Source organism: Bartonella sp. AD24XZML (assembly GCF_042196485.1).
Lineage (GTDB): Bacteria > Pseudomonadota > Alphaproteobacteria > Rhizobiales > Rhizobiaceae > Bartonella.
Genome location: NZ_JBHIQH010000006.1, coordinates 115344 through 230686, shown reverse-complemented (window position 1 = coordinate 230686; position 115343 = coordinate 115344). Strand labels below are relative to the sequence as shown.

86 protein-coding genes, 2 tRNA genes and 4 pseudogenes (1 of these 92 only partly in view) are annotated in these 115343 nt (G+C 37.6%); 48 read left to right on the top strand and 44 right to left on the bottom strand.

Translation table 11 applies throughout. The features are described 5' to 3' along the window. Both ACFIMX_RS01010 and ACFIMX_RS01005 read right to left on the bottom strand, forming a co-directional pair. Window positions 1–700: the beginning of an efflux RND transporter permease subunit gene (locus ACFIMX_RS01010; protein WP_375693904.1), read on the bottom strand. The gene continues 2438 nt to the left of window position 1, outside the view; only the first 700 of its 3138 coding nucleotides appear in the window; the start codon lies at window positions 698–700; its stop codon lies off the left edge, out of view. Next, window positions 697–1836, bottom strand: a complete 1140-nt coding sequence (locus ACFIMX_RS01005; RefSeq protein WP_375639541.1) for an efflux RND transporter periplasmic adaptor subunit — start codon at window positions 1834–1836, stop codon at window positions 697–699. Before ACFIMX_RS01005 ends, ACFIMX_RS01010 begins: the two co-directional genes overlap by 4 nt. Window positions 1837–2204: 368 nt before the next feature. On the opposite strand from ACFIMX_RS01005, the gene ACFIMX_RS01000 reads away from it, so the two are divergent. The 4 genes from ACFIMX_RS01000 (at window position 2205) to ACFIMX_RS00985 (ending at window position 7233) form a co-directional block, all read left to right on the top strand. After that, window positions 2205–2281, top strand: a tRNA-Arg gene (locus ACFIMX_RS01000). Between the two features lie 674 nt (window positions 2282–2955). Further along, on the top strand, window positions 2956–4629 hold the full coding sequence (locus tag ACFIMX_RS00995) for a formate--tetrahydrofolate ligase (protein ID WP_375617551.1): 1674 nt from the start codon (window positions 2956–2958) through the stop codon (window positions 4627–4629). 187 nt (window positions 4630–4816) lie between these two features. Beyond that, a complete protein-coding gene (gene rpsU, locus ACFIMX_RS00990) occupies window positions 4817–5050 on the top strand; it encodes a 30S ribosomal protein S21 (RefSeq protein WP_375617550.1) in 234 nt (77 codons plus the stop codon). A gap of 1622 nt (window positions 5051–6672) precedes the next feature. Continuing rightward, window positions 6673–7233: an SH3 domain-containing protein gene (locus ACFIMX_RS00985; protein ID WP_375617549.1), complete on the top strand. Its 561-nt coding sequence runs from the start codon at window positions 6673–6675 to the stop codon at window positions 7231–7233. Window positions 7234–7279: 46 nt separating this feature from the next. Here the strand turns inward: ACFIMX_RS00985 and irrA are convergent, their stop codons facing one another. Further along, window positions 7280–7792, bottom strand: a complete 513-nt coding sequence (irrA, locus tag ACFIMX_RS00980; RefSeq protein ID WP_375639539.1) for an iron response transcriptional regulator IrrA — start codon at window positions 7790–7792, stop codon at window positions 7280–7282. Between the two features lie 231 nt (window positions 7793–8023). On the opposite strand from irrA, the gene fabA reads away from it, so the two are divergent. From fabA to ACFIMX_RS00955, 5 genes and pseudogenes are all read left to right on the top strand, one after another. Continuing rightward, entirely contained in the window at window positions 8024–8533 is a 510-nt protein-coding gene (gene fabA / locus ACFIMX_RS00975) for a 3-hydroxyacyl-[acyl-carrier-protein] dehydratase FabA (protein WP_273722474.1), read from the top strand. 57 nt (window positions 8534–8590) lie between these two features. Next, a complete protein-coding gene (gene fabB / locus ACFIMX_RS00970; RefSeq protein ID WP_375617547.1) occupies window positions 8591–9811 on the top strand; it encodes a beta-ketoacyl-ACP synthase I in 1221 nt (406 codons plus the stop codon). Window positions 9812–9859: 48 nt separating this feature from the next. Continuing rightward, a complete protein-coding gene (gene fabI / locus ACFIMX_RS00965) occupies window positions 9860–10678 on the top strand; it encodes an enoyl-ACP reductase FabI (RefSeq protein ID WP_375606194.1) in 819 nt (272 codons plus the stop codon). An 842-nt stretch (window positions 10679–11520) separates the two neighbouring features. Then, window positions 11521–11658: pseudogene (locus ACFIMX_RS00960) on the top strand (tail protein X); the annotation flags it as partial. Further along, window positions 11658–12658 (top strand): annotated as a pseudogene (locus ACFIMX_RS00955) (phage late control D family protein). The pseudogenes ACFIMX_RS00960 and ACFIMX_RS00955, both read left to right, overlap by 1 nt. Window positions 12659–12802: 144 nt before the next feature. Here the strand turns inward: ACFIMX_RS00955 and ACFIMX_RS00950 are convergent. Continuing rightward, window positions 12803–12973 (bottom strand): hypothetical protein, encoded by a 171-nt coding sequence (locus ACFIMX_RS00950; protein WP_375639536.1) that lies wholly within the window; start codon window positions 12971–12973, stop codon window positions 12803–12805. A gap of 960 nt (window positions 12974–13933) precedes the next feature. Here ACFIMX_RS00950 and ACFIMX_RS00945 point away from each other — a divergent pair. Next, complete coding sequence (locus ACFIMX_RS00945; protein ID WP_375617546.1) at window positions 13934–14149, top strand: DUF4102 domain-containing protein; 216 nt, start codon at window positions 13934–13936, stop codon at window positions 14147–14149. A 575-nt stretch (window positions 14150–14724) separates the two neighbouring features. Here the strand turns inward: ACFIMX_RS00945 and gpsA are convergent. The 11 genes from gpsA to acnA all read right to left on the bottom strand — a co-directional run bounded on the left by gpsA (window position 14725) and on the right by acnA (window position 29274). Then, complete coding sequence (gene gpsA, locus ACFIMX_RS00940) at window positions 14725–15732, bottom strand: NAD(P)H-dependent glycerol-3-phosphate dehydrogenase (RefSeq protein ID WP_375617545.1); 1008 nt, start codon at window positions 15730–15732, stop codon at window positions 14725–14727. 398 nt (window positions 15733–16130) lie between these two features. Next, window positions 16131–16979 (bottom strand): cytochrome o ubiquinol oxidase subunit IV, encoded by an 849-nt coding sequence (gene cyoD / locus ACFIMX_RS00935; RefSeq protein ID WP_375693903.1) that lies wholly within the window; start codon window positions 16977–16979, stop codon window positions 16131–16133. After that, window positions 16979–17647 (bottom strand): cytochrome (ubi)quinol oxidase subunit III, encoded by a 669-nt coding sequence (locus tag ACFIMX_RS00930; RefSeq protein WP_375639533.1) that lies wholly within the window; start codon window positions 17645–17647, stop codon window positions 16979–16981. The genes cyoD and ACFIMX_RS00930 overlap by 1 nt, the downstream gene beginning before the upstream one ends. Further along, window positions 17644–19662, bottom strand: a complete 2019-nt coding sequence (gene cyoB / locus ACFIMX_RS00925; RefSeq protein WP_375617542.1) for a cytochrome o ubiquinol oxidase subunit I — start codon at window positions 19660–19662, stop codon at window positions 17644–17646. The genes ACFIMX_RS00930 and cyoB overlap by 4 nt, the downstream gene beginning before the upstream one ends. Before the next feature lie 76 nt (window positions 19663–19738). Next, window positions 19739–20710 carry a ubiquinol oxidase subunit II gene (gene cyoA / locus ACFIMX_RS00920; RefSeq protein ID WP_375611432.1) on the bottom strand — a complete coding sequence of 324 codons (972 nt, stop codon included), beginning with the start codon at window positions 20708–20710 and terminating at the stop codon, window positions 19739–19741. A 130-nt stretch (window positions 20711–20840) separates the two neighbouring features. After that, the gene (gene aroQ, locus ACFIMX_RS00915; RefSeq protein ID WP_375617541.1) at window positions 20841–21293 is read right to left on the bottom strand and encodes a type II 3-dehydroquinate dehydratase; all 453 of its coding nucleotides are present in this window, start codon (window positions 21291–21293) and stop codon (window positions 20841–20843) included. 54 nt (window positions 21294–21347) lie between these two features. After that, window positions 21348–22481: a DNA replication/repair protein RecF gene (gene recF, locus ACFIMX_RS00910; protein WP_375617540.1), complete on the bottom strand. Its 1134-nt coding sequence runs from the start codon at window positions 22479–22481 to the stop codon at window positions 21348–21350. Window positions 22482–22501: 20 nt separating this feature from the next. Beyond that, window positions 22502–23623 (bottom strand): DNA polymerase III subunit beta, encoded by a 1122-nt coding sequence (gene dnaN, locus ACFIMX_RS00905; RefSeq protein WP_375617539.1) that lies wholly within the window; start codon window positions 23621–23623, stop codon window positions 22502–22504. 186 nt (window positions 23624–23809) lie between these two features. Further along, entirely contained in the window at window positions 23810–25381 is a 1572-nt protein-coding gene (gene dnaA, locus ACFIMX_RS00900) for a chromosomal replication initiator protein DnaA (protein WP_375617538.1), read from the bottom strand. A 701-nt stretch (window positions 25382–26082) separates the two neighbouring features. After that, window positions 26083–26349: a 30S ribosomal protein S20 gene (gene rpsT, locus ACFIMX_RS00895; RefSeq protein WP_375693902.1), complete on the bottom strand. Its 267-nt coding sequence runs from the start codon at window positions 26347–26349 to the stop codon at window positions 26083–26085. A 237-nt stretch (window positions 26350–26586) separates the two neighbouring features. Next, window positions 26587–29274, bottom strand: coding sequence for an aconitate hydratase AcnA (acnA, locus tag ACFIMX_RS00890; protein WP_375693901.1), 2688 nt, complete (start codon window positions 29272–29274; stop codon window positions 26587–26589). A gap of 294 nt (window positions 29275–29568) precedes the next feature. Here acnA and ccmA point away from each other — a divergent pair, with 294 nt between their 5' ends. The 5 genes and pseudogenes from ccmA (at window position 29569) to ACFIMX_RS00865 (ending at window position 32491) form a co-directional block, all read left to right on the top strand. Further along, window positions 29569–30180 carry a heme ABC exporter ATP-binding protein CcmA gene (gene ccmA / locus ACFIMX_RS00885; protein ID WP_375617535.1) on the top strand — a complete coding sequence of 204 codons (612 nt, stop codon included), beginning with the start codon at window positions 29569–29571 and terminating at the stop codon, window positions 30178–30180. A gap of 11 nt (window positions 30181–30191) precedes the next feature. Next, on the top strand, window positions 30192–30857 hold the full coding sequence (gene ccmB, locus ACFIMX_RS00880; RefSeq protein ID WP_375617534.1) for a heme exporter protein CcmB: 666 nt from the start codon (window positions 30192–30194) through the stop codon (window positions 30855–30857). 46 nt (window positions 30858–30903) lie between these two features. Beyond that, entirely contained in the window at window positions 30904–31683 is a 780-nt protein-coding gene (locus tag ACFIMX_RS00875; protein WP_375617533.1) for a heme ABC transporter permease, read from the top strand. Continuing rightward, window positions 31671–31923 (top strand): annotated as a pseudogene (locus tag ACFIMX_RS00870) (hypothetical protein). The gene ACFIMX_RS00875 and the pseudogene ACFIMX_RS00870 overlap by 13 nt, the downstream one beginning before the upstream one ends. Beyond that, a complete protein-coding gene (locus ACFIMX_RS00865) occupies window positions 31898–32491 on the top strand; it encodes a DsbE family thiol:disulfide interchange protein (protein ID WP_375693900.1) in 594 nt (197 codons plus the stop codon). Before ACFIMX_RS00870 ends, ACFIMX_RS00865 begins: the two are co-directional and overlap by 26 nt. A 911-nt stretch (window positions 32492–33402) precedes the next feature. Here the strand turns inward: ACFIMX_RS00865 and ACFIMX_RS00860 are convergent. From ACFIMX_RS00860 to ACFIMX_RS00850, 3 genes are read right to left on the bottom strand one after another with little or no spacing between them, the layout of a single operon-like run. Further along, window positions 33403–34404 carry an Hsp33 family molecular chaperone gene (locus ACFIMX_RS00860; RefSeq protein ID WP_375617532.1) on the bottom strand — a complete coding sequence of 334 codons (1002 nt, stop codon included), beginning with the start codon at window positions 34402–34404 and terminating at the stop codon, window positions 33403–33405. 36 nt (window positions 34405–34440) lie between these two features. Continuing rightward, window positions 34441–35376, bottom strand: a complete 936-nt coding sequence (argF, locus tag ACFIMX_RS00855; protein ID WP_375617531.1) for an ornithine carbamoyltransferase — start codon at window positions 35374–35376, stop codon at window positions 34441–34443. Next, window positions 35373–36587 (bottom strand): aspartate aminotransferase family protein, encoded by a 1215-nt coding sequence (locus ACFIMX_RS00850; protein ID WP_375693909.1) that lies wholly within the window; start codon window positions 36585–36587, stop codon window positions 35373–35375. The genes argF and ACFIMX_RS00850 overlap by 4 nt, the downstream gene beginning before the upstream one ends. Window positions 36588–37072: 485 nt before the next feature. On the opposite strand from ACFIMX_RS00850, the gene ACFIMX_RS00845 reads away from it, so the two are divergent. Together ACFIMX_RS00845 and ACFIMX_RS00840 are read left to right on the top strand one after the other, a co-directional pair. Next, window positions 37073–37609, top strand: a complete 537-nt coding sequence (locus tag ACFIMX_RS00845) for a GcrA family cell cycle regulator (protein WP_375617530.1) — start codon at window positions 37073–37075, stop codon at window positions 37607–37609. Between the two features lie 528 nt (window positions 37610–38137). Then, window positions 38138–38386: pseudogene (locus tag ACFIMX_RS00840) on the top strand (Arm DNA-binding domain-containing protein); the annotation flags it as partial. Between the two features lie 135 nt (window positions 38387–38521). Here the strand turns inward: ACFIMX_RS00840 and ACFIMX_RS00835 are convergent. Continuing rightward, complete coding sequence (locus ACFIMX_RS00835) at window positions 38522–39112, bottom strand: Smr/MutS family protein (protein ID WP_375639523.1); 591 nt, start codon at window positions 39110–39112, stop codon at window positions 38522–38524. 52 nt (window positions 39113–39164) lie between these two features. Beyond that, window positions 39165–39857 carry a Tim44/TimA family putative adaptor protein gene (locus tag ACFIMX_RS00830; protein ID WP_375617567.1) on the bottom strand — a complete coding sequence of 231 codons (693 nt, stop codon included), beginning with the start codon at window positions 39855–39857 and terminating at the stop codon, window positions 39165–39167. Window positions 39858–40031: 174 nt separating this feature from the next. On the opposite strand from ACFIMX_RS00830, the gene ACFIMX_RS00825 reads away from it, so the two are divergent. Further along, complete coding sequence (locus ACFIMX_RS00825; RefSeq protein WP_375617528.1) at window positions 40032–40526, top strand: FxsA family protein; 495 nt, start codon at window positions 40032–40034, stop codon at window positions 40524–40526. 142 nt (window positions 40527–40668) lie between these two features. After that, on the top strand, window positions 40669–41145 hold the full coding sequence (secB, locus tag ACFIMX_RS00820) for a protein-export chaperone SecB (protein WP_375617527.1): 477 nt from the start codon (window positions 40669–40671) through the stop codon (window positions 41143–41145). 66 nt (window positions 41146–41211) lie between these two features. On the opposite strand, the gene ACFIMX_RS00815 is transcribed toward secB, so the two are convergent. After that, window positions 41212–43512: an NADP-dependent malic enzyme gene (locus ACFIMX_RS00815; protein WP_375693899.1), complete on the bottom strand. Its 2301-nt coding sequence runs from the start codon at window positions 43510–43512 to the stop codon at window positions 41212–41214. A gap of 195 nt (window positions 43513–43707) precedes the next feature. Here ACFIMX_RS00815 and mutS point away from each other — a divergent pair, with 195 nt between their 5' ends. Then, window positions 43708–46452, top strand: a complete 2745-nt coding sequence (mutS, locus tag ACFIMX_RS00810) for a DNA mismatch repair protein MutS (protein ID WP_375693898.1) — start codon at window positions 43708–43710, stop codon at window positions 46450–46452. A 1022-nt stretch (window positions 46453–47474) separates the two neighbouring features. Here the strand turns inward: mutS and ilvD are convergent. From ilvD to ACFIMX_RS00790, 4 genes are all read right to left on the bottom strand, one after another. Beyond that, entirely contained in the window at window positions 47475–49313 is a 1839-nt protein-coding gene (gene ilvD / locus ACFIMX_RS00805) for a dihydroxy-acid dehydratase (protein WP_375617524.1), read from the bottom strand. 171 nt (window positions 49314–49484) lie between these two features. Then, window positions 49485–49664, bottom strand: coding sequence for a hypothetical protein (locus ACFIMX_RS00800; RefSeq protein ID WP_375617523.1), 180 nt, complete (start codon window positions 49662–49664; stop codon window positions 49485–49487). Between the two features lie 618 nt (window positions 49665–50282). Continuing rightward, the gene (locus ACFIMX_RS00795) at window positions 50283–50534 is read right to left on the bottom strand and encodes a DUF1150 domain-containing protein (protein WP_012754519.1); all 252 of its coding nucleotides are present in this window, start codon (window positions 50532–50534) and stop codon (window positions 50283–50285) included. 26 nt (window positions 50535–50560) lie between these two features. After that, complete coding sequence (locus tag ACFIMX_RS00790) at window positions 50561–50992, bottom strand: Hsp20 family protein (RefSeq protein WP_375617522.1); 432 nt, start codon at window positions 50990–50992, stop codon at window positions 50561–50563. A 120-nt stretch (window positions 50993–51112) separates the two neighbouring features. Here ACFIMX_RS00790 and nth point away from each other — a divergent pair, with 120 nt between their 5' ends. From nth to ACFIMX_RS00740, 10 genes are all read left to right on the top strand, one after another. Beyond that, the gene (gene nth / locus ACFIMX_RS00785; protein ID WP_375617521.1) at window positions 51113–51853 is read left to right on the top strand and encodes an endonuclease III; all 741 of its coding nucleotides are present in this window, start codon (window positions 51113–51115) and stop codon (window positions 51851–51853) included. A gap of 155 nt (window positions 51854–52008) precedes the next feature. Next, a complete protein-coding gene (gene rpmI, locus ACFIMX_RS00780; RefSeq protein ID WP_183193590.1) occupies window positions 52009–52212 on the top strand; it encodes a 50S ribosomal protein L35 in 204 nt (67 codons plus the stop codon). A gap of 33 nt (window positions 52213–52245) precedes the next feature. After that, on the top strand, window positions 52246–52647 hold the full coding sequence (gene rplT, locus ACFIMX_RS00775; protein WP_375617520.1) for a 50S ribosomal protein L20: 402 nt from the start codon (window positions 52246–52248) through the stop codon (window positions 52645–52647). 94 nt (window positions 52648–52741) lie between these two features. Next, window positions 52742–53824, top strand: a complete 1083-nt coding sequence (gene pheS / locus ACFIMX_RS00770) for a phenylalanine--tRNA ligase subunit alpha (protein ID WP_375617519.1) — start codon at window positions 52742–52744, stop codon at window positions 53822–53824. 32 nt (window positions 53825–53856) lie between these two features. Continuing rightward, on the top strand, window positions 53857–56271 hold the full coding sequence (pheT, locus tag ACFIMX_RS00765; protein WP_375693897.1) for a phenylalanine--tRNA ligase subunit beta: 2415 nt from the start codon (window positions 53857–53859) through the stop codon (window positions 56269–56271). Window positions 56272–56561: 290 nt separating this feature from the next. Beyond that, window positions 56562–57470, top strand: a complete 909-nt coding sequence (locus tag ACFIMX_RS00760; protein WP_375617517.1) for a metal ABC transporter substrate-binding protein — start codon at window positions 56562–56564, stop codon at window positions 57468–57470. Beyond that, the gene (locus ACFIMX_RS00755) at window positions 57467–58297 is read left to right on the top strand and encodes a manganese/iron ABC transporter ATP-binding protein (protein ID WP_375639514.1); all 831 of its coding nucleotides are present in this window, start codon (window positions 57467–57469) and stop codon (window positions 58295–58297) included. Before ACFIMX_RS00760 ends, ACFIMX_RS00755 begins: the two co-directional genes overlap by 4 nt. Then, the gene (locus ACFIMX_RS00750) at window positions 58294–59160 is read left to right on the top strand and encodes a metal ABC transporter permease (protein ID WP_375639513.1); all 867 of its coding nucleotides are present in this window, start codon (window positions 58294–58296) and stop codon (window positions 59158–59160) included. Before ACFIMX_RS00755 ends, ACFIMX_RS00750 begins: the two co-directional genes overlap by 4 nt. After that, window positions 59157–60062: a metal ABC transporter permease gene (locus ACFIMX_RS00745; RefSeq protein WP_273790250.1), complete on the top strand. Its 906-nt coding sequence runs from the start codon at window positions 59157–59159 to the stop codon at window positions 60060–60062. Before ACFIMX_RS00750 ends, ACFIMX_RS00745 begins: the two co-directional genes overlap by 4 nt. 402 nt (window positions 60063–60464) lie before the next feature. Further along, a complete protein-coding gene (locus ACFIMX_RS00740) occupies window positions 60465–60851 on the top strand; it encodes a YbaN family protein (RefSeq protein ID WP_375617514.1) in 387 nt (128 codons plus the stop codon). A gap of 1485 nt (window positions 60852–62336) precedes the next feature. Here the strand turns inward: ACFIMX_RS00740 and pncB are convergent. The 5 genes from pncB to aroA form a co-directional block, all read right to left on the bottom strand. Continuing rightward, the gene (pncB, locus tag ACFIMX_RS00735) at window positions 62337–63641 is read right to left on the bottom strand and encodes a nicotinate phosphoribosyltransferase (protein ID WP_375617513.1); all 1305 of its coding nucleotides are present in this window, start codon (window positions 63639–63641) and stop codon (window positions 62337–62339) included. Window positions 63642–63773: 132 nt separating this feature from the next. After that, window positions 63774–72344, bottom strand: coding sequence for a GH36-type glycosyl hydrolase domain-containing protein (locus tag ACFIMX_RS00730; RefSeq protein ID WP_375693896.1), 8571 nt, complete (start codon window positions 72342–72344; stop codon window positions 63774–63776). Window positions 72345–72570: 226 nt separating this feature from the next. Continuing rightward, window positions 72571–74271, bottom strand: coding sequence for a 30S ribosomal protein S1 (rpsA, locus tag ACFIMX_RS00725; RefSeq protein ID WP_026500132.1), 1701 nt, complete (start codon window positions 74269–74271; stop codon window positions 72571–72573). Window positions 74272–74404: 133 nt separating this feature from the next. Beyond that, window positions 74405–75052 (bottom strand): (d)CMP kinase, encoded by a 648-nt coding sequence (gene cmk / locus ACFIMX_RS00720; protein ID WP_375639509.1) that lies wholly within the window; start codon window positions 75050–75052, stop codon window positions 74405–74407. Next, on the bottom strand, window positions 75049–76377 hold the full coding sequence (aroA, locus tag ACFIMX_RS00715) for a 3-phosphoshikimate 1-carboxyvinyltransferase (protein WP_375639508.1): 1329 nt from the start codon (window positions 76375–76377) through the stop codon (window positions 75049–75051). The genes cmk and aroA overlap by 4 nt, the downstream gene beginning before the upstream one ends. 187 nt (window positions 76378–76564) lie before the next feature. Here aroA and ACFIMX_RS00710 point away from each other — a divergent pair, with 187 nt between their 5' ends. Both ACFIMX_RS00710 and ACFIMX_RS00705 read left to right on the top strand, forming a co-directional pair. Further along, entirely contained in the window at window positions 76565–76945 is a 381-nt protein-coding gene (locus ACFIMX_RS00710) for a TIGR02300 family protein (RefSeq protein ID WP_375611400.1), read from the top strand. 117 nt (window positions 76946–77062) lie between these two features. After that, window positions 77063–77138 (top strand) — tRNA-Ala (locus ACFIMX_RS00705). A 1600-nt stretch (window positions 77139–78738) separates the two neighbouring features. Here the strand turns inward: ACFIMX_RS00705 and ACFIMX_RS00700 are convergent. Continuing rightward, window positions 78739–79326, bottom strand: a complete 588-nt coding sequence (locus ACFIMX_RS00700; RefSeq protein ID WP_375611399.1) for a hypothetical protein — start codon at window positions 79324–79326, stop codon at window positions 78739–78741. 111 nt (window positions 79327–79437) lie between these two features. Beyond that, the gene (locus ACFIMX_RS00695) at window positions 79438–80619 is read right to left on the bottom strand and encodes a DNA recombination protein RmuC (RefSeq protein ID WP_375693895.1); all 1182 of its coding nucleotides are present in this window, start codon (window positions 80617–80619) and stop codon (window positions 79438–79440) included. A 90-nt stretch (window positions 80620–80709) separates the two neighbouring features. On the opposite strand from ACFIMX_RS00695, the gene def reads away from it, so the two are divergent. From def to truA, 3 genes are read left to right on the top strand one after another with little or no spacing between them, the layout of a single operon-like run. Further along, on the top strand, window positions 80710–81246 hold the full coding sequence (gene def, locus ACFIMX_RS00690; protein WP_375617507.1) for a peptide deformylase: 537 nt from the start codon (window positions 80710–80712) through the stop codon (window positions 81244–81246). Then, window positions 81246–82175 carry a methionyl-tRNA formyltransferase gene (fmt, locus tag ACFIMX_RS00685; RefSeq protein WP_375693894.1) on the top strand — a complete coding sequence of 310 codons (930 nt, stop codon included), beginning with the start codon at window positions 81246–81248 and terminating at the stop codon, window positions 82173–82175. The genes def and fmt overlap by 1 nt, the downstream gene beginning before the upstream one ends. Window position 82176: 1 nt before the next feature. Further along, complete coding sequence (gene truA / locus ACFIMX_RS00680) at window positions 82177–82920, top strand: tRNA pseudouridine(38-40) synthase TruA (protein WP_375617505.1); 744 nt, start codon at window positions 82177–82179, stop codon at window positions 82918–82920. A gap of 32 nt (window positions 82921–82952) precedes the next feature. Here truA and ACFIMX_RS00675 read toward each other — a convergent pair whose 3' ends face one another. Continuing rightward, window positions 82953–83816, bottom strand: a complete 864-nt coding sequence (locus tag ACFIMX_RS00675; RefSeq protein ID WP_375617504.1) for an LOG family protein — start codon at window positions 83814–83816, stop codon at window positions 82953–82955. A 106-nt stretch (window positions 83817–83922) separates the two neighbouring features. Between ACFIMX_RS00675 and dapD the strand changes: the two genes are divergently transcribed. Next, window positions 83923–84771: a 2,3,4,5-tetrahydropyridine-2,6-dicarboxylate N-succinyltransferase gene (gene dapD / locus ACFIMX_RS00670; protein WP_375693893.1), complete on the top strand. Its 849-nt coding sequence runs from the start codon at window positions 83923–83925 to the stop codon at window positions 84769–84771. Between the two features lie 574 nt (window positions 84772–85345). On the opposite strand, the gene lepA is transcribed toward dapD, so the two are convergent. From lepA to dnaK, 5 genes are all read right to left on the bottom strand, one after another. Next, a complete protein-coding gene (gene lepA, locus ACFIMX_RS00665; RefSeq protein ID WP_375693908.1) occupies window positions 85346–87151 on the bottom strand; it encodes a translation elongation factor 4 in 1806 nt (601 codons plus the stop codon). 1200 nt (window positions 87152–88351) lie between these two features. Further along, window positions 88352–89266, bottom strand: coding sequence for a DMT family transporter (locus tag ACFIMX_RS00660; protein ID WP_375617501.1), 915 nt, complete (start codon window positions 89264–89266; stop codon window positions 88352–88354). A gap of 32 nt (window positions 89267–89298) precedes the next feature. Continuing rightward, entirely contained in the window at window positions 89299–90204 is a 906-nt protein-coding gene (argB, locus tag ACFIMX_RS00655) for an acetylglutamate kinase (protein WP_375633738.1), read from the bottom strand. Between the two features lie 1730 nt (window positions 90205–91934). Beyond that, complete coding sequence (dnaJ, locus tag ACFIMX_RS00650) at window positions 91935–93077, bottom strand: molecular chaperone DnaJ (RefSeq protein ID WP_375611466.1); 1143 nt, start codon at window positions 93075–93077, stop codon at window positions 91935–91937. A 158-nt stretch (window positions 93078–93235) separates the two neighbouring features. Next, complete coding sequence (dnaK, locus tag ACFIMX_RS00645) at window positions 93236–95128, bottom strand: molecular chaperone DnaK (RefSeq protein WP_273790233.1); 1893 nt, start codon at window positions 95126–95128, stop codon at window positions 93236–93238. A gap of 961 nt (window positions 95129–96089) precedes the next feature. Between dnaK and ACFIMX_RS00640 the strand changes: the two genes are divergently transcribed. Next, a complete protein-coding gene (locus ACFIMX_RS00640; protein WP_375617499.1) occupies window positions 96090–96644 on the top strand; it encodes a copper chaperone PCu(A)C in 555 nt (184 codons plus the stop codon). A 110-nt stretch (window positions 96645–96754) separates the two neighbouring features. Here the strand turns inward: ACFIMX_RS00640 and lysM are convergent, their stop codons facing one another. Then, window positions 96755–97210, bottom strand: coding sequence for a peptidoglycan-binding protein LysM (gene lysM, locus ACFIMX_RS00635; RefSeq protein WP_375606145.1), 456 nt, complete (start codon window positions 97208–97210; stop codon window positions 96755–96757). Window positions 97211–97596: 386 nt separating this feature from the next. Here lysM and ACFIMX_RS00630 point away from each other — a divergent pair, with 386 nt between their 5' ends. The 6 genes from ACFIMX_RS00630 to thpR all read left to right on the top strand — a co-directional run bounded on the left by ACFIMX_RS00630 (window position 97597) and on the right by thpR (window position 102642). Beyond that, window positions 97597–98319, top strand: coding sequence for a response regulator transcription factor (locus ACFIMX_RS00630; protein WP_005774392.1), 723 nt, complete (start codon window positions 97597–97599; stop codon window positions 98317–98319). Between the two features lie 39 nt (window positions 98320–98358). After that, the gene (locus ACFIMX_RS00625; protein ID WP_375617497.1) at window positions 98359–100143 is read left to right on the top strand and encodes a stimulus-sensing domain-containing protein; all 1785 of its coding nucleotides are present in this window, start codon (window positions 98359–98361) and stop codon (window positions 100141–100143) included. Between the two features lie 23 nt (window positions 100144–100166). Beyond that, window positions 100167–100631 carry an HPr kinase/phosphatase C-terminal domain-containing protein gene (locus ACFIMX_RS00620; protein ID WP_375617496.1) on the top strand — a complete coding sequence of 155 codons (465 nt, stop codon included), beginning with the start codon at window positions 100167–100169 and terminating at the stop codon, window positions 100629–100631. A gap of 135 nt (window positions 100632–100766) precedes the next feature. Further along, a complete protein-coding gene (locus tag ACFIMX_RS00615; protein WP_375617495.1) occupies window positions 100767–101165 on the top strand; it encodes a PTS sugar transporter subunit IIA in 399 nt (132 codons plus the stop codon). A 17-nt stretch (window positions 101166–101182) separates the two neighbouring features. Continuing rightward, window positions 101183–101476: an HPr family phosphocarrier protein gene (locus ACFIMX_RS00610; protein WP_012754483.1), complete on the top strand. Its 294-nt coding sequence runs from the start codon at window positions 101183–101185 to the stop codon at window positions 101474–101476. Between the two features lie 626 nt (window positions 101477–102102). Beyond that, window positions 102103–102642: an RNA 2',3'-cyclic phosphodiesterase gene (thpR, locus tag ACFIMX_RS00605; RefSeq protein WP_375617494.1), complete on the top strand. Its 540-nt coding sequence runs from the start codon at window positions 102103–102105 to the stop codon at window positions 102640–102642. A 106-nt stretch (window positions 102643–102748) separates the two neighbouring features. Here thpR and grpE read toward each other — a convergent pair whose 3' ends face one another. Together grpE and hrcA are read right to left on the bottom strand one after the other, a co-directional pair. Then, window positions 102749–103411 (bottom strand): nucleotide exchange factor GrpE, encoded by a 663-nt coding sequence (grpE, locus tag ACFIMX_RS00600; RefSeq protein WP_375617493.1) that lies wholly within the window; start codon window positions 103409–103411, stop codon window positions 102749–102751. A 124-nt stretch (window positions 103412–103535) separates the two neighbouring features. Then, window positions 103536–104606, bottom strand: coding sequence for a heat-inducible transcriptional repressor HrcA (hrcA, locus tag ACFIMX_RS00595; protein WP_375617492.1), 1071 nt, complete (start codon window positions 104604–104606; stop codon window positions 103536–103538). A gap of 506 nt (window positions 104607–105112) precedes the next feature. Here hrcA and rdgB point away from each other — a divergent pair. Both rdgB and hemW read left to right on the top strand, forming a co-directional pair. Further along, on the top strand, window positions 105113–105760 hold the full coding sequence (gene rdgB, locus ACFIMX_RS00590) for an RdgB/HAM1 family non-canonical purine NTP pyrophosphatase (protein WP_375617491.1): 648 nt from the start codon (window positions 105113–105115) through the stop codon (window positions 105758–105760). Beyond that, window positions 105757–106956: a radical SAM family heme chaperone HemW gene (hemW, locus tag ACFIMX_RS00585; protein ID WP_375617490.1), complete on the top strand. Its 1200-nt coding sequence runs from the start codon at window positions 105757–105759 to the stop codon at window positions 106954–106956. The genes rdgB and hemW overlap by 4 nt, the downstream gene beginning before the upstream one ends. A 1619-nt stretch (window positions 106957–108575) precedes the next feature. Here the strand turns inward: hemW and dapE are convergent. The 3 genes from dapE to ACFIMX_RS00570 all read right to left on the bottom strand — a co-directional run bounded on the left by dapE (window position 108576) and on the right by ACFIMX_RS00570 (window position 111534). Beyond that, on the bottom strand, window positions 108576–109748 hold the full coding sequence (dapE, locus tag ACFIMX_RS00580) for a succinyl-diaminopimelate desuccinylase (protein ID WP_375693892.1): 1173 nt from the start codon (window positions 109746–109748) through the stop codon (window positions 108576–108578). A 223-nt stretch (window positions 109749–109971) separates the two neighbouring features. After that, window positions 109972–110718, bottom strand: coding sequence for a M48 family metallopeptidase (locus ACFIMX_RS00575; RefSeq protein WP_375639501.1), 747 nt, complete (start codon window positions 110716–110718; stop codon window positions 109972–109974). Window positions 110719–110754: 36 nt separating this feature from the next. Continuing rightward, entirely contained in the window at window positions 110755–111534 is a 780-nt protein-coding gene (locus ACFIMX_RS00570; RefSeq protein ID WP_375693891.1) for an alpha/beta hydrolase, read from the bottom strand. 196 nt (window positions 111535–111730) lie between these two features. Here ACFIMX_RS00570 and infC point away from each other — a divergent pair, with 196 nt between their 5' ends. The 3 genes from infC to ACFIMX_RS00555 all read left to right on the top strand — a co-directional run bounded on the left by infC (window position 111731) and on the right by ACFIMX_RS00555 (window position 114891). Then, entirely contained in the window at window positions 111731–112249 is a 519-nt protein-coding gene (infC, locus tag ACFIMX_RS00565; protein WP_375617486.1) for a translation initiation factor IF-3, read from the top strand. Between the two features lie 586 nt (window positions 112250–112835). Then, window positions 112836–114602 (top strand): ABC transporter ATP-binding protein, encoded by a 1767-nt coding sequence (locus ACFIMX_RS00560; protein WP_375693890.1) that lies wholly within the window; start codon window positions 112836–112838, stop codon window positions 114600–114602. A gap of 151 nt (window positions 114603–114753) precedes the next feature. After that, window positions 114754–114891: a hypothetical protein gene (locus ACFIMX_RS00555; protein WP_375639497.1), complete on the top strand. Its 138-nt coding sequence runs from the start codon at window positions 114754–114756 to the stop codon at window positions 114889–114891. Window positions 114892–115343: the final 452 nt, after the last annotated feature.

Below are 115343 nucleotides of genomic sequence, written 5' to 3'. Positions count from 1 at the left end.
ACCCTACTGGCACATCTGTTGTCATATCAGCAAGAACACGTGAAATATCTGCTACAGTTAATCCATAACTTGCAAGTTTTGCTTGATCTATATCAATCTGAAAAATCTTTGTGCGAGCACTATCGACCTGTACATCACCAACACCATCAACAGCAGAAATAGCATCAACAATCTGATCGTTTACAATCGTGGTTAAATCATCAACACTCATTGTTGGTGACGTTACAACCAAATACATCATGGCAGCAGCATTCGAATCTGCTTTAATAATCAAAGGCAAATCCGCATCTTTCGGTAAAGAATAGGTAACACGAGAGAGAGCATCACGAATATCAGATGCAGCAACATTCAAATCAACACCGACATTAAAGTTAATCTTCACACGGGAGCGTCCAAAAGAAGACGTTGAAGAAATCGCCTTAACACCTGAAACACGAGAAACAGCATCTTCTATAATTTTTGTAACTTCACGATCAATTGTTTCCGCCGATGCACCAGAAAACATCGTCACAATCGTTGTTACGGGAGTATCAACATCGGGTAATTCTCTTACATCAACATTTAACCATGCTGCAAATCCTGCAATGATGATCATAACATTCAAAACAAGAGTAAAAACCGGTCTGCGAATAAATAAGGTAATGAGACCACCTTGCTCCACCTTTGACGTAGGCTGTTTTGTGCTCAATTCTTGGCTCATTGTATATCCGTTCCATAACCTACTGATAATTGCTGTTGAAGAGACTTTGGATCATCAATAGTTACTTTACTTCCTGGATAAAGCATTTGCACCCCTTGAATGACAACTTGATCACCATTTTCTAGGGGAGCTTTCACGAAAACCTGATCCGCTTTATGCTGAATAATTGTTACGGGAATAGACTCTACTTTTCCTTCTCTCACACGCCAAACGAATGATCCTTTACTATTCCATTGAACTGCAAGAGGATTAACGACAGGAAAAGAACCACCATGAAACTGCAAGGAAACAGAAAAGGACATACCAGACATGAGCGTATCTTTTTCATTATTGATTTCAACCTGAACATGAAGTGTGCGACTTTCTGGATCAACGATATTATCAATCGCATAAATATGACCAACAAAAGATCTATCTGGCTGCGCGATTAACGTTGCCGTTACCTCATCTCCTTCATTGATGCGCGACACATATCGTTCAGGGGCCCATATATCGACCAAAATACGTTCTCTATTCTCAATACGGCCTATTACAGTATTAAGGGCCACGTTATTTCCCGCATCAACGGGCAAAATACCAACAACTCCAGGAATCGGTGCTCGAATTGTTCGCCGATCGAGATCTAATTCAGCATTACGCAAAACTAAATTTGCGTTATCCAACTCTAAGCGTGCCATAATTTCTTGAACTTCCGTTGCTGTATTGCTGGCGCGTAATTTAAGAATGCGCGAAAGCGTTAACGCATTGTTATCACGTTGCACTTTTGCTTTTGCAGCCGCTATTTCTTCTTTTTTAGAATCAAGCTTTGCAATCACATCATCGGCTTGTACTTTTGTACCCGCTGATACAAAAAGCTTATCAATAACACCTGAGGATAAAGGGGTAAGCTCGACTTCTGCAAGAGCTTTTCCACTCCCAAGAACGTTAAGTTGTTCATAAAGATCTTGAACTTTTACAAGATCAACGACAACATTTACCGGTGGCCTTCCCATTTTTTCATTTGAAGCTTTATCCGATACTCTTGTTTTATCCACCATAGAAATGGGTTGGTCCGCACTCTTTTTTCCAGCCCAATAGGTAACCGTTAAAACAACGATTAAAAACACCAATGGAAAGCTCTTTTTTAATAACGCCATACATCCGCCCTTGCTGTGCCATCTTCATCTGAAATAGTTTTCAACAGTAATATCGGCGTTTTACACAAAAACCCAACAGCGGGTGTATATATCTTACCCCCACCGCAAAAAAACACATCTCATCTCTGCTTGACTATCTTTCATAGATTAAAACGTCAAGTTAACTATCGTTCATATTGCTTTGTATGGTCATGACAAAAAAATGTTCATATCAAAACCAACTGAAGCCATAATATATTATATCTTTTTTTAAAATATCTCATAAAAAAGAGAAATTTTTTTTATTACTATCCAAGTTTCACTTGCATTTCTTTAATGAAACGATTAGGAACCCCTTGTCTTAGACAATGTAAAAAATTGAAATGTATGCACCCGTAGCTCAGCTGGATAGAGCACCAGACTACGAATCTGGGGGTCAGGAGTTCGAATCTCTTCGGGTGCGCCATCATCAACAATATCTTCTTATAAAGTCAGACTTTTTAAATTCTTTATTTTGTATTTTGTTATTTCATTTTGTTGTGAGTCGTTTCTTTAGCCATTTTGCTAAAATAAGATGTTATGAGTCCTTCAATTCAGCTCTAAGGTGCTTTTATTAGCTTATAATCGTAGCGATTGCATGAGTAGCGTGTGTTGTTGTTTTCTTTTTTCAATCTATGCGCTTGTTTTTGGTCTCTTCCGGATTATACTCTCTACTCAGTTAGGTAATTTTTTACGTGCTTATTTCTAATTATTCCATAACTGGATGCTTCTGGATATTTTATTCCTAGCAGTCCCATCTTAAGAGGGACTTCAGATGTGCCGCCATAAATTCCGGTTTACCACCATGTGAAACTTTTTCAGTGTGTTGTTGGAAAGAATAAATAAACTACTTCTCAAACGTACTACTATGAAACACTTATGGTATCCATTAATATCATCAGCATTTGTTGCAAACCAAAGATTCTTTTTCCTAAAAAACAATAAAACTCTTCTTGTGCTTCTTTAGCATTATCTCTTGCATGGCATATCATCGATTTCTATGATATCTTAATATTTTTCTGTTCTCTATGAATTTTTCTAATTAATCCATGGGGTACAGATCCCAAACGTTAATAAAAGCTAAGTTTAAAGAATTTTTCCATGCCTAAAACTGATATTGAAATTGCTCGCACTGCTAAAAAGCAACATATTATTGAAATTGCACAAAAAATTGGTATCTCACATGAAAATCTCATTCCCTATGGTCATGATAAAGCTAAAATTTCTTCTGAATACATAAAATCGCTTAATAAAAATCCAGATGGTAAACTTATCCTTCTCACAGCTATCAATCCCACACCTGCCGGAGAAGGCAAAACAACAACAACAGTTGGACTAAGTGATGCTCTTAATCTTATTGGTAAAAAAACAATAGCTACCTTGAGAGAACCATCTTTAGGTCCCTGTTTTGGTGTAAAAGGTGGTGCTGCTGGTGGTGGTTATGCGCAAGTCATTCCAATGGATGACCTTAATTTACATTTTACCGGTGATTTTCATGCTATTACAGCTGCTCATAATCTTCTTGCCGCAATGATAGATAATCATCTTTATTGGGGAAACACTCTAAACATTGATCCACGTCGCATTGTTTGGAAACGCGTTCTTGATATGAATGATCGTGCATTGCGCGATATTGTCATTTCATTGGGGGGCATAACAAATGGTTTTCCACGCCAAACAGGTTTTGATATTACTGTTGCATCAGAAATTATGGCGCTTCTTTGTCTCTCTGAAAATTTAGAAAACCTTACACAAAGACTCAAGAAAATTATTGTTGCTTATCGTTATGATAAAACGCCCATCACCGTTGCTGATCTCAATGCGGAAGGTGCAATGGCAGTTCTTCTCAAAGATGCTATACAACCCAATCTCGTACAGACAATTGAAAATAATCCTGTTCTCGTTCATGGAGGACCTTTTGCCAACATTGCTCATGGTTGCAATTCAGTTATAGCAACAAAAACTGCTTTAAAACTTGCTGATTATGTTGTCACAGAAGCAGGGTTTGGAGCAGATCTTGGAGCAGAAAAGTTCTTCAATATCAAATGTAGGCAAGCAGGTATTGTACCAAATGCTACAGTGATCGTCGCAACTATTCGTGCATTAAAAATGAACGGTGGTCTGGATAAAAATAACCTGACAGAAGAAAATATTACCGCTTTAGAAAAAGGAGCTGCCAATCTTTTACGACACATAGAAAATATGAAGCACTACGGTATTCCTTGTGTTGTGGCTATCAATCATTTTGACAGCGATAGCGATGCTGAAATAAAAACATTACAAAAAATAGTTGCAACAACTGGACACAAAGCTATTATCTGTAAGCATTGGGAACAAGGTGGAAAAGGCGCTATAGAACTTGCACAAGAACTCGTTACCTTGATTGAAAAGCACGATTCTGATTTTAAAGTTCTCTATCAAGATGATATTCCACTCGTTCAAAAAATTAATTGTATTATAACAAAGCTATACGGTGGACGTGGCGCCATCATCCCAGCCCCTATTCTCAAACAACTTGAAACTTGGGAAAAAGAAGGTTTTGGCGTCTACCCTATTTGTATGGCAAAAACACCTTATTCTTTTTCTTCTGATCCCAAGCAATACGGCGCTCCTGTTGATTTTGAAATTCCCATACGAGAAGTTCGTCTCTGTGCGGGAGCCGGTTTTATTGTTGTCATTTGTGGAGATGTTATGACCATGCCGGGACTACCCCATTATCCCACGGCTGAAAAAATTCATCTTGACGAAAATGATCAAATACAAGGACTTTCATAAATTTATAACCGTAAATTCTATCATTCATTATAAAAAGCGTTTTATTATAAAAAAAATAGAATTTTAAAAAGCGATATAGACAAATGTCTTATTTATATGATATAAGCGTTTGTCCTTTTGGATATGCCTTTAAAAGGACGTAGGTTTTTTCCTATCATTTATGACACTGAAAAAAGCAGGATAGATAGTGCAAGTACTCGTTCGTGATAATAATGTTGACCAAGCGCTCCGTGCGTTGAAAAAAAAGATGCAGCGTGAAGGTATCTTCCGTGAAATGAAAATGCGTACTTATTATGAGAAGCCATCTGAGAAGCGTGCTCGTGAAAAAGCTGAAGCTATTCGTCGTACACGTAAGCTTGCTCGTAAGCGTGCACAAAGAGAAGGTTTTGTTAGTAACGGACGAACTGTTGCGGTAAAGTAATATACTTTATAATATTATATAATTGCATAAGCAATAGATAGTAAACTACTAGAAAATTTTATCTTCATAGTTGATTGCAATAAATTGCTTGTGTGTAGGTTTTTGTGTACAATGTTATCTAATATGTTAGTTATTTGAAAATAATAAGATTTCTATCATAGAGGTGGTTTTTATTTCACTCTTATATTTCAAAAAATAGATAACAAACTACACTTGAGGTATTTAAGCGACTTTTTCCTATGTAAATTGAGTGCGGGGTGTTTTATTATCACTTTTCGCTATAATTTTTTCCTTCTGGATATCTCTTACATCACTGCTTCTTATGTACAGTTTCATGATGAATTTCTTTTTTGTCATTAAATATTCTACATCTTTCGATCATCCTAGGTCTGATTACAAAACAAAAATAACTATCGCAATATGCGATTGTGTGTAAAATATAATATCAAATTCATAATCCTCTTTCCCTTCAGTTATGTAACGAAACGATATAATTCCATAACTTTTTATATCTCTTGATTCTGTCTCTCTAAAGGATGACGAATTTCAACCACTGCACTATAGATTCTTTTTTCTTGATAAATTTCTTCTATTCATCACTTATGTAATTACCCTCATCAGTGTATCGAATAAGCCTTTCTATTTCATTCAACTTTCTTCTATACTGAGTTAGAGAAAAAGAAAATTGACAATAAACAGAGAAAACACTGTGTTTTAATATGGATGAATGTGCCTTTTATTACTATTTTTGATGGAAATGTTTTTAAAATTTAAATAACGAGTTAAAGTTTCTAAAGCGGAGATTTGTTATTATAAGTAATCGTTTTTCATATTAAGTAATAATTCTGAATAACGTAAATTTTCTCAACACTTTCTCATATTGAATCAATGAAGACTATTTTCTCGTACATCATAAGCGGGATTCGTACGCAAATAGAATAAAAGCTATTTAAGAAAAAACAAAAAGGCTTCTTATGAATACCATAAATAATAAGAATAGCATAACATTGAAAGCTGGTAAATAGAACGATGAAACCAGCTTATCTACCATACGGATAAGCATTATCATGGCATAAGATTAGAGTGTAGCAAATTTTATAAATGAATTATCACGAAAAAGTATCCTGTTAAAATTAGCCCTTCATATATCAATCTACTCTATAAATGTTGCTCATATTTTTACGCTTAAATGTTTTATTTATCGTATTATTTTGTTCATTCAAAACTTCTTTTCAAGCCACACAATAATCCCTTTACTGAACAGCTCTTTGTTCATAATATGCATACATGGACTTTTACTTTGAGAAACAAACTCAGAAAAGAGATGCAATACTTTAGCCCTAATTTCCTGTACAAAAACTGCTAAGGCTCCAGTATACTTTACTATTTTATCACGCCTACAGCTACATAAAAATCTCATGTTTATTTATATCTACCCCCTCATAAACAAGATAAGCACTAAGAAATACAAACCTTTTGTTTTCCTTATTTTGATATTTTTGTAGCAATTTTTTCATCGTTTAGATCTCTTTAACGAGCAATGTGTCATACTTTTTATCAGTTTCCAGTCTTATCTTTCAGATTTTAAATTTCCAATATATGACGAAATAAAGGAGTTCGGTGTGCAAAATTCTCGTTGGTTTCGCGTTTCAATACTCATATCATGTATCTTAATAGCAATAGTCATTGTATTGGGTTCTCCTCATTTGTTGCATGCACAAACATTTAATCAAAATTTAGGGCCCAGTGGTTTACCACTTCCGCGATTTGCTTCGATTAAACCCACCAGCGTTAATGTACGCGTCGGACCAGGAAGCAACTATTCTATCATTTTCACCTACAAAAAGAAGGGCTTACCTATTGAAATCATTCAAGAATATGATCAATGGCGCAAAATTCGTGATGCAGAAGGCGATGAGGGATGGGTATATCAATCGCTTTTATCGGGAAAGCGAACTGCTATAACTATTCCATGGCAAAAAGATAAAACAAAAAGGCTGATGCTACGAAAAAACCCCACCGACAACGCAAAACTTGTGGCGGAAGTAGAACCTAACGTCATTGGTAACATCCGCCAATGTGATGGACAATGGTGCGAACTAAACATTAATAATACGCGGGGATGGCTTCAGCAACCCCAGTTATGGGGAATCTATCCTGATGAAAAAGTAAAAGGTTGGTGAATACTCAAACTCAACAAGTTTAATTTTTATTCCTCATTGAATATCCTCACTGCCTATCACAAGATTGATTTTTTGGTTTCAATCGCACGATTAAATCAACATGTGAAATTTCCATACCTTCTGGTGGCTTAGGCAAATTTCTAATAATGGGAGCTTCTTCCAAATTATAAGGAATATCAAGAATACGATTTTCGCCTTCTATATAAAAATGGTAGTGATCAGAGGTATTGGTATCAAACCAAGTTTTTGAGCCTTCTACGGCAATAATCCGTAATAATCCCGTTTCCGTAAATTGATGAAGCGTATTATAAACCGTTGCTAAAGATATAGGTACACCTGCCCTCACCGCTTCCTCATAGAGCTCTTCAGCAGTAATATGACGATTTCCTTGAGAAAAAATCATATGTGCAAGTTCCAACCGCTGACGTGTTGGACGCAGACCATTTTGACGCAAACGTTTTTCTAACATAGAAATGGAATAATATTGCACAATTTTTCCACACTCTTTTGTGAACTGCTGCTCTTCATTCATATCTAAATTGTCTGCACTCACTGACATATTATAAACCCAAATATATTCCTGCTAAATAAGATCAAAATACAAAAAAATGGGAATAGTATGGTGTAATCTTGTATTCCATTTTTAAATAATTACCTATGTAGAATACATAAAAAAAGGCTTTTGTCATTAAAAATGATATAAAATCATTTCCCTCTCTTTAAAATTTGCTCTAAAAGTAGGTTGGGAAAAGCGCAGAAATAAAGATATATGCAAATAAATGGAGTAACAATGGCTGAACAAAAGTCTCGCTACACTTATGAAGAGCTTCTAAGCTGCGCTCGCGGCGAAATGTTTGGTAGAGGTAATGCGCAATTGCCAGCACCGCCAATGTTAATGATTCATCGAATCACTCAAATTAGTGAAACTGATGGTAAATACGATAAAGGAATGGTTCGCGCCGAATTTGACATTACACCAGACATGTGGTTCTTTAATTGTCACTTTATAGGCGATCCCGTCATGCCAGGATGTCTCGGACTGGATGGTATGTGGCAATTAACAGGTTTTTTTCTTGGTTGGCTAGGCGAACCAGGCAAAGGAAGAGCAATATCAACAGGTGAAGTAAAGTTATCAGGGATGGTAACTCCACAAACCAAAATTCTTGAATATGAAATAGATTTTAAGCGTATTCGACGTGGAAATTTAGTCTTAGGAATAGCTGATGGGTGGCTAAAAGCAGATGGAGAGACTATTTATAAGGCGAACGATTTACGCGTTGCTTTATTCAAAGAAGATTGAACGTTATTTCCGTCAGAAAGAACTTTTCACTATTCTGTATGGAACGAGGAGGTATGAATGCGTCGAGTTGTTGTAACCGGAATGGGAATTGTCTCCGCAATTGGAAATAACCCTGGAGCTGTTTTAACCAGTTTACGTGAAGCAAAATCCGGAATTTCTTACGCACCTCAATATGCTGAATTAGGCTTTCGTAGCAGAGTTTATGGCAAGCCCGATATTAATATAGAAGAACTCGTAGATCGACGTGCTCTACGTTTTCATGGGCGTGGAACAGCATGGAATCACATCGCCATGGATCAAGCAATTGCTGATGCGGGTCTAGAACCGCATGAAGTATCGAACGAACACACGGGTATTATTATGGGTTCTGGAGGTGCTTCAACACATTCAATCGTAGAAGCTGCTGACATTACACGCCAAAAAGGTCCAAAACGAGTTGGACCTTTTGTTGTCCCTAAAGCGATGAGTTCCACAGCATCTGCAACATTAGCAACTTTCTTTAAAATAAAGGGGATCAATTATTCAATCTCTTCAGCTTGTGCTACCTCCAATCATTGTATTGGTAATGCTTACGAAATGATTCAATATGGTAAACAGAAGCGCATCTTTGCCGGTGGCTGCGAAGATTTGGATTGGACACTATCTGTTTTATTCGATGCCATGGGCGCTATGTCCAGCAGATATAATGACACCCCTCACAAAGCTTCACGTGCTTATGATGTTAATCGTGATGGTTTTGTCATTGCTGGAGGTGCTGGTGTTTTAGTCCTTGAAGATTTAGAACTTGCTAAAGCACGTGGTGCAAAAATCTACGGAGAAATCATTGGATACGGTGCGACATCCGATGGACATGATATGGTTGCCCCATCAGGAGAGGGAGCAGAACGATGCATGCGCATGGCCCTTGCAACAGTCAATAATAAAATTGATTATATCAATCCCCATGCAACAGCAACTCCTGTTGGTGATCCTCCTGAGATAGAAGCTATCCGTCGTGTCTTTGGAACAGGCGATCAATGCCCCCCCATTTCCGCTACCAAATCTCTAACAGGACATTCCTTAGGAGCAGCAGGTGTTCACGAAGCAATCTATACATTGTTAATGATGAATCATAATTTTATTTGTGAAAGTGCCCATATTGAAGAACTTGATCCAGCTTTTGCTGATATGCCTATCGTTCGTGAACGACGTGATCATCAACAACTGAATACCGTATTGTCAAATACTTTTGGCTTTGGCGGTACCAATGCAACGCTTGTTTTCCAACGTTATGTATAAACAAAAGCTCTTAGTAATTGAAAAAAGTACGGTCTTACGGAGAATAATATGAAAGGTTTGATGGAGGGCAAACGCGGCCTTATTATGGGAATTGCGAATGACCATTCAATTGCTTGGGGCATTGCCTGTCAGCTCGCACAAGCAGGAGCTGAATTAGCGTTGACTTATCAAGGAAATGCTTTTGGAAAACGTGTTCATCCCCTAGCAGATAAACTTGGCTGCAAATTAGTGCTAGAGTGTGACGTTGAAAAAAGTGAAAATATTGATTACGTCTTTGAACAACTTGAAAAAGAATGGAAAACCATTGATTTTATTGTCCATGCTATTGGTTTTTCAGATAAAAATCAGCTAAAAGGGCGTTACGTTGATGTTACAACACGTGAAAACTTTCAACGCACGATGGTTATTTCAGCTTATTCCTTTACTGAAATTGCCCAGCGCGCCGGTAAACTTATGCCCAATGGAGGAACACTTTTAACTCTTACCTATGGTGCTTCACAGCAAGTTGTGCCTAATTATAACATCATGGGTGTTGCTAAAGCAGCTTTAGAAGCTATGGTACGTTATTTAGCTGCGGACTTTGGTCCTCAAAATATTCGTGTCAATGCGATTTCCGCTGGTCCTGTTAGAACTTTAGCAGGTAATGGTATTGCAGCTGCACGTGCAATATTTTCACATCAACGGCGTAATGCCCCATTACGGCGTACCGTAAATATTCATGAAATTGGAAAATCTGCTCTTTATCTACTCTCTGACTTATCATCAGGTGTTACAGGTGAAATTCATTATGTTGATTCAGGATATAACATCATGTCTATGCCAATACTTGAAGAACTGAAAAAAAGTGACGATTCCCAAGAAGGATAAATTTTATTTCATTGCACTAAAAAATAAAATCAATCATGTGCATAGTGCTTTAATCGGGTATTGATTACTTTCTCAGCTATATAATAGTGTATTGACTTATAATAATATGGCGTAAGGAATATGTGCAAATATTTGTAAGAATAAGTCAATACAAAACCAAGATGTACGATGCCCTGTTTCGCAAAATATTTTATAAAAATCCGGAATATTTCTTCAATCCATGGTTGATAAATTTTGTATTTTATGACGTTATTTACCTTACTAAAGCATACGCTTTTGTCGTTGTTGTAGTTTGACACTAGGTTTTATACTAAGTGGGAAAAGGTGGGATTAAGTAGGAATACGTGGTAATTTGTTGTTTTTATGTATAAAATTTAGCATTAAATGCGCGTTTTGTCAAAATAGATTTTGACACCTAAAATTGTAAAAAAGAGCTAAAAAGAGTGAAAATCAGAAAAAAGTGCGTTTTCATGGTAAAAATGAGAGAGGGCTTTGAAAGGTCTTTGAAAACCCTGTGAAAAATTTTGAAAAGTCTGTGAAATCCCAGAAAACCGCCTTTGAAGACCCGGTGAAAAAAATCAATCTAAAAGTTCAATTGACGTCAAAATCAGCCAAAAATGACCAAAAAAGCAAAAAAGATTTCCATATATAAGTGGAAATCTCTAAAAATTGAGTAAAAAGTATTTTTTATCAATAATTTATATAAATTTTTTAATGTAAAAAGATTTCCACTTTCATTTTTCATTTTAGAGAGGCATTAAGCTGTATCTTATGTAGTTTTGAAGTATTCTTTTTCAGCCTCTATTTGACGCTTTAAATGCAATTTTAGAAGAGGTAAAAACGGTTATTTAGAAGCCACACTGGAAGCCAATCCAGGTATTGCAGGGTATGGTGCTCTGTTGCCATGGGGCTTAAAGGTCATTCTGCCTGAGTTTGTTAGCCAAGAAAAGAACAGCATGGTGAGGCGGTTATGGGATTAATGCGCACACACCCTTTTATTGCGGTCAAGGTGGGAGACAAACCTGTTCATGAGGTTTTTTACCAGCGTCTTTTAACCGCAACCATTACGGACCATGCCGGGAATGAAGCCGATACATTTGAAGCAGAGTTTGATGATCGTGGCAATGATTTAGAGATTCCCTCAAGCAACAGTGCGTTACAGGTGATCTTTGGTTATGAGAACAGCATCAGTGCCTTTATGGGGCGTTTTGTTGTTGAGTCGGTGGTGAGTATTGGGACAGTGATGGAGAAATTTTGCGCCTTTGTGGCAAAAGCGCCTCGATGCACAAAGAACTCAAAGAACAGGCGAGTGAACATTTTGACCATAAAACCGTTGGAGAGATTGTCGAAACACTCGCCAAACGTCATGGCTATCAAGCCAAGGTTAGCCCCCAGTTCACTAAAACATCTTTAGCTTATGTGATACGCACAGACCAATCCGCTGTTGATTTTTTAACTCGCCTTGCAGATCGCATGCAGGCGCGGTTTTTAATCAAAGACAATAAGTTTTTATTTTTAAGCGGGGACAATTTACCAGCACTCGAACTTCATAAGCACGACTGTTCTAACTGGGAATTCACGTTAGAGCCACGCACGCAATACGGCACTATTGAAGCTTCTTATTTTGATCGCTCAAAAGGGCAGCAATGCCAAGTCAAGCATCAGACAGGGTTTAGCGGTCCCGTGCGGCGTTTGCGGACTTGTTACACTTGTGAGGAGGAAGCACGAGCTGCTGCTGTTTCCGAGTCGGACCGCTTATGTCGTGCTGTGGGCAGTGGCTCTTTGTCTCTTGAGGGACGCCCTGAAATCATGGCGGATCAACCTCTTTTATTGCAAGGGTTTCGCGGCGAAATCAATGGGCCATGGAAAGCCGCTACTGTCACCCACCGCTATGACAAACAAAGCGGATACACAACAGAAATCACCTTTGAGGCACCAAACAAGGGAAAAGAGGCAGGAGAAAAGGAAACCTCTGAGTGACAGAAAATCAAAGGGACAACTTGTCCCTTTGATTGGTGATGAAGGGCATTTAGAGGAATAGGTGCAAGTTGCACCAATTGCTAAAACGAGAAATAGGATCAAGTTGATCCTATTGTGTGAGTACAGCAATAGGGTAATGTTTACCTAATTCCTCAAAGGAGCAATAATATAACATTGCATAATTGCAGACTGAAGAACAATTCGGTCAACTTGACCGAATTCTTTAAATGCTTCTCCCTTTAATAATGTACTTGAATAATGTGTTTGGGATACAGAAAAATCATCAGTCAATTTGACTAAAAGAGGTGAACACATCTTATATATGTTGCTTCTCAAATAATACGTTCCAACTCAAGGAGTTGATCATCTCAAATTGCGATTTGAGCAGAAAAGAAAAAGGGGCTTTAAATGATCTTTGAAAGGCCTTTGAAGACCCTTTGAGAACACCTTAAAAACTCTTTGAAAAAAAATAAATTGGTACAAAACCTAGTGGCAAAATATACAAAACCCGCTGGCAAGCTACAGTTGCTTATAAATCAATCACCAGCCCTCATGCCACCGTAGTTTGAAAAAGAGATTAGAGAATTATTAAAATCCTTAGTTTCAGCTTTTGTGTAGCAAATTGAAAAAAATATTCCTACCGTTTGATTTATTCTTGAAACGCAAATACAATCTAATTTAGGATGAATATGAAGGCGTAAAGAAATCAATCATTAATCTTACTATTATTCTTTAATGAAAGCATTTCTCTAATGTATCTGGTAAAATAGAACGCCCCAAAATACTATAGCTGTTGCTCTTTCATGCATTTTTTTTAAAGATATCTCTCAATGCACGCCATTCCATTTCACAATGGTACCTGTAGAACGTATAAAAAATCCTTGTGAAGTACATAAAATCCTTTTTTTACCACCATTTTAATGTTTATACAGATGACAAACCAACACCGTCATTTTACTTGCCATGTTCTAATATTGAAACAACCCTTGACACTTGAGATGATTCATTAGAAGTATCTTTAATAATTTTTATCCACATATTAATCTACTTGTGACAAGTAGACGCATATTTTTAATTAATTCAATACAAAAATAAATTATTCATATAAACCAATTTATTATCTTTATAATCAGATTATTCTTTCAGTTTAAATGACAGCCACAAACAAGTACAATAACATTTTTTTCAATCTTAGACTTTCAAAGTTATAATTCCAAAAATCATTTCTTACATATAAAAAACAGAATTGACATGTGAGAAAATAAAAGGCTTAAAGTGCCTAGAGCTGTCTCAACATTGGGGGGTGTAATGATGCTCGGCTTCCTCCTTCATAAACGTAAAAATGGGGATGTGCACAATGGCTTTATCGGTTACACTATTCACGGTCACCGTCGCGAAGTGGACTTGGAAGTTTTAAGAGAGGTCTCTTTAAAACAAGCACGTGAATATATAACAGCAATCGTGTTTTTTTGGGCATTCTATTTTATCTGACACATCAGAGAAATGCTTTCATTAGAAAATGAGAAAAATAAAGGTGTGAGATAATCTCCATTATTTAAAAGATATTGCTTTAGATAGCGTAAAACTGAATTTAAAAATGATTGTAGAAATGGGAACCGATTTTCAGGTTTAAAATTTCATCTTCTTCCCAAATTAGATTGTCTTCTTGTTTTAAAGAATTACAAAAACAGAGATTCGCAATATCCCTGCCCCGATATTCTTAGCTTATACGTTACATAAATAAGATGCTTCTACCTAATGAATCTTGTATTATTCTGTTTGCAAATATCATTGTAAGATGAATTTAAGAGACAATAAAAATATCTTGTTCATTACATTACATAAACATGTGTAAGTGGAAACGATAATTTATCTTCAAAGAGATAGCTCTTAGACAAAAGCCAAAACTTTTATATTTCAGCCATGTTTCATAAAGAATCGAATGATATGAATCTATAATTTTCTGGAATATGACTGCCTTATACAACCATCAATACAATCTATTTTATATGTCTATCATAGCATGTTTCTATTTTTTATGATTTGAATTATTTAAAAACAGGATATTATTGTATTTCGTCCTTGAGGGCGCGGCCTAATAATGTGTTTGCCGCTTCAGTTATGTTTTTACCACAATAGAGAATTTGATAAATTTGTTCTACAATGGGCATTTCTACCCCAATACGCTGCGCCAACGTATGTACTTCCTTGGTATTTAAGTATCCTTCCACAACCTGACCAATTTGTTTTTCCGCTTCTTTTATATCTATTCCTTTACCAAGAAGTATTCCAAAACGACGATTACGTGATTGATTATCAGTACATGTCAAAACCAGATCACCTAAGCCTGTCATTCCCATAAATGTGGAAAGCTCAGCACCCATAGCCCCCCCTAAACGACTGATTTCAGCTAGTCCTCGTGTGATAAGAGCTATTCGTGCATTTGCCCCAAAACCTATGCCATCTGATATTCCTGCACCAATAGCAATAACATTTTTGACTGCCCCCCCTAATTGAACACCAATCATATCTGAACTTTTATAAACTCTAAAACTTTTGTCACAATGAAAAAGTTGCTGCAATTCTTTACCAAACTCAACATCAGAAGCTGCTATCGTCATTGCAGTAGGCCAACCAATAGCTAGTTCTTGAGCAAAAGTTGGTCCAGAAAAAACAGCTAAAGGAATTTTTTCACCTAAAATCTCACGAGCAACCTCTTGTAAGAAACGTCCGGTCCCATGTTCTAAACCTTTTGTCGCCCAAATAACGCGTGAATGCTGATCTAAATAAGGCTGAATATTATACAAAACTTGATGAAATACATGGCTTGGAACAGCGATTAATATATTGTGACTTGCCGTTATTGCAGTTTCAAGCGAAGCTTCAAGTAATAAATTGTCAGGAAATCGAATATCGGGTAAATATACTTGATTACAACGTTGTTCCTGTAATTCTTTGATATGTTGAGGACTATATCCCCAAAGTAAAACATTATGACCATTACGGGCAAGAGCTATCGCTAATGCAGTACCAAAAGAACCAGCACCTATAACTGTCATTGCAACGGTTTTCATTAAATTTTCTGATTATTCTCTAAATTTTTGATTTCAATTGCATATTATTATTACAAATAATTTTAATGCTATCTTTAATATAAATTCTTTAAATCTAAAAATATTACTTCTTCGTAGCTTTTTTATCCCACACAATATAAAAACTTGTTTCGCACATTCTCTTTCTTTGTAGTAAATTTTACAAACATCACTTTTTGTATATTCTACAAATAGCTATTTATCTTAAAAATTAAAGATTGACTAAATACCCCACGGACTTTCTCTTTTAAATTAAAAGTATATTCAAAATAATAATACTCATTCCACTGATATCTTGTACTTATCTCCTTCTTTATATCCTACGAATTTCTTCTATGAGCTGATACATGCTGCATCAGCTCCATAGATATTTCTAACAACTACTCCACAGGAAACTGCGTATTTGGATCTTGCTCCATGGGCATTTCTGAACCAGGTGCTTGATCTACAGGAGTTTGCGTACTTAGACCCTGCCCCACGGGCATTTCTGAACCAGGTGCTTGATCTACAGGAGTTTGCGTACTTAGACCCTGCCCCATGGGCATTTCTGAACCAGGTGCTTGATCTACAGGAGTTTGCGTACTTAGACCCTGCCCCACGGGCATTTCTGAACCAGGTGCTTGATCTACCGGAGTTTGCGTACCTAGACCCTGCCCCATGGGCATTTCTGCACCAGGTGCTTGATCTACAGGAGTTTGTGTACTTAGACCCTGCCCCATGGGCATTTCTGAACCAGGTGCTTGATCTACAGGAGTTTGCGTACTTGCACCTTGCTCCATCGAAACCTCTGAGCCCTGTATCTTTTCTGGCTGTTTTCTTACGGATATATCTTTGGTTGATAACTGCTCAGACACTGAAGAATCATCTCTACTTGATATTTCCGGTTCAATAACACGTCCTGAACCACCCATCATATTATAATTCAAATGAGAAATAGCCCACCAAGTTCCCCCAATAATAACAAAAACGCAAATAGCAGCAAACCACAACGCGCTTAAATTCCACTTGGCGTCTGGACCAGAATTCAAGTGCAAAAAGAAAACAATTTGTACTATAATCTGAATAATCGCCATCCCAATAAGATACGCAACCTTTGTACTAACTGCCCAACTTTCCATCATTCCATACATCACAGGAATAAAAGAACCCAAAGTGAAAAATACAGCCAGAATAAAACCAACCAAATAGGAACCAGTACTGGGACCATGTGTTTCATTTTGCACGCTCATCACAACGCTCCTAATAGATAAACCATGGTGAAAACACCAATCCATACAATATCAAGTAAATGCCAAAAAATGGAAAGGCATGCTAAACGTGTCTTATTGTTCTGATCCAAGCCATTACGACGAAGATGAAAAAACATCACAACCATCCAAAAAAGGCCAACACTTACGTGAAGTCCATGGGTGCCAACCAAAGCAAAAAATGCTGACCAATAAGCAGAGAGAATTTCCCGTCCAAAAAGCTGTAAACCTGTTGCAGGATCAATACCCGCATAAGCATTTGGATCGAAATAAAAAACCTCACTCAAAAGTTCATGAAATTCGTAAAGTTCCATACCAATGAAGCAACACCCCAATACAAAGGTAATAGCCATCCATAAACGCACACCACTGATGTTATTTTTATGTGCTTGTACCATTGCAAAGCCATAAGTGACGGATGAAAACAACAAGAAAGCAGTCTCAACCAAAACAAACTTTAAATCTATAAACTCACTGCCCGCTTTACCACCACCATAAGAAGCAGAAAATACAGCAAAACTTGAAAACAGTGTCGAAAACAGGATTAAGTCTGAAAGAATATAGACCCAAAAACCAAACGTCATTACCGAGCTACTATCGTGGTGAAGTTCATCTATAGTGCTCGCGTTATTCATTGTTACAGCACTCATACTATTACTCCTCGTTCTTTAAGAACAGCCGTAAAGGCATCTTCAGTTTTTTGCACTTCTTCAGCTGGAATATAGTAACCATGATGATCACCTGTTAATGAATGACACACAAGCGTTGCAATAAAACCAACCAGTCCAACCGCAACAAGCCACCAAATATGCCAAACAAGCGCAAAACCAACAACTAATGAGAAGAAGCCAGCAATAATTCCAGCCGATGTATTCGATGGCATATGAATTTTTGTAAATCCACTTGTCGGCCGTTGATAACCACTTTTCTTCATATTCCAATAAGCATCATCAGACTGTATCTTTGGAAGGAGGGCAAAATTATAGGAAGGAGGTGGTGAAGAGGTAAACCATTCAAGTGTACGTGCATCACCCCAAGAATCATTTAATGTTACCGGTAAGTGCCCTTTATGCTTAATACCGTACCAAATCGCCAAAACAACCTGTAGCACAAAACAAAGGATACCAAGTAAGATAATACAAGCACCCAATGCAGCAATAATAAACATCGGCTGCCAACTAGGTTCCATGTAATGCTGAAGACGACGCGTCGCCCCCATTAAACCAAGCGCATAAACGGGGAAAAAGGCAAGGTAAAAACCAATAAACCAACACCAAAAAGATGTAATACCTAGTATGCGATTTGGTTTATAACCAAAAACTTTTGGAAACCAAAATGCAATCCCCGCTAAGTACGCAAAAACCACACCTCCAATAATTGTATGATGGAAATGTGCTATCAAAAAGAGCGAATTATGAAACTGCCAATCAGCAGGAACAATAGATAATAAAACACCTGTTAATCCACCACCAACAAATGTAAAGATCATACCCATGCACCAAAGCATAGGAGGCTCAAAGCGAATCCGACCTCTATACATCGTAAGCAGCCAATTAAAAACTTTTACACCGGTTGGAACTGCAATAATCATCGTAGCAATACTAAAGAAGGTATTTACAGCTTCACCCCCACCCATTGTGAAGAAATGATGTCCCCAAACAAGAAGCGAAAGAATCAAAATAACCAACATGGCCCATATCATTGAAGTATAACCAAAGAGGCGTTTTGAAGAAAAAGTTGATACAACTTCAGAAACAATTCCAAAAGCAGGAACAACCAAAACATAAACCTCAGGATGACCAAAAACCCAAACATAGTTAATCCATACCATCGGATTTCCGCCACCAACATTGGTAAAGAAATTCATGTTCAAATAACGATCACATGCCAAGAGTGCAAATGCTACAGCCAAAACAGGATAAATGACTACAATAAGAACATTGCTGACAAAAGCACTCCAACAAAAAATAGGCATTCTCATCATTGTCATTCCAGGAGCACGCATTTTAATCATCGTTGCAATAAAATTCACTGATCCCATTGTTGTTGCAATACCAGAAAGCTGAAGTGACCATAAATAATAATCTACCCCTGTATCTGGACTCGTTTGCAATTCTGTAAAAGGTGGATACATCAACCAACCACCACGACCAAAATTCCCAACACCTAGGGATATGTTAATCAATATCGCCCCTGCAGCCGTAATCCAAAAACCTAGATTATTTGCAAAGGGAAAAGCAACATCACGCGCACCAATTTGAAGTGGTATAAGATAATTAAAAAGACCAAATAAAATAGGCGTGGCCATGAAAAAAATCATGATCGTACCATGTGCCGAAAAAATTTGATCAAAATGCTCAGGGGGCAAATAACCTGCTGTTTCACTCCCAAGAGCTAAAGCTTGATGCGTTCGCATCATAAGTGCGTCCGCAAAACCGCGAACAAGCATAATAATTCCAAGAACGATGTACATAATACCTATGCGTTTATGGTCAACCGTTGTAATCCAATTTCGCCATAGAATCCCCCACCACCCAAGTACTGTTAGAGCAATAACAGCAATTAAACCAACCAAAACAATCGCAATACATGTATACAAAACGATCGGTTCATGTGCAAGCGCATGAAAAGCACCTGCCGTAGGATCTGTAAGTCTTCCAAACATTTCTCAACCCATTTCAAATGAAATTCAAGTTTTAAAGAAACCTTTGTTAAAAGGGCTCTTTACTTTATTGACTCTGTTAAATAACATCAGGATCAAATACTGAACATAGTGCACCCCATAGCGTCTGAGCAGCAGCACGTTTCATTAAATCTTCATTACATACCGTCTTTTCATCGACACATCGATTAACAACACGATAGTAAAGCCGCTTCTCAACAGGTGCAAAATAACGAACTTCAGCATCTTTTTCCTTCGCAGCAATATCACCCATACGAGGCGCAATAGAAAGTTGACGATAAGATGAACGATCAAGTACTCGACCATTAGCCCGAGCTTTTACAATCCAATCCTCAAAATCCTGCAAAGACACAGAATGCCACTTAAACCGCATACCCGAAAAACCATCACCACTATAATTTGCTGAGGCTCCTTTGAATACTCCTTGCTCTTCAGCGACCAAATGCAACTTAGCATTCATCTGCGGCATAGCGTAAAGAACTGTACCCAATTTGGGAACCCAAAAAGCATTGACAGAATTCTCTGACGTCAATTGCAATAAAACTTGACGTCCTTCAGGCGCATAAATCTCATTAATCGATGCAACACCGTATTCAGGATAAATAAAAAGCCATTTCCAATCAAGAGCAACAGCATCAATCTGTAATGGCTTTCCTTCACCTACAACTTCCACTGGAAGAGGATTTGTAGGTTCAAGCTTATAGGTATAATAAGCTGTTAATGAACCTAAAACCATTACAATTACAACTGGAATACCCCACATCAATGCTTCAATTTTATTTGAATGTGCCCAATCAGGAGAATAGTCCGCTTTCATATTCGATGCACGATATTTTATAGCTAAAAATACCACACTCACCATAACTGGGATAACAATACAAAGCATCACCACCACACAAACAACGATCAAAATGAGCTGTTGACGTGCAACATACCCTGATGGCTGCATAACATCAATTTTACAACCAGACAAAAGCAGTGCTCCCCCTAAAATCACAAGCATTTCTAATTGTCTAACAAAGCTTTTCATCTCTATTTACCCCCGTCATACGCACTAAAAACTGTCATAAATATATACCTCACATTGTACAGATTTGAAAATAATTATCAAGAGAATTAAATGCCTATATTACTCTTATTAAACGCTTACTCTTTACCTATCACAATTTAATTGTTTTGCTTAATTGTTTTGCAATATACTCAAGTGCAAACCGATATCCAACACCTCCACACCCAGTTATGGTAGCATCTACACCTGCAGATGTATAAGAATGGTGACGAAAAGCTTCACGCTGATAAATATGAGATAAATGAACTTCTACTTTCGGCCCTGAAAACATTTTTAGGGCATCAAGAAGTGCAACAGATGTATGACTGTAAGCCGCTGGGTTAATGATCAATCCAGAACTTGCCTCTATTGCTTCTTGTATCCATGCCACTAATTGCCCTTCATAATTACTTTGATAAAAATTTATTATAATATCATTTTTTTTTGCCCATTCTCTGCATCTTTTTTCAATATCTTCTAGAGTTTCAGTTCCATAAATTTCTGGCTCACGTTGACCTAGAAAATTTAAATTAGGACCATTTAAAATCGTTATTATCTCTGACATAGCAAGCCTTTTCTTTCAGACCTATCACTTATTAAAAAAATATTTAGCATGTTTTTACGGCAATAAAGCTCCATCCTTAATCTCAAAGAATTCTGCGCGTCCTTTTAAGTCATCAAATAAAAGACGATCTGTTCCTGTCATAAATGTTTGTACAGCTAAATCATCAAGAATATCAAATAGAGCAGCACGTCGATGCGAATCAAGATGGGCAGCCATTTCATCAAGAAGAAGAATGGGAGATCTTTCCGACATCATACCTGTTAGACGTGCATGACACAAAACTAAACCTGTTAGCAGCGCTTTTTGTTCACCTGTTGAACAAGATGTTGCTGCTCTATTTTTATCAGCATAAAAAACCTGCAAATCTGCACGATGTGGTCCTTCTAACGTCCGACCAGCAGCACGATCCATTGCGCGATTATGCCGTAATCGATCACAAAATTGTTCTTCAACTTCAGTTGCTGATATTTCACTAAGAGCTGTTTCTAAAAAACCATCAATTTGCAAAAAAGCTCGTGGAAAAGGTATATGTGAGGGCATTTGTGTAAACATGTCATTTAAAAGACGAATAACATCAACACGCGCCGCAGAAATAGCTGTCGCCAATTCTGCCATTTGCTTTTCTAAAGCATCAAACCAAGCACAATCTTCATTTCCATCTAAAAACAAACGATTACGTGCGCGCATAGCTCTATCATAATCGGCTATGCGGCGCCTATGCAAGGGATCAATCGCCAAAACCATACGGTCCAAAAAACTACGGCGCTCAAGTGAAGGACCTGTAAAAAGACCATCCATAGACGGTGTTAGGACACTAATATGACAATAATCTGTTAGGCAATCACTCGACTCATTCACACCATTAATATGGACCTTTCGACTGTTATCGCTAACCTCAAAAGCTGTACCAATCTTTACTTCACCATAAAGAGCGCATTCAAGACGCGCAAATACAACAAATCCTCCACCACCACCATCTACAAAGCTAACGTCAGAATAAACAGCACGCCGCAAACCACGACCAGGAGAAAGAAAAGATAACGCCTCTAAAAGATTCGTCTTACCAGCACCATTATGGCCAGTAAAAACCACATGCTGACCAGAAAAATGAATATTGAAAAAAGAATAATTGCGATAACGTAAAAGCTTCAGCTGCCTCACTGCCACTTTGTGCACATGACTGGCCATGCATTGCAAAACAACTGCCCCTAAACGCGAATAGGCATCAGTACATAGAGCACATCCGCATCATCATTATCACGAATCAGAGCTGGTGCTCCAGCCTCAGCCAACATAAAAACCATCTCATCACTTGAAAGCTGCCCAGCAATATCCAAAAGATAACGTGAATTAAATCCTATCTCAAGCGGTTCAGATGCATAAGTTACTGATAATTGATCTTCTGCACTGCCCGAATCTGGGCTATTAACAACAAGCCTTAACTGTCCATGCTCAATCGTTAATTTAACTGCTCGCCCCCGATCACTTGAAATCGTTGAAACACGATCAACTGCAGAAGAAAAGTCCTGCCTATTAACAATTAATTCTTTATCATTTCCAAGAGGGATAACACGTTGATAATCTGGAAATGTTCCATCAATTAATTTTGATGTAAAAATCACAGAGCCTATAGAAAAACGAATTTTTGTCTCCGAAAGCTCTATACATACATCGCTATCATTTTCTTCTGAAAGAAGTTTTTGCAATTCTCCTACAGCTTTACGGGGAACAATAACACCAGGCATTCCCTCAACTCCCGAAGGAGCTTCCATCTCAACTTGTGCCAAACGATGACCATCAGTTGCAACCAAACGCAATTTCAAAACACCATCATTAATAATATGGAAATAAATACCATTAAGATAATAACGGGTTTCTTCAGTAGAAATAGCAAATTGTGTACAATCAAGTAAATGTTTTAAGCCTGATGCCGATAGAGAAAAACGATAACCAAATTGCCCAGGAAGCGACTCTGGAAAGTCTGCCTTCGGAAGACATTGAAGCTGAAAATGTGCACAACCCGAAACAACGGACATTGTACCTGCTTGATTCTCATCGAGGAATAATACAACTTCATTGCTATCAGAAAGTTTTCGAATGATATCATAGAGCAAATGTGCCGGAACAGTTGTTGCTCCAGCTTGTTTAACATTAACTGCAAAAGATTCCATAACCTCTAAATCAAGGTCTGTTGCTTTTAACTGTACACGGCCATTTTCTGCATCAATCAACACATTCGATAAAATAGGAACAGTATTACGGCGCTCTACCACACGGTGAACCCGACCAAGAGACTTGAGAAATTGACTGCGATCAACTGTAATACGCATAAAAGCCCCGTATGATTTACTAAAAACTATAAGAATTCCTTAGAATTAAAGAATAGATCCCTTTAGAGAATCGCCTGCTAGAGTTTATTAAACCTCTCTTAAAATGGCAAGTCACTCCTGCATAAGAAAAAATAAATCTTTTCATTAAATTCTTTAAAGCCTCTCCAAAGAAAGAAACGATAAACACTATACAGCCTGTTCTCCAATCAACCGCTTAAGCAACTCAAGTTCCTTAGCCAAGGTCTGATCACCACAAACCAAATCTTCAATTTTACGCACAGCATGTAAAACTGTTGTATGATCACGCCCACCAAAACGGCGCCCAATTTCTGGCAATGAGCGAGGAGTTAATATTTTTGCTAAATACATTGCAACTTGCCGTGGCTTCACAACCGTACGTGTTCGACGATTAGATAACAAGTCCTGTTTAGAAACATTATAATGGCGTGCTACCGTACGCTGAATTTCTTCAATCCGAATACGCTTAGGTTCACCAGGACGTGTCAAGTGACCTAATAACTCATCAATCCGCTCTAAAGATAAATCAGACTCAAAAGATTGACGAAACAAGAGCTGATTAAACGCACCTTCAATATCACGCCCAGACCCTAAAACCGTTTTCGCAATATATTCCAAGATATCATCAGAAATTGATACCATGCCATCATCTTGTTGTGCCACCTTCAACCGCTGGTGCAACATTTGCAAACGCATTTCATAATCTGGTGCTTCAATTTCAAGAGCGACCCCTCCCTGAAGACGAGAGCGAACGCGAAGATCAAGCGATTCTAATTCTGCTGGTGGACGATCTGCAGCGACAACAACCTGTTTTGCACTATCAAGCAACATATTAAGCAAATGGCAAAACTCATGTTGTATCGACTTACCCTGCAAAAACTGCATATCATCAATAATCAAAAGGTCGATATCACGAAGCTGTTCTTTAAAAGAAAGAGCATCATTATCACGAATAGCTGTTGCAAAACGCCACATAAAATATTCAGCAGTTAAATAAATAACGCGCGCAGACGTTAAACGCTTCAATGCAGAAGCAGCAATCGCTTGAAGCAAATGTGTTTTTCCTAAGCCAACAGATGCGTGAATAAAAAGAGGATTAAAACGTAAGGCACTTTTATGCCCCTCTGCAATGGAACGCGCTGCTGCTAAAGCAACACGATTAGAAGCCCCCTCAACAAAACTTTCAAAAGTATAGCGAGAATCAAGTGGAGATCCAAAAACTCCCGTTTGAGAATTCTTAACTGAATGCTCTGCGCAACTTTCAACAAAAGATGAAGTCGCCTGCTCCTCTAGAACAACAGGAGGAACACTTCTTTTACAAACGGCATCTCTTGAAACGCGTTCCATACCACGAACAATAACTTCAACGCGAAGAATTGCTGAATTCTCCTGTTTCCATAAATGAGTCAGAAGAGAACCATAGTGATTATTAATCCATGAACGTAAAAAAGCAGTAGGAACAGAAAGCTTTACAAGAGTATGACTATATTCAGCAAGCTTCACACGTCCAAACCAACTGGTATAAGCCTCAACACCAACCTGCACCTTTAATTGCGCCATAACACGTATAAAAGCCGCCGCACTTTCCTCCTCTGAAACAATAGAATGCCCTATAGAAGCATTTCTACAAACGTTCTCATCACTTTCCGTCATCCTATTCTTTATTATGTTCTCTGCCGACAGGATATTTACCGAAACCCTTTTAAAGGAACTAGCTTTAGAGTTCAATTTATCCACCATCTTCCATCCTGATAAAAATAAAATTTTGTCCTGCCAAACAACTAAAATAAATCTAGCGAAGGCAAAACGCCCTACCCCAAATAAGATTACTCACCCTCCCCTAGGATAGCCTCATCACAACCCCACTAACAAAGATGACCAATAAGATTTACTTGCACTCATGATATGACCCACCCTTCTCAAATGGTAAACATATCCATTAAGAAAACTAAAAAACCGTCAGAAAACCTCTCCAACACAAAAGTTTCGAAAAGCCTAAATCAAAACATCTTGTATTCAACAAAATACAGAATAATGCGCTGATGTGACCCCTTCATGCTTCTTAGTCTTCATAAGAACCATACAAAACAGCAGAGGTAAAATGCAAGAGGTCAAAATAAAATCAAAAAACCCGAAAAAAATGCTTATATTAATGAGGACTGAAAAAAATATTGATTCAATTCATTTTTTTTCTCTAAATTTACCAATAATTAAAGAATCTCTTCAGATTTAAAAAAAAAAATAAAATGCTTGACAAAAAAGACTCTGTACAAATCCACAAAGCTTGTGGATAACCATACCTCCCCCTATAAACTTTCTCTCCTTTTTCAAGTGGAGAATCATTATCGATTCTTATTTTCAATAGAAACTTTTTGAAATAATAAACAAAAAGCCAGCATCCTCATGGATACTGGCTTTGTTCTCAATTAAAGGAGAAAAGCTTAAACGCTGAGAGCCTTCAAACGTTTAGCTAAACGCGATACTTTCCTCGCAGCAGCATTTTTATGAAAAACCCCTTTAGAAACTGCACGCATAATTTCAGGCTCAAAATTCTTAAATGCAATCTCTGCAGATGCCTTATCGCCACCCGCTAAAGCATCATCAAACTTACGTATAAAAGTACGAACGCGTGAACGGCGGGCCTTATTAACCTGTGTGCACGCCGCAACCTTGCGCACCGCTTTTCGAGCAGAAGGTGTATTCGCCATAAATATAATCTCTCTTTCAACACCTTGGTAAAATGAGTCTCAATAACAACTCTACCAATATAAATAAATCAAACCTAAGCAAAACTATAAAGCTGCCTATAACTGTGTGGTTTATAGCGCAATCCTAAAGCTAACGTCAATTAGATTTTCAAAGATAGCCATAAAAAAACGAAGCCAAACTCTTTGATCCGCAACTTTATAGCTTAATAATAGATATTCCTTAACAAACAAAAGAATTTAAACGGCTAACTTACGCAAGACATATTGCAAAATTCCACCATGATGCAAATAATCTAGCTCATCTTCAGTATCAACACGGCATAATAATGGAACGGTTTTTACCGTACCATCAGAAAAAGTAATTTTCGCTACAGTCTTTTGACGAGGTTTCAAGTTATGAATCCCTTCAATTGTCACCTTTTCATCTCCCTTTAAGCCTAAAGATTTCCAACTTAGTCCCTCTTCAAAGACAAAAGGGACAATGCCCATACCAACAAGATTAGAGCGATGAATCCTTTCAAAAGACTGCACAATCACTGCTTTGACACCAAGAAGATTGGTCCCCTTGGCAGCCCAATCGCGGGATGATCCATTACCATATTCAATACCTGCAAAAACAACGAGTGGAATACCTTCTTGTTTATACGCCATTGCTGCATCGTAAATGGTTTGTTCTACCGCTGACGGATAATGAATCGTATAACCTCCTTCTCGACCATTTTCCCCTAACATGAAATTACGAATGCGAATATTGGCAAAGGTCCCACGCACCATAACTTCATGATTCCCACGACGCGTTCCATACTGATTAAAATCAGCCACTTTAACACCATGATCCATTAAATATTTTCCGGCAGGAGAAGCTGCTTTAATAGAACCAGCAGGAGAAATATGATCCGTCGTGATTTTATCACCAAATAAACCTAAAATCCGTGCATCTTTAATATCTGGTAAGATATCAGGTGTTTTCTGCATATCATCGAAATAAGGTGGATTGCGTACATAGGTGGATTGCTCATCCCAAGAATAGGTAGAACCCGTAGGAATCTGAACTTTTTGCCAATTTTCATCTCCCTTAAAAACATCTGCATACTTTTCGGCAAAAACCTTCCGCGTAACATTTTTTTCGATAAACTCCTGTATTTCTTGAGAAGTTGGCCAAATATCTCTCAAATAAATGGGGTGGCCATTTGAATCTTCACCTAGAGGCTCCTTGGTTAAATCTTTACACACCGTCCCGATGAGCGCATGTGCAACAACTAACGGTGGTGAAGCTAAATAATTCGCTTGCACATCAGGGGAAACACGCCCTTCAAAATTACGATTTCCTGAAAGAACCGCAGATGCAATTATACCATTCTCATTAATCGTTTTGGAAATAGCTAGATGCAAAGGACCAGAATTCCCAATACATGTTGTGCACCCAAATCCTACTAAGTTAAATCCTAATGCATCTAAATCTTTTTGCAGACCCGAATTTTGAAGGTAAGCTTCAACGACTTGTGAACCAGGTGCAAGAGAAGTTTTTACCCATGGTTTACTCTTAAGACCCTTTGCCACAGCATTTCGTGCCAAAAGACCCGCTGCAATAAGAACACTTGGATTCGATGTATTCGTACACGACGTAATCGCAGCGATCACCACATCACCGTGACCAAGCGTATATTCTTCACCCTCAACCTGATAACGCGTATCTTGTCCAGAAGTCTTCTTATAGTCTTCGACCAATGCCTTCTCAAAACCCTGTCCAACATTTTCCAACGCAATACGTCCTTCAGGACGTTTAGGACCAGCCATAGAAGGGACAACGGTTCCTATATCTAATTCAATTGTATCACTAAAAATGGGATGAGCCACCATTTCATCATGCCACATCCCTTGTGCTTTGGTATAAGCCTCCACTAAGGCAATCCGACTTTCATCACGCCCTGTCATATTGAGATAACGCACTGTCTCCTTATCAATTGGGAAAAAACCACACGTTGCTCCATATTCAGGTGCCATATTTCCAATCGTTGCCCGATCAGCAAGCGTCATATGCTCCAAACCAGGACCAAAAAACTCAACAAATTTACCCACAACACCCTTCCGACGTAGCATTTGGGTCACCGTTAATACGAGATCGGTGGCTGTTACACCTTCCTTAAGTTTACCTGTTAGACGAAAACCAATCACTTCAGGTAACAACATAGAAACAGGTTGGCCTAACATTGCTGCTTCTGCTTCAATACCACCAACACCCCAACCTAAAACCCCTAAACCATTTACCATAGTCGTATGCGAATCAGTTCCCACACAGGTGTCAGGATAAATCGTCTCACAGCCCTCTTCATTCTTCATCCATACACATTGTGCTAAATATTCTAAGTTAACCTGATGACAAATCCCTGTTCCTGGAGGAACAACGCGAAAATTTTGAAAGGCTTGTTGCCCCCATTTAAGGAAACGATAGCGTTCACCATTGCGTTCATATTCATGCTCAACGTTTTCCTTAAAAGCCATGGAATTGCCAAAAGCATCAACAATAACTGAGTGATCAATGATGAGATCAACGGGAATGAGAGGATTGATTTTTTCAGCGTTACCGCCAAGTTTAACCATAGCATCACGCATTGCAGAAAGATCAACAACTGCTGGAACACCTGTAAAATCCTGCATAAGAACACGTGCAGGACGGTAAGCAATTTCTGCCCCAGCGCTCCCTTTGTCGTTTAACCACTTAGCAACATTGAAGATATCCTCTTTTTTAACTGTGCGACCATCTTCGAATCGCAATAAATTTTCGAGAATAACTTTCATCGAAAACGGTAAACGAGAAACACCTTCAAGTCCGTTCTTCTCCGCTTCAATCAAGCTATAATAAGTATATTCTTTGCCATCAACATTTAATACTCTACGACAATTAAAGCTATCAATTTGAGTCATGACTGTCCACCCTCATACTATAACCACCCAATTTCCAGGAATGAACAACACAAACTACGAGTCAAGGTCGCAGCTTGAGCGCAGACGCAATTACCTCCGCCATCCATTTCCCCTCCACCCTCTAGGCATAATGCGGAAATCAGCGCCAGAAACCATTTTACACCAGATATTGATGTAAGGTATCCCTTATAGAACTATTTCTAGAACTATTCTAGGTACAATTGCATAAAAAATGTGTTTTTTATTCTATAATGCAATAAAGAATATGAAAATAAAAACAAAATAGGCAATCACATGGTGTTATCAGGCAAAGATTTAGCCGCTTACAGAAACGAGGAAATTCTGTTTAAAGGTCTTTCTTTTTGTTTATTTTCACAGCAACTTATGACAATCACCGGTCCTAATGGTATCGGAAAGTCTACATTACTCCGAATCATTGTCGGTCTTCTTGAAGCTGCTGAAGGTCATATAATACTTAAAGACCATGATCAAATATACCCTGTTGCAACTGCTTGTCATTATCTTGGTCCTCAAAATGCTATGAAACCTCTCTTATCTGTCATTGATAATTTGCAATTTTGGGCAGATTTTTACGGTCAACATTTACGTTTTGCGCATGAAGCTCTTGCCGATATTGGTCTTTCTAACCTTGAACATTTACCCTTTAACGCTCTATCAACTGGACAACAAAGACGCGTAGCTATTGCTCGCCTTTTGCTCTCCTATCGTCCTCTTTGGATTTTAGATGAACCAATATCTGGGCTTGATAACCATGCCCAAAAACTCCTTGCCCGTATTTTCCAACGTCATCTCAATCAAGGTGGTATGATTATCGCTGCAACTCATAATTCCATAGGCATTCCAGAAAACCATAACATCGCTCTGGAAAAATTTTTACCTCTCTAGGAGAGAATAAAATGAAAGCACTGTTCTGGCGTGATCTTAAACTATTATTAGCGCTACAAGCCACTTCACTAACAGGATTATTGTTTTTTATCGCTGTTGTTGTCATAACCCCCTTTACCATTGGACCAGATCCCAAAATTCTTGCACAAATAGGACCAGGTATATTGTGGTTTGGAGCCCTTCTTGCAGGACTCCTCAATCTGAACAAACTTTTCCAAATCGATCGTGATGATGGTAATCTCGACCAATTTATCCTTTCAGGAAAAAGACAAAGTTTTACACTAATTGTCTTTACAAAATGTCTTGCCCATTGGGTAGGAACAATGCTTCCTCTTATTTTTGCCACACCTATTTTAGCCCTCATGCTCCATTTAGATATAACAATAACTTTTACAACAATACTTACCCTTTTATGCGGAACACCAGCTATTATTTTTATTGGTGCTATAGGCGCTGCACTCGCAACCTCATTGTTGCACAGTACTTTGCTTATTTTTATCATTATCTTGCCGTGGATCATTCCAATTATGATTTTTGGTGTTTCCGCTGCTACAGCCCCAATAAACCCAAATACCTCTTTTCTCACTTCTCTAGCTCTTCTCAGCGCTTTTTCACTTCTTTTGAGTCTCTTTAGCTCTTTTGTTGCTGCGATAACGCTTAAACTTTTATCAGAATAATAAAAGATGATTGCCGCATAGCAAAACTCTGCCTATTATGAATTTTATGAATAAACTATCTCGTACATATAAAATCAGGTTACTCCCTGCAAGTTTCACCCTTTTCATGAAAATAAGCAGTGTCGTCTTACCTTGGTTGGCCGGCATAACATTGTGTTTCCTTATCTTAGGGCTTATTCTAGTGATGCATTCCCCTGATGACTATCAACAAGGCATTACTGTTAAGATTATGTACCTTCATGTACCCTTTGCGTGGTTGTCTACATTCTGCTATGTAACGATGAGTGCAGCGGCATTAGGAAATCTGATTTGGAAATATCATCTTGCTGATGTAGCACTTAAATGTGGAGCGCCTATTGGGGCAATTTTTACCGCCTTGGCTCTCATGACAGGAGCGCTTTGGGGGCGACCTACATGGGGAACATGGTGGGTTTGGGATGCACGATTAACATCAGTTTTAATTCTGCTTTTTATCTATCTCTCCATTATCCTGCTTGGGCGTGCTTTTGACAACCAAGTAAAAGCCGCTCGCGCTACTGCAATTCTTACACTTGTTGGATTTGTTAATATCCCTGTTATTAAATTTTCCGTTAATTGGTGGAATACATTGCATCAACCAGCATCATTGTTACGTGCTGGAGGATCAACAATCGACAATGCTATGTTATGGCCCCTTATAACAATGCTCTTTTGTTTTATCTTTATGTTTATTGCTCTTTATTTGATGGCTATGCGAAATGAAATCAATAGTCATTATATCCGAATACTTCAGATTAAAAAATCCCGTCGTGTACAACAACAGGACGCTTCATCATGCTCGACCTAAATGGCATCCACGGCGGACTTTTAGGAAATCTATCTCAGAAAATTGATTTTTTCCTGAGCACCCTTAAACACGAGCAAATTGTTGTTTTAAGCTATGTGCTTTCTGCAATATCCCTCTTATGTCTTATTGGATATATTCTTTGCAAAGCCCTATACCAAAAAAAAATTCTCCAACATCTAAACAAAAAAGAGCTGTCACAAAAAGATAAAGTATAATGAAAAACATCCCTCCAAAACTTAAAAAAAATATATCTTTACCTGTTCTGCTTGTTTTTTTGGGACCATTTGTGCTTTTTCTTCTTCTCATGATGTTTTTTTTCAACTTTATGGATAAAAAACACCTTCAAGATTCTTCTCTTCTCCCAAACGCATTGGCTGAAAAACCTGCTCCCAATATTCATCTTCCTCTTCTTGATAAAGAAAGTTATCTCAATTCAAAACAGTTTAAAGGACGTGTCACATTGGTCATTTTTTGGGGCTCTTGGTGTTTGCCCTGTCGCGAAGAGCATCCTATTCTTATGCAAATTGCACAAGATAAACGTTTTGATCTGATTGGTATTAATTATAAAGATAATAAAACAAACGCCCTGCGCTTTTTAAACAGTTTTGGTAATCCTTTTAAATTTATTGGCTTTGATATTTCAGGATATACAGCCATTGATTGGGGAATATATGTCCCCCCAGAAACCTTTCTCTTGAATAAAGAGAGCATCATTATTGCCAAACATGTTGGTCCCTTAACATGGCAAATTTATCAAAAAAAAATTCTACCAAAAATTGAACAAGCGATTATGACAGAAGAAAAATAATGCAGGTGTGTAAAAACATAACGTTTTATCATGCTATGTATGCTATTTTATTTATACGGCCACTTATTCTTCTTAGAAAGATTTGACAAGAGTATTATCATTGTTGATTCAAAAACATGTGTAAAGAAATATCTGTAGAACAAACCTCCAAAATATGACAAAAATTTTAAGTAGTTTTCATTTTTCTTTAGCGATTAAATATCTGTTTGGGAGCTTTATTTTTGATTATTTGGACAAAACAATATTGCTATAGAACCATCGTTAGCTTAGTGACAGCAACCAACTATTGTTTTCAAAATCATATAGTATTTTTTCTCCGCTTTTTTATCTGAAATACACATTGTTATGAGAGGACTTCACCACTATTCTCATCTTTATAAAATAATAAATCTGCTCTTTTGCAGCGTCATTTTTATATTTATTCCCATTACACTTATCTGTTCGTAATAGACTCCATAAAGTCTATATTGAATCTATACATTCTTATTCTCTCGATAATTTCCCTTATGATTATAACTAATAAGCTTTATTGAGTCTTAATAAGATAAATTCGAGTAAGAAAATATGACTACAATCAAAAAGTCTCATTTAACAGAGAAGATAAGTTATGAGTGCATAATCAATTTATCAATGAACATTATAAAAGAATTCATTGTAAGAAATAAACTTTTGAGATGTAAAAAGTACAAAAGAAGCTTTTTCGAGAGGAGAAAATATATTTTACAGAGAACTCTTTTTTAAGCACTCTATGACGTAATTACTGATCTCAACAGAACGATCACTCGTATACATTAAAAAAACTCTAAGACAAGAAATATTCTAGAAGTTCATATGAGATTATGCGTAAACTTTTATGACGCAAATAAAATAGGCTTTTGTTGCAATCATCATTTTTTATGAAAAATTTTTGATTATGTTTTTTCTTCTAAAAATTCTTGCGGTGTAAAACAATATGTTTTTGAGCAAAATTCACATGTGACTGAAATATATTTATTTTTAACCATTTTATTGCGTTCATCAATAGAAAAGCCTTCTAGGATTCCTTTAATTTTTTCGTGTGAACAAGAACATTGATCGACAAGAGAAAAAGGGTTAAAAACTCTAATACCTTGTTCATGAAAAAGACGGAACAAGAGCTGTTTACTACCGACTTGGGGATCTGTTAATTCTGAACTTTCAATCGTTGCCATGAGTATTTTAGCTTCCTGCCATTGGTTATCCAATTGGGTATGAGTTTTCGTTTCTTCTCGCTTTTGATGAGGGGCATCTATTTTATGATGAGACGATTCTTGGGGTAAAAGTTGGATCAAAATACCTCCAGCTCGCCAGCTTTTCTGCTGTTTTCCTTGTTGGTCACGATTAATTAATATAGCAACAGCCAGACGGATATCGGTAGGAATTTGTTCTGATTGATCAAAATAAATACGAGAAGCTTCTTGTAAATTTGATCCATCTAATGCAACTATCCCTTGATAGGGTTGCATATGGGGACCTTGATCAATTGTGAAAGCTAAAGTGCCTTTTCCTAAAAGTGTTTCTGAAGAGGTTTGACCATTGTCTATGGCTTGTTTAAGCTGTTCTTTATCAAAACAAGCGTATCCACGTAAACTGGAAGGAGGCAAAAAATCGCACACCAACATATTAACTGGTCCATCGGAATGAGTTTGTAAAATAAATTTTCCCGTAAGTTTTAGAGAAGTTCCAAGCAGAACCGTTAAAAGTAAAGCTTCTGCTAGAAGATAAGAAACCGGTTCAGGGTATTGATGTCTTGTGAGAATAGAATTTAAAGTTTCCCCAAGTTGTACGGTACGTCCACGGATATCAAGTTCTTCAACTTGAAAGGGAATAACACCATCATCTTCATGCAAGAAGTTGTTGTTGAGAGAGGCTTCATCTTTAGCTTGTTCACTCATAGCTTTGCCTTTTTTATATAATTTATTGTAGGGAGGCTATTGTGGAGAGAAAAACGCATCTTGTAAACACCAAGAAAGAATTGCTTTTTGAGCATGAAGACGATTTTCAGCCTCATCGAAAACAACGGAGTGCGGTCCATCAATCACAGAATCAACCACTTCTTCACCACGATGAGCAGGAAGACAATGCATAAAAAGAGCATCAGATTTTGCTAATTTCATGAGAGATTCATTGACTTGATAAGGCTGAAAAATAGAATGACTGCGAGCACGAAATTCTTGTCCCATGGAGACCCATGTATCGGTCATAATACAATCAGCATCTTGAGCCGCTTTTTGGGGATCATGGGTTAGTGTAAGATGCGCTCCTCGTTCACGTGCCCAATGTATAAATTTCTCCTGTGGTTCACTGCCCTTTGGAGTAGCAATACGCAAATGAAAATCAAAAAGAGCTGCGGCTTCAATTAAGGAATGGAGCACATTATTACCATCCCCCATCCACGCAAATATTTTACCAGAAATAGGCCCCCGATGCTCCTCATAGGTTAAGATATCTGCTAGAATTTGGCAAGGATGTGTATCATCTGTAAGAGCATTAATGACAGGAATTTGTGCATATTGTGCCAATTCGAGCATACGTTGGTGTTTCGTTGTTCGTAATATCACTATATCCACAAAACGGGATAAAACGCGCGCCGTATCAGCTATGGTTTCACTATGACCAAGTTGCATCTCTGAACCTGTGAGCATGATTGTATCTCCGCCAAGCTGGCGCATACTGATATCGAATGAAATACGGGTTCGTGTGGATGGTTTTTCAAAAATCATCGCAAGTGTTTTACCTATAAAAGGTTTTGAATCTTTTCCTGCTTTAAAAGATGCTTTAAGGATCTTTGCATAATCGATCAGTGCACGTGCTATTGCTGGCGTTAAAATGGATAAGTCCGTGAAATGACGAAGAGCATTTGTCATGTGTGTGATATTTGTCTTTCTTTGTTTACTTGCGAAAGATAAGCTATTGCTTTTTCAATACGATGTAAACTTTCATCTATTTCTTCTTCCCTAATGATAAGAGGAGGCAATAAGCGCACAACGTTGTTGTTGGCTGCAACGCTTAAGAGATATTCATTTTCCAAAGCATTAACGATAAGATTTGAAGGTACAATACACTGAATACCCAACATAAGCCCCATCCCCTGAACTGCGCAGATAATATCAGGATAGATACTGAGAATATACAAAAGTCCACTTTTTAGTTTATCCCCCATACGCTGAACATGGTCGAGAAAACTTGGCTCTAACAAAACATCAAAAACACTATTTCCTACAGCCATTCCAAGAAGATTTCCTCCAAAGGTTGAGCCATGTGTCCCAAGTGTCATGCTTTTTGCAACTTTATCCGTTGCAAGGCAAGCACCTAATGGAAATCCCCCTCCTAATCCTTTTGCGAGGGTAAGAATATCAGGCGTGATATCACTCCATTCATAAGCAAAAAGCTTTCCTGTTCGTCCTATACCCGTTTGGACTTCATCTAAAATCAATAACAGACCATTATCATCGCATATTTTGCGCAAAAATCTTAAATATTCATGAGGGACCGTTCGTATTCCTCCTTCTCCTTGAATAGGTTCAATAAGAATAGCGGCGGTATTTTTATTAATAGCGTTACACAAAGCGACTTCATCACAAAAAGGTACTTGAATAAATCCACCAGCTTTAGGTCCAAAGCCTTCAAGATATTTTTCATACCCAGTCGCAGCAAGTGCAGCAAGTGTACGTCCATGAAATGCCCCTTCAAAAGTAATTATTTCAATGCGTTCTGAATGACCAGCAGCATAGTAATAATGGCGTGCCGTTTTGAATGCGCACTCCAATGCTTCAGTACCTGAATTGCAGAAAAAAACCTTATCCGCAAAACTATTTGCACAAAGCCGCGTGGCAAAAGATGCTTGTTCAGGAGATTGAAAAATATTAGAAACATGCCAAAGTTTTTCAGCTTGTATTTTGAGCGTATCAACTAATTTTGGATGTGAATACCCTAATGCGTTAACAGCAATACCAGATGTGAAATCAAGATAATGTTCTCCTTTATCGGAAATAAGCCATACATCATGCCCTTGTTCAAAATGCAAATTTCGTCGTGCGAAGCATTCATAAAGTGGTTGTATAGAGACGACATCCATCATAATTCCCTTTATATTTTAGTCTTTTCAATATATATACAAAGCAACACTACAAATAAAACAGCATGGTATATTTCGTTACGGTGCTTTCAACATTGCATTACGATTAGTGATTACACCTATAGAATAGATCATTACACCAATTGAAAAAAAGTCAATGAGGGTTCTACAAATAAGCATTTTGGGAAAAAGCCTTAAACAAAAGTGAAAGTTTAACCTATGATTGATTTGCAAGTTGGGGAAAACATTCTAAATAAACTCTTCAAGAGGTAAAGACTCTTGTCATAGAGTGAGTGCATATTGTAATTTACAATATAATAAGCAAGATGATGTGTTTTGATTTGTAAATCCACAGGTTGGATGATTTTTTTATGCTCACGTAGAGTGTAAAGTTCTTTCATTCAGCGTAATGAAACATTATTTAAACATTTGAAGATGCAACGGGGGAGAGCATCTTAGTGACGTAATCGGAATGGAGTGCTGGTATGGGTTGGACATGTGAACGCGTTGAGCTTCTTAAAAAGCTTTGGAGTGAAGGGTTAAGTGCAAGTCAAATTGCTGCTCAATTAGGTGGGGTCAGTAGAAATGCAGTCATCGGCAAAGTACATCGATTAAAGTTACCAGGACGTGGTAAGACAGCACAAGGAAGCACGCGTGCGCAAAAAACTCCCGTGGGAAGCAGCAGTCCATCATCTCCACGTGTGCGTCGTAACACATCCACGGTATCGCCAATAAACACATCATCTGTAAGTATTGAAGAAACAGCTTTAAAGACAGAATTTGTAGTGGAAGATGTAAAAGAAGTTGATATGTCCACAAAATCCAATGTCGTTGTGCCTATATCACGTCAACTTAATCTTCTACAATTGAGTGAAAATACATGTAGATGGCCGGTTGGCGATCCATTATCAGCAGATTTTCATTTTTGTGGTGCAGATTCTGATGAAAATAGCCCCTATTGTGCCTTTCATGCTAAGCTAGCATTTCAACCAATATCTGAAAGACGTCGGATAAGAGTATAATACCCACGGTAGAATCTCATATTCTACGCCTTCTGCGCTTCGTTATTAAATTTTAATTATCGGATTATTATGAGAAAGAAATTTGATGGAGCTTTTAATGAATGAAAAAATTTCTTCATGAAACTATTCAACGAAACTGTATCTTTTGGTGCTATTGCGCAGCTGTGTGTTGTAAAGTTATATTACTGTTTATTTTCATAATTTTCTTTAATTTAGTTGTACTGCTTTTAACACTATCCATAGCGACATCTTTTGAATAAGATCGTTTCTCAATTTCTCATGTTTTTATTCTTCGTGTATTTAATAGAGTAATGCTGTGGTTTATAAAAATAATTTATTGCTTTGCAACCTGAATGAGATCCATCTATATCTCTCTCATTTTAAGTCCTATTATATTGAATCAATCAAAATCTTTCGTTTGGGCGTCACGAGCGAGATGAGAACTGTAGAGAGTTAAAAACACTTAAAGAAAAGCATGCCTCTTATAAATGCTTTCAAGTGCCAAGGACTTAAAGGGTTGTTGCAACATTGGGAGATGGCAAAGTGTATGATGATGCCAGCTTGCTCTTTTATTAAGTATAAAGATAGGGGGTGCTTCATGGATTTATCGTTATACTCTTCACGAATGCCGTCGCAAAATAGGCTTGGGAGCGTTAAGAGATGTTTCTTTAAAACAAGCCTGTGAATATATGTAATTCAATGTCATTCTGTTTTGCGTGAGGGATGTGCCCCGTTAAAGAATGCGAAAAACAAAAGCGTGAAGCAATACGTAGAATGTAAAATAATATCTTTATAATTTTTTATAAAAAATTATAAAGAAGGGAATATTGTATTCAAGGCTCTTACGAAATATACAAAAACAATAAATTATAAGTATAAATAAATATAAAATCTAGAGCGACCACAATAACATCACTTTCCTTCTCCCGACACAAAACGGCGCAACCAAACATAAAGCGCACCTTCTCCGCCATGCTGACGCGCTGCTTGCTCAAACGCGTGGACATAATATCGAAAAGCTGGTGTTGATAACCAATACGGAACAAATCTATACAAAGCTCCATCGCTCCCAACGGATCGTCCTTTTCCTGTAATCACAAGGACATAACGCAATCCTCTCTGCTGAGAGGACTGTAGAAATTTTTTTAATAAAAAATAAGCTTCTTCCTGCATATAACCATGGAGATCAAGACGCGCCTCAAGAGGACAACGACCTTGGGAAATTTTACGATATGCAACATGATCAAAGAAATGAATCTTTTGTGCTTGTGTAACTGACCTCTTTTCTCTTTTAATAATTGTCGAGGATTGTTGATTTTCCTGAGACAATGAGGAGATTTGAGTTACAGGCTGTTTTTTATCATTAATATTTGCAATAATTTCTGAAGCAGAAGAGAGCATCTTACCGTGAAGCGGTGTTATCGTACGACAAACCATCTCCCATAAAAGACGATCTTGTGGAGCCAATAAATCTATTTTTTGTCTCCATTTACTTGAGGACATTTTAATTTCTCATAAATCATTGAATGCTTATGGAAGAAAAACAAAAAGTATTTTAATTTTCATTTTCTGTAGCAAAAAGCTTCCAGTTGGGATCTGACGATAAACTATTGCGAACAAAAGTCCAAATATCCCTGATTTCTACAATAGCATCAGGATCACCGTCTATACGCTCGCCCTGTTCATTATAAGTAACAGAAATCATCTCACTGACAATACGTATCGTTAAAAGTTCATCTTTTTCTTGTATTGCCGCCGCAACAAATTCGATCTTATTAATTCCAACAAAAGTGAATTCTATTCTTTCTTTATTTTTTTCTCGTTGCTCAATAGCCGTACAAAAGCTCTCAAAAACATCCTGACAAAGCAAGCTTTTAAGTTGATTGCGATCACCTTTGGCAAAAGCTATTACAATCATTTCATACGCAATTTGTGCACCTTTTATAAAAAGTTGAGGAGAAAAATGAGGATCAATTCTATGCAATTCCCGCAAATTTTTATTCAAAACACTCCCTTCCGGTGAAATTTTATCAATTTCACTAAAGTCGTCTTTTTGTGAATTTTTCTGATGAGGGAACGAAACAATATTATCAGCCGTTTCTGCTTCAACTTGTTTTTTAGAACGTCGTGAATAAGGATCAAAGGGTGGCTTTTCAAACCCAATTCGTTTCCCTAATACATTACGGAGTTGCACAAAAATAACAACCATAACAACAAGAGCTATGACAAGTATAACGTCAAATTCCATAGGCGCTGTCAATCTCCAAAGCTTAAGTCTCTAATAAACATTGCAGTCAATACCATTTATCAATAAATATGTAAAATAAGGAATCTTATCATTCAAATATTTTTATAGATTTTGTATTTAAACGGAGTTCTCTTAAGAATTTCTCCCCCTACTCATCCAGAAGGAAACTTTCATGTGATAAAACTTTATTCTATAAATCCTCGTTTTTTTGTTGTTATCTTTCTTTGCATTCTTTTAATCGAGATTGCTGGTTTTATCTTTGTTGGTCAAGAAATTGGTATTTTGGCAACCTTGAGTTTGGTTATTCTCACAACCATAGCTGGGGTTGTTTTATTGCGAATTCAAGGGATTAGCCTTTTAAAAAATATACAAAATGAACTTATCCAAGAACGCACATTAGAGAATAATATTATTAATGATGCTTTCATCATGTTTAGTGCAATTTTACTTATTCTTCCCGGCTTTGTCACTGATCTCTTGGGAATATTACTTCTTATTAAACCAATTCGCTCTGTTGCTTGGCATTTCTTTGCATCATTAAAAAACAAAATGAATCCCAATACTAGAAGAAAAAATAACTCTGAAAAAATAATTGATCTTAAAGCAGAAGATTACACAATTCATGATACGACAGAATCTCCATGGCGCAAAAATGATGATAACCATTGAAATGCCTAAAAAATCTGTAACAAACTAAAAAAATATTCAAGATAAAGAGTGCATTTCTTGCAACCTTTTGCAAGGCGTGATAACCAATCTGGTCTTTAGATCTAAAATAAATATATATATTATAATGAGAGAGGTTTGTCGTATGGCCGAAGGTGAAATGAATAACAGTGGTGGAGAGCCGGTTTTTGCTGTATTAACTCAATATTTAAAAGATTTATCATTCGAAAACCCTGGTGCTCCTCGTTCATTGCGTGCACGTGAAAAATCACCACAAATTGATATCAATATTAACGTCAATGCTAACCCAATTGGTGATGACAATTACGATGTCGTTTTGTCTCTCTCCGTCAAAGCCAATGATGAAACTGAAACCTTGTTTCATGTAGAACTTATTTACGGTGGTGTTTTCCACCTTAAAAACATTCCACAAGAACATGTTATGCCACTGGTCTTTATTGAATGTCCCCGTCTTTTATTTCCATTTGCTCGCCAAATTATATCTGATGCTACTCAAAGTGGTGGTTTTCCACCTTTGTGGATTGATCCTATTGATTTTGCAGCACTCTTCCAAAAGCGTCTTTCTGAAGAACAAAAAGACAATCAAATACAGCCCTCTTAAAAATTTATTTTTTTGCTATCAAAAAGCCCCTTGATATATTATTGGTATATTAGGGGCTTTTTTCCTTTAGACGACTTTTGCGGCATGATAAGCCGCAAGCATTGCAATATTGACAACATCTGTATCGCTTCCACTAAACGGTACAATTTGGACAGATTTTTCCAATCCAATTAAAATAGGACCAATGATGGTTGCTTCACCGAGTTCTTGTAACATTTTGCTTGCAATGGAAGATGCGTGATATCCAGGCATAACCAAAATGTTAGCAGGCTCCGTTAATCCCATAAATGGATATTGCTGCATCAATTTGGAATTGAGTGCCACATCAGCACTCATTTCTCCATCAAACTCAAAATCAACTTTGCGTTCATGCAAAATATTAATCGCATCCTGAATTTGCTGCGTCGTCTTCCCTTTCATATAACCAAATGTAGAAAATGCTAAAAATGCTACCCGTGGTTGATATCCAAATCCTCGCACAAATGAAGCTGCTTGTTCCGCTATATCTGCAAGTTCTTCAGCATTAGGATTTTCATAAACGGCTGTATCCGTAATAAACACAATTCGTCCACGGCAAATAGCCATTGAAATACCAATCAATCGTTCTTTTGGTTTTTCATCAATTGCACGACGTATATCGATCAACGCTGTTTCATAATTGCGTGTCACCCCTGTAACCATTGCATCAGCATCTCCTAGTGCCACCATACACGCAGCAAAATAATTGCGATCATTATTGATACGACGATGACAATCACGCAACAGCCAACCTTGACGCTGCATTTTTTTATAAAGATAATTCGCATAAGCATCTGTACGGCAAGAAAGCTTAGCATTCATAATAGAAATACCTTCACGCTCCAGATCAATTCCAGCGATAACAGCCGCTTCTCTTACTTGCTCTTCACGACCAACCAAAATCGCTTGTCCCAATTTTTGATGAACATAGGAAACGGCTGCCCGCATAACTTGCTCTTCTTCACCTTCTGCAAAGACAATTTGTTTTGGCGCTTGACGAACATGGTTATAAACCCCACGCATCATCGAGGAAGTAGGATCACGTCTCGCATTCAAATCGCGCTCATAGGCCTCTAAATCATCTATGTTCTTTTGCGCAACACCGCTTTCCATTGCTGCTTTTGCTACCGCTATTGAAACAACCGTAAATAAACGCGGATCAAAAGGAACAGGGATGATATAGTTAGGACCAAACTTTAATCGCTTTCCATGATAAGCTTCTGCAACGCTGTCAGGCACTTCTTCATGCGCTAAATTAGCAAGAGCCTTTGCCGCAGCAATCTTCATGTCTTCATTAATAACTCTTGCACGCACATCAAGCGCACCACGAAATATATAAGGAAAACAAAGAACATTATTAATCTGATTTGGATAATCGGAACGTCCTGTTGCGACAATGGCATCATGACGCACTTTCATAACCTCTTCCGGCGTAATTTCTGGATCGGGATTAGCCATAGCAAAAATGATCGGCTGGGGTGCCATGGATCTTACCATTTCAGGAGTAAGAGCACCTTTAGCAGAAACCCCAAAAAATATATCTGCACCTTCCATTGCTTCCATAAGCGTACGTTTATCTGTTTGAATAGCATGCGCAGATTTCCACTGATTCATTCCCTCTTTGCGGCCTTCATAGACCACACCCTTTGTGTCACATAATATGATATTTTCGGAACGAAAGCCCATCGCTTTAATCAATTCAATACAAGCAATCCCTGCAGAACCAGCACCATTACAGACTAACCGCGTATTTTGCATATCGCGCCCTGTTAAAGTCAAAGCATTGAGAACACCCGCAGCAACAATAATCGCTGTACCGTGTTGATCATCGTGAAAAACAGGTATATTCATCACCTCGCGTAGACGGCTTTCAATCATAAAGCACTCTGGCGCCTTAATGTCTTCAAGATTAATTCCACCAAAAGAAGGTTCTAAATGGCGCACCAAATTGATAAAATTTTCTGTATCGTTTATATCAATTTCTAAATCAATGGAATCAATATCCGCAAAACGCTTAAACAACACTGCTTTGCCTTCCATGACCGGCTTAGAGGCAAGTGCCCCTAAGTTGCCTAACCCTAAAATAGCGGTTCCATTTGAAATAACAGCAACAAGATTACCTTTTGCTGTATAATCATAAGCTAGCGCTGGATTTTGAGCAATTGCCTTAACTGGAACTGCAACACCTGGTGAATAAGCAAGTGCTAAATCATGCTGTGTTGCCATAGACTTTGTTGCAATAATCTCAAGCTTTCCTGGTCGACCACGACTATGAAAATCTAGAGCTTCTCTTTCGCTCGCACTGTAAACAGTTTGAGACATTTTCTGATCCTGCTCGCTCTTTTTCATCTCACTTTATTTTCTCCAAAAACAGTGTAAATTTTGCTTGATAATGCGTATAGTCATTAAATTTGATTCATATATTAGAAATCGCTATTCTTGCCTTAGCAAATCTGATGATGCGTTGCAATTTAGAGATAAATAGATATTGAAGTAAACAAAAAAGAGTAAAAACTTCACTTAAAGGAAACAGGCCTCGTACAAATGGATAAAAAAAACAATCATAAAAATAATTTAATTCCACAGCCTGCCTCCCCATCTGCTTCCTCTCAAGAACGTCTTACACCTATGATGGAGCAGTACATAGAAATCAAAGCCGTCCATCATGATTCCCTTCTCTTTTACCGAATGGGGGATTTTTATGAATTATTTTTTAATGATGCGATTGAAGCTGCTCAGGCTTTAGGAATCACACTCACAGCACGTGGAAAACATTTAGGACAAGATATTCCTATGTGTGGTGTTCCCGTTCATGCGGCAGATGATTATTTGCAAAAACTGATTTCTTGTGGTTATCGCGTTGCTGTTTGTGAACAAACAGAAGATCCTGCTGAGGCAAAAAAACGGGGCTCAAAATCTGTTGTTCGGCGTGATGTTGTTCGCCTTGTAACCCCTGGAACGATAACAGAAGAAAAACTCCTTGATCCAACACGCGCAAATTATTTGATGACACTTTCCCGTATAAAAACTAGCGATGGAGAGGAATTTGCTCTTTCTTGGATTGATATCTCAACAGGCATATTTCGTGTAATAGAGAGCCGCCAAGAAAAACTTTTAGCAGATATTATGCGTGTGGATCCACAAGAAATCATTGTTTCTGATTCATTTTTTCATGATAAATCTCACAAGTCACTTTTTAGTGTTCTTGATCGTATCGTTTCACCTCAACCTGCTTGTCTCTTTGATGCACTCACCGCTGAACGCGATATTTGCAATTATTTTAAACTCTCAACTCTTGAAGGCGTTGCCGATTATTCACGCTGTGAACTCTCTGCAATTGTAGCTGCTATTCGTTATATCGAAAAAACACAAATCACGCATCGCCCTCCCCTCATGCAGCCTGAGCGACAAAATGAAAGTGCAACTCTTTTTATTGATGCTGCAACCAGACTAAGCCTTGAACTTATTCGAACGACATCAGGTCAACGGGATGGAAGTTTATTAAAAGCTATTGATCGCACTGTAACAGGAGGAGGATCACGCCTTCTTATTGACCGCCTTATTGCTCCCCTCACAACTCCTTCAGCTATTGATACGCGTTTGGATTCTATCGATTTTTTTCTACGTAATCCTTCTCTTGCAGAAGCGATAAAGCTTATTTTAAAGGGGGGACCAGATATGCCCCGCGCCGTTTCACGTTTGGCTCTTGGACGAGGAGGTCCCCGTGATATGGCAACAATCCAGCGTGGCTTTGAAATCATTCGTGAATTGCATCAACTTCTTAATAATGAGCTTCTGCCTCAAGAAATAAGTGATGTACAACAGGTGTTCTCAAACTTACCCACAGCGTTGTACTTTCATTTAGAACAAACATTAGCTGATGATCTCCCACTCCTTAAACGTGATGGTGGTTTTATTCGTTCTAATTATCATAAAGAGCTCGATGAAATGCGTGATTTACGTGATGAATCGCGCCGTGTCATTGCTGAACTTCAAGCGCAATATGCCCAAGAAACAGATATTAAGACTCTTAAAATAAAGCATAATAATATTCTAGGTTATTTCATTGAAGTAACCAGCACACAAGCATCTGCCCTTACAAATAATCCACAAGCTAAAGCACGTTTTATTCATCGGCAAACAATGGCAAACGCTATGCGTTTTACGACAACAGAGCTTGCTGACCTTGAAAGCCGTATTGCCCACGCTGCCAATCACGCATTGACACTTGAACTAGAGATTTTTGATATTCTCGTTCAGGAAATTACCGAACAAGTTGATTTTATTCGTAAAGCCTCTGAAGCACTTGCTATTTTAGATGTCTCTGTCGCTTTAGCATATCTTGCTGAAGAACAAGGATATTGCCGCCCTAAAATTGATCTTTCACTTACCTTTCATATTACAGCAGGACGCCATCCTGTCGTCGAGCAAGCACTCCGCAAACAAGCAGCAGAACCTTTTATTGCCAATAATTGTGATCTCTCTGTGCAAGAAAATCAGCAATATGCAGCAATCTGGCTGTTGACAGGGCCTAATATGGGAGGAAAATCAACTTTTTTGCGGCAAAATGCTCTCATTGCTATTATGGCGCAAATGGGGTCCTTCGTTCCAGCGACTTCAGCACATATTGGTATCGTTGATCGCCTATTTAGTCGCGTTGGAGCTTCCGATGATCTTGCACGGGGGCGCTCAACCTTTATGATGGAAATGGTTGAAACAGCAACGATTCTCAATCATGCTAGCCATCATTCCCTTGTTATTCTTGATGAAATAGGACGTGGAACCTCAACCTTTGATGGACTTTCTATTGCTTGGGCTGCTGTTGAATATCTCCATGAAGTTAACCATTGTCGTGCTATTCTCGCTACCCATTTTCATGAAATGACCGCACTTACCGAAAAACTTGACAGACTGCATAATGTAACCATGAAAGTCAAAAATTGGGATGGTGATGTAGTTTTTCTTCATGAGGTCACACCAGGAGCTGCTGACCGTTCCTATGGTGTACAAGTCGCAAAGCTTGCTGGACTTCCCCCAACCGTTATTACACGAGCAACAGATGTACTCCATCAATTAGAACAAGGCGAAATGGCTGGAAAAGGACATAAACTCATTGATGATTTACCACTCTTTTCTCTTAAAGCAACATCTCCCGTCAGTGAAGCAAAAAACAAACATTGTGTACTTCACGAAGCTTTAAAAAATATCCATCCCGATGAACTCTCCCCTAAACAAGCTTTAGAAGCAATTTACCACCTCAAACAGCTTGAAAAGAGTAACCCTTTATAGAAAACAAATGTTATTTTTTATCAAAAAATCTTCTTAATAGGAGATAAAGAACCCTTTTTGATGTACCACAACACAAACAGTTATTTACCGTATTCCCATCGCTTTTCTACATAATATATTTTGATAAGTGTAATTGCCTATAGAAGCAAAATCCTATGCATTATATTTCATATTTCCTTAGATCAATATTGGCCCGTATACACAAAATTGGTCAATATCGACTATTTTTACAAGATAGTCGTTTTTTGTAAAGATTGTCATGAAATCTCCTCCACCTTGCAAATACGCAACATTTAATGAATTATGCTTTTTCACAATCAATATTATTGTTATCATAGCAACAGTTTTAGTTTAAAGCTGTCGGTGTTGGGATGCCTCCCCATTTTTCATAATAAATTCATGGATAATGGATCTCGCATTTTCTTCACATTTTAAGTTATAAAGAGCTCTTTTACTGTTTTCATATGAAACATATAATCAGATATATCACAGCAGTACTTTATTTTCATAAACATCCTTGAACTCCTTCCCGCACCTCAAAGGATAAGGATTTTCATTCGAATCAAGTCTGCAAACAGTCCAGATTCTAAGGGATTTACCTTAACTTCCTAGTCATGTAATTCACTTAAACTCAAAGTTTGATAAACAAGTCTAAGAATATTCACCACACACTAAATATATTAAGTAGGATGCCGTATATCACAGCTCTAAATGACAGTGTTTTTACGGTAAAACAAGATAATGCCACCAGTACAATAAATATCTTTCATAAATTATGAGTAATAAGAAATCATAATCTCATATAAGATTGGAATATGATATGAAAAGTAATTATACTGCATCTGTCTTACATAGCTGCTAAAATAAGCGATCCGCAGCAGCTTTTAGTTGTATTGATAGCTTTTTAATCATACTGATCATGACTCGAAATATTCTGATAAGTTCATAAACTCATAAAATAATTAGCTTAGAATATCGTGCAAAAGATGCAAAAAATCAGAGCATTATCTCTATTCAACTCATCAAATATTACGTACTGCACCCTTTGCAGCAGATGTGGTCATCGCTGCATAGGCTTTGAGAGCCTTTGAAACTTTACGCTGACGCTTCTCAATCGGTTGCCAAGCGCCTTTTCCTTTTGCTTCCATCTTAGAACGGCGCTGCTTCATCTCAACGTTATCCACCAACATATGAATTCTACGATTTGGAATATCAATTTCTATGATATCCCCCTCCTCCACCAACGCAATTTCTCCTCCTTCAGCAGCTTCTGGTGAAATATGTCCTATCGAGAGCCCTGAACTTCCCCCTGAAAAACGTCCATCCGTAACAAGTGCACAAACCTTGCCCAATCCTTTAGATTTGAGATAACTTGTTGGATAAAGCATTTCTTGCATTCCAGGTCCACCACGTGGACCTTCATAACGGATTAAAACAATTTCACCTGTTTTAATCTTATCAGTTAATATAGCTGAAACAGCTGAATCTTGGCTTTCAAAAATTCTTGCCGGACCTTTAAAAGTTAAAATTGATTGATCAACGCCTGCTGTTTTTACAATGCAGCCATCTTTTGCAAGATTTCCATAAAGAACTGCCAATCCTCCATCTTGTGAATATGCGTGTTCCCTATCGCGAATCACACCTTTTTCACGATCAAGGTCAAGGCTCTCATAGCGACAAGATTGACTAAAAGCTGTCTGTGTTGGAATACCACCAGGAGCGGCACGATAAAATGCATGAACTGTTGGCTCATTAGTTTGCTTTACATCCCAACGGTAAAGAGCTTCTTTCATTGTTTTTGCGTGAACCGTATAAGTTGATGTATCAATGAGTCCCGCCGCATCCAGTTCGCCTAAAAGCCCCATAATACCACCAGCGCGATGAACATCTTCCATATGTACATTTGCAACAGCAGGAGCAACCTTACATAAAACAGGAACACGACGTGAAAGATGATCAATATCCGTCATGGTAAAATCCACCTCACCTTCTTGCGCCGCGGCTAAAAGATGCAGTACTGTATTGGTTGATCCCCCCATGGCAATATCAACGGTCATTGCATTTTCAAAAGCCTTGCGTGAAGCAATAGAGCGCGGCAAGACTGTTTCATCATCTTTTTCATAATAACGTTTAACCAATGCAACAATCTGTTTTCCAGCTTCTTCAAAAAGCATCCGTCGATCTGCATGTGTTGCTAACATTGATCCATTTCCGGGAAGCGAAAGCCCCAATGCTTCCGTTAAGCAATTCATGGAGTTGGCTGTAAACATTCCTGAACAAGAACCACATGTAGGACAAGCAGCACGCTCCATTTCAGCCACTTCTTCTTCTGAATTCTGTTCTGAAGCTGCTGCAACCATGGCATCGACCAAATCAACCGTTAGATCTTGATCCTTCCATTTAATCTTACCTGCTTCCATAGGACCGCCTGAAACAAAGATTGTCGGAATATTCAACCGTAAAGCAGCCATTAACATACCAGGCGTAATTTTGTCACAATTAGAAATACAGACAAGTGCATCTGCACAATGTGCATTAACCATATACTCTACAGAATCAGCAATGATTTCACGTGAGGGCAACGAATAAAGCATTCCATCGTGCCCCATCGCAATTCCATCATCTACAGCAATGGTATTAAATTCTTTCGCAACACCACCGGCAACGGCTATCTGTTGTGCGACTAATTGCCCAAGATCTTTTAAATGAACATGCCCTGGTACAAATTGTGTAAAAGAATTCGCAATCGCAATAATGGGTTTACCAAAATCAGTATCTTTCATCCCTGTTGCACGCCAAAGTCCGCGGGCTCCTGCCATATTACGCCCGTGGGTTGATATTCTTGAACGGTAAGAAGGCATTATTTTTTTCCCCTCAAATAATTCCATTTTGCTTGTTGTGCTGTAACTTCATTATAAAAACAAGAGCTTTAATATTCAAAAGAGAAAAATACCTTGTACTGCAGCATTTGAAGCACAAAATTAAAAGCTCTGCATAAACTTTTTCATAAAGGCTTTGTTTTTTATTACCTGTTAATCAACATCTAATCCCTGTGCAAGTCCACGTTTGAGACAAATATCAAAACGCTTCAGTATGACACGAACTGTTCCAGATTTTTGTATGCCAGATTTGGTTAGTATATTGCATCTATCTGTTTGCGTAATTTCTGAAATTGGAAAAAATATAAAGGAATCGTGATAAAAATCTATCATCTCCTTATAATTCAGCTTTACACCTTTCAAACGCATTCATAAAAATATCTTTTAAATAATGATGACGCATTATCTTATGCTTTTGTTTTTACACTTTTCAATAGAGCTACTCCCCTCAGGAAGAACAAAACACACCAAACAAAATACACTTGTATCGCCTTTATACTCATTTTAAAGAGACATCTTTCAATGCACTCGAGCCCATTTCACGATAGCGCCTATGAATGGTATAACAGCCCCCGTGAATAATATAAATCTATAAGGGACATCTTCACACTTATGAAGAAGATAACTGACACCATCATACATTTTTTCATCCCCATATCGTGAACGTCCTTGGTAATTGAGACAATTAAAAAGAGATATTTTTATTCCTTTCTTCAAGTGTTTTTATCCACATGGCTCTCCCTGGTTATGACATCAAGCAAGTGACTTTAATTGTTTTAATACAAGAGGATCTAAAATGAGAGAACCTTATGATATTCGGGACTCTCATTCCAGTTGTAAAAAATTAATTATGAATATAAACCAATACTTATCTCATTATAACTCACATTACACCTTTACGAAAAAACAGATAGAATTTACAAAGAGTACAGCGTTTTCTCGTAAGGTAATCTAGTGCAGAGTTACAATTTGTAGTTCATGCTCATTGGCTCCAGCAAGAGCGATAGAACGCTCATCGGATAAAATGATAGGATAACCTGTTTCACCAAAGAGAGCCCATATCGTAATTCCTGGGGTCATTGGTGGAAGATCTGGAAAATTTTTAGCCAGATCATCTGTACAAACTTTTTTTAAATAGGCAATCTGTCCCGCATCAGAGTAGGATGTGTTCTGAAACGACAAGTTTTGTTTATGTTCTCCCATTTCACTATTCCTTTACGCCTTAACTTTTATGACTCACCACTACTGACTTTAATTGGAATCTGTTTTATTTCTTTTTTTAACTTTGGTTGATACAGATTAATTGATAAAAGACCATTTTTCAACTCTGCATTTGTAACATGCATCCCTTCCGCGAGAACAAAGGTTCGCTGGAATTGTCGCGCAGCTATACCGCGATATAAATATTGATGATTTTGATTGTCTGTTTGTTTACCATGAATAACCAATTGATTATCATCGAGTAAAATATTAAGATGGTTAATCTTAAATCCAGCAACAGCCAAAGTTATCCGGATATGATTTGCATCATCACTTTTATGCAAACGTTCAATGTTATAGGCTGGGTAAGCCTCATCAGCTTTACCGATACGTTGCAATATTTTTTCTACGGTTTCAAACCCTAAAAGAAAGGGATTGGAGAAAGGCGTCAAATGTGTCATTCATGAGTATCCTCTTTAAAACGGCTTTACTTGACCAAACTCTATAAAAGTGTTCGCTGCACTCCTCTCATATGGCGAGCGTGAATGATAACTTCAAGAGAGAAGATTTAAGAGAGTTCAATGCCTCAAAGTAACATAAAATTATCAAGGGTGCGAAATTTATCTAGTATATTGTATAATAAAGATGAAATTGCGGAAATATTTCGCCGTTTTTCTGTGCAACGTCCAACACCTAAGAGTGATCTTAACTATATAAATACTTTTACACTTTTAGTTGCCGTTGTGCTTTCGGCTCAAGCGACAGATGTAAGCGTTAATAAAGCGACAAAAGAATTATTTTGCCTTGCTGATCAACCGGAAAAAATGGTTGCATTAGGGAAAGAAGAAATAGCAAATCATATCCGTTCAATTGGCCTTTGGCGTGCAAAAGCACGTAATGTTTATGCGCTTTGCAACTGTTTAATTGATTATTATGGCGGTCAAGTACCCGATACGCGTGAAGCACTCATGGCCCTTCCTGGAGTGGGGCGCAAAACGGCTAATGTGGTCTTGAATGTTGCTTTTGGTCAGCCTACATTGGCAGTAGATACACATATTTTTCGCTTAAGCAATCGTCTTGGTTTGGCGCCTGGAAAAACACCAGAAATTGTTGAGAAAAAATTATTAAAGATTATACCGGTTCATTATATTCGCCATGCGCATCATTGGCTGATTTTACATGGTCGCTATATTTGCCAAGCACGTAAACCACAATGTACGCAATGCATTATTGCCGATTTATGTAAAGCAGCCATCAAAACAAATGCAATTCCAGCACCTTTGGTTGAGCTTCAAGGCAATGGAGCGCCGATTTTTTTGTAATACGGTCTTGCTATTTTGTGTATACTAGCTTATGAAAACGTCTTTAAGAGCCGCCCGGCAGGGCATGCCGTGGCTGTTTAAATGCTTGTTCAAGCGTTGGTCCGCTTGAGTGAATAAAATGTTTGATTGAATAAATTAATGTACGGAGTAGCAAAATGCCCAAGATGAAGACCAAATCATCCGCTAAAAAGCGGTTTAAAATCACTGCGTCAGGCAAAATTAAAGTAGCAGCTGCCGGTAAGCGCCACGGCATGATTAAGCGTTCGAATAAATTTATTCGCGATGCACGTGGAACAATGGTTTTGTGTGAACAAGATGCTAAAAAAGTCATTCAGCATTATTTGCCGAATGGTATTTAAACCTTACGCTTTTGATTTTGAGGAGATTATAATATGGCTCGTGTGAAAAGAGGTGTGACAGCACACGCTAAGCACAAAAAAGTTCTTAAACAGGCTGAAGGTTTTTACGGTCGTCGTAAAAATACCATTCGTGCAGCTAAAGCAGCGGTTGATCGTTCAAAGCAATACGCTTATCGTGATCGCAAAAATAGGAAACGTACTTTCCGTGCTTTGTGGATTCAGAGAATTAATGCGGCTGTTCGCGCAGAAGGTTTAACTTATGGACGTTTTATTGATGGCTTATCAAAAGCCGGTATTGAGGTTGATCGTAAGATTCTTTCAGATATAGCAATCCATGAGGCAGAAGCATTTTCTGCTTTAGTAGCTTCGGCAAAAAAAGCTTTAGAATATTTAAAAGATACGACACCTAATGCTTTCGAAGGCGCTGTCAAATAAGCCAGTCGTGTTCTCTTAAAGCATTCATTTATTCGAGGTCCCGTGCTGGCTATTGCGAGTGCGGGTTTTTCTTTATTAAAAAATAGGCAAAAATATGAATGATATTGAGCGTCTGGAACAAGAAATTTGTTTAGCCTTAGAGGCAGCAGGTGATGAACAAGCACTTGAAGAAGTGCGTATTGCAGCATTGGGTAAAAAAGGTAGTATCTCTGAAAAATTAAAAGAATTAGGAAAAATGGATACTGGCGAGCGCCATAAAGTTGGACCAGTTCTTAATGGATTAAAAAATCGCATTTTAGAATTATGGGCACAAAAGCGTGATCTTCTGAAAAGACAGGCAATGGATGCCCGTCTTTCTCGTGAAACAGTTGATGTTACCTTGCCTGTTCGCTCTTCACCTATAGAACGGGGACGCATTCATCCTATTTCACAAGTGATTGAGGAAATTATTGCCATTTATACGAAGTTGGGTTTTTCTCTTGCAGAGGGACCTGATATTGAAACAGATTATTATAATTTTACAGCATTGAATTTTCCTGAAGGGCATCCAGCGCGTGAAATGCATGATACCTTCTTTTTTGATGTTGATAAAATGGGAGAACGAAAATTATTGCGAACCCATACATCACCCGTACAAATTCGCACACTAGAAAAACAAAAAGCACCGATACGAATCATTATTCCTGGAAAAACTTACCGCATGGATTCGGATGCAACACATTCACCCATGTTCCATCAGGTAGAAGGTCTTGTCATTGATAAAACTTCCACCATTGCACATATGATGTGGCTGCATGAAACTTTTTGTAAAGCATTTTTTGAAGTTCCCTCTGTAAAAATGCGTTTTCGTCCCTCTTTTTTTCCTTTTACCGAACCATCTATGGAGGTAGATATTCAATGTGATCGTTCTGGTTCAGAAGTAAAGTTCGGAGAAGGACAGGATTGGTTGGAAATTTTAGGATGCGGAATGGTGCATCCCCAGGTATTAAAAAATGTTGGTTTAGATCCCGATGAATATCAAGGCTTTGCATGGGGAATGGGCATTGATCGTATTGCCATGTTGAAATACGGTATGCCTGATTTGCGGGCTTTTTTTGATGCTGATCTGCGTTGGTTAGACCATTATGGCTTTCGTTGCTTTGATATGCCTGCTTTTTTTCCTAATAAAAATGTGTGATCTTAGTCATCGCTTTCATGTGAGGTTTTAAAATGAAGTTTACATTGTCGTGGTTAAAAGATCACTTAGAAACAAATGCATCTTTGAATGAAATTTGTGAAAAATTAACCGCTATCGGTCTTGAGGTTGATCACGTTGATGATCGGTCTTCTTTAAAAGGTTTTGTGATTGCAAAAGTTTTAACAGCAATAAAACATCCTGATGCAGATAAACTTCAAATTTTATCAGTCGATACAGGGACTTCCACACCTGTTCAAGTTGTCTGTGGAGCACCAAATGCACGAGCAGGTCTTGTTGGTGTTCTGGCACTACCAGGCACTTATATTCCAGGACTTGATGTAACATTATCTGTAGGAAAAATACGCGGTGTTGAAAGTTTTGGGATGATGTGTTCACAAGCGGAGCTTGAATTATCAAATGAGCATGATGGGATTATTGAACTTCCAGAAGATGCACCTATTGGAGATTCATTTGCAGCTTATGCTGGTTTAGATGATCCGATCATTGATATTGGTTTGACCCCCAATCGTTCCGATTGCACAGGTGTTCGCGGTATTGCCCGTGATCTTGCTGCCGCTGGAATGGGAAAATTAAAAGAATTATCTTTGTCAAAATTTGAGCCTTCTTTTGAAACACCTCTCGATGTTTCATTAGATTTTTCGCAAGATTCATCATTATGTTTAGGTTTCGCTTGGCGTGAAGTACGCAATGTTCAAAATGGCGAATCACCACAGTGGATGCAACAGCGTTTGAATGCAATTGGTCTGAGACCGATTAATACGCTTGTTGATATGACCAATTACATCAGTTTTGACCTTGGTCGTCCGCTCCATGTTTTTGATGCAGATAAAATTAAAGGTAATTTGTGTGTACGTTGTGCGCGTGAGGGAGAACAGCTTCAAGCACTGAACGGGAAAATCTATCATCTGGGCGCTAAGAATTGTGTCATTGCAGATGACGAGGGGGTTGTTTCGATTGCCGGTATCATGGGCGGAGAAAGAACGAGTTGTGATGAAACAACACATCGCGTTATTATTGAATCGGCGCTTTGGGATGCGGGAAGCATTGCACAAACAGGAAGAGCATTAGGTCTTATCAGTGATGCACGTTATCGATTTGAACGAGGTGTTGATCCGGCTTTTATAGACACAGGACTTGAGATTGCAACAGAATTGGTCTTACGTCTTTGTAGTGGTGAAGTATCTAAAAAGAGGATCGTTGGCTATCAGCAACAAGAAATCAAACAGATCGCTTTTCCTTTTTCTGAAATTAAACGTTTAACAAATTTGGAAATAGAACCTGAAAAAGTCATCTCTATTTTAACAAAACTTGGATTTTTTGTTGAAGGAAAAGGAGATGTTATTACGGTAAAAGTACCATCATGGCGCCCTGATATTATGGGTAAAGCCGATTTGGTGGAAGAGGTTATGAGAATTTATGGGTTAGATAAAATTAAACCTATTCCTTTGGAAAACTTTGCAGAAGGAAAAGATCAAATTTTAACATGCGCACAAATTCGTTCACGTGCTACACGTTTGGCTCTAGTGCAACGTGGTATGAAAGAAGCGGTGACATGGTCTTTTATTTCTGAAAATCAAGCTCTTGCTTTTGGGGGAGGTCAAAAAGAGCTTAAATTAGTTAATCCTATTGCTGCTGATATGTCAATGATGCGTCCTTCCCTTTTACCTGGTTTGATTATAGCGGCACAAAGAAATGCTGATCGTGGTTTTTCCGATCTTGCTTTGTTTGAAGTTTCAAGTATTTATGAGGGCGACACCCCTGATAAACAACACCGTGTTGTTAGTGGAATTCGTCGCGGAACAGAGCAATTTAAAGGGGCTGGGCGTTTTTGGAATGGAAATGCAACCGTCGTTGATGTTTTTGATGCCAAAGCAGATGCTTTAGCTATTTTAGAAGCATGCGATATGGATGTTGGGAAAGTGCAGATTGAAGTTGGAGCACCTGATTGGTATCACCCTGGTCGTTCAGGTGTCATAAAACTTGGATCAAAGATTATTCTTGGTTTTTTTGGTGTTTTTCATCCTGCTACATTAGAAAAGTTAGATGTCAGTGGACCTTTATGCGGCTTTGAAATTTTTCTAGACCGAATTCCAGAATCAAAGAAAAAAACGACCAAAAGCCGCCCTCCTTTGAAACTCTCACCTTTTCAAATGGTGCGGCGTGATTTTGCCTTTATAGCGGATAAAACTGTTGCCTCTTCTCTTATTATTCAGGCGGCAAGTGGAGCCGATAAAAAACTTATTCATTCAGTGCAGGTTTTTGATATTTTTGAAGATTTAAGCTTTGGTGAAGATAAAAAATCTGTTGCAATTGAAGTAACTATTCAGCCCATAGAACGGACTCTAACAGATGAAGATTTAGAAAAGCTTGCCTCAAAGATCGTGGATAATGTTACCAAAATGACAGGTGCATATTTACGCTATTGAGTATTCTCATTTTTTATGAGATATTTTACATGAAGTGGGAGCATTTTTGAGTGCTCTCTTTTTGTTTGGCATTCAAGAGCTATAGAACTTCTTGAAAGGGAACCTCCTTACCAAAACAAGCTGCTTAAATCATCAATTTTTTCAATATGAAAAAACTGTTTTTAAACATCGTGAAAAGTTATTTTTTCTCTTAATCCTTCATTGCAAATGTAAAAGATAACTGCTATTGCTAAATGATAATGCAAATTATTTGCAATAAAAAGAAGGCATATAAAGGAAAGAGAGAATCAATGAACGTAAGAACGTTTTTCACCATAGTTTTTGGAAGTGTTATTTTTTTTACACCCAATTTTGCTTTGTGTGCTGGTAAATTTAAAGCTGTTACGACATTCACTATCATTGCTGATATGGCACGCAATGTAGCAGGTGATGCCGCTGATGTTGAATCCATTACAAAACCAGGTGCGGAAATTCATGAATACCAACCCACCCCACGCGATCTTATGCGTGCTCAGGGAGCTAACCTTGTATTGTGGAATGGTTTAGAGTTAGAGCTTTGGTTTGAAAGGTTTTTTCAAAATATCAAGGATGTTCCAAGTGTTGTTGTTTCAAAAGGTATTATACCCATTAAAATTGGTGAGGGCCCCTTTAGCGGTAAACCCAATCCTCATGCGTGGATGTCACCGACCTCTGCTTTGATTTACGTTGATAATATTCGCGATGCTTTTGTAAAATATGATCCTGAGCATGCTGAAATTTATAAACAGAATGCTGAAATTTATAAACAGAAAATTCGTGCAACGATTGATCCAATTAGGGCTGAATTAGAAGCTGTACCGCAAGATAAACGTTGGCTTGTGACCAGTGAGGGGGCTTTTAGCTATTTGGCGCGTGATTTTGATCTAAAAGAACTTTATTTATGGCCCATCAATGCTGACCAACAAGGAACACCACAGCAGGTCAAGCATGTTATCGATATGGTTCGCAAATACAATATTCATGCAGTTTTTTCTGAAAGCACTATTTCCCCTGCGCCTGCTAAGCAGGTTGCCAGAGAAACAGGGGCTAAATACGGTGGTGTTCTTTATGTTGATTCTTTAAGTGAGAAAAATGGTGAGGTACCCACTTATATTGATTTATTACGTGTCACGAGTGGACGTATTAGCAATGCTTTAGTAGAGGGAGTAAAAAACCAATGACGGAATGTGGAATTTTTGCCCAAGGAGTAACGGTAACATATCGTAATGGACATACAGCTTTACGCGAAGTGAATTTTGAAAGTCCAAAGGGTTCTATTACGGCATTGGTTGGTGTTAATGGATCCGGTAAGTCAACGTTATTTAAAGCGATTATGGGGTTTGTACGCCCCTCAAAGGGAAAAATTCGTATGTTTGATTTGCCCGTTGATATAGCTTTGAAAAAAAATCTTATTGCTTATGTTCCTCAAAGTGAAGATGTTGATTGGAATTTTCCTGTCTTGGTTGAAGATGTTGTATTGATGGGGCGGTACGGTCATATGAATTTCTTTCGCTATGCCCGTACACAAGATTATGAAGCCGTTCGTATTGCCTTAGAACGCGTTGATATGTTGGCTTTTGCCAAGCGCCAAATTGGAGAACTTTCTGGTGGACAGAAAAAGCGTGTTTTCCTAGCGCGCGCTCTTGCACAGAAAGCAAAAGCTATTTTATTAGATGAGCCGTTTACAGGGGTTGACGTTACAACAGAAGATAAAATCATTGCTTTGTTACAAGATCTCCGTAAAGAAGGAGCAGTGATCTTGGTTTCAACTCACAATTTGGGTTCTGTTCGCGAATTTTGTGATCATACAGTTTTAATAAAAGGTACTGTTTTAGCTTCTGGGTTAACAGAAAAAATCTTTACAAAGGAAAATCTGGAGAAAACTTTTGGAGGGTCTTTGCACCACCATATTTTTGATCTTCAAACCACAAAAAAAAATGATGTTTTCATGGGAAGAAAACAGTCTACAGTTTGTGAAGATATTGAAAGAGTGGAGCACGTTGCATGATTTCTTGGTTGCTTGAGCCACTGAGCTATCAATATATGGTGAATGCAATGTGGGTTTCTGGGTTAGTTGGGTGTGTTTGTGCCTTTCTTTCAGCTTTTTTGATGTTAAAAGGTTGGTCATTGATTGGTGATGCACTTTCCCATTCGATTGTTCCTGGTGTAGCAGGAGCTTACCTTTTAGGGTTACCTTTTTCACTCGGCGCTTTTTTTTCTGGTGGTCTTGCAGCAGCAGCAATGCTCTTTTTTAACCACCGGACAAAGCTTAAAGAAGATACCATTATTGGGCTCATTTTTTCTTCCTTTTTTGCCTTTGGGTTGTTTCTCAAATCATTAAAACCAATGGCTGTTAATATTGATACGATTGTTTTGGGAAATATTTTAGCAGTGAGTTCAACAGATATTCTACAATTGGCTTTTATCGGCTTTGTTTCGTTGCTTATATTGCTTTTGAAATGGAAAGATCTTCTTGTGTCATTATTTGATGAAACGCATGCGCATGCCATTGGATTAAACGTAAAATTTTTAAAGATTCTCTTTTTCACATTGCTTGCCGCTTGTACTGTTGCTGCAATGCAAACCGTTGGAGCATTCTTAGTCATTTGTCTTGTTGTGACACCTGGGGCAACGGCCTATCTTTTAAGTGATCGTTTCGTGAACATCTTGGTCATTGCAGTTGTAATTGGAACCTTCACAAGTGTCTTGGGTGTTTATGTGAGTTATTTTTTGAATGCACAAACGGGGGGGGTTGTAGTGCTTTTTCAAGCATCTTTATTTTTTTTGGCTTTTATTTTTGCTCCTAAACATGGGTTTATTGCTGCGCGCTTACGCATACATGCGGCAAAAAAGGGTGTAATATTATCATGATTGATCAATTACTGCTTCCGTTTCAGTTTTCTTTTATGCTTAAGGGTATGCTTATTGTCATGATTCTTTCTATTCCCATGGCGATGCTTTCCTGTTTTCTTATTTTGAAAGGATGGGCGCTGTTAGGCGATGCCATTTCTCATGCAGTTTTTCCAGGTGTTGTTGTTGGTTATATGACAACACCATGGGTAATCGCATTTTTAACTTCTTTGCCATTTGCTTGGTTTCAGCATATGCGTCCAGAGAATATTACAATGACTTTGATTACTTGCGGTGCTTTTGTTGCAGGAATGGTGTGTGCACTATTAACGGGTTTTTTAGGGAGCAATAGCCGTATCAAACAGGACACGGTGATGGGTGTGGTCTTTTCTTCAATGTTTGGTTTGGGGCTTGTTTTAGCCACGTCTATTTATAGTAGCTTAGATTTGAATCATATTCTATTTGGTAATCTCTTGGGTGTTAACTGGCTTGATATAACGCAGACGGCAATCATTTCCGCTGTTGTCACTTTTATTTTAGCAGCAAAATGGCGCGACTTTATGCTGTATATTTTTGACACAGTTCAAGGACGTGCAATGGGGTTACCAATATCTCTACTCCACTATACCCTGCTAACGATGATTTCTCTTACAATTGTTGCAGCTTTGAAAGCTGTAGGTATCGTACTCGTTATTTCTTTACTGATAGCACCAGGAGCAATTGCCTATCTTGTCACAAAGCGGTTTTCTTTTATGTTAATGATCGCGATACTTGTTGCAGCTTTTTCTGGTTTTTTAGGGATTTATCTCAGCTTATTTATCGGCTCTGATTCTGCTTCCACAATTGTGTTGATCTTGACGTTGATTTTTATGGCTATTTTCATGATGATTTTCTTTCGTCGAAACACAGTTCAGGAGACTTGAAAGTGTTAAAATTCATGCATATCAGCCATGCATTTTTATATATTGTTTCTCATTTTTATTTTAATTAGAGTTCGGGTTGCTAGGTTATTTTTCCTCCTAATATCTAGCAGGTGAATGCAGTAAATTTTCTCCCCCCAAGACTGCATTCTTAATTAAGAGGCTGCATTGATTTCTTCTGCAGCCTTTTTATTTTTTTGTTTTTCTAAAATCTCTCCTCTTTTCTTGAAATCATTTAAAATGATTATAATATTGTGTAAGCTATTCGGTATTTTCAAGAAACTTATAACAGCAAAGACACTTACGCATGAAGGGGTAGAATTGTGCACTCAGACATGTAAACAGAAAAAAACAGATACAATGTTTTTGTATAGGGTTTTGCGTAGAAGAAAATAGTACGAGAAAATGAAAAAAGATTTGAAGATATTGCACCCTTTACGTATCTGCTATTATATAGCAGGGTGGGCGATGGTTATATTAGGTATTATCGGTGTCGTATTACCTATTATGCCAACTGTGCCTTTTTTATTGGTTGCCTCATGGTGTTTTACGCGTTCTTCTCCACGTTTTCATCAATGGTTGAATAATCATCGTATTTTTGGTCCCCCTATTAAGCGATGGGAAGAAAAAAAAGCAATCTCTCCATTCGTTAAAGTTTTTGCAATGATGAGTATGACAGGAGGATTTTTATCCTTTTTTGTAATGCTACACCCTCCTTTGTGGATTTCTTTACTTGTTGCGGTTATATTATTGCTGATTGCCATTTATATTGTAACACGTCCATCTTCCTAATGATAAAAAAGGCTTTATGGGATACTCTTTTTAGCTTCGACTTATTTGTAAAAACTATGAGAACTTTTAAGTTTTTAATATAAGCTCTCCATTTCCAAAATGCATATGAAATAGCAAGCTTTTTGAACGCAATTAATTAATAATATGTTTGTGAAATAATTTTTATGAACAAAGACAATTGTTTATGAACACTCAAAATGTTCTCACTTGGTAAACAATGATAAATCACATTCATGGAAGAGAGTCTTTATTTTTGTAAAGCATGTTTGCATGAATCTCTACATATACATCATTAAAAAGTCATTGATATGATAGTCATTTCTTTCTAAAAGACATTTCGTTTTTTTTCATATTTCTTAATGAGGATATAATACAAAGCTTACTAAACACCATCATTTTTATACTTATACAGTTAAGAAGCCGATCTATTATATCAATCTTTAATGTTACATCTGTTATTAACTTAAGAATAATTCATAAGAAACAACAGAGTTTTTCAAATGGTTTTATATATACACGCATTCTTATTATAATATGCGAATAAATAATTTCTCTGTCTTTGTATAAAGCTTATTCGAAATAAAAATATTATTGCATTCTTTGTTTTTTAATGAAGTCATGCCCCTCACGTAAAACAAAAGGTCTCCCAAATCATGTTATTTACACATTTATTTTTAATGAAACATTTCTCAACGCTTTACTCATTTCATAATAGCAGACTATACATGGATAAAGTAAAATCTCCTGTAACATGTATAAAATCTATTTGAGTACCATCATCCTTGCCTTGCAAAATACACACCGATAGTCACCATGCTATTTGTCATCCTCCAATGTTGCCTTAGTAATTCCTAATGCTACAATTATAGCTTGTCATCTGGTTTTGTATATTTTGACACTAAATTTTGTATCAATTTATTTTTTTCAAAGAGTTTAAAGATGTTCTCAAAGGGTTTTGAAAGCCTTTTCTCATTTTTACTTATGGAAACGCACTTTTTTCTGATTTTCGGTAATTTTTGCAATTTTAGGTGTCAAAATCTATTTTGATAAAACGCGCATTTAATGGTCAAAATTGTACATAAAAACAACAAATTACCACGTATTCCTACTTAATCCAACCTCTTCCTACTTAGTATAAAACCTACTGTCAAACTACAACAATAACCCTTAGAACTTGAAAACCTTCATACATGCAAGGAGATGAGTGTGCTTGATTTAACAGGGTTAAAATGAGAAAATCTCCTTGGCTAAACTTCCTTGGCACGTTAAGTGTTTTTTTAATGCGTCGTAAATACTTTTAAGTCTTATCTATCGCGCCTTATGTAAGTGAAGCGTATGCGTGGTAGGCCAAGTAGAATCTGCTCAAAAACAGCCGAACTGTTTACAGACCAGCAAAGGTTAAGAATCCTCATCCTTAGGGTAGAACAGAAATCAATCTTATAAACAATATGATGAGTCAATATACTTGTTTTAAAGAACCGGAAACTATGTCTTTATAGGTCTAGCAATTCGCTTTTTATTACCAAAAAAATTGAGATAACGTTGTACTTCTTTTGAATCACCAATCGTTTTTTCAGGATTATCTGAAAGTTTTACGGCTGGTCGACCATTGGCATAGGTCACCTTACAAACAAGGGAAAGAGCATCAAGAGTTTTGATTTCCTGAGGTGCACAGCCTGTAAAATCATTGGTAAGATCCGTGCCCCATCCAAAACTCATGCGCACTCTACCATGGAAATGATGATAGGTTTTTTCAATTGTATTGACATCAAGAGCATCAGAAAAAATTAAAAGTTTTTTGCGTGGATCTTTTCCTTTTTCTTTCCACCATTGAATAATACGTTCGCCACCTTCAATAGGGGGCGCACTATCGGGTCTGAAACCCGTCCAATCAGCGACCCAATCTGGTGCATTGCGTAAAAATTCTTCTGTACCAAAGGTATCAGGTAAAACAATGAGAAGATTTCCACCATAATAACGATTCCAATCTTGCAAGACTTGATACGGAGCTCTGCGTAATTCATCATCGTTGTTGCTGAGAGCCGCAATAACCATAGGCAATTCGTGTGCATTGGTTCCAAGAGCTTCTAAATCCGTATCCATGGCAAGAAGAACATTAGAAGTTCCAGTAAAAGAATGACCAATGCCTTCTTTTAATGCTTCCACACACCAGCGCTGCCATAAAAAAGAATGGCGGCGCCTTGTCCCAAAGTCAGATATTTTAATATCAGGCAATTTTTTGAGACGTTCAACTTTACTCCACATTTTTGCTTTAGCACGCGCATAAAGTACATCAAGAGCAAAACGATCTAGTTTTTTGAGAGCAGCACGTGAACGTAATTCACTAATAATAGCAAGGGCAGGAATTTCCCACATGGAACTATGGGCCCAGGGTCCATGAAAATGAAGGATATATTGGCCATCTTTGCGGGTGAGTTCATATTCTGGGAGTTGAAAATTCTCAAGCCACTGAAGAAAATCCGGTTCAAAAATTTGTTTGCGTCCATAAAATGTATTACCAGCAAGCCAAATCATTTCTTTTTTTGTAAAGCGCAAACTAAGAGCATGATCAAGTTGAGCACGTAATTCACTCTCATCAATATCATTGGCAAGACGTATTGTTTTAGAGCGATTTATGAGGGAAAAAGTAACATTAACATTAGGGTATAACCCCCAAATCATCTGCACCATAAGAAGCTTATAAAAATCCGTATCAAGAAGTGACCGAATAATGGGATCAAGCTTCCAAGTGTGATTGTAAACACGTCTAGCAATATCCGGATGATTCATAACCTTTTTCTTTCATCTTCATAAAATCTAAAATATTATGCACCAACACGGCTAATATAGACGGTGCAATATAACAACTCTACAGTTTTGGGCAAGAATAAAAAGCCTATTCTCTTTTTTCATCATTCATCTTTAAGATTTGACAATACGCATAACTTCATGCTGACCTGTTTTTTGTAATTTTATCCCTGTATGAACTTCGGTATATTCTTTGCTATTAACATAGAGCATATTTCTAGGTCCCCATTTTACTTTAATGCGATAAACGGCATCATAAAACTTCATTGTTGCTTCATATTTTGGCCAAATAGAGGGTAAATGTGGCTGCAAAAACAATAAGTCTCCCTGACGCTGTATTCCAAGAATAGCTTGTGTTGCGGCGCGATAAAACCAACCGGCTGAACCTGTATACCAAGTCCAACCGCCTTGACCACATCGTGGTTCAACAGCATAAATATCTGCGGCCATCACATAAGGTTCAACACGATAAATTTCAGGATCTTGTCCATGGGTAATTGGGTTTATCATAGAAAATAAAGCATAAGCTTTATCGTTTTGTTCCATTTCAGCCAACGCAAAAATACTCCAAATGGCACCATGCGTGTATTGACCACCATTTTCTCGAATTCCTGGAGGATAACCTTTTATATAACCAGGCTTGAGCGTACTTTTATCAAAAGGCGGCCAAAAAAGGCGAATGAGTCCGCCTTTTTTATCATAAAGCTGTTCCAACATTGATTTCATCGCTTGTTTTTGACGTTCAGGCGATGCCATTTGAGAAATGACAGCCCAAGATTGAGCAATGGTATCAATTTGACATTCATCATTGATTTTAGAGCCAAGAGGTGTTCCATCATCAAAATAACCACGTCGATACCAAGCACCATCCCAACCGTTTTTCTCTAGGGATTTTGTTAAATGTTCAAGGTACGTACTCCATATTTGCATATGGCTATTATCACCACGTTTTTTGGCTAAAGAGATAAATGCTTGTAATGTGTACCCAAGAAACCATCCTAACCAAATGCTTTCGCCTTTTCCTTCCACACCAACCAAATTCATACCATCATTCCAATCCCCACCTAAAATAAGAGGGAGACCATGTGGTCCGCAGCGTTTAATGGCAAGGTCTAAAGCTAAAGCACAATGTTCATAAACTGTTGCAACCTTTGAGGATTGGGTGGGTTGAAAATAAGCATCCTGTTGCCCACTTTTGAGAACATCACCTTCAATAAAAGGAATGAGCGTATCAAGAAAAGCGTCATCACCAGTGGTAGTGACATAAAGAGCTGTTGCATATGCAAGCCAAACGATATCATCAGAAATGTATGTACGAACACCAGCATTTGTGTCAGGCAACCACCAATGTTGCACATCACCTTCAAGAAATTGGTGCGCTGCTGCATTTAACAATTGTTCACGTGCTAATTGTGATTCCAGCAATAACAAAGACAAGCTATCTTGTAACTGGTCACGAAAACCAAATGCACCACTCGCTTGGTAAAAGCCTGCGCGTGCCATGATGCGGCATGCGTAGATTTGATAAGGAAGCCAATGGTTGACCATAAGATTAAAAGAAGCATCAGGTGTTTTGACTTGGAAAGGAGAAACAAAATCACTCCATTGCTGTTTTTGTTTTGTGAGCTGAATTTCAAAATCACTTGCACGTACTTGATTGAGTAATTTTTCAGCTTCTTGCCTATTTTCAGCACTACCAAGATAGAATATGATTTCTTTTGTTTGCCCTGGTTGAAGATCAATATCATAAGCGAATGCTGAACAAGGATCACATCCTGCTTCAATGGTATTCGAAAGAGCACCGGCTTTACGGATCGCATTTGGACGTGTTACGGTTCCCGTTGCACCAATAAATTCAGCGCGATTGGTCGTAGTGCTGGTTGGCATTTCGGATGCTGATAAAAATGTAACTTGTTGAGATTTCTCGATGCGATAGGGATTTTGAATAAAATGTGCACCCCATCTGTCCTCATAAGAGGAAACAATAAAGGGGGCATATTTTGTACGGACATTTCCCAAAACCCATTCAACATAATTATAAAGGCGTAAACTGCGTGGTTTTTTCCCTTCATTCGTAAGGATAAGACGTGAAAAGCGAATAGGTTTTTCGGGATCAAGTGTATGAGTCAGTTCTAATGCGATTTCTGAATGTGTTGATTTAAAAGTTGAGAATCCAAACCCATGACAAGCCTCATAGACAATATTTTCGTCACATTCAACAGTAGAAACGGGTGAGAAACGTTTTAAAGACTGGCGATCAACCAGATAAAGAGCTTCTCCTGGTCGGTTAGACGTTGGATCATTCGCCCAAGGAGTTAGTTGATAATCGCGGCTATTGTTAGCCCAAGTAAAAATTGCACCTTCAGCAGAGACATGAAAACCAAATCTGTGATTAGCAATGACATTAATCCACGGATGCGGTGTAGTGGTACGTCCATGAAGACGTATTACATAATGATTGTGCTGATTAAAACCACCGTAACCATTCCAATATCTTAGATCTTCTCCATTTGGGAGAAAAGAGGATGGTTTTTGTTGGCTAATAAGACCAATGGAAGAAAAAAGATTTTGTTCAGTTTGTGTTGTAAATTGCTTTCCTTCGTTATATCTTGGCAAGTCTAATTGATCATAAGATTCTTGATAATTTTTACGAATTGTGAGATTAAAATCATTCTCATCAAGTCGTTTAAGTTGTTCAGATAAAGAGCCATTTTGGGCATCAAGAACGATACGCGCTGATGCAAGAAGCGTTTTAAAACTATTTTCACTCATTTGATCGCGTCGAAGCATGAAAATATGTTGGCGTTCATCTGCTTTTTGCGTGTGGTGATAATAAGATTCACAGACCCACTCAAGAGCGCGTTGTGTATTTTGTATGTAGGAAAATGTTTGTTCATTAAGAATGACCAAATCAACAATGAGTCCGCGCATACGCCAATATTCATGTGCTTTAAGGAGCTCGCGCAGTACAGTTATATTTCCCTCGTTATTTAATCTAAGAAGACAGAGTGGATTGTCTCCTGAGATAGACATAGGCCAAAGATTAGACTGTTTTCCTAGCGTTTTTGCTAATATTTCAGAAGGAAGACGCCACGTTCTTTCTGGATAAATAAGCGGTGTTGCATATTTTTGATAGATAAAAGCTTCTTTAAGCTGGGTTCCGCTCTGATACAGTGCGACTTGTGAGCGCGTCCATGCCATTGAAAGTTCTTTTTGAAACATATCAGGTTGTCGATAATGTTTAATATGATTATTTAGCGCTTCTTTTGTATGAGCAGCAAAAGTCCAAAAAATAAGTTCTGCTTTTTCATGGGCTGAAATTTTTATACGGCATCGCAATGACATAACAGGGTCAAGAACACAACCTTGACTGTTACTGAAACGAGCATTTCGGTCAAATGCAGTGGGCCGATGAATGGATCGCCCCCGACCAATAAACAGAGAGCGATCTGTTTCAGCTTCTGTCTCTTGGAGAATATCTGTTGTACTAGAAACAAAATGGGCAACATAGATTTCAGGATCACTAGGCGAGCGTTTGCGCCTTTTGGCAAAAATTGTTTTACCTTCTTCAGTAATTTCTGTCTCTATAAACATACGGGAAAAAACAGGATGAACTTGGTCTGTATCCATCGTTGCAAGCGCTAATTCACCATAAGAAGTCACTTCAATGAGTCGATCTTTATTTGTCGTATTCATCAATTGAATACGTCTCCCTTCGCCACATCCTTCAGATGTAATAAGACATTCAAGTGTTGATTTAATACCATCAACCATTTTTGTATATTCAGCCTTTTCATCTGTAAAAATGCTGACAGCTTCTTCTTCAATAACACGTGTTGGCTCACCAGTAACAGACCACCACCGTCCACTATGCGTATCACGTAAGAAGAATAAAGTACCTTGTTGATCTTCTGTTGCATCAGGAATAAAGCGCGTAATCGCATAATCGTGCCAACGGCTGTAACCAGAACCATTCGCTGTTAACATGGTAGAATAAAAGCCATTAGACAAAAGTAAAGTTGCTCGTGGTTTGAGTAACGGGTTTGTAATAATGCGCAAAGGGGCTGCGTCAAATGCTTGAGACTTATTGCGCATACGATTAACAGCTTTGGTATGAATAATAGGAATGAGATGAGGCGCTCTTTCCTGTAAGAGCAATTGTGTTGCTTCAATAACGGGATCACGGTGAAAACGATCACGCATTCGCCCTTGAAAAATAACATTGTTAAGAGCAAGAATAGACATGCCATGATGGTGCGCATAATAATTGCGTACAATGGCGTATTTTTCCCCTGTTTTCACGCGTGTTGGAGTAAAATCAACAGAGTCATAATAACCATATGTTCCTAAAGCTCCAAGATCACGGAGTCGTTTTAAATTAGCGACAGCGCAAGCAGGAGCATATTGTGCCGCTAGAAGGCTGGCATAGGGAGCAATGACAGCATTGCGTGAAAGACCACGTTGGAGTCCGAGGTTTGGAACACCAAAATGAGCGTATTGGTAATTCATTAAATGATCGCGAGCATTAAATGCGGCTTCTGAAATACCCCATGGCAATTCCCGTTTATGGGCATATTGTATTTGACAACGAATAATCAATCGATTTGTTTGATCTAAGAGAGACCCTAAAGGTTCATGCATTACGAGAGATGGCATAAGATATTCGAACATTGATCCAGACCATGATAGGAGTGCACCTTTCCCACCTATGGGTACGAGAAGTCGACCAAGACGAAACCAATGTTTAAGTTTTATATCTCCTTTTGCGATGGCAAAAAAACTTGCAAGACGTGCTTCTGAAGCAAGTAGGTCATAACAATTTTCATCGAGTTTGTTTTCTTGAACACGATATCCAATGGATAAGAGATGCCGTTTAGACTGTTCTAAAAAGTCAAATTTCATATCAAAGGCTATTTGCCGTGCCATTATAGCCAGCCTGTTTAGTTTTTTACGTAATTTTTCAGTATCACAATGAGCAGTCGCATCATGATGATGAGCGTTACAGGTGTCGATAAGGCATTTAGCCCAAGAAAGCGCACGAGCAGATTCTATCGTTTGAATTTTGTGGTCAAGTTCACCGACTAAGTGCACAATATCGTGGGCTGCAAGTGAAAGATCTATGATGTGAGAAGGGACCGTATTTTCTTGTTCTAAAAAAGTGAAGACAGAGTCATGAAAACGAGTGATGTTTTCTTCGATTTTTTGGCGTAAAGAGCGTAAACTGGGTTGATGATCTGGAACTTCTCTGACAGTTTCTTCAAGAATAGCAAGAACATCCGATAAGCCTTCTAGATCACTTTGGAAAAAAAGAGGCGGTTTTTCAGCCCATTCACTTAAAGCAGAAGAGAGTGTTACCAAATGACCGGCAAGATTTCCTGAATCAACGGTTGATACATAAGTAGGCAAAAGAGGCCTGAGTGTCTCCGTTTCATACCAATTATAGAGATGACCACGAAACTTTTCCATTTTTGTAAGAGAGCGTAATGTACATTCAATACGGGTGATGGTCTCTTCAAAACCAATCCAGCCAAAATCACGTGCTGCAATAATAGAAAGGAGATAAACGCCAATATTCGTAGGCGATGTACGTTGAGCAACAAGAGGTTCAGGATCTTCTTGAAAATTATCGGGAGGCAGATGGTTGTTTTGTGCATTGACAAAGGTTGTATAATAAAGCCATGTCCGCCGTGCAATAGAGCGAAGTTTTTTTTCATCTTTTGAAGAAAGATCAAGGCTATCTTGAAAGGTTGAAGGTTGACTCACAATCCAAGCAATAAAGGGTGAAAAAAACCATGCTATCCCAAAAGGCAAAGCAACCAAGCTTGCAAAACTATCAGAAAAAAGAGGGAGTGCTATAGTAAGAATACCAATAAGCGATGCTGGTGCCATTGTAAAAACATAGACACGCAAACTATTGGGCATTGATTTTGTTGCGGCAGAAGTTTTCCATTCAAGAAGATGCTGTTTTGAAATCGTCATACGATAGAGTGTACGAATAATCGCATCGGTCATAAAATACGCCGAATGAGCAAGAAACGTCGTTTTAAGAAATATATCAGCGCTTGTAAGAGCAATTTTGTTCCAAATTAATTGAAAATGTCCACGCAAAGAATGATCTATATTGGATGAGACAAGCGTTTTTAATACACATAGAATGGGTGAAATGAAGGAGCTAAACAACAAGAATAGCTGCCAGATGATTGCACTCTTTAAAGACAAAAAAGCCCATCCTGCAAATGCTGCGATTAACCACATAAGTGGAGTGAGAGAACGACGTAAATTATCCTGCATTTTCCAACGCGTCACGGAACTTATTTGACGGTGGGAAAAAAGATAAGGCAAAAGCTGCCAATCACCGCGGACCCAACGATGATAACGCATAACATCAATATTGTAAGCGGTTGGATAGTCTTCAATGACTTCTATGCTACTTACCAGAGCAGTACGAGCATAACCTCCTTCTAAGAGATCATGACTAAGAGTAGTATTTTCTTTAATTTTGCCATCAAGCGCTTGTTCAAATGCATCAATATTATAAAGACCTTTACCAATAAAGGTGCCTTCTCCTAAAAGATCTTGATAAGTATCAGAAACAGCAAAAACATAAGGATCAATGCCACGGTTTATAGAAAAAACCCGTTGGAGAATTGATGTTTTTTTTCCTGTTGTAAGAGAAGGAATAATGCGTGGTTGTAAAATGCTATAGCCCTTTATAACCTTTCCACTTTGTGGATCAAAAACGGGATGATTGAGTGGATGGTTAAGCTTTCCAACAAGTTTCGCGACGCTCTCTGGAGTAAGACGTGTATCACAATCCAGCGTCATAACAAAACGGCAATCCATAGGAAGACGTGGATTGGGAGGATAAAAGCTTGTATTTTTATCGCCTCTTAAGAGTCGATTAAGTTCATGAAGTTTTCCTCGCTTTCGTTCCCATCCCATCCAACATTTTTCGCTTGTATTATAAAGGCGTCGGCGATGTAAAAGGAAAAAAAGCGGAAGTTCATCACGATGATAACGATTATTGAGTTTATCAATATTCTTTTGCGCATAGTGCAATAAATCAAGATCATCTTGCGTTTCTCTCAATGGAGCATCCACCCAATCTGTAATGAGTGCAAAATGAATGGCACCTTTAGGATTGGAAAGATAGTGCACTTCAAGATTGCGCACTTGTTCATCAATATCATCGCGTGATGTCATCAAAGTAGGTACAACAACCATTGACCGTGCATGTTTTGGAATACCTTCTTTATATTCATAACCAATGAGTTGTCTTGATGGGACAAACCACGAAACAACAGTATTAAATAAAGCAAAAGCAGCATCGATAGCAGGAAAAAGCGCCAATACAGTAAAGCAAAAAGACATCCATTGTGTCATGCCAGATAGCTGTAAAAGGGCGTAAATTACAAGCAAAAGAGCAAGCGTCAGAAAAGAGACAGGAATGGCGATGACTCTCAATTTTGAGCAACAGGAAGCGCGTGTCCATTTTATGAAAAAGGGCGGAATATATCCACAAGCCTTTTCAAATATACCACAACCATCATCAACAAGGTACCACCCCACACAAGAATGATAAGGCATATCTTTAGAAGTGGAATTTGCCATTTCTACAACTTTATGTGCAACTTCCAGTTCACTAAGAGGCGAAAAGCGAGAAACTTTTTCAATGACTTGTCGATAAATATTGCGTGAGTGAGCATCAATTTCAGAAAAATCACTATTTTTACGCAAAATAGAATCGACACAACTCACTGTTTCAAACCATGCTGTCCAATCAACATCATCTATAGCTTTAAGAGCACGGATAATATTACCCATGGTCACACCATCTGCTGCTTGTCGGGTATGTTCATCGGCTGTTGCAATCTCTAAGCTACTGCCTTGGCTTTTCAATTGCTTTTCAAGCCAAGTTAATGCTACGGTTGAATCGACAGATGCACTGCGCAGGCGATAGAATAAATGTGCTGAAAAAGTTGGATCAACAATAAATGATTTATACTGCGTAAAAAGAGAGTGTAGATTTGTTTTATTTTTTACAAGAGAAATTTTATCTGCAACTTGACTAGCAAGATGGCGCATATGTCGCGCTTTTTCGATACGTACTGAAAGACGACGGACATTTTCAATGAGCAGCATTTGCATAACTGAAGGAAGAGCCCACAATTCACCAATTGTGAGCGCACAAACTTCTTGAAATCCGTTGGTTATAGCAGTGAGTGTTTCTTGTGAAAAGCTGCTATCGGTATGCGCAATATAAAGCCAAGTTAAAGCAAAAATTCGTGGTATTCCGGCTTTGTGTGTAGAAAGAGGAAGTTGCTTTATGAAGGACTTGGGTAGATTACAACGTAGCTTTTGTATGGTTTTATCAATGGTGTAATGATTATCAATGAGCCATTGAGCAGATGGTGCGATGGTTTCATCATTTCGAGCAGCAAAATCACTGGTATGAAAGGCATGAAGAATAAGTTTAGCATTTTCATTCAATCTCTTGCGAAAATCTCCTACTCCTTCATATTCAGGGAGTAAAATTTCTTTACCAGAAGCTATATCATGCCCTAAGTTATAAAGATCTTCCTGTACCTTATAAATTGCACGAAGAGGAAAATCCGTATTAATAAAATGATCTTTTTTCTCTTTTTGAGAAAAAAAGCACTTTATGAAAGGTATTATGCACGTCATAGTGTCCCATTGTTATTCAATTACATCGTTTTTTATTTAAATTTTAAGCATTTTATCTGAATAGTGAACCGTTGTTAGACAAAAAACAAACTTTTTGTTTTTATTTGCAAGCATTTATAATTTTTGTTTCAATAATTTAAAAATAAGCAGACAATTTTTTTAGAAAATAAAAAGGTCACTCCTAATGAGTGACCTTAATAATAAAACCAACTTTAATGATTGATGATTAATCTTGTTCTTGTTTTTTCAAAGCTGCACCCAGAATATCACCAAGAGAAGCACCTGAATCTGTAGAACCATATTGTGCAACAGCTTCTTTTTCCTCAGCAATTTCTAAAGCTTTAATCGATACTGAAATTTTACGTGTTTTTTTATCAAATGCTGTGATGCGAGCATCAACCTTTTGCCCAATTGCGAAACGCTCAGGACGTTGCTCATCACGATCACGCGCAAGATCAGCACGCCGAATGGTTGTCTCAAGGTTGTGGTCAATCAATTTCACACCAATGTCATTGTCGTTAACAGCAATCACTTCGCATGTTACAACTGCACCTTTTCGCAATTCGCCAGAAGCAGCTGCTTCTCCAACTTTATCACTGGAAAGCTGCTTAATTCCAAGAGAAATGCGCTCTTTTTCAATATCAACATCAAGGACCACAGCTTTAACGATATCGCCTTTATTGTAAGTATCAATAACTTGTTCACCAGGACGGTTCCAATCAAGATCAGACAAATGAACCATACCGTCAACATCGCCTTCAAGCCCAATAAACAGACCAAATTCTGTTTTATTTTTGACCTCTCCTTCAATTTGCGAATTGACAGGAAATTTATTGGCAAAAGCTTCCCATGGATTTTCAAATGTTTGCTTTAAGCCAAGAGAAATACGCCGTTTAGAAGGATCAATCTCAAGAACAACCACTTCTACTTCTTGTGATGTAGACAGAATTTTTCCAGGATGAACATTTTTCTTTGTCCAACTCATTTCAGAAACATGGATCAGCCCTTCGATTCCTGGTTCAATTTCAACAAAACCACCGTAATCAGTAATGTTGGTAACAGCACCCGTAATTTTTTTACCAATCGGATACCGGACACTGATGCTTTCCCAAGGATCACTTTCAAGCTGTTTCATTCCAAGAGAAATACGGTGCGTATCTTGATTAATGCGAATAATCTGCACTTTAATCGTTTGGCCAATTGTGAGCACTTCAGATGGGTGATTAACACGCCGCCATGCCATATCTGTAACGTGCAAGAGACCATCAATCCCACCAAGATCAACAAAGGCACCATAATCTGTAATATTTTTCACCACACCTTCAACGATTTGGTTTTCTTCAAGATTTTGTACGATTTCTGAGCGTTGCTCAGCGCGACTTTCTTCTAAAACAGTGCGGCGTGAGACCACAATATTGCCACGACGACGATCCATCTTCAAAATTTCAAAGGACTGTGAATTATGCATGAGGGGTGAAACATCACGAATGGGACGAATATCAACTTGGCTGCGAGGCAAGAAAGCAACTGCACCATCAAGATCGACTGTAAAACCACCTTTTACTTGGCTAAAGATCACTCCATCAACGCGTGCACCAGCATTGAATTTTTCCTCCAAACGGACCCAACTTTCTTCGCGCCGTGCTTTTTCACGCGATAAAACAGCTTCACCCATCGCATTTTCAATGCGTTCAATGTAAACCTCAACTTCATCGCCAACTTGCAAAGAACCATCTTTTGCTTTAGCTCCAAATTCTTTGAGAGGAATACGTCCTTCGACTTTAAGACCAGCATCAATAATGGCCATGTCTTTTTCGATTGCAATAACACGACCTTTAACAACAGATCCTTCATTAAGATCATTAGTTTGAAAAGATTCTGTTAAAAGGGCTTCAAAATCCGCTGTTGTGGGATTGTATTGTGACATAAGAACTCCTAATATACACCTTGTATTATAAGGTATGAGCGCTAGGTTAGTGTTAACATAAGTAACTCCCTAGCCTTTTTCCTTGAATAAAGGAAAAAAAGTTAGCGCTAGGCTGGAAGTTACCTTAACGAATTTATCCAATTATATGCATTTTTATGATTGGATCAATAAAGCTGCATGCAATTTCAAATGTTGCTTCTATACTCAATTCTGACGTATCAAGCAAGTGGGCGTTTTTTGCTGGTTTTAGTGGACTTTGTTTGCGCGTTATATCGCGACTGTCGCGCTGTTCAAGTTGAGCTAGGATTTCATGATAATTTGCTTGAACACCTTTTTTTAAAATCTCTTGGTAGCGGCGTTTGGCGCGTGTTTGAACATTGGCTAGAATATAAAACTTGATATCGGCATCAGGACAAACAATCGTTCCGATATCACGCCCATCAAGCACACAACCGGGCAAAACTTTAGCAAAGTTGCGTTGTTTTTCGACAAGAATTTTGCGTACAGCAGGGTTAATTGCTATTTTTGAAGCCGCTTCACCAAGTTCATGAGAAGAAAGAAGAGAAGGATTTAAGATGTTAAAATCAAGTCCTTTAGCATAAATAATAGCATTTTTTTCATCATTAAGAGCTAAATTTTGCTGTAAAAGCGTATGAGCAACACTACGATAAGTAAGACCAGTATCGAGATGACGAAGGCGATAATGTGCAGCAATTTTGCGTGCTAAGGTTCCTTTGCCTGAGGCAGCAGGTCCATCAATGGCGATAACAAAAGGCTTCAAGCGATTTTTCCCCCAAGTTGTTTTATAAAAGGAATAAATTCTGGAAAGCTCGTAGCGATCATTCGTTTATCATCAATGGTAACAGGTTTTTCTGATACAAGCCCAAAAATGAGAAAACACATAGCAATTCGATGATCAAGATGTGTGGCAACATACCCCCCCCCCAAACCTTTGGCAGAACCTTTTCCATAAACAACAAGAAAATCTTGACCTTCTTCACAGTCTACGCAATTAATTTTTAATCCTTGAGCAACAGCAGACAATCGATCCGATTCTTTTACACGCAATTCTTCAATTCCTAGCATTACTGTTTTGCCTTCTGCAAAGGCTGCTGCTACTGCCAAAGCAGGATATTCATCAATCATCGATGGAGCACGTTCTTTGGGCACCGTAACGCCTCTAAGGACCGATGACTTTATCCGTAGATCAGCAACATCCTCTCCACCTGTTTGACGTCGGTTCAAAAATTCAATTTGAGCACCCATTTCCCACAATGTTTCGATAAGTCCTATTCGAGAGTTATTTATCAAAACATTTTCAATGGTGATATCAGAGTCTTCTATAAGAAGGGCTGCGATAATTGGAAAAGCAGCAGAAGAAGGATCACCTGGAATATGAATCGTTTGTCCAGTAAGATGGGGTTGACCATTAAGATGAATCAAACGCGCACCTTCGTTATCTTTTTCTATTTCAAGTTGCGCACCGAATGCTTTTAACATTTTTTCCGTATGATCTCGTGTCAGAACTGGTTCAATAACAGTTGTAGTGCCGGCGGTATTGAGTCCAGCAAGCAGGATTGCTGATTTAATTTGGGAGGAAGCTATTGGAACACGGTAACGAATCGGATTAGCCATTTTCGGACCATAAAGCGTTAAAGGAAGGTGATCGTCGCGCGTTGCCTCAACTTCAACCCCCATGAGACGCAGTGGATCAAGGATACGTCCCATTGGACGTTTAGAGAGAGAAGCATCACCAATAAAGGTTGTTTTCATATGATACGGACCAACCATTCCCATAACCAAACGAGCACCTGTTCCAGCGTTTCCAAAGTCTAAAGGTTTTTGTGCAGCTAAAAGGCAACCATTCCCTGTTCCTCGTATGATCCAGAAATCTTCTTTTTTAATAATACAGGCACCCATAGCTTGCATAGCAGCAGCTGTATTGAGTACATCAGCGCTTTTAAGTAATCCATGAATATATGTCTCACCACTTGCTAATCCTCCCAATATAAGAGAGCGATGAGAGATTGATTTATCTCCTGGTATTTGAATTTTTCCAGAGAGACTACTCGATTTATAGGTGGTTATAGGGATTGCTTTTTGCATGGAAATTCTATTTAATTCTATCTAACTTTTATGAAATTGTGCATCCTTTAGCACATGCTTTAAAAGACGTCATGAAAAAATCACTGTGGAACAGTGTATTTATCTTTGACAAAGGTATTATTTTTCGATTAAGCACCATAAAATTTATCTTTTAATGGAATAACAGTTAATCAAAGAGGCACGGTTTATGGCAAAACAAGAACTTGGAACTAAACGTGTTGATCCAGAAACAGGAAAAAAATTTTACGATCTAAATCGCGATCCTATTGTGTCGCCCTATACAGGAATTTCTTATCCGCGTTCTTACTTTGAAGTTGCAGCAGCTGAAGCAAATAATGAAGAAGAAGTTGATACTGAAGAGCTTGATACAGCACTTGAAAAATCTGCTTTTATGCTTCTTGAAGATGATGATGTGGATTCTAAAGATGACGATCTTCCTGATTTAGAAGATAGTGATGTAGATCTTGGTGATGATGATGATACATTTTTGTCTCATGATGGTGACGATGAAGATGATGACGTTACTGATATTCTCGGAGGCGGTGTTTCTAATGATGACGATGCTTAAAAGAAGTAAAAGAGGACATCTTTTTTATTGAATGTAAATTCTTCTTGATCTTCAATTTTGATCGTTCTAGAAAAGCTGGAATTGTATACTGTCTTTTTGGGACAATTTGTTTTTATAGGGGCTATAGCTCAGCTGGGAGAGCGCTTGCATGGCATGCAAGAGGTCAGCGGTTCAATCCCGCTTAGCTCCACCAAAAAGACCAACTGTTCTATCAAGGAAATCAATTATAATAAAAGATGTGTGCATCAATTTAAAAGGTTTATGTGCTATTTAATTATCATTCCAATAGCGCCTGTTCCTTGCATCTTAATGATATTATAATACATTTTTAATCATTTGTTGGATTATAAAATTTACTGTTGCAACCGTGAAAGTAGATAATTTTTTTATGCTTTGCACAGAAATAGAAAATGAGCTGTTTAACTTACGCCTTGTCTTAAAGGACAAAATTTGAATTTCCTTTACCACAATATTTCCACAAATATCATAATGTGTTGTTTACCGGTATCTTTTTAAAAGATATGAAGTACTTAAACAAAGAGTAGAGAATAAAATATTAAAATATACTTCTCAATTATTGCGAATCAGAACTTTCTTTGAGTATTTTTAGCCTGATCAGATGTTCTTCCAATTAAAAATTACCCACCTTGAGTAGCATATACCTGCTCAATACTAAGGTATATTAACGCTTAAATAATATATTGATCAATTAATTTTTTTCCTTGCACGTCACAAACAAGGTTGAGGTGTGAGAGCAAAGTGGTGCCATCATTATATGTGCTAATTCCCAATGTTACGGATAATTCTTACATTTGAGAATGTATGTTCATAAAAAAACATTTTTAGTCTTTTCTTTCACAGTTTTTATCCACATACCCATTGTGCTTGTTATGTGCAAGCCAATGGTTTTATTGATTCAACCTCAAGAGATCTGAAACGATAAAACCCTACGCCATTCGAGATTCTTACTTTAATATGAATAACGATATATTATCTTTATAAATCAATATGCTTAAACCATTTAAGAAAAAGAATAAAAATGCTTCTCATAAATATTCTCAAATGCAAAAGCTATCACAACATTGGAGACTGACTTGTTACTTCATAGGCGCTACAAATCTTTCTCTGAATACTCCCTACCCTGAGTATTCATTGTGTGTAAAGTTGCATATACTTTATCATCCTATAAACGGGAGTGTTTTTACAATACAATAAGATAACTTCTTTCAATTAAGATGGACTGGATGGACGAGTATGTTTTATTTCATACAATACTAAATACACCTAGTTCTTTTGAAGACTGTAGCGCTCTCTTTATACAAAATAACGTTTTTTCGTTTAATGCATTTCTCGTTTTTTTATATTGAATATTTTACCCTTTTTATGAGGACCGAACTGCTTTTGTTTTAATTGCTATTTTATACGCTTAACAAAGAAAATATTCATATAATAATCAGCCAGTAATACGCATAATGAAAATAAAAAATGATATTATATTTTAAAATTTTTCTGCAATAATCTCTGGCACTTAGCCCAATGCGAAATGCCAGCGCTAAATAGAAGATAGTTTCTATTATAAATTTTTTTAACAAAGGAGGTAAAAATGTCGAGAGTATCTTCAAATATATTGTGTATTGCAAAAACTTTCTGTTGCTTGAGTTTATTCTAAAAAATAACAATTTATTTCATTGAACGATCGGAAAAACGACACTATTTTATCATACCATGCGGAATTTTGCTTTCGAATAATTTTATCCTATCAATTCCCTGATTGAGATTTTCAAAAATCTTCCCTAATGCCATCCACATCTTTTTAATTGCTGTTCATAGAGCCTCGATATCCTTGCCATGCGCTGTGCTGTCTGTGAAAGCGCAGCACTGACATGCCCACCACTACGTGCATAAGCACCATGCCCCATATGATAATTTAAATAAAGGCTATATGCATCATCAAACCTCACCCCATTGCGTTGAACACTTTGGCGATGATACCAAGCAACAAAATCAGCAGCATCTGCGAAATTCGTACGCCATGCAAAAGACTTTCCTGTAGAGCGAAGATACATTGCCCATGTACTATCAAGCGCTTGAGCATAACCATAAGCTGTCGACCGACGCTTCCATGGTATAAAACCAAGTAGTTTTTTGCGTGGAGGACGTGCATTGTGACGAAAGCTCGATTCCATCTTAATGGTTGCAAGAATAATAGGCATAGGAATTCCATAGCGCATTTCCGCTCTTTGAGACACCTTACCCCAATTGTCAAAAAAACCATTTTTTTGTGCTAAAATAGCACAAGCATTATTTGTGTGGATGGGAGTGGTTGTTGCACATCCCTCTAGCAAAAACACCAGTGCCCCTAAAAACAAAAGGTGTCGCATATTCCTATTCCTCTCGTTTAAGAAATAAAACAAGATAGAGATACTAAAAAATGATTACCAATCAATAAAGAACATGATCTAACTTGTAATATTTAAGAAGCTTGCTTTGCTTTATTCCTCATCAGCAAAACGCAATGTTCGCGACTGAGCCAATGTTGTCATTTTTGTTGGTTCAGAGTAATTTTCTTTTAATTCGACAGTTTCAATGCGATTTGCCCGTTTCATGATTTTGGAGGACGATATCAAAATTCCCTCTATATCTTCACCTGCTTTATGAAAGTGCTTCTGTAGTGCGCGAACACGCGTATCCATTCGTCCAAAATCTTCCATCAATTTTGCTACTTCTGATTGAATTAAATGCGCTTGTTCACGCATCCGCGCATCTTTCATAATGGTTTGTACCACTTGGACAGAGAGCATCAACAAAGATGGTGAAACAATAATCACATGGGCTCTATTGGATTTTTGTACCAATGCCTCAAAGTCCTCATAAATTGTTGCGAAAATCGATTCAGATGGCACAAAAAGGAAAGCAGTGTCATGGGTTTCTCCAGGAATCAAATATTTTTGTGCAATATCACGGATATGAACTTCCATATCGGTACGAAATTGGCGTTCTGCCTCTTGACGCTCTTGCGCTGATTCTGCCTTACGCATAGCATTCCAAGCCTCCAGAGGAAATTTAGCATCAACAACAAGAGAAGGAGCTTTATTGGGCATATGAATGAGACAATCTGGGCGCTTTCCATTGGAAAGAACAGCCTGAAAAGCATAAGCGTTTGTTGGTAAGGCATCGGCAATAATTGCTTCCATCCGCCCTTGACCGAAAGTACCACGCGTCTGCTTATTGCTTAAAATGGACTGCAACTGAACAACTTGTCCCGTAAGCGATTGAATATTATTTTGTGCTGCATCAATCACTGCTAAACGCTCTTGCAAACGATTAAAATTTTCATAAGTGGATTTGGTCTGTACCTGAAGTGTTTGGCCTAAGCTTGTTGTCATCCCATTGAGTTGCTCACTGAGTGATTTATTCAATTCAGCCTGCCGTTGACCAAAAATTTCCGCCATCGTTTGCATTCGCCCTTGCATTTCAGCTTGTGTTTTCAGCAAAGTAGCCATCTGCATTTGTGCCTCACGTGCGCGTTCAGCAATTTCATTTTCCAAAAATGCTTTTTTTCGATGAGAATGTATCAACATAAAAAATGTCAAACAGACAAGTATAAATAAAAGCAAAAGCATTAGTTTAGAAAAAAAATCACCAGCAAGTATGGAAAAAAACGAATCAAACATAAATTGTAATATAACGCTCTTATTGTAAAAAAACGCAAGAATCCGTTATTCAATATTGACCAATAACAAACCATTGATTAATCTCTACTTATGCCAATGAGATCTTTAGTTACTTTACCTGATCCGATTTTACGGGAAGTGTCCAAACCTGTTGAGCAGGTCGATTCAGCTCTCCAAAAACTTGCGGATGACATGTTGGAAACCATGTATAATGCTAAAGGCGTTGGTCTTGCTGCTATTCAAATTGGTATACCGCTACGTATATTGGTTATAGATGTCTCTGGAAATTCTGAAGATGAGCAGAAAAAACCACTTGTTATTATCAACCCTGAAATTTTATGGCTTTCAGATGAGCGTAATATTTACAAAGAAGGTTGTCTTTCTATTCCTGATTATTTTGCAGAGGTTGAACGTCCTAAACGCCTTCGTGTTCGCTATCAGAACCGTGAAGGAAAACAAACAGAAATTGAAGCAGACGATCTCTTAGCAACTTGCTTGCAGCATGAAATTGATCATTTAGATGGGCGCCTTTTTATTGATTACATTTCAAAGATCAAACGCGATATGGTGATACGAAAATTAAAAAAACGCGCAAAAGAAAAAAACATGCAGGAAGCAGTTTTGTAATGGCTTTACGATTAAGTTTTATGGGAACACCAGATTTTTCTGTTCCTATTTTACATGCTTTACTGGATGCAGGTCATGATGTTGTTGCTGTTTATAGTCAACCCCCTCGCCCAGCAGGACGTCGAGGGCTTAAATTAATCCCTTCACCTGTTCAAATTGCAGCGCAAGAAAAATCCATTCCTGTCTTCACGCCTCAAACACTCAAAACAATCGAACAACAGGAGCAATTTGCAGCACTTTCTGTTGATGCTGCTATTGTGGTGGCTTATGGACTCCTTTTACCCAAAGCTATTCTCGAAACGCCACGTTTTGGTTGTTTTAATGCCCACGCTTCACTCTTACCACGTTGGCGTGGTGCTGCGCCTATTCAACGAGCAATTATGGCTGGTGATAAAGAAACAGGTATCATGATCATGAAAATGGATGAAGGACTTGATACGGGGCCTATCGCTCTTTCTCGCTCCATCCCCATTACTGATAACACCACCACTGCGGAGCTTTCAAACAGACTTTCACATATTGGCGCAGAACTTATGGTAGAGACTTTATCAACTCTTGAAAAAGGACAACTTAAACTGACCCCACAATCAGAAGAAGGCATCACCTATGCGGCCAAAATTAGAAAAGAAGAGACCCGCATTGATTGGACAAAACCTGCAGAGTTTATTCATAGGCATATTCGCGCGCTCTCTCCCTCTCCTAGTTGCTGGTGCAACATGAATATCGGTGGACGAGAAGAACGTGTAAAAATTCTTGATAGTCGCTTAACAACAGGTCCTTCTCTTGAAATTGGACGGATAGAACCAGATTCTTTGATTATCCATTGTGGGCAAGGACGGATAGAAATAACCTCTCTCCAAAGATCTGGCGGTAAAATTCTTGAGTGCGCAACATTTTTGCGAGGTGCTCATATTTCTGCTGTTTTTTAAGATGCCACGTTTTAAACTCACTCTTGAATATGATGGTTCAAATTATGCTGGTTGGCAGCGTCAAGCAAAACTTCACACTATACAAGGAGCTCTTGAACAAGCGATTTTTTGCTTCAGTGGACAACAATTGACCATAACAACAGCAGGACGAACGGATGCAGGAGTACATGCTACGGGACAAGTTGCGCATGTTGATTTTGAAAAAAACTGGCATCCCCATACTGTACGTGATGCGCTCAATACTCTTTTACGAAAACAGGGAGAAGCAATTTCAATCCTAAACGTAGAAAATGTCCCTGATGACTTTGATGCACGATTTTCCGCTATAAAACGCCATTATCTTTTTAAAATACTTAATCGTCGCTCTCCACCAGCCTTAAATGCCAAACGCGTGTGGTGGTTGCCAAAGCCTCTTAATGCTGACGCCATGCATGAAGCAGCGCAAAAGCTTGTAGGACAACATGATTTTACAACTTTCCGTTCAGCACACTGCCAAGCCAAAAGCCCTATTCGCACCCTTGAACGCCTCGATATTCAAAGAGAAGGTGAAGAAATTTTCCTTTATGCACAAGCTCGTTCTTTTCTTCATCATCAAATCCGTTCATTCGCAGGAAGCCTCATGGAAGTAGGTATTGGACGTTGGACAGCTCAAGATCTCGAAGCAGCTCTTCATGCTAAAGATCGTAAACGTTGTGGTGTTGTTGCCCCCCCCTCAGGACTTTATTTAACCAAAGTAGAGTATTAATGATCCTTCAAGAGTGAACATCTCAAAAGTCGTTAAAGCAGTTTATAAAAAGAACGAATTTCTTCAAAAGCTTCTGCTGCTGTATTAACAAATTTTACAAAATTAATATCAGTAGGAGAAATTGTACCTTGTGCAGACAGATACTCAAAATTGACAGTATTGCTCCAAAATTCTTTGCCAAACAATAAAATTGGTACCTGTTTCATACGCCCCGTCTGTACTAAAGTTAATGTCTCAAACAGTTCATCCAGAGTCCCAAATCCTCCAGGGAAAATGGCTAGGGCTTTCGCTCGTACTAAAAAATGCATTTTGCGCATCCCCAAATAATGAAAATTGAAACATAAATGCGGCGACACATACGAATTAGGCTCTTGCTCATGTGGTAAAATAATATTCAAGCCAATCGTTGGAGCACCAACATCACAAGCACCACGATTTCCCGCCTCCATGATTCCTGGTCCGCCCCCCGTAACAACCACAAATTCACGATATTGTGTCGTAGCAGAATAAAGTGAGCACAAACGTGCAAACTCTCTTGCTTCATCGTAATAATGTGACATAGCATGCAAATTTTTCTTTTGTATTTCATTCTTTGCAACCCACGCTGCTTGCCCAGGTTCAGGAATACGCGCACCACCAAACAAAACAACTGTTGATTGAATATCATATTCTTTAAGGGTTATTTCCGGCTTTAAAAATTCAAGACTAATACGTTGTGAGCGCAGCTCTGGACGCATCATAAAATCTTGATCGATATAGGCTAAACGATAAGTAGACGAACGCACTTGTGCTGAATTAGAGACTTTATGGATCTGTTGTAGAGCATCCTTCGTATGGAGAAGTGGTGTCCAGTTTTCTTGCTCCCTTTTTCTTTTTTCTTTACAGCCTTTTTTCATGCACCTGTCCTACTTCCTCATCGTTTTATTGACTGAACACATTTCTTCGCGTAGTTCATAGAGAATAAATCTTGAAGCTTTCAACTTGTTTAACGGAACTCTCGTCATGACCCATATCACACAACTTGAAATTATTATCGAACGAGCTTTTGACGATCGTGATTCCATCGATACTACCACAAAAGGCGAAATACGTGAGAGTGTTGAACATGCATTGAACCTTCTTGATAAAGGTGAAATCCGTGTTGCAGAACGACAAAAAAATGGACAATGGCATGTTCATCAATGGTTGAAAAAAGCGGTTTTGCTCTCTTTTCGGCTTAATCCTATGCAAATTATTACTGGTGGAATCAATGGGACACATTGGTGGGATAAAGTTCCTTCAAAATTCTCTGGTTGGCAAGAGGAAGATTTTAAAAGTGCTGATTTCCGTTCCGTTCCTGGAGCCATTGTACGTCATTCTGCTTACATTGCACCCAATGTTATATTGATGCCATCCTTTGTCAATCTTGGTGCTTTTATCGATGAGGGCACAATGGTTGATACATGGACCACCGTTGGTTCTTGTGCACAAATTGGTAAACATGTCCATCTTTCTGGCGGTGTTGGTATTGGAGGTGTTTTAGAACCACTGCAAGCAAATCCAACAATCATTGAAGATCATTGCTTTATCGGTGCTCGCTCTGAAATTGTTGAAGGCTGTATTATCCGTGAAGGTGCTGTTTTGGGAATGGGAGTCTTTATTGGAAAATCAACAAAGATTATTGATCGTACAACAGGTGAAATTTTTATTGGTGAAGTACCAGCCTATTCAGTGGTTGTACCAGGTTCTCTCCCTGGAAAACCTTTACCAAATGGTGAAGCAGGACCTAGCCTTTATTGTGCTGTTATTGTAAAACGCGTTGATCAAAAAACACGAGAAAAAACATCCATTAATGATCTTTTACGTTCTTAGACACAAGATTAATGCATAATAATATTTCATCGTTTTTTAACTTGAATAATAACCTCGAATACAAGGATTCTCTCATTTCAAATCCTTTCATAGTGAATCAATCACTATCATTTCCTTACACGTTACAAACGCAGTTGGTGTGTGGGTAAGAAACACTTTAAGAAAAGAGTGAAATACTTTTAATGAATTCTCTCAAATGATAAGGACTGTCATAATATTTTGAGCTGAAAAAGAGTATGATGGGTGCGCTTTGCACCTTTCTGACGCGTAAAAGCGGTAATGCCAAAATGGATTTTATATCATTCACAGTGTATTTTACGTTATATTTTTCATAGCCCCCGTTGTGAAATGGAGTTTGATGTATTGAGTGATGATTTACGAAAACGAGCACGCCAATATGCAACATAAATGTATTTTGTTTAAAGCATTCTGTTTTACGTAAGAAAGTGACACCATTACGCAATACACAAAAACATGAAGCACGGCGCAATTCTATTTAAAGTATCCTTTAAACACCTGAACCAATCGACAAAAGCAAAAGCGCAATCAATGAGAGAAAATACCCCTTTTTTCATTATTTGTTCATTTTGAGCGCTTGAATAAATGCCGATTGTGGAATTTCTACTTTTCCAAATTGGCGCATCCGCTTTTTGCCTTCTTTTTGCTTTTCCAAAAGTTTGCGCTTACGCGTAACATCACCCCCGTAACATTTCGCTGTTACATCTTTACGCAAAGCACGAATCGTTTCGCGCGCTATAACTTTACCACCAATAGCCGCTTGAACTGGAATCTGAAACATATGCTGAGGAATAAGATCTTTCAGTTTTTCACACATTGAACGCCCGCGCTTTTCTGCAATCATGCGGTGAACAAGCATCGATAATGCATCAATAGGCTCTCCATTCACCAAAATAGACATTTTAACTAAATCACCTTCTGCATAATCTGTCATTTGATAATCAAAAGAAGCATAACCCTTTGAAATCGATTTTAGCCGATCATAAAAATCAAAAACAACTTCATTCAGTGGTAAATCATACGTTACCATAGCACGGGTTCCAACATAGGACAAACCAACCTGTACCCCACGCCGCTCTTGGCATAGCTCTAAAATTGACCCAAGATAATTATCAGGAGTCATGATTGTCGCTCGAATCCATGGTTCTTCTATGGAAGAAATTTTAACCACATCAGGCATATCCGCTGGATTGTGCAACTCTTTAACAGAACCATCATTCATATTCATGCGATAAACAACTGAAGGTGCTGTCGCAATTAAATCCAAATTAAACTCACGCTCTAATCGCTCTTGAATAATTTCAAGATGCAGAAGTCCCAAAAAACCACAGCGAAAACCAAACCCCAAAGCCGCAGACGTTTCCATTTCAAAAGAAAAACTCGCATCATTTAAGCGTAATTTGCCCATGGCTGCACGCAAATCATCAAAATCAGCAGCATCAATTGGAAAAAGCCCACAAAAGACAACCGGTTGCGCAGGCTTAAAACCAGACAAAGCATTTTCACAAGGACGGCACTCTTCAGTAATCGTATCCCCAACCCGTGTATCTGCTACCTCTTTGATAGAAGCAGTGATAAAACCAATCTCGCCTGGTCCTAACTCATCAACCTGTACCATTTTAGGTGTAAACACCCCAACGCGCTCAACTGGATATTTTGCACCTGTACCCATCATACGAATGGTCTGTCCTTTTTTTAAAATACCATCTATCACCCGTACCAATACAATAACGCCAAGATATGCATCATACCAGCTATCAACCAACATTGCTTTCAAGGGATTTGCAACATCGCCTGTATGTGGAGGTGGTAATTGTGCAACAATTGCCTCCAGAACATCAGGAACACCCAAACCTGTTTTTGCTGATATTTCTACTGCTTGAGATGTATCAATGCCTATCACATCTTCAATTTGTTCTTTAACACGCTCAGGTTCTGCTGCTGGAAGATCAACTTTATTGAGAACAACAACCAACTCATGGGAATTATCAATGGCTTGATAAACATTTGCTAACGTCTGCGCCTCTACGCCTTGGCTTGCATCCACCACCAACAGAGAACCTTCACAAGCTGCCAATGAACGCGAAACCTCATAAGCAAAATCCACATGACCAGGTGTATCCATAAGATTTAAAATATAGGTTTCACCATTCTTTGCTTTATAGTGTAAACGTACCGTCTGTGCTTTAATAGTAATTCCACGTTCACGCTCAATATCCATGGAATCGAGTACTTGTTCTTTCATCTCACGTGTATCAAGCCCACCTGTTATTTGAATCAAACGATCAGCTAAAGTGGATTTGCCGTGATCAATATGCGCCACGATGGAAAAATTACGAATATAATTACGATCTATTGTCATATAAGGCGATTTAGCAAAGAATAATACAAAACGCAAAGACCAATTATGCTCCGGCTTCTATCAAAAGAATATAAACCTAAAAAGCTTCTCAAAACACAACTTTTTATAGCCTAAAAAATGAGGCTTTTGTTTGCTAAATTAAATCCAATGGTGCTAAAATGATCCTTTCACATCTTATTTGATAACTCATATGCTGTAGTAAGCTGGCACCATCACACACTTTGCCAACCTCCAATATTACGACGATCCTTTACACTTGAAAAAGTTTATAAGAGATATGCCTTTCTTGTACAGTCTTTACCCACATGCCCCCCACCCACTTGTGATGTGTAAGCAAGTGATTTGGATTGATTTAACATGAAAATGATTTGAAGTGAGAAAGTTTTACAATATTCAGGGTTTTAACTCAATGTGAATAATGATATATTATAATTATAAATCAATGTATTATCATATTTATATGATGGGCGTGTATATCATTTAGGCTTGCAATAAATTCGCAAGAAATGCTTTTTTATTTGTATGCAATAATCTTCTTTTTTAGCAATCTTATATAAGATAACATGAATATCGAGGGAGTTTCTTCTCAATTTTTAAAACTTTAGAAATATGCTCTATTGAGTGATGCTTTTGTATACTTTTTATATAACTCCTTCCTTCCTCTATTAAAGATAAAACACACCAATCCTCTTCGATTCATTGGATAACGCATTGATTTATAATGATGCTCTGTGGTTTTTCTATACTTCATGTGGACCGTCAATGAATATGATGTATATTGAGAAAATTATCTTTTAAAAAAAACGATTTAATGCACAACGTTATGGGTACTTTGGACGTTCTATTTTGCGTGAGAAGCGTAACTCTATTAAAGGACAAAAGAAATAACGTGCGACAGTGCATAGTTTTCATTATTCAAAAACATTACCGTAGATATTTTTGAAAGTTGTAAAGCCGAATTTAAAGATAGGCGTTAATTTTTACCTTTATATCACCTCATGCTTTGGCTCAATAAAGGTTGTCTGCCCGTTTCAGAAGTTAGGCAAACAGATAGAAGCATACTATTTCTCCAATTTGGCATGCAAAAGCTGGAATAACTTATAGAACTTCTTAATCATCTTAATATTAAAAAAGCCTTAAAAATGAAAACTCTACAAGAAAAAATCTCATGCAATAAAATCATAATAAAAAAATGTATAGCTAATCAATTTTTTTAATTGCTTTATTTTTTTTACGCCATTGTGAAGGTTGTAATTCAGCCACAATGATCCCAATCAGAATAAGCAAACCGCCCAATAAAGCTAAGGGAGATAAATGTTCTCCAGCCAAACGCCCAACAATACCAGCCCATACCGGTTCACCTGCGTAAATGAGTGTCGCACGCGTAGGGGAAATAGACTTTTGTGCCCAATTCATAGCTAATTGAATGATGGCACTCATTAATGCCAATCCTATACCAATATTAAACCACACCCACGAAAATTCAGGAATGCTTTCACCCATCAAAGGCATACAAGCAAATGAAAAAAAACCACTAAAAAATAACTGAATAATGGTTACACGCCGACTATCAACCTTGTTCGCAAAAATTCCGATGAGTATGACTTCTCCAGCAATCGCTAAAGCGCCTAACAAAGTTAAAATTTCGCCTTTTGAAAAATCAAAATTTCCCGGCTTTTGTCCTGAAATCAATACAAGCCCAATAAAAGCGAAAATAATACCAATCCAACAAGCTAAACGGGGAGGTTTTTTAAAAACAATCCATTGCAAGATTGGAACCATCGGTACATAAAGCGCTGTGATAAAAGCTGACTGACTACTAATAATTGTTTGAAGTCCAGCTGCTTGAAAAGCATAACCAAAAAACATGGCTAAACCTATCGCCATCCCAGCGAAAACTTCATAAACAGTTATACCTTTTATAGAGCGCCAAAAAATTACCCCACATATAAGAGATGCAACAATAAAACGAAATCCAACAAAAAACAGAGGACCACTATAGCGTACCGCAATGTGAATGACTAAAAATGTAATGCCCCACAATATTGTCGCAGTAAATATTGCCAATTCTGGCTTACTTAATAAAGGATATTTAAACTGTTTTAGATTCACCATGAAAAACTTTCTCTTCCAATTTTCCCCACAATTTATGAAACAATAAGCGTTCCAACTCCCTGTTCGGTAAACAGCTCTAGTAAAACAGAATGAGGAGTTTTACCATTTAAAATGACAACACCTTCCACACCATTTTGAAGGGCTTTTATACAAGTCTCTACTTTTGGAATCATACCTCCTGAAATTGTCCCATTTTTAATAAATTTTTCAGCTTCAGAAACTGTCAATTCTTTTAAAAGTTTACCCTGTTTATCCAAAACACCAGGAACATCAGTGAGAAATAAAAGGCGTTTAGCCTCTAATGCACCAGCAATAGCTCCAGCAAAAATATCAGCATTGATATTATAAGTTTTACCATCGCGTCCTGGAGCTACAGGAGCAAGAACTGGTATCATTTCAGAAGATGCTAAAAGATCTAGCAATGTGCGATCAACTTCAACAGGCTCACCAACAAACCCCAAATCTAAAACACGTTCAATATGCGAATCAGGATCAATGACAGTTTTATAAGCCTTTTCGGCAAAAACCATATTGCCATCCTTGCCGCATAATCCTATTGCCCATTCACCCTCAGCATTGATGAGAGCAACAATTTCTTTATTTATGGAACCCGCTAAAACCATTTCAACCACTTCAACGATCCGCTCATCGGTTACCCGTAGTCCGTTTTCAAATCGCGATTCAATCCCCATTTTCATTAAAATTTCAGCAATTTGAGGCCCACCACCATGAACAACAACAGGATTAATTCCCGATTGCTTTAATAGAGCAATATCACGCGCAAATGCTCGCCCCAAATCAGGATCACCCATAGCATGGCCGCCATATTTTACCACGACCGTTTCATTTTCATATTTTTGCATATAAGGTAAAGCAGACGATAAAAATGCTGCTTGTTTTTCCAAAACATCTACATCACCGTTTTTAGCATCATCCATCAATAGAGCCTCCTCATCACTTTTTACCATCTCTTAATGAAATTTAGGAAAAGTGAAAACAATAAAACCAAACTTTACTCTATCCACCCCCTCCCCTGAAAATCGTCAATTTTCCTCTAAATTACGAAAAAGGAATAACGAAATGAAATACAAAATACTTCCTTTAAAAATTGACAGCGAAAAATTAAACAAAATAGACGTAAAAAAATGTCATTATTTTATGATCTTATATATAAAATTGAAAAGCAAAATTTTGAAGCTAAGCCGTACATTCAACTCATTAGTTTATCCCTATGGATACTTAACAATGAATAGGAATATATACAACCATTGATTTTGTAAGATAAAAATAAAGTTTCTTATCATAATAAAATTAACATATTCCCAAGATAAGAAATCACTCAACCGCTTTATAGCTTATCTCAATAAACTATAACTTTGGTTTTAAAAATTTGACTTTTTCTCAATCATTAAACATGAGGAAATGTCAACTGAACGCTCCTCATGGAGAATTATAATAAATTGATTTATAATAATAATTTATCTTTTTATATCGTAAAATTGAAAAAAGGCTTTGCAAAATTATCATATATTTTGATTTTATTGCGAGTAGCTCTTCAGAAGCATCTTCGTAAAAGCATTTAATTGTTTAGATTACTCTCTTCGTAAGGTTTTATAAAACTTCTCATTTTTCATGATCTGTCATTAAGTTTTTCTTTCTGCATAGCGATACATGCTTGAATTATTCAATGTTTTTTAGAATTTTTAATTCTTTTAATTATGTTATTTTATGAAAAAAGATTCATTTCGTAAATTTCCCTTTCCATATCACTAATCAATTTCAACAATATATCGTGCTGTTTTCTAAGCATATTGTGCTATTTTTTATTGTATTTATTTTTTCTTTTTAAAGGTAACTTCCTCTATCTTCCCACCAACTTTTTATTATGCCAATAAATTCAATTAAGTGAATTCCATCGAATCTGTTTCCCCACAAGAGAGATACATCGAATACCTCAAAACTTGTTTTGTTATGTCTTCTTTAGCATTCAACACACATTATCTCATTCCACAATTTCTTTGGAACAAAATAAACTTGATTATAGCGTTTTTTATTATCTGGAAGAACTATTTATGACATCAGAAATACAAAACTAAATCCGCATCTAAAAAGACATGATTACTGCTAAAAGCTAAGATGAGGCATGTAAAAGCTATTCCGAATAAAATAACCCTTATTTTAAAGGAAGCAGTGATTAAAACTATGAAAAATGCCAAAAATAAAATCGGTTATAAGAATTTGATACTTTATTTGAAAAAGATGGATTGCCTAACAGTTTATTTAGCGTTTCTTGGCAAGCCGCTACCTATTTTATAGTTTTATTATAGAGCCTTTAAAAAGAAATTTTGAGTGAAAAAATAAACACAAAAAATACTGAATGCATAAAGGCAGTTATCATGACACTGGCAATATTTATTATCAATCACTCAATTGCGTTCTTATATGGATAAGCCCTTTTTAAAATGTTATAGACACTCAAAAATAAGACTTATCCATAAAATTCATGAAATATAAAAACTATCAGCAGCAGGAGTTTATCCTAAATTAGCTATCTCTCTCTTTTCTTTTCAAGAAAAAATGCTTTTCAAAGATAATGAGACAATAGAAAGCTTAATGAAAATAACTTTCCCACAGTTCTCTCTAATTATTCTGAGAACATTCACATATTTTAACCAGAAATATTTTCAAAAAATTCTTTCATACGTGAAAAAAAACCATGTGATTGCGGTGAATTTTCATGATTTGAGAGTTTCTCAAATTTTTGCAACAATTCACGTTGTTCTTGCGTTAATTTCTGCGGTGTCTCAATCGTGATATGGATGTAAAGATCACCCCTTGCTTGCTGACGGCGCAACATAGGCATACCTTTGCCTCTAAGGCGGAATTGACGTCCATTTTGTGTCCCTTCTGGAATCTTAACGCGTGCTTTAACACCATCAAGGTCGGAAACTTCAAACTCTCCTCCTAAAGCAGCTGTTACCATTGAAATAGGAACGCGACAGTGAAGATCTGCTCCTTCTCGCTGAAAAAACTCATGCGGTTTAATGGAAAGGAAAATATAAAGATCACCATTGGGCCCACCACGAATACCAGCATCACCCTCACCAGAAAGGCGAATACGCGTTCCATCTTCAATACCAGCTGGAACATTTACGCTTAATGAACGTTTTTTCTCTATACGCCGTGTCCCCTGACATTTGGGGCATGGATCCGTAATAGTTTCACCACGTCCATGACATGTAGGACATGTCCGCTCAATAGAAAAGAAACCCTGTGCAGCACGCACACGACCAGATCCATGACATGTTCCACAAACTTGCGGCTTAGAGCCTTTTCTCGCTCCTGATCCTTCACAAACATCACACGTAACGGAACTGGGAATATTAATTTCTGCAGTTTTTCCTGAAAATGCCTCTTCTAAAGTCACTTCCATATTATAACTCAAATCTGCGCCACGTTCGCGACTATCACCACGCTTACGGTGTGTCCCTCCCATAATCTCACCAAAAAAGTCTTCGAAAATATCCGCAAATCCACCACCAGCAGCAAAACCACCAAAGGGATTTGCTCCCCCTTGACCACCGCTATTTTCAAAGGCCGCATGGCCAAATCGATCATAAGCAGCACGCTTCTGGGGATCTTTAAGAACTTCATAGGCTTCGCCAATTTCTTTGAATTTTCGCTCTGCCTCTTTATCCCCCGCGTTGCGATCAGGATGATATTGCATTGCCAACTTACGAAAAGCAGATTTCAACTTTTTATCATCACATTCGCGAGTCACGCCAAGAATTTCATAATAGTCAACCTTCATCATGTATTCCTGATAATTTTTCTGTCATCCATCTTTATGGATAATATTGCTTTTAATTTATATTTTTAGCAACAAAGTTGCAACTTATCTCAAATAATAAAGCCCAGCCTTATATTTCAAAGGCCGGGTTTATCAATTAATCAACACATATGCTGACACTATTTCTTCTTATCATTAACTTCTTCAAAATCAGCATCAACAACATCATCATTCTTTGCCTCTGTTTCAGTGTCAGCGCTCGCTGCTTGTGAGGCTTCGTACATAGCCTGTCCAAGTTTCATACTGACTTCTGCTAATTTTTGCATCTTTGTTGTTACTTCTTCCGTATCACTGCCTTCAAGCGCAGATTTCAAATCAGATATTGCTGTTTCAATCTGTCCCTTTTCTTCAGCTGATACTTTATCGCCATATTCATTGAGCGACTTTTCAGTTGAATGAATAAGAGCCTCCGCTTGATTTCTAGCTTCAACACCTTCACGGCGTTTTTTATCCTCAGCCGCGTGCTCTTCTGCATCCTTTACCATTTTTTCAATATCAGCATCACTTAAACCACCTGATGCCTGAATACGAATTTGATGCTCTTTACCTGTTCCCTTATCTTTGGCCGAAACATTAACAATACCATTCGCATCGATATCAAAAGTAACTTCAATTTGAGGTATACCACGTGGTGCTGGAGGAATACCAACAAGATCAAATTGAGCCAATAACTTATTATCACTTGCCATTTCCCGTTCACCTTGGAAAACACGAATCGTTACAGCACTCTGGTTATCATCAGCTGTCGAAAAAACTTGCGATTTTTTCGTCGGGATAGTGGTATTGCGCTCAATAAGGCGTGTGAAAACCCCACCCAAGGTTTCAATACCCAAAGATAAAGGTGTTACATCTAGCAACAACACATCTTTGACATCGCCTTGCAATACACCTCCTTGGATGGCAGCACCCATTGCGACCACTTCATCAGGGTTAACGCCTTTGTGTGGATCCTTACCAAAGAAGCTCTGCACAACTTGCTGAATCTTGGGCATACGTGTCATTCCACCCACTAAAACAACTTCGTCAATCTCACCGGCCTTTAATCCAGCATCTTTCAACGCAGCTTTACAAGGTTCAATGGTACGCTGCACTAAATCGTCAACGAGAGATTCAAATTTTGCCCGAGTCAATTTCATTGTTAAGTGCTTGGGACCTGATTGATCTGCCGTGATAAATGGTAAATTGATTTCTGTTTGCTGTGACGAAGAAAGCTCAATTTTTGCTTTTTCTGCCGCTTCTTTTAAGCGCTGTAAAGCGAGTTTATCATTCTTCAGATCAATTCCTTGCTCTTTTTTGAATTCATCGGCAAAATAACCAACCAAGCGCATGTCAAAGTCTTCACCCCCTAAAAACGTATCTCCATTGGTTGACTTAACCTCAAAAACCCCATCTCCAATTTCAAGGACTGAAATATCAAATGTACCACCACCAAGGTCGTAAACAGCAATTGTTTTTCCGTCCTTTTTGTCCAAACCATAAGCTAAAGCAGCAGCAGTTGGCTCATTAATAATCCGTAAAACTTCAAGTCCAGCAATTTTACCTGCGTCTTTCGTGGCTTGACGTTGCGCATCATTAAAATAAGCAGGAACCGTAATAACGGCTTGTTCAACTTTTTCACCAAGATAAGATTCTGCTGTTTCCTTCATCTTTTGCAAAATCATAGCTGAAATTTGTGACGGAGAATATTTCTTTCCCGCCTCTTCAACCCATGCATCACCATTGTCACCTTTAACAATTTTATAAGGAACAAGCGCTTTATCTTTTTCAACCATAGGGTCATCAAAACGGCGCCCTATCAAACGTTTAACTGCAAAAACTGTCCCTTCAGGATTTGTCACCGCCTGCCGTTTAGCAGGTTGCCCAACAAGCCGCTCCCCCCCATCAGTAAAGGCAACAACGGAAGGTGTTGTTCGCGCTCCTTCTGAGTTTTCAATAACTTTTGCGTTTTTGCCATCCATAACAGCCACACAAGAGTTCGTTGTCCCCAAATCAATACCAATTACTTTTGCCATATTATAATCTCCATTCAGCAAGCTACCTCAACCTTCATAAAGCATCTTTTTAAGATAGCTCCTCATAACACCTAAAGCCCGTATATTGCTTCAAGCAACATAAATAATAATAAACTGCAAGTCGCAACAAGCCTTGCTGCCTCGTATATAAGAACAGGCTTTTATTGCTACAAGAGAATAATGAGAGAAACATCTCCAAAATAAAAAATTTATTTTAAAATAGGCACTCTAATGACCCATAAATACCATATTTATGAGAGACTTGAGAGCATAATATATTTTTCTTGCAATTCTCAAAAAATATATCTTTCTATAAAAATTAAAAAATAAAAGAATGATTGCACTCTCGCTCTTGATCTTCTCATCATTGATAAAATCATACTCACGTAAAAGCTTTTTAAAAGGCGAATAATTTATATCACAAATATTATAAATCTTCCTTGGACTAAAATAGTCATCATATCTAATGCTCATATCAGTAAAGGTATTATCTATCGATCTCCTTTCAAAAATTCTCCTTCTAACGGTCTCATTGTTTGCGGCTATTTGAAATCTGTGCTTTAAATTCACCTAAAGCGTTTTTTCTTAACTGTATAATTTTGAACTTTGAAAATATATAAAAATACCTCTGTATAAACGCTTAAAAATGCCAAGAGCTGTCATAATATTAAAAATTGGTAAAGTGGTTGATGATTGTTCTGTATTATATCTTCATTAAGTAAAATAGTAGTGAATCATAGATTTTATACCATTTGCAAATACTATTTATGAGATGAACACGGAAGCGTTAAGAGGTGTGTTGTCATTGTAAATCTTACTGTCTTCTTTTAAATTTCAAGAATTCTATGATTTTTATATTCAAATCAATTTCATTTTAGCATTTCTTTCTTTTATTTTAAATAAAAGCTCTGCTAAAATAAAAAATATTCAAAGTGTGAATCTTATGAAGGAGGGTAAATCAATGATGACATCTATTATTAAGAAAATAACAAATCTCATCTTTAAGAATATAATACATACACAATATCCATACAAAAAGGTTATCATAAATATCGTGTGTGCTCTTCTCTTTGCTGGTATAACCCTGCCAGCAGGTGCTCAGCAATATAAACTTGGCGACATAGAAATTCTCAATCCTTGGACACGCGAAACACTTAGAGGTATAAGAGTTGGTAGCGGTTATCTCTACATTATTAATCATAGTAATACCCCAGACCGTTTAGTTTCTATTTCCACAAACGGAGTAAAAACAACAGAGATACACTCTATGGCTGTCGTTAATGATATTATGAAAATGGAAAAATTGCACAATGGCATTGAAATTCCGGGAAATGGCGAAATCACGCTTAAGCCTGGCGGTGATCATATTATGTTCATGGGGCTTTCACAACCATTTAAGTTAGGTGATAAAATTAGCGCAAAATTAACATTTGAGAAAGCAGGAACCATTGATGTTGATTTCTCTGTAAACGCTATGAAAGTACCATCACCTTCTAAATCCTCTCCTGTTCACTAAGCTCCTTTTATTATAAATACACACTTTATAAAATGAAGAAGCGTGAGATTTTTTACGCTTCTTTATTTTTTGTTTAATGCCATCAGTAAAAAATTATCCCCTTTGATGAATTAACTATGGTCAATTTCAGGAATACGTAAAACTTGTCCAGGATAAATTTTATCGGGAGATTTTAGCATTGGCTTATTGGCTTCAAAAATAAATGTGTTTTTATTACCTTGCCCTTTTCCATAAACCTCTTCAGCAATTTTCCAAAGATTATCACCAGATTTGACCTCATAAAAGCGAGAAGTTTTTCTAGGCGTTGTATCTATAACCTTTAATTGATCAACATCTACAGACGAGATACCTTGTGAATTGCCAACAACCAGCAGTGCTTTTTCAAGTGTTTCCCTATCTGGAACTTCACCGCTTAAAATAGCTTTACCGTCTTCAACTTGAATATTGACTTTTTCTGTACCGAGTTGAAAATGATCAAATGCTCTCTTAAAATCCTTTTCTTTTGGTTCATGGTCCCCAATACCTAATTTTTCCCCTACAGTTTTAATAAAATTAAAAAATCCCATTACGACCTCCTTTCGTGTAGCAGAAACAAATTTTTGTGCATATATTGCCACATTCTTTTCTTTGCTCTTAAAACACATAGGCAGATTTTCTAAACTTCAACAATCAAAACTACATCTGTTCAATTATGAGACAAATACAATAATAAACTTTGTAATAAACCTTGATAAAAAAAGCCTTTATGAAAATTTTCTCTCAAATGAAGGGATCTTAATAGACGTAGAAACATTATAAATTATGAAAGCAAAACAAGATTTTACAGTAATGACAAAAGGTTTTTTACTTTGCTACAATTTGTATCATATTTGTTTTGCAAAAAAAATATGAACTCCCATATAAATAAGTGTGGGTAATTTGCTACCACAGCAATAGAAAGGTCTAAGAAACCATGAAAGATACACCAACAATCACGCAAACGATTGTACTTGTTGATGATGATCGCAATATTTTGACATCTTTATCTTTTGCGCTTGAGACAGAAGGATATCGGGTTGAAAGCTATACAGATGGAGCATCTGCACTCAAGGGTCTCACACTTCACCCTCCACACTTAGCTATTTTTGATATTAAAATGCCCCGAATGGATGGGATGGAACTTTTGCGTCGTTTGCGTCAAAAATCTGATCTTCCAGTTATTTTTCTTACCTCTAAAGATGATGAAATTGATGAATTATTTGGTCTCAAAATGGGAGCTGATGATTTTATTACTAAACCTTTCTCCCAACGTCTTCTTATTGAACGCGTGAAAGCTATTTTACGCCGTTCTAATGCACGTAACCAACCGCTTTCTACAGGAACTTCTTCCACCTCTTCTCTCAAACGCGGAGATCTTGTGATGGATCAAGAACGCCACACCTGTACATGGAAAGATAAACCTGTTATTTTAACCGTTACGGAATTTTTGATTCTGCAAACCTTAGCACAAAGACCAGGAGTTGTAAAAAGTCGTGATGCTTTAATGGATGCTGCTTATAGTGATCAAGTCTACGTAGATGATCGCACCATTGATAGTCACATTAAACGTCTGCGTAAAAAGTTTAAACAAGTGGATGATGATTTTGCAATGATTGAAACACTTTATGGTGTAGGTTATCGTTTCCACGAGGTATAAAACTACTTTGTCGCAAAAATTTGAATGGCAATCAAATCGATGACAGACAATTTTCAACTGGAAACTTTACAAAAAACAACCGTTAATGGTACATCCTCGACGCCATTTCTTATGTTCGCTCGTTTGCATCTTCGAACACAACGTCTCTTTAGACAATTGCTTTTTTCCAGCCTCACACGTCGCATTGTTATATTAAACATTGCTGCTCTTGCTGTTTTAGTTACAGGCATTTTATACCTTAACCAATTTCGCGATGGTTTAATTGAAGCAAAAATCAAAAGTTTATGTACCCAAGGAAAAATTATTGCTGGGGCTATTGCTGCTTCTGCAACAGTAGATACAAATTCTATCCTCATTGACCCTCAAAAACTCTTAGAGTTACAGACTGGTGAAAGCGTTACACCCGCTCCTCAATCAACCGATTCTTGGGATTTTCCTATTAACCCTGAGCAAGTTGCCCCTCTTTTACGGCGTCTTATTACACCTAAAACGACAAGAGCACGTATCTATGATCGTGATGCTACTCTCCTTCTTGATTCGCGCGTTCTTTATTCTAGTGGAGAAGTTTTTAGTTATGATTTACCCCCACTTAAAACAGAACAAAACATGTGGGATCGCCTTACTTCATGGTATTCAAGCGCATTTTATGGCAAAGGCATTGCTCTTGACAGAGAACAAACAAAAACCAGTGGTATTGCTTATCCAGAAGTGTACCGCGCATTAAACGGATCTCTTGCTACGGCTAAAAGACGCAACAGACAAGGGCAATTAATTGTTTCTGTTGCCGTTCCTGTTCAACGCTATCGCGCAGTGGTTGGAGCTCTTCTTCTTTCAACCACTGGTTCCGATATTGATAACATTGTAAAAGGCGAAAGACTGGTTATCTTTAAAGTTTTTGCCGTTGTAGGTAGCGTACTTTTGGTTCTTTCTCTCTTTTTGGCCCATACGATTGCCCATCCATTAAGTAAATTATCTGCCTCGGCTAATCGAGTGCGTAATGGCAATAATCAGCGTGTAGAAATTCCTGATTTTTCAATGCGTGAAGATGAAATTGGTCACCTTTCAACTTCTATTCGTGATATGACTAATGCCCTTTATATGCGTATTGAAGCCATTGAACGCTTTGCTGCTGATGTAAGCCACGAATTAAAAAATCCTCTCACCTCTCTACGCAGTGCTGTTGAAACGCTCCCTCTGGCTAAAAATGAAGAAGCACAAGAGAAATTGCTGGAAATTATTCAACATGATGTGCGCCGCCTTGATCGGTTGATTACAGATATTTCTGATGCATCGCGACTCGATGCAGAGCTTGCACGAGAAACCGCAGAGATTGTTGATATGACACCGCTTTTGGAAAGTCTTGTTCATGCTGTTCAGGAAGTGTATCGTAATACGCAAACCATTGATATAAGCCTTAATATTGTCCCACGTCCTCATGGAAAAGCCTATCTTGTATTGGGACACGAACTCCGTTTAGGGCAAGTGATTTCAAATCTTCTTGAAAATGCGCGTTCTTTTATTCCTCGGAATCGTGGCAAAATTTGCATTACTATGAAAAGTCATGCTTCAACCCTTATTTTAACCATTGAAGATAATGGCCCAGGTATTCGTTCAGAAAATATTGAACGCATTTTTGAACGTTTTTACACAGATCGACCAAATGAAGATGCTTTTGGACAAAACTCTGGACTTGGCCTTTCTATTAGTCGGCAAATCATCGAAGCTCATAATGGGACAATTACAGCCGAAAATATTATTGATCCTACACTTGGGAAGTGTAAAACTGGTGCACGTTTTACTATTATACTTCCGCTTGCTAAATAAATCTTTTATCCAAAGTAAAAGACATGAAAACAAAATGTGAAATACTCCACGCAAATTGCCTTCAACTGGGCGGCAAGGGGCTGTTAATTATAGGTCCATCGGGATCAGGAAAATCAACCATCACCCTTTCTTTGCTTGACCGCGCTGAGTGGTCAAAACGTGAAGCGAAGCTTATCAGTGATGATTATACAATGTTGCGTGCGGAAAATGGAAAGCTTCACGGATACACTCCTGATAATTTAGAGGGCGGCATCGAGATTCGTGGCGTTGGTCTTTATATGATAGAATTTAAAAAGCACACAACTATCGATTGCATTATTTTTCTCGGTCCGGAATATGAACGTTTTTCCACAGATAAAACTTTTCAATTTGAAAATTTGCACATTCCTCTTTTAAAACTTCCCTCTCTTCGTGAAGCCGATTGTACAGCCATTTGTCAAGCTATTGAAGCATTTTTGTTTAGAAAAATATGGCTAAAATCTGTCTAATTTTTTCTAAAGATAAAAAAATCACAATTTTTGCCTTTTTTTTGCAAATTTTTCTTGGCAGCAAGATAAAGCCTTGTACAATGTCTTTCCCACCAACTATGGTTGGGTCTTATTAGTTAACAGGAGTTTGCGTAAATGATTGGACTCGTGCTTGTAACGCACGGTGAGCTGGCTGTCGAATTTTTACATGCCGTGGAACATGTTGTTGGAGTACAAGAAAAGTTCGCAACAATATGCGTTTATCCCGATGACGATATAGATCAGCGCCGAGGTGATATTATAGCCGCAGTAACCGATACAAATACGGATCATGGCGTCATCATATTAACAGATGTGTTCGGTGGAACACCATCAAATATAGCTATTCCTGCTATTGAAAAAGGACGCGTTGAAATGATTGCGGGTGTTAATTTGCCCATGCTTATTAAACTGATTTCTATTCGCAAATGTCCTGATATTTCATTATCAGACGCGTTAAGAATAGCACAAGAAGCAGGGCGTAAATATATTAATGTACCAAGTATGATTTTATAGCGGATAATAAAATACCAATGTTTTCCAAAGATACCCTCCCATGTATAAGTCGTCATTTCAATATCTGTAATAAACGTGGATTGCATGCACGTGCTTCTGCAAAATTTGTACAAACTGTTGACAATTTTAATGTTACTGTTGAAGTTGAAAAGGACGGGAAAATTGTTGGCGGATCATCAATTATGGGACTTATGATGCTAGCGGCTTCATCCGGTTGCAACCTCACCATTCGTGTTTCAGGACCAGAAGCAACAGATGCTCTTAATGCTCTTGAAAAGCTCATCAATAACAACTTTGGAGAGGAAAACTAGTGCTTTTTCATCATAAACAAAGATGATAATTCTTAGAAAATAGGAACTTTCCATCATTATTTTGAATTTTAATTTCTCTTCCCGCTTTTATACCAATATTCATATCCATTATAGATTGGCATAATTATCATAAATGTAAAAGCTTATAGTAATTTTGTTATGCTCGATTTTTTTCTTCCTTTCCTAACATTATTTGACCAATTTGAATAGTTTTGCGTATTATGGCTATTCCCCGACTTAATCATATAATTAAATTTTTACAGAAAAGAGAACTCTTCACCTTGTATTAAAGTATGCTTTATTTTAGGCTAAAGATAAATGTCAAAATAATTTCGCACATCAAAAATCTATCAACTTTTCTTATTTTCTGCTAACTTTGTAGCCTTTATAATACACAAGTAATCTTCCATTGCACATCATTGTGATACAGATCCTGAAAACGCAATTCTTATCAATATCATAGCCATTTTCTTAAAACGAATAAGCTTTGTACGACCATAATTATAGTAAGCATTTTTTAGACATTCTTTTTCTATACTATTGCCTTGTTTTCTGTGGTACGTGCCCCGCCCTTATTATCTATATTGCGCTTGGGATAGCATCTTTCATTATAAGGAGATAATATCATGGGTCGTCTATTTAGTGCTCTTCAGATTCCTCAACAAACAACAAAAGCCCTCGTATCATTGCAAAATGGCTTACCAAAAGCGCAATGGATCAACCCGCAAAATTTTCATGTCACCTTATCTTTTTTTGGCGAAGTTGAAAGCTCCTTAGCAGATGAAATTATGCATACCTTTAACACTATAGAACTTCCTTCTTTTACGCTACAGATAAAAGGTTTTGAAGTTTTTGGTTCAGAAAATGCTCCTCATTCTCTTGTGGTTCGCATTGAACCTTGTGAAAAGCTTACTCTTTTACATGAAAAGACGCAATATATCCGGAATAAATTAGAGTTAAAGACTGATAAAAGACTATTTATTCCGCATATCACTCTTGCACGAATATTTGATATTAATCTTAAAGATCTTTCTTCTTATCTATCTTTTCAAGATGATTTTTTTGTTCCTCCTTTTGAGGTTGATCATTTTGTTTTATTGTTATCGGCCTCTCCCTTAAATAAGGCTCCCTATATTGTAAAAGGAAGTTGGGCGCTTCAAAGATAAAAGGGTGTTTATAACACCCTTTAAAAACCCTTTAAGAAAAGACTTCATATATGTGTGATTGCAGGGAATACTGCATTTTATGTTAGAGATTTATTATTGATGTGTTTTAAGCCGAATCATCTTCAACAGAAGCTCCTTTTGCTCCTCCTTTAGCTACACCCACTATAGCTGGACGCAGCACCCTTTCCCCGATAATATAACCTGCCTGAACCACTTGTTGAACAGTATTATCTGGAACATCAGCATTGGGAATTTCAAACATTGCTTGATGAAAGTGAGGATCAAATTTTTGCCCCTCTGGATGAATTTTTTGCACCCCATGACGTTCTAATGCTGCCATCATGGCACGTTCAGTCATTTCAACGCCTTCTGCCAATGATTTCAAACCAGCATCACTCTCCCGTGCACCTTCTGGAATAGCTTCCAAAGCACGATTGAGATTGTCAGAAACCGATAACATATCCCGTGCAAAATTAGCAATGGAATAAGCCTTTGCATCCGCCACATCTCGCATAGTACGGCGTCGAAGATTTTCCATATCTGCAACAAGACGTAAAAGTTGATCTTTCAATTCTTTATTTTCATCCTGCAAAGACGCTAAAAGATCACTAATCTCATTGCTTTCTGTTTCAACGACTTCGTGTTCCTCTGTTTTATGTGTTTTTAAAAATTCATCGGCTGCCTGTTTAAGTGTATTACGATCAGCTGGATTTTTTAAATCACAATTTTCAAATGAAGCGTCAGTAAATTTGTTTTTTTCATCAGACATAAAAATTTTATTCCTTCATAAGATTCGTTATTCTCGATATCGAAATTCTACAGACAAAAATCAAGGGGTATCGATGTATATAATACAATAAGCTTTTATAGTACAAATACTTACTTGCATCGTTTTAACGCAATAACTGTGACACAAGTTGAGCTGTATAATCAACCATGGGCACGATCCTTGCATAATTAAGCCGTGTAGGACCAATAACACCTAAAGCACCAATGACTCTTTGTTGTGAATCACGATAAGGTGCTACAACTAAAGAAGAACCAGAAAGTGAAAATAACTTATTTTCTGAACCAATAAAAATTCTAACCCCAGAACCTTCATCCGTTAAATCGAGAAGCTGTGCCATACTCTCACGCGTTTCAAGATCATCAAACAAATGGCGTAATCGTTCTAAATCTTCTTCTGCTTTCACATCTTCAAGTAAATTGCTACGCCCGCGAACAATGAGGTGTATTTTATGATCAGCACCTTCTCCTCCCCAAAGAGCTAATCCCGTTTCAACAAGATGATGCGATAAATTATCAAGTGCAGCCCGTGTTTCTGCGCATAAGCGGGCAATTTCCCCTTTAGCTTCACTCAATGTACGCCCTTGGATATGGGCATTGAGAAAATTCGTTGCTTCCGTCAATTGTGCATGAGTAACCCCTTCTGGTAAATGAACAATACGATTTTCAACTTCACCTTGTTGAGTCACCAAAACGGCAAGAGCGTGCTCCCTATCAAGGCGCACAAATTCAATATGTTTCAATGTTCCTTCTTGTTTTGTTGCTAAAACAAGCCCTGCCCCACGTGAAAGATCTGAAAGAACTCGGCTTGCTTGAACAAGAAAATGTTCAACCGATTGTGCATGACCAGCCTCTTTGACTTGCATTTCAATATTTTCTCGCTCTTCATTTGGCAAATCACCCGCTTCCATAAATGCATCAACAAAAAAGCGTAAACCTGATTGTGTTGGCATTCGACCCGCAGAAACATGTGGTGCATAAATCAAACCGAGATGTTCAAGATCACTCATCACATTGCGAATCGTCGCAGGCGATAATGTCTGTTGTAAAAGGCGCGAAAGATTACGTGATCCTACAGGTTCACCATCATTAAGATAAGCTTCAACAATATGGCGAAAAATATCACGCGAACGTTCATCAAGATATTTTAGTTCATTATCAATAGTTTTGTGTTTCATCACAATTGTTTCACTACTTTTAAAATCCTCATCTCTTATATAAGTTTTGCCAAGGTTTGGTCAAATAGTCTAAAGTAGTATAAAAATATATTATCCTATTAAGCTGTAAAATGCTACCTTTCAGAGTGATGCTTGATAAATTACGCAGGAAATATTTTTTGTTAGAGTGTGTGAGAAGTATTTAAGATAAGAGTTGATCTGTAAAGTAGTCTGCTGTAGGGACTTGTCAAGAGACATTTAGATTGATTAAAAACCGCTGTAAATAGAAAATTTCACCTTTTAGAGCAAGCAGGAAATTGGAAATTTACCATAAAAATGCTATCATAAATAAAGACATGTCTTTCATATCTTTGCAAGGTTATTTTCATACAAGATAAAAAATTTTATTGGAATAAAATATCATTAAACGTGTAAAATGATCATATCATGTAAAATGTGTGTGTATGAGCATTTAAACCGGTTTTTAGCACAAAAATAATTCCCCTTTCATTTTTGGAGAAATCTATATGAGAAGCATAGCAGATAAAAAACTTGTCATTGCTACACATAACACCGGAAAATTGCATGAAATCACTACTTTAATTACGCCTTTCGGTTTAATAATACAATCGGCAAAAGAACTGGGCTTGCCAGAACCAAAAGAAACGGGAAAAACATTTGAAGAAAATGCTTATATTAAAGCTTTTTCAGCAGCAAAAAAAACAGGACTTCCTGCACTCTCTGATGATTCAGGCTTAGAGGTAGATGCATTGGAGGGCGCGCCAGGCGTTTATACCGCTGATTGGGCAATTCAAGCCGATGGTACACGTAATTTTCCAAAAGCTATGAAAAAAATAGAAAATGAACTCCAAAAAGTCGGAGCACGAGAAAAAAGTCAACGGAAATGCCGTTTTATATCCATCATTTGCATTGCATGGCCTGATGCTCATGCAGATTATTTCCGCGGATGCGTTGAAGGAACGTTCATTTGGCCTCCACGGGGAGACAAAGGCTTTGGTTTTGATCCTATTTTTTTACCCGATGGATATGAAAATACCTTTGGAGAAATGTCAACAGAGCAAAAACACAACTGGAAACGTAATGATCTTCCCCCTCTTTCGCATCGCGCACGTGCTTTCAAACTTTTGGCAGAAAACCTTTTAGCATTCTCATGAATGAACCTTTCGGCATTTACATTCATTGGCCTTTTTGTGCAGCTAAATGTCCTTATTGTGACTTTAATTCGCATGTTCGCATCCATGGTGTTGATCAACCACGTTTTGTCACCGCCTTTAAGCGCGAAATAGAAACGCAATACCACAAAATAGGCCCACGCCATATTACAAGTATTTTTATTGGTGGAGGAACCCCTTCTCTTATGGAGCCACAGACTGTCGATGCCCTATTGCAAGCACTTGCAAAAAAATGGGTAGTCGATGATAAAGTTGAAATTACATTAGAAGCCAATCCATCCAGTGTGGAAGCAGAGCGCTTTCGTGGATACCGTGCGGCAGGTGTTAATCGCTTATCTCTAGGAATACAAGCGCTCAATGATAAAGCATTGCGCAAACTTGGCCGACTCCATAATGTGGAACAAGCTCTTTGCGCCATTACTTTAGCACGGAAAATTTTTCCACATTTATCCTTTGATCTCATTTATGCCCGTCCCGAACAAACCCTTGAACAATGGAAATCTGAACTTGTACAAGCAATTGATTTAGCAGCGGACCATCTTTCTCTTTATCAATTGACAATCGAAGAAGGAACTGCCTTTAAACGGCTTCATGATGCAGGAAGACTTATCCTTCCCCCATCAGAGCTAGCAGCAGATCTGTATCATCTTACTCAAGAAATAACGGCACTAAATGGACTTCCTGCCTATGAAATCTCAAACCATGCAATGCCCGGTGCCGAATCAGCACACAATCTTCTTTATTGGCGTTATCACCAATATGCAGGCTTTGGTCCAGGAGCACATGGACGTTTCATTGAGCACACACCGAATCATTCCTCTTTCTGTTCAAAAACATTGTCATCACACCTTGAAAACCGCGAACGTTATGTCACAATAAATGAAAAGCATCCCGAACAGTGGCTTAATTTGGTAGAAACAACAGGACATGGCTGTATTGAAACGGAACATTTAACCACTGAACAACAGGCAAATGAAATGCTCCTTATGGGATTACGCCTTTGCGAAGGCTTAGAACTTATACGCTATGAAACCTTAAGCCCTAAACGTATTCCAATGGAAAAACTGATCGATTTACAACACCAAGAATTGATAGAAATGGTGGATAACCAACGCTTAAAAGCAACAACCAAAGGACGTATTGTTCTTGATCACATCATCAGCCAACTCGCAAACTAAAGTTTTTATAACAACATACTTATTTTAATCATAATTATCATTTTTCACAGCAAAGGTAAGATTAGAATATCGTGAGATTCTCTCATTTCAAAACTATTTATAGCAAGTTAGTTACCGCCATTTGCTTACACCTTAAAAAGGGAGAAGCATGTGGATAAAAACTATAAAAAGGAGTAAAAAGGCCTCTGATGAACACTCTTAAATGCTAAAAGCTATTGCAATATTTTGAGCTAGAAAGTGTATGGTGGTCTAACTTTCTTTTTCATAAACCCAAAGATGGTGAGGCACTGTAGACTTTATACGCTTCACGGAAAATTTTATACTACACTATTCATAAGCACCGTAGTGGCATAAATGTGATAAACATTGAGAAAATTTCTTTAAAACAATTACGTGAATGCATAATACGATAATGTATTGTTCTTTATGAAATCGTGGCACCATTTAAAGAACCAGAGAAATAAGCATGAAACCATGTATCAATCTCTAATTATTTAAAAAGATATTACTCTAGTTACTTTTGAAAACCGTAAAACCGAATAAAAAAAGGAGAGTAAAAAGCACGCTGATTTTCACCTTTATACCTTTTATATTTTCCCTCAATGAGGTTGTATGTCTGTTTCAGAGATTATAAAAAATAGATATACACAATACTTTTATCCTATTCTGGCATATAAAAGCTGTTGTCGCAAAAAATACTGAACCAATATTTATTTGAGATACGCGCCTGTATGATTGGTGTTGATTTATAGATAACAGCAACATCATGAGCTTTATTACACAAATAATGCACTCAAATGGCAAATATACCAAATATGAATCGAGATTGCTTTGTTAGCGAGCGAAATGACATTAATCCCATATAATTTCACTTGTATGCGTACATGCTTATGAGTATCTATACGCGTCCTTTAAGGTTATTTTATTAAAAAATTGAGAATAATACTAGGACAATCCTTGGCTAAAGAAGTCAACGTGATGCTACAAAAGAATTTCTGTGTACCTTTATCATAACCAATATTAAAGCTGATTAAATAAGCTCACCTTCTATCTCGTAATGATATTGCAACGGAAGTTCTTGGGGACAAAAAAAGCAGAGCAAAATATATTGAAATAAAATAAACTTAAAGCGCTTTTCCTATAGTCTTTATTCTAAGAGAGTCTAATTGAAATAAGAGGTACCTTTTGTGAGAGCTCAGAAACCATATTAAAACATGAGCTGTGAATGAGCGCATTTATGTTGTACGAACTTTTTACAATAGCAGCATGTTTTTGTGTGTCTTCATGGCTTCAACCTGTCACTACACAATGATGATATAATATTCATTGTTTTCCATATATGATTGCACTGCCTTTCTACACCTTAAAGAACGAATATTTTCAATCCAATATGGTCTAAATAGTTCTGCTTCTTCAAGCAGTCCTCTTTTGGCTTTCCAATTATGTAATTCACTTAACTAAAGATTCTACAGACAAGAATCCCAACTTAAGAATATTCATCATTTACTCTAAAACCACTTAATATATTAAGTTTTACGGAACTCGTATCACCATACCTTAAATGGTAATATCTTATGGCACAACAAGATAAAAGTATTTTTGAACCAACAATCTTTTCTTTATGAAAAAAAATCAATAATAAAACGCTCATAAATAGTAGTAAGAATTTCCACTGCATCAAGGGCCACACACTCATCTACCATATGCATCGTTTGCCCTGGTAAGCCGAATTCAACCACTGGGCAATAATCCTTAATAAATCGCGCATCCGAACTACCACCTGAAGTGGAACATTCTGGTATATTCCCTGTTACACTTTTAATAGCATTGGATAAAGTTTGAATAAGTTTATCATTTTTGGTTAAAAAAACATCCCCTAAACTTGGAATCCATTCAAGCTGATAAGAGGGATATTGGTCACCATTGTTTTTTGATTGCACCAAAGCAAGACGCTTTTCAATTTCCTCCACCAGTGTTTCTTTTGTCCAAAGATCATTGTAGCGTATATTAAAACGAACTGTTGTCTGCGCTGGGATAATATTGACTGTTAAATTACCGGTATCGATGCTTGTTAGCTCTAGATTACTAGGTTGAAAATTCTCTGTCCCTTTATCTAAAGCAGTTTGTGTCAATGCTTGAATAAGCTTACTTGCCAAAGGCAAGGGATTAGCAGCCCGCTCTGGAAAAGCAACATGACCTTGGCGACCCTTCACGGTAATAATACCAGAAATCGATCCGCGGCGACCAATTTTGATAATATCACCAACAGTCTTTACGCTTGTTGGTTCCCCCACAAGAGCCGCAGTCCATTTTTCACCTTTTTTTTCTGCCCATTTGAGAAGTTTTACCGTACCATTAACAGCAGGCCCCTCTTCATCACCAGTAATTAAAAGGCTTACCCTTCCTTTAATGGGTCGTTTCTCAAGAACTCGCGCTAGAGCCGCAATAAAACAAGCGATTCCACCCTTCATATCAACAGCACCCCGCCCATATAATTTTCCTTGATCTATGACAGCTTCAAAAGGTGGATAAGTCCAATCTTCCAATGCACCTGGCGGTACGACATCCGTATGACCCGCAAACATAAGATGGGGTCCTTCACTTCCCATTTTTGCATAAAGATTTTCAACATTGTCTGTATTTTTATCCGTAAAAATAGGGCGCTCGACATGAAATCCCATTTTTTTCAAAAATTGTTCCAAAGTTGATAACGCCCCTGCTTCATGAGGTGTAACAGAAGGACAACGAATAAGTGCCTGTAATAGCTGAAGTGGATCTGTAAGAACAGACATAAAAAACCTTCCCATTTTTTTATAAGTCATCGGAACTTAAGGTTATTACGCTGAATTACAAAAAAGATAAAGTAAAAACATTGAAGACACTCAGCAAACCAAGCAGGGGAGAACAATCGTGCTGAGAGCTTCAATGGCTTCCTCATTATACATGAGCAAGCACACACACAACAAAACACTCAACAAAAAGTTCCGTTAAATATTGCCTTCATTTGAAAGTTTTTTACGCCTCTAAATTATATGAATCAAAATTAATTGCATGCAGTCTAGGAGCATTTTCTTTCAACCAAGCACGATATGTTTTACTATCAGGACATAGCTCTTCACAAAGAGCCCAAAATCTTGGCCCATGATTCATTTCAATAAGATGAGCAACTTCATGAGCAACAACATATTCCACAACTTCTTTTGGCGCCATAATAAGGCGCCAAGAAAAAGAAAGACGCTTATCTATTGAACAAGAGCCCCAACGACTTCTCGTATCTTTATAACAAATGGATTTGACTTTACGCTCTACCTGATGAGCATAATGTGCCACCAAAGGCGTTATAATAAGCGCCGCTTGTTTTTTTAAAACGTCAGCAATGCGTCTTGGAAGATATTCTAATTGACCATAAACAATAATTTCAGGCCCTTGCTCCGCATCTGCTGTAATGATTTCTGTTACTCCACGTCCCTCTCTATGTTTTATGGTATGAGAAACACCCAATAAGGGGATTGTCGCCCCCTCTTTGAGATAAGCATTTTTATGAGAGATTTGTACATGAGCAAGACGTGCCTCAATCCAAGATCGATGCTTTTCAATAAAATTTTCAACCGCATAGAGATTTATTGCTGGTGGTGTTGTTACACAAATCTCCTGACTTCTGGCATCAATACGTAAGGTAAGACGGCGCGCATACTTATTTTCCCGCACCCGTACAGGTACAGAGCGCTCAGAAAAAATAAAATGCTGTTTAGAAATGCTCATATTTTTATCTTCATCATTAATAAATAAATGCACCCCTTATTTTGCATTAATCTGATTAATCAAAGATCCCAATACTGTTTCAAGGCAATCTAAATCTTGTGGACGAGAAAAGCGATGATCTGCATCACGAACAAGCGTTAATGTTACATCATGGAGAGGTAAATGATCAAGTAAAATCAATGTATGCTGATAGGGAATATCTTCATCTTCCATCCCTTGTAGAATATGGACTGGACACCCAATATCAATGCATCCTTTCATAACACAATTTTCACGTCCATCTTCAATCAATGTTTTTGTAAAGGGCATTGGCTCTGTATCATCAACAGCAGGTCGTTCAATATAGCCTTTCTCCTCCAAAATCTTCCATTCTTCTGGGCCTAATTTTGGTTCCACCAATGTTTGTGTAAAATCAGGTGCTGGAGCAATCAATACCATGCCAGCAAGCTTCTTATTTTTCTGTGCTAGCATCATAGCAAGCCTTAGCGCAATCCACCCACCCATAGAGGAACCAATCAAAATTTGTGGACCCTCACAATAGGTTTCAAAAGTCGCTAAACTTTCCTTAACCCAACGCGAAATTGTTCCTTGAAAAAAATCACCTTCAGATTCTCCATGTCCAGAATAATCAAAACGTAAACAAGACAAATCATTCTTCTGAGCAAACTGATCAACTAACGTTGCCTTACTTCCTAACATATCGGATTGATAGCCAGGAAGCCAAACCAAACCTGGAGATTGGCGCCCCTTGCGATAGCGTACTGCAAGTGCGGTGTTCTCAAATGAAAAAAACTGACAAGGAATATTTTGATCCATGATTCTTTATCCTCCATAAAATAATTTCTTTAAATTAAGAGAAAAACTTTTATAATCTAAATCATTCCAAAAAGTAATAAATCAAATAATGAAAATAACACGAATTATTGTTGTTTTTAGGTACATAATTGTATATTAAATTAACTGTAGTTGAATCAAAATTTAAGGAGCATAAACCATTCGTAAACCGTTTAAAATGACACCTACCCAAAAAGACGGACCACGTTCAAATCAGGATATTCGGGTACCTCATGTTCAGCTTATCAATGATGAGGGACAACATCAGGGAGTTGTTTCGATACAAGAAGCTCTTGCTATGGCTGCAGATGCGGGACTTGATTTGGTTGAAATTGTACCAAATGCGGAGCCACCTGTATGTAAAATCATCGATTTGGGAAAATTAAAATATCAAACCCAAAAAAAAGCTGCTGAAACACGTAAGAAGCAAAAAGTCATCGAAATCAAAGAGATTAAGATGCGCCCAAATGTTGATGTCCATGATTATGGAGTCAAACTCAAGGCTGTTCATCGCTTTATTGATCATGGTGATAAAGTAAAGATTACTTTGCGTTTTCGTGGTCGTGAGATGGCTCACCAAGATCTTGGATTAAAGCTTCTTCAGCGTGTGAAAGAAGATACAAGTGAAATTGCCAAAATCGAATTGGAGCCAAAGCTTGAAGGCCGGCAAATGATGATGGTGATAGCACCTAAATAGTTTTGCATTGGAATAATATTCGCATGCAATTCATCAAAATGATGTGTATAGTATTATTTAGAAGCACCACATAGAGTTTTTGTGGTGCTTTCAAGGTTTTATAATCCTTTTAAGAGTTTAATAATGCTTGATCGATTTATAAGAAGAATTCATTATTTTGCATATTAAATGAGAAAACTCAAACATCGTAAGGTCTTCTTATTTCAAGCTCTCTGTATCATGCAATGCGGCAAAATTGTTTGCTTACACATCACAAATGGAGATGATACATAAAAATTATCAAAAAAGCAGAAATGTTTTTTGTGAACTATTTCAAGTGCCAAAGACTATCACAATATGGAAATTGGTAAATACAATAGTGAAACTCGCCGGTACCTTTTATTGAAAACTAAAAATAATGATGAACAACGAATTTTCGTTATACCTTTCACAGAAACTTTGCACTACATTCTTCACTCTCACCGTCGTGAAATTGATGTGATGAACCTTGAAAGAAAAAGCTATTTTTGTAAAAAAGATTAAGGGGCTTCTTAATTAAGAGTGTTTCAATCTTGCATAAAATAATGAGAGAATATAGAAGCTCTTCATGGCTAAAAAACAAATTTCCTCTTTTGACAAACATCTTATTATCCGCCTTTTGCGAGAAAATTTTCGTAAACATATGCGTTGGTATAGTGCGGCTATCTTCTCAATGATCATCATTTCTTGTACCACAGCAACCAGTGCATGGATTATGCGGGATGTTGTTAATCAGATTATTGATGCACAAAATTTTCCTATGATTGTTTTGATTTCTAGCTTCATTGCTTTTATCTTTATTCTCAAAGGAGTTGCAACTTTTTTCCAAACTTACTTTCTAAACAAAGCAGGCAATAGTATCATTGCTGAACAACAGCGTAAAATTTTTGCACGACTTATGGAACAAGGAGTCTCTTTTTATCATAATAACACTTCATCTGATCTTCTTGTTCGTGTAACTCATAATGCGACAGCCGTACGTAATATAATTGATACTATTATCACAACTTTTGTACGTGATTTGCTTTCCGTTAGTGGTCTGTTGCTTGTCATGTTCATTCAAAACTTTGTGTTAATCTCCATTACTTTAATCGTAGGACCACTAGCTTTTTTAGGCGTTCGAATGGCTTTAAAACGCGTTCGCAGCTTGATGGAAAAAGAGCTCCTTTCACTTGGTGAAATTATCAAAATCGTACAGGAAACGGCTGTTGGTATTCGAATCATCAAGGCCTTTTCACTAGAAGAAGTCATGAAAAAACAGATGGACAAAGCCATTTGTGATGTTGAAAAACAAACAAACAGTATTGCAACACTCGAAGCTATTACCAATCCAATTATGGAAACACTCACGGGTGTTGCCATTGCGGGTATTATTTGTTTTTCCGGTTATCTTGCAACCCAACGCGCAGGTGTTCAAGGTGAATTTATGTCCTTTATTGTTGCTTTACTTTTAGCTTATGAACCCGCAAAAAGACTAGCAAATGTACGTGTTAAAATTGAATCTGGCTTGGTTAATATCCGTACGATGTTTGAAATACTCGATTGTCCCCTTACAGTTGTAGAACATAAAGAAGCTAAAGATCTGAATAAAACGCAAGGAACTATTCGTTTCGAACATGTTTCTTTTGCATACACTAATAACAAAATGATATTGAAAGACATCAACCTAGAAATAGAAGCCGGAAAAATGACAGCATTGGTGGGACCATCCGGTTCGGGAAAATCAACTCTTATCAACCTTATTATGCGCCTCTATGACCCCACAAAAGGACGCATATTGATTAATGATCAAGACATTCGCTACACAACATTTCGCTCTCTGAGAAACCTGATGGCCTATGTAGGACAGGATACTTTTCTCTTTCAAGGAACTGTTAAATATAATATCGGACTTGGAAAAGAAGGAGCTAGTGATGACGAAATTATCGAAGCAGCAAAAGCAGCAAATGCTCATGACTTTATTATGAGTTTGCCAAATGGTTATGATACACAGATAGGTGATAATGGCTGTAATCTTTCAGGGGGGCAAAAACAACGACTCGCTATCGCTAGAGCAATGATTCACGATAGTGAAATTCTGATTCTTGATGAAGCAACGAGTGCGCTCGATTCACACACCGAAGCACAAATTAATGAAGCTATTCATCACCTTACTAAAGGACGCACAACGATCATTATTGCTCATCGCCTTTCAACGATTGCTCGTGCTCATAAAATTGTGGTCATACAAAATGGAAAACTAATTGAACAAGGTACTCAAAAAGAATTGCTAGCAAAAAAACATGGGTTTTATAAAAAACTTCATAATATCCAGTTCAAAAAACATACCTCCTAATTTCTAGATCCTTAAATAAAATTTAAAATAAAAAATGGATAGAAGGTAATGCTCCATTTATAAAAAAGACTTGTTACCAAGAAAAAGCATTACTTTAATCAAAGTTTGCGAAGAATTTATGGTTTATTGAAAATAAACTTCTTGGATTTAAATGAAAACTTTACTCGCTATTTTGTTGAATGCAATTGACTTTAACCATGAAATTTCAAAAACCCCTTCCCTTCCTCAAATAAGTGTTGAAACATTCATAAGTGTTGTGAATCCTGAAAAAGAGAGCATCAAGGTTTGAAAAAAATTATCGCAGATGATAATGAATCTGGATCAATACAACCTTTATCCGTGTTTATCCCTGCACTGATAATCTTTTTCTCCACACAACTTTTAAAGGACAAAGACTCTACCCAATCTGATCTGTAAACACTCTAGATTTTTATTGAGCTCATTCCACTTGATAACAACTTATGTGATTCACTTATACAAGGCTTACCCTAAATATTCACCACGTGCCTTCAGAATACTGTGTCAAAAGGGCTTATATACCTTATATCACCACACCTCAAATGTCGGTCTTTTATGCTACAACAGAATAAGCTAATGATTATAAATTGTGTTGCAAATTATAGATACACTCCGTTTAAAAGAAAAACATTGAAAAAATAAGAGAGGTTTTATTATAAAACTTTTTTACTGTTGTAGCTTGCTTTAAAGCAAGCTTTGCTGTTTTTTCTACATTTAGAAACT

Excerpts from the sequence above, each read along its gene's own strand:
- ACFIMX_RS01005 (WP_375639541.1), bottom strand. The coding sequence starts at position 1,836 with ATGGCGTTATTAAAAAAGAGCTTTCCATTGGTGTTTTTAATCGTTGTT.
- ACFIMX_RS00995 (WP_375617551.1), top strand. The coding sequence starts at position 2,956 with ATGCCTAAAACTGATATTGAAATTGCTCGCACTGCTAAAAAGCAACAT.
- irrA (WP_375639539.1), bottom strand. The coding sequence starts at position 7,792 with ATGTCAGTGAGTGCAGACAATTTAGATATGAATGAAGAGCAGCAGTTC.
- fabA (WP_273722474.1), top strand. The coding sequence starts at position 8,024 with ATGGCTGAACAAAAGTCTCGCTACACTTATGAAGAGCTTCTAAGCTGC.
- fabB (WP_375617547.1), top strand. The coding sequence starts at position 8,591 with ATGCGTCGAGTTGTTGTAACCGGAATGGGAATTGTCTCCGCAATTGGA.
- fabI (WP_375606194.1), top strand. The coding sequence starts at position 9,860 with ATGAAAGGTTTGATGGAGGGCAAACGCGGCCTTATTATGGGAATTGCG.
- ACFIMX_RS00950 (WP_375639536.1), bottom strand. The coding sequence starts at position 12,973 with ATGTGTTCACCTCTTTTAGTCAAATTGACTGATGATTTTTCTGTATCC.
- gpsA (WP_375617545.1), bottom strand. The coding sequence starts at position 15,732 with ATGAAAACCGTTGCAATGACAGTTATAGGTGCTGGTTCTTTTGGTACT.
- cyoD (WP_375693903.1), bottom strand. The coding sequence starts at position 16,979 with ATGAGCGTGCAAAATGAAACACATGGTCCCAGTACTGGTTCCTATTTG.
- ACFIMX_RS00930 (WP_375639533.1), bottom strand. The coding sequence starts at position 17,647 with ATGAGTGCTGTAACAATGAATAACGCGAGCACTATAGATGAACTTCAC.
- cyoB (WP_375617542.1), bottom strand. The coding sequence starts at position 19,662 with ATGTTTGGAAGACTTACAGATCCTACGGCAGGTGCTTTTCATGCGCTT.
- cyoA (WP_375611432.1), bottom strand. The coding sequence starts at position 20,710 with ATGAAAAGCTTTGTTAGACAATTAGAAATGCTTGTGATTTTAGGGGGA.
- aroQ (WP_375617541.1), bottom strand. The coding sequence starts at position 21,293 with ATGTCAGAGATAATAACGATTTTAAATGGTCCTAATTTAAATTTTCTA.
- recF (WP_375617540.1), bottom strand. The coding sequence starts at position 22,481 with ATGGCCAGTCATGTGCACAAAGTGGCAGTGAGGCAGCTGAAGCTTTTA.
- dnaN (WP_375617539.1), bottom strand. The coding sequence starts at position 23,623 with ATGCGTATTACAGTTGATCGCAGTCAATTTCTCAAGTCTCTTGGTCGG.
- dnaA (WP_375617538.1), bottom strand. The coding sequence starts at position 25,381 with ATGGTGGATAAATTGAACTCTAAAGCTAGTTCCTTTAAAAGGGTTTCG.
- rpsT (WP_375693902.1), bottom strand. The coding sequence starts at position 26,349 with ATGGCGAATACACCTTCTGCTCGAAAAGCGGTGCGCAAGGTTGCGGCG.
- acnA (WP_375693901.1), bottom strand. The coding sequence starts at position 29,274 with ATGACTCAAATTGATAGCTTTAATTGTCGTAGAGTATTAAATGTTGAT.
- ccmA (WP_375617535.1), top strand. The coding sequence starts at position 29,569 with ATGGTGTTATCAGGCAAAGATTTAGCCGCTTACAGAAACGAGGAAATT.
- ccmB (WP_375617534.1), top strand. The coding sequence starts at position 30,192 with ATGAAAGCACTGTTCTGGCGTGATCTTAAACTATTATTAGCGCTACAA.
- ACFIMX_RS00875 (WP_375617533.1), top strand. The coding sequence starts at position 30,904 with ATGAATAAACTATCTCGTACATATAAAATCAGGTTACTCCCTGCAAGT.
- ACFIMX_RS00865 (WP_375693900.1), top strand. The coding sequence starts at position 31,898 with ATGAAAAACATCCCTCCAAAACTTAAAAAAAATATATCTTTACCTGTT.
- ACFIMX_RS00860 (WP_375617532.1), bottom strand. The coding sequence starts at position 34,404 with ATGAGTGAACAAGCTAAAGATGAAGCCTCTCTCAACAACAACTTCTTG.
- argF (WP_375617531.1), bottom strand. The coding sequence starts at position 35,376 with ATGACAAATGCTCTTCGTCATTTCACGGACTTATCCATTTTAACGCCA.
- ACFIMX_RS00850 (WP_375693909.1), bottom strand. The coding sequence starts at position 36,587 with ATGGATGTCGTCTCTATACAACCACTTTATGAATGCTTCGCACGACGA.
- ACFIMX_RS00845 (WP_375617530.1), top strand. The coding sequence starts at position 37,073 with ATGGGTTGGACATGTGAACGCGTTGAGCTTCTTAAAAAGCTTTGGAGT.
- ACFIMX_RS00835 (WP_375639523.1), bottom strand. The coding sequence starts at position 39,112 with ATGTCCTCAAGTAAATGGAGACAAAAAATAGATTTATTGGCTCCACAA.
- ACFIMX_RS00830 (WP_375617567.1), bottom strand. The coding sequence starts at position 39,857 with ATGGAATTTGACGTTATACTTGTCATAGCTCTTGTTGTTATGGTTGTT.
- secB (WP_375617527.1), top strand. The coding sequence starts at position 40,669 with ATGGCCGAAGGTGAAATGAATAACAGTGGTGGAGAGCCGGTTTTTGCT.
- ACFIMX_RS00815 (WP_375693899.1), bottom strand. The coding sequence starts at position 43,512 with ATGAAAAAGAGCGAGCAGGATCAGAAAATGTCTCAAACTGTTTACAGT.
- mutS (WP_375693898.1), top strand. The coding sequence starts at position 43,708 with ATGGATAAAAAAAACAATCATAAAAATAATTTAATTCCACAGCCTGCC.
- ilvD (WP_375617524.1), bottom strand. The coding sequence starts at position 49,313 with ATGCCTTCTTACCGTTCAAGAATATCAACCCACGGGCGTAATATGGCA.
- ACFIMX_RS00800 (WP_375617523.1), bottom strand. The coding sequence starts at position 49,664 with ATGATAGATTTTTATCACGATTCCTTTATATTTTTTCCAATTTCAGAA.
- ACFIMX_RS00795 (WP_012754519.1), bottom strand. The coding sequence starts at position 50,534 with ATGGGAGAACATAAACAAAACTTGTCGTTTCAGAACACATCCTACTCT.
- ACFIMX_RS00790 (WP_375617522.1), bottom strand. The coding sequence starts at position 50,992 with ATGACACATTTGACGCCTTTCTCCAATCCCTTTCTTTTAGGGTTTGAA.
- nth (WP_375617521.1), top strand. The coding sequence starts at position 51,113 with ATGCCTCAAAGTAACATAAAATTATCAAGGGTGCGAAATTTATCTAGT.
- rpmI (WP_183193590.1), top strand. The coding sequence starts at position 52,009 with ATGCCCAAGATGAAGACCAAATCATCCGCTAAAAAGCGGTTTAAAATC.
- rplT (WP_375617520.1), top strand. The coding sequence starts at position 52,246 with ATGGCTCGTGTGAAAAGAGGTGTGACAGCACACGCTAAGCACAAAAAA.
- pheS (WP_375617519.1), top strand. The coding sequence starts at position 52,742 with ATGAATGATATTGAGCGTCTGGAACAAGAAATTTGTTTAGCCTTAGAG.
- pheT (WP_375693897.1), top strand. The coding sequence starts at position 53,857 with ATGAAGTTTACATTGTCGTGGTTAAAAGATCACTTAGAAACAAATGCA.
- ACFIMX_RS00760 (WP_375617517.1), top strand. The coding sequence starts at position 56,562 with ATGAACGTAAGAACGTTTTTCACCATAGTTTTTGGAAGTGTTATTTTT.
- ACFIMX_RS00755 (WP_375639514.1), top strand. The coding sequence starts at position 57,467 with ATGACGGAATGTGGAATTTTTGCCCAAGGAGTAACGGTAACATATCGT.
- ACFIMX_RS00750 (WP_375639513.1), top strand. The coding sequence starts at position 58,294 with ATGATTTCTTGGTTGCTTGAGCCACTGAGCTATCAATATATGGTGAAT.
- ACFIMX_RS00745 (WP_273790250.1), top strand. The coding sequence starts at position 59,157 with ATGATTGATCAATTACTGCTTCCGTTTCAGTTTTCTTTTATGCTTAAG.
- ACFIMX_RS00740 (WP_375617514.1), top strand. The coding sequence starts at position 60,465 with ATGAAAAAAGATTTGAAGATATTGCACCCTTTACGTATCTGCTATTAT.
- pncB (WP_375617513.1), bottom strand. The coding sequence starts at position 63,641 with ATGAATCATCCGGATATTGCTAGACGTGTTTACAATCACACTTGGAAG.
- ACFIMX_RS00730 (WP_375693896.1), bottom strand. The coding sequence starts at position 72,344 with ATGACGTGCATAATACCTTTCATAAAGTGCTTTTTTTCTCAAAAAGAG.
- rpsA (WP_026500132.1), bottom strand. The coding sequence starts at position 74,271 with ATGTCACAATACAATCCCACAACAGCGGATTTTGAAGCCCTTTTAACA.
- aroA (WP_375639508.1), bottom strand. The coding sequence starts at position 76,377 with ATGCAAAAAGCAATCCCTATAACCACCTATAAATCGAGTAGTCTCTCT.
- ACFIMX_RS00710 (WP_375611400.1), top strand. The coding sequence starts at position 76,565 with ATGGCAAAACAAGAACTTGGAACTAAACGTGTTGATCCAGAAACAGGA.
- ACFIMX_RS00700 (WP_375611399.1), bottom strand. The coding sequence starts at position 79,326 with ATGCGACACCTTTTGTTTTTAGGGGCACTGGTGTTTTTGCTAGAGGGA.
- ACFIMX_RS00695 (WP_375693895.1), bottom strand. The coding sequence starts at position 80,619 with ATGTTTGATTCGTTTTTTTCCATACTTGCTGGTGATTTTTTTTCTAAA.
- def (WP_375617507.1), top strand. The coding sequence starts at position 80,710 with ATGCCAATGAGATCTTTAGTTACTTTACCTGATCCGATTTTACGGGAA.
- fmt (WP_375693894.1), top strand. The coding sequence starts at position 81,246 with ATGGCTTTACGATTAAGTTTTATGGGAACACCAGATTTTTCTGTTCCT.
- truA (WP_375617505.1), top strand. The coding sequence starts at position 82,177 with ATGCCACGTTTTAAACTCACTCTTGAATATGATGGTTCAAATTATGCT.
- ACFIMX_RS00675 (WP_375617504.1), bottom strand. The coding sequence starts at position 83,816 with ATGAAAAAAGGCTGTAAAGAAAAAAGAAAAAGGGAGCAAGAAAACTGG.
- dapD (WP_375693893.1), top strand. The coding sequence starts at position 83,923 with ATGACCCATATCACACAACTTGAAATTATTATCGAACGAGCTTTTGAC.
- lepA (WP_375693908.1), bottom strand. The coding sequence starts at position 87,151 with ATGACAATAGATCGTAATTATATTCGTAATTTTTCCATCGTGGCGCAT.
- ACFIMX_RS00660 (WP_375617501.1), bottom strand. The coding sequence starts at position 89,266 with ATGGTGAATCTAAAACAGTTTAAATATCCTTTATTAAGTAAGCCAGAA.
- argB (WP_375633738.1), bottom strand. The coding sequence starts at position 90,204 with ATGGATGATGCTAAAAACGGTGATGTAGATGTTTTGGAAAAACAAGCA.
- dnaJ (WP_375611466.1), bottom strand. The coding sequence starts at position 93,077 with ATGAAGGTTGACTATTATGAAATTCTTGGCGTGACTCGCGAATGTGAT.
- dnaK (WP_273790233.1), bottom strand. The coding sequence starts at position 95,128 with ATGGCAAAAGTAATTGGTATTGATTTGGGGACAACGAACTCTTGTGTG.
- ACFIMX_RS00640 (WP_375617499.1), top strand. The coding sequence starts at position 96,090 with ATGATGACATCTATTATTAAGAAAATAACAAATCTCATCTTTAAGAAT.
- lysM (WP_375606145.1), bottom strand. The coding sequence starts at position 97,210 with ATGGGATTTTTTAATTTTATTAAAACTGTAGGGGAAAAATTAGGTATT.
- ACFIMX_RS00630 (WP_005774392.1), top strand. The coding sequence starts at position 97,597 with ATGAAAGATACACCAACAATCACGCAAACGATTGTACTTGTTGATGAT.
- ACFIMX_RS00625 (WP_375617497.1), top strand. The coding sequence starts at position 98,359 with ATGACAGACAATTTTCAACTGGAAACTTTACAAAAAACAACCGTTAAT.
- ACFIMX_RS00620 (WP_375617496.1), top strand. The coding sequence starts at position 100,167 with ATGAAAACAAAATGTGAAATACTCCACGCAAATTGCCTTCAACTGGGC.
- ACFIMX_RS00615 (WP_375617495.1), top strand. The coding sequence starts at position 100,767 with ATGATTGGACTCGTGCTTGTAACGCACGGTGAGCTGGCTGTCGAATTT.
- ACFIMX_RS00610 (WP_012754483.1), top strand. The coding sequence starts at position 101,183 with ATGTTTTCCAAAGATACCCTCCCATGTATAAGTCGTCATTTCAATATC.
- thpR (WP_375617494.1), top strand. The coding sequence starts at position 102,103 with ATGGGTCGTCTATTTAGTGCTCTTCAGATTCCTCAACAAACAACAAAA.
- grpE (WP_375617493.1), bottom strand. The coding sequence starts at position 103,411 with ATGTCTGATGAAAAAAACAAATTTACTGACGCTTCATTTGAAAATTGT.
- hrcA (WP_375617492.1), bottom strand. The coding sequence starts at position 104,606 with ATGAAACACAAAACTATTGATAATGAACTAAAATATCTTGATGAACGT.
- rdgB (WP_375617491.1), top strand. The coding sequence starts at position 105,113 with ATGAGAAGCATAGCAGATAAAAAACTTGTCATTGCTACACATAACACC.
- hemW (WP_375617490.1), top strand. The coding sequence starts at position 105,757 with ATGAATGAACCTTTCGGCATTTACATTCATTGGCCTTTTTGTGCAGCT.
- dapE (WP_375693892.1), bottom strand. The coding sequence starts at position 109,748 with ATGTCTGTTCTTACAGATCCACTTCAGCTATTACAGGCACTTATTCGT.
- ACFIMX_RS00575 (WP_375639501.1), bottom strand. The coding sequence starts at position 110,718 with ATGAGCATTTCTAAACAGCATTTTATTTTTTCTGAGCGCTCTGTACCT.
- ACFIMX_RS00570 (WP_375693891.1), bottom strand. The coding sequence starts at position 111,534 with ATGGATCAAAATATTCCTTGTCAGTTTTTTTCATTTGAGAACACCGCA.
- infC (WP_375617486.1), top strand. The coding sequence starts at position 111,731 with ATGACACCTACCCAAAAAGACGGACCACGTTCAAATCAGGATATTCGG.
- ACFIMX_RS00560 (WP_375693890.1), top strand. The coding sequence starts at position 112,836 with ATGGCTAAAAAACAAATTTCCTCTTTTGACAAACATCTTATTATCCGC.
- ACFIMX_RS00555 (WP_375639497.1), top strand. The coding sequence starts at position 114,754 with ATGAAAACTTTACTCGCTATTTTGTTGAATGCAATTGACTTTAACCAT.